This window comes from Salsipaludibacter albus, assembly GCF_019798055.1.
Taxonomy (GTDB): domain Bacteria; phylum Actinomycetota; class Nitriliruptoria; order Nitriliruptorales; family Nitriliruptoraceae; genus Salsipaludibacter; species Salsipaludibacter albus.
In genome coordinates this window covers 1-115343 of record NZ_JAHOPH010000006.1, presented here as the reverse complement: position 1 = coordinate 115343, position 115343 = coordinate 1, and the positions used below count along the sequence as shown (strand labels likewise).

Sequence of the window (115343 nt, the reverse complement as noted above, 5' to 3'; positions counted from 1 at the left end):
CAGGACGCGGCCGACGTCACGGACCAGCTGGTGTCGTGGGGCCTGGAGCTCGACCGCCTCCCCGACGGTGGCCTGCGGCGACTCCGCGCCGGCGGCATGTCGTCGGCCCGGGTGCTGACGATCGGCGACTCGGTGGGCCCGCCGCTGCTGGCGCTGCTCGGTCGTCGCCTCGACGCGGTGGACGTGCGGACGCACACCGCCGTCACCGACCTGCGCCCGGCCGGCGACCACGTCGTCGTGGTGTGTGACCCCGGGCCCGACCTCGCGGCGGAGGTGGTGGTCGTGGCGACCGGCGGTGGCTCCTGGGGGCACGCCGAGGACACCGACACCAGGACGACCAACCCACGCAACCGCAACCACGAGTTCCAGCGCGTCCTCGACCGGCTCGGCGTGGCGACGGTCGACGAGGACCGGTGGCAGTACCAGCCCTTCGGCCTGGTGGACGGTCCGCCCGGTCCACCCGGCCGCTGCGTCCCCGAGACCCTCGCGTCGTCCGGACCGCGGTTGCTCGATCGCCATGGGGACGAGCTGGTCGCGCTGCCCGCGGACCGCCTGGCGATCACCCGGGCGATGTTCGACCACGTCGACACCCGCGGGGTGGAGGGACCCCACGGGCCGGGCTTCCGCCTGACCCTGTCGGACGTGCCGGTGGCCCGGATCCGCACCGAGTACCCCCGGGCAGCCCACACGCTCGAGCTGATGGGTGCGCTGGGCGGGGACGTGCTGGTCATGCCCTTCCTGCACTACCAGCTCGGTGGCGTGGTGGTCGACGTCGACCAGCGGACGAGCGTGGATCGGGTGCTGGCGGCGGGCGAGGTCACCGGTGGCCTGCACGGTCGCAATCGCCTCATGGGTGCCGGGGTCACCGAGGCGCTCGTGTCCGGACGTCGAGCCGGTCGGACCGCCGTCGAGATCACCGGGGCCTGACGGCGGGCGGCGTCGGGCCTCTGGCGTGCGGTGCGCGATCAGCCGAGCAGCAGGCCCGGCTCGGGCTGGCGGACCAGCGACGCGCCGTCGGCGGCCCGGACCTCCAGCCGGGCGTACTGGTCGGCCGTGCGACGGTCCAGCTCGGCACGGTCCGCGGCCGTCGAGACGAACCAGCCGATCCGTCCCAGGCTGGTCGTCAGGTCGACCAGCCGGTCGCCCACGTCCACGTACCAGCCACCCTCGACGGTGCCCTCGACGAAGTCCATGGGGGCGAGGGTCGCGACGGTCCCCGGCCAGCCGAGCACGAAGGTCACGCCGGCGGACCGCAGCTCGGCGGCGGTGCGCATGTCGTGGTCCCAGGGCTCGCACGAGCCGGTGAGGGCGAGGTCGACCAGCCGGTCCTCGACACCGGATCCCGCCACCAGGGGGAACAACGACGTCTCGTGGCCGCCGCCGACCCGGGCCGCGGCCTCGACCACGACCGGACCGCGCGACGTGAGGATGAGCTGGACGTACAGCGGCCCCGTCCGCATCCCGTAGGCCGTGGCGATCCGGTCCAGCAGGTCGTCCAGGCGGGCGAACAGGTCGGGGCTGGCGTGGCGGGTCGGGTGCACGTGCCGGTGGGCGATGCCCAGGTGGGGTGATGGGTTGACGGTCACCCGGTCGTTGACGGCCAGCAGGACGATCCCGTCGTCCTCGACCCACGCGTTGGCGGTGATCTCGGGACCGTCCAGGAACCGCTCGACGACCACGGTGCCGGCACGGGAGTGGGACCGGGCATCGGCGATGGCCCCGTCGAGGTCGATCCGGTCGTCGACCCGGGTGACCCCCCGCTGGCCCTGCGAGTCGGCCGGCTTGACGACCACCGGGAGGGCCACGTGGCCGGGCTCGTCGTCCGGGCCCAGGACCTGCTGGTCGGCCATCGGGACCCCGGTGGCCGCCAGGGCCCGCTGCATCAGGGACTTCGTCGTCGCCCGGGCCGCGTGCGCCCGGTCGATCCACGCGGGGAGGCCGAGCGCCTCGGCGACGGCCGCCATGGTCACCACCGGCAGGTCGGTCCCGGTGGTGACCACGCCGTCGACGTGGTGGGCCCGCGCGGCGTCGACGACGGCATCGACGTCCAGGGTCGACAGGCGCAGGTGGGTGTCGACCAGGTCACGTGCGGGCGGGTGGTCGTAGTAGTCCACCAGCACGACGTCGATCCCCCGGGCCCGGGCACGGCGCACGAGCGACACCTGGTGGCGTCCGCCACCGAGGACCATCAGGCGTGGGCTCATCGTGGTCCGCGCGACGGGGACGTGTCGTCGCCCAGCACGTCGAGCACGGTGTCGGAGCGCAGTCCGAGCCGCAGTGTCTCGACCGCGACGGCGTCGTCGGGGCGGATGTTGGCGAGGTTGACGTCCAGCCCCACGTGTCGCAGCAGCCAGACCTGTCCGGTCTTGCCGGGGGCCTCGAACACCAGACGGTCGGTCGCAACGCCCGAGTGGACCAGGTCGTCGACCAGTCCCATCCGCAGCTCGCCGGACTGGCGGTACAGGCCCGCGGTACCCGATTCGCGGCCCTCGAGGATGACCCGGGTGGCCCCGGCCTCCAGCTCGCGGTGCACCGCCTCGACCCAGCGCGACGGCGAGACGATCGTGTCCGCGTCCTTGCTCCCGACCTCGGAGTAGACGGTGAAGTCGGTGGCGAAGTCGCGGATCATCGCCAGCTTGTCGTCCGGGGGGATGTCCAGCGACCCGTCCGACACCTCGACACACGTGATGCCGAGGTGCTCCACCCAGCGGCGGTAGGCGTCCAGCTCGCCACGCAGCCAGGCGTACTCGAGCAGTGTCCCGCCCAGGCACACCTCGATGTCGGCGTCGCGGTACTGGTGAACGCGCTCGCGGACGTCGGCGGCCACCAGGGAGGTGCCCCAGCCCAGCTTGACCAGGTCGACGACGTCGCCGGCGACCTCGACGAGGTCCTCGACCGCGCGGCGTCCGAGGCCCTTGTCCAGCAGGTGGGTCCGGCCGCTGTCCCGCGGCTTGCCGCCCCGCTGGCGCAGGGTGAACGTGTGGCCCATCAGGCGTCCTGCTCGTCGTTCGGACTGCTCCATCCGACGCCGGCCGCGTCGGCGATCGTGGCGAGGAAGCGCCCGTCGAAGGTCGCCAGCGGGTGGTCGTCCGGGACGGTGGCCCGACGCGCCGTCGTCCGCAGGTCGGCCAGCATCGTCGGGACGGTCGCCGCGCCACCCAGCTGGGTCCGCAGGGACAGGAGGTGCTCGGGGTCACCGAGGCGGTCCAGCTCGGCGGGGTCGACGTCCGGCAGGTCGGCGCCCAGCTCCTCCGCGGCGGTGTGGAGGTCGGCGGCGGCGAGCTGGTCGCGACCGTCGTCGATCGCGGCCCGGACGGCCCGGCCGACCGTGCGGTGCACGGTCCGGTTGTCGAGGTCGGTCGTCTCGACCAGCCAGTCACAGACGTCGGTGCTGGTCGCGAAGCCGGTCAGCGCCTCGGTCCGCATCCGGTCGGCGTGGAAGTCGGCACCCCGCAGCACGTCCGCGAGCAGTCGTGCCGAGCCCGCGTGCCACCGCAGGGCGGTGGGCACGCGGTCGTAGGACGCCGTGCGGTTGTCGGGCTGTCCGGACGGCGTCAGGTTGGTGGTGGCCACGGCCACGAGGTCCCCGACGACCTCGCGGGCGTGGCCGCGGATCATGGCCAGGGAGTAGGGGTTCTTCTTCTGGGGCATGATGACGCTGGTCCGGGCATGCCGGTCGGCCAGGCTGACGAAGCCGTACTCGCTGGTCGCCCACAGCTGGAGCTCCTCGACCAGCCGGTCGATCGGCGTCATCGCCGCGAGGACCGACGACATGGTGGACAGCGCCAGGTCGGGGGCCCACATCGCGTCACGGGTGTGCACGATCGGTGCGTCGAAGCCCAGCAGGTCCGCCATCCGGGCACGGTCCAGGGGGAATCGGGAGCCGTTGACCGATCCGGATCCGGCGGGGGACCGGTTCACCAGGGCGAGGCTGGCGGCGAGGCGGTCGAGGTCCCGCGCAACGGGATGGGCATGCCCGAGCAGCCAGTGCGCGAGCGAGGTCGGCTGGGCGTGCTGGAGGTAGGTGGTGTCGGGCAGGACGGTGATGCGGTGCTCGTCGGCCACGTCCAGCAGGGCGTCGAGGAGCTCGGTGGTCGCCCGGATGCTGTCCAGCAGCATCGACCGCGTGACCAGGTGCCAGGCCAGCGTGGTCGCCTCGCGGCGTGCGCGGCCGGTGTGGACGTGGCCCATGCGGTCGCCGAACCGCTCGTGGAGCATTCGGTCACGGTTGTTGTAGGTGTCCCCGACGGCCGGGTCCAGGGTCACGGCCTCGACGGGCGTGTCGTCGTGGAACGCCAGCAGGTCGGCGAGGAGCTGTCGCCCGATGGCCGGGTCCAGCACCCCGGCGGTCGTGAGCTCGTGGACGTGGGCCATGTCGGCCAGGCCGAGCGCGTCCCACAGCCATCCGGCCGCCTGCAGCTCGCGGGCGAACGTGGTGGTCGCGAGCCCGTCCGAGGGTGCCTCGGACAGCCGTGCCGCCTCGCCCAGGAAGCCGATGCGTCGGGTCATCTCGGCCCCTGCCCGTCGGTCACGAGCGCCACCAGCCGCGCGCAGGTCCGGTCGATGTCGTCGTCGGCCAGGGTGTTGAAGAAGGGCAGTCGCAGCAGCCGGGCGCTGACGTCGTCGGTCACCGGGCAGTCCTGGTGGCCGTCGCCGAACCGGTGCCCACCGTCCGAGCTGTGCAGGGGGACGTAGTGGAACGTCGCCTGGATCCCGTCGCGACGCAGGCCGTCGAGGACCACGTCGCGCGTGGCCGGGTCCGGCAGCAGGACGTGGAACAGGTGGTAGCCCGGGACGTCGCCTTCCGGGACGACCGGCAGCTGCAGGCCGAGGTCGTCGGCGACCGGGGCGAGCGTGTCGTGGTAGCGGTCGAAGACCCGGCGGCGCTGGGCGAGGACCTCGTCGCGTCGTTGCAGCTGGCCCCACAGGAACGCCGCCAGCAGGTCCGACAGCCCGAAGGACGAGCCGGTGTCCTTCCAGGTGTACTTGTCGACCTCGCCCCGGAAGAAGGCGCGGCGGTTCGTGCCCTTGTCCTTGAGGACGTGGGCCCGGGCCACGTCCGCGGGATCGTTGAGGACCAGCGCGCCGCCCTCGCCACACACGAAGTTCTTGGTCTCGTGGAACGACAGGGTCGACAGGCGGCCGAACGTGCCCAACGGGCGGCCGGCCCGCTCGCCGAACAGCCCGTGGGCGTTGTCCTCGACCAGGGTCACGTCGGGGTGGTCCGCCAGGACCGCCGCGAGCCCGTCGACGTCGGCGGCGATGCCCCCGTAGTGCACCGCGACCACGGCCCGGACACGGTCGTCCATCAGGCGCGCGACCGAGGCGGGATCGATCCCGAGGGTGTCCGGCCGGACGTCGGCGAAGCGGATGCTGGCCCCCGCACGTGCGAACGCCACGGCCGTCGACACGAATGTGAACGACGGCACGATGACGACGTCGCCCGGCTCCACCTCGAGCAGGAGTGCCGACAGTTCGAGCGCGTCGGTGCACGAGGTCGTCAGGATCACGTCGGCCGCGTCGTGCACCTCGGCCAGCAGGTCCTGGACCCGACGGCTGAACGGGCCGTCCATCGCCGAGTGGCCGGACCGGACGGCCTCCTCGACCAGCGCCAGTTCGTCGCCGACCAGGGTCGGCGAGTTGAAGGGAATGGTCGCGTTCACGGGCACCCCGGGGAAGCGATCGGCCGCGTCGGTCCGCGGCTGGACACCCTACAGCCCGCCGTCGAGGCCCACCCCGGGGCGAACGGGCCGGGGCAGGGGGTCGCGCTACCGTCGCGGGCCGGCGCGCAGCCGGTCGGGACCGCTGGCGGTACCACCGGTCGGGCCGCCGTCGTCGACCCCCACGGAGCGCGTCCATGGCCCACCTGCTCGTCACCGGTGGGGCCGGGTTCATCGGCTCGAACTTCATCCGCCGGACCCTGGCCGCCGACCCCCACGTGGTGGTCACCAACCTCGACGCCCTGACCTACGCCGGCGTGCGTGCGACCGTCGACGAGCTCGACGCCGATCCTCGGCACACCTTCGTGCACGGTGACGTGGCCGACGAGGAGGTCGTGGCGGCCGCGATGGACGGTGTCGACGCGGTGGTGCACTTCGCGGCCGAGAGCCACGTCGACCGGTCGATCAGCGGACCCGGGGTGTTCCTGCGGACCAACGTGGTGGGAACGGGCACCCTCCTGCAGGCCGCCCTCGAGGCGGGTGTCGACCGGTTCCTCCACGTGTCGACCGACGAGGTCTACGGCTCGATCGAACGCGGATCGGCGAGCGAGGTCGCGCCACTTGCCCCGTCGTCGCCCTACTCCGCCTCCAAGGCCGGGTCCGACCTGCTCGCGCTGTCCTACCACGCGACCCATGGCCTGGACGTCGTCGTGACACGCTGCAGCAACAACTTCGGTCCGTACCAGTTCCCCGAGAAGGTCATCCCGCTGTTCGTGACGAACCTGCTCGAGGGTCGCCCGGTCCCGCTGTACGGGGACGGGCACAACGAACGTGACTGGCTCCACGTGGGGGACCACTGCGCCGCCCTGGCCCTGGTCCTGGAGCGGGGGGAGGCCGGGACGGTCTACAACATCGGCGCGGACGCCCAGTTGTCCAACCTCGAGCTGACGCACCGGATCTTGGACCAGTTGGGCGCCGACGCGTCGTCGATCGACCACGTCCGGGACCGGCTCGGCCACGACTTCCGCTACGCCGTGGACTCGTCGCGGATCCGGGCGCTGGGCTGGGAGCCCAGCGCGCCGTTCGACCAGCGACTGGCCGAGACGGTCGCGTGGTACCGGTCCAACCGCGACTGGTGGGAGCCCCTGCGCCGCGATCTCGGGTGAGGCCGGACGGGGCGCGTCCGGACACGTGGGTTCCCGAGGACCGTTCGTCGACGGCTAGATCCAGGTCGACAGCCACCAGTGGGACTTGATGAACCACGAGGGAGCGCTCACGCCCGTCCACAGTGGGAGGAAGAACAGCCCGACGGCCACGACGAGGGCCACGACCGACAGCGTCGGCCAGCGTCGGCGCGGACGGTCCAGGTCCGGACCCGTGGCCACGCCGGGCAACTGCGGCGACAGCGCGCCCCCGACGAGCGCCCCGACCCCCACGGCGTACCACCGGCCCACCTCGGTGATGCCCACGTCCAGCAGTTCGAGCCCGTAGCTGCCCAGCAGCACCGCCCCGGCGGCGACGGCGCCTGCGGCCATGGCCGACAGCCAGGCGTCGCGTGAGCTGATCCGGTCGACGGCCAACGCCAGCCCCAGCACGACGAACGGCACGAGCGGGACGGTGTAGAAGTTGAAGACCGGGCGGGCCACCACCAGCCATGGCAGGAACTGGACGGCGTAGAAGACGGCCACGACCCAGGCCGCCGGGTCGCGTCGTCGCAACAGCAGGCCCAGGATCGGCAGTCCGGCCAGCAGCAGCCACCACGTCGCGACGTTTCCGAGGTCGAAGATCTCGGCGGCCTGGCCGGGCGCGACCCGGCACGGCTCGGGCACCTCGACCTCGCCGTCGTCGTTGGTCTTCTCGACCCGGTCCAGCCGGTCCTGGCTGCAGGTCTCGTAGTAGAACACCACGGGGCGACGCTGGATCGGCCAGTTCCACGCCGCGGCTCGGTAGGCGTGCTCGGCCTCCAGGTCCAGGTGGAAGCCGATCATGCGCTCGTGGTAGTCGACCAGCGCACGACCCCGCCCGACCACCCCGTCGCAGTCGAGCTCGTCACCGTTGGGTGCGCAGTGCGAGGACGCCTCGTAGGTGTCGTCGAACGCCACGAACCACGGTGTCCACGACAGGGCGTACACGACGGCGGGCACCACCGCCAGCGCGATCACGCCCAGCCCGAGCGCCCGTGGGAGGTGTCGGGTGAACCGCCCGGTCACGCGACGCCGCCGGGCCAGTTCCATGCCCAGCCAGACCAGCCCGGCCGCCAGCATCGCGAGGGCGCCGGACCACTTGACGGCGATCGCCGCACCGAACGCGGCGCCCGCGAGCAGCAGCCACCAGCGTGACACCCGGGGCAGCTGCAGCTCGCCGCGTGGCGTGGCGCTGGGCACCGGGCCCAGGTCGGTCGGCTCACCCGCCGCGACGGCTGCCGCCGCCTCCTGCTCGGCCGCCCAGCTGCCCGGCGGGGCCTGGACCCGGGTGCGGGAGCGCTCGTCCGCCGCCAGCACGGCGTCGTCGGCTCGTCGGACCCGGGTCAGGTCCATCACGAGTGCCCAGGTCCCGAGGAGCACGAAGAAGCCCAGGTGGATGTCCAGCATGGACGTGCGGGCCTGGGCGACGAAGACCCCGTCGAGCGCCAGTGCGATCCCGGCGAGTGCCGCGGCCGCCAGTCGCAGGCCCAGGCGCCGGGCGATCAGCCACACGAGCCACACCGAGGCGACACCCAGCACGGCGCCGACGACCCGCCAGCCGAACGGGTCGTCCCCGAACACGTGGATGCCACTGGCGATGAGCAGCTTGCCGAGCGGTGGGTGGACGACGAAGCCCTGCTCGACCCCGAACTCGAGGAAGTCCCGGGCGTCGTTGACGTAGTAGACCTCGTCGAAGAAGATCCGGTCCGGATGCCCCACGCCGACCAGCATGGTGCCGACGGCCAGCAGCACGATCCCCAGTGGCAGGAGGATGCGCAGGCGTCGGGGAGAGGCGGTCAACCAGTTCATGGGCGAGGAGTCTACGGTCGTTGCGACCCCGTCCCGCACCGACGGCCCCTGCCCACGGCCAGCGCGCCGTCGCCCGGCGGGGGCGACCTCCACGATCGGACGACGACCATGACCGAACCGGCCGCCACGGACCGAACCGGCAGCCCGGCCGTCGGGGAGCCCGGAGTCCTGCGGGTGGTCGCCACGCCGATCGGCAACCTCCGGGACCTCGCGCCCCGTGCCGCCGACGCGCTGCGCACCGCGGACCTGGTCTGTGCCGAGGACACCCGGCGGACCGGGCGGTTGCTCGCCCACCTCGACGCCGACACGCCGCAGTGGTCACTGCACGACCACAACGAACGCGGCCAGGTCCCGGCGGTGTTGGCGCGCCTGGCCGCCGGGGACACCGTGGCACTGGTGTCCGACGCCGGCACCCCGGGCGTCTCCGACCCCGGCCATCGGCTGATCGCGGCGACGATCGCGGCCGGTCACGTCGTCGAGCCCATCCCGGGTCCATCCGCCCCGCTGGCCGCACTGGTCGGGTCCGGGCTGCCGATGGACCGCTTCGTCATGGAGGGGTTCCTGCCGCGACGCGGGGCGGCTCGCCAGGAGCGCCTGGCCGCGCTCGCCGACGAGCCCCGCACGATGGTGGTGTTCCTGTCCCCGCACCGTGCGGCGGCCGACCTCGACGACCTCGCCACCGCCTGCGGACACGAGCGTCCTGCGAGCCTGGGCCGCGAGCTGACCAAGCTCCACGAGGAGCACCTCCGCGGGCCACTGGGCGAGCTGGTGGCGCGGGCGGGGGACCTGCGTGGCGAGCTGACCCTGGTCGTCGCCGGGCGCCCGGACCTCGACGACCCCACCGACCGGCCCGACGACGCGACGCTGCGGGCCCGGGTCGCCGCCGCCCAGGAGACCGGGCTGGCACCCCGGGCTGCGGTCAAGACGGTCGCCGCGGAGGCGGGCATGCCGACCCGCGAGCTCTACGACCTGGTGCATCGGGATGGATCGACATGACGCCCGGTGCCACCAGGGCCGTGGACGAACGGACAGGGAAGGAGCGTCGTCGGGCCTCCGGCCGACCTCGGTAACCTCGTGAACCTGCGCACAAGCATCCTGCCCGGGGGGTCGTCGCGTCGTCGGACGCGATGACGGTGGACGTCGTCCACGCCCGGCCGGGATCGTCGCCTTCCCCTTCACCCCCACGCGTGTGCGCCATGCGTCCCCGAGTCGAAAGCGACGATGACCTTCGTCGACACCCACTGTCACCTGGACCACCACGACGGTCTCTCCGCGGCCACGCAGGTGGAGCGGGCCCGGGCAGCCGACGTGACCACGATGGTCACCATCGGCACCGACATGGCCTCGTCGACCCAGGCCGTGCGCACCGCCGCCCAGTACGAGGACGTGTGGGCGGTCGTGGGGATCCACCCCAACGACGCGATGGAGGCGACGCCCGCGGTGCTCGAGGTGATCGACCGGCTGGCGTCCGAGGACGTCGTGGTCGGCATCGGCGAGACCGGCCTGGACCACTACCGCGACTACACGACCCCGGCCCAGCAGGAGGCGGCCTTCCGCCGTCACATCGACCTGGCCCGGGACCACGACAAGACGCTGGTGATCCACTGCCGGGACGCGTGGGACGACACCCTGGCGACCCTGGAGGACCACGGTGCGCCGGACCGGGTGGTCATGCACTGCTTCTCCGGCGACGCCGACGTGGTCGACCACTGCGCCGAGCGGGGCTGGTTCATGTCCTTCGCCGGCAACGTCACCTTCACCAACGCCCAGCCGTTGCGTGACGCCGCGGCCCGGGTCCCGGACGACCTCCTGCTCACCGAGACCGACTCGCCCTTCCTGACCCCGCATCCCCACCGGGGGAGTGCCAACGACCCGTCGTTCGTGCCACTCGTGTGCGAGCAGCTCGCGACGGTCAGGGACCTCCCGCTCGAGGACTGCGCGGCGACGGTCGCCGACAACGCCCGCCGGGCGTTCGCGCTGCCGTCGGCGGCCACTCGCGCCGAGGCCAGCTGATGGATGCCACCCGGACCCGGCCCCGACCGACCAGCGACTCGACGCTGGCGGTCGACCCCACCACCGTCGGCGACGAGTCGGACGTGACCGACCCCCCGGTCGGCATGGACGAGTCCCCCGACGTCGTCGGTCGCCTGCCGGTGCGCCTCCTCGGACTGGCGATGGTCGCGGTCCTGGTCGTTCCGCTGGCGTGGTCCCTGGACCGTGTGGAGGTGGCCGTCGACGGCGACGTCCAGTCCGTGCAGGTGGTCGGCGGGACCGTCGGTGCCGCCCTCGACCGGGCCGACGTGGCGCTGGGCCCGGCCGACGTGGTCACGCCCGATGTCGACGCGGCCGTCACGGACGGCCTGCAGGTGACCGTCGAGCGTGCCCAGGAGTTCACCGTCATCGTCGACGGACACCCCACGCAGGTGCTCGCGGTGGCCAGCAACCTCGACGAGGTCCTGGTCGCCGCCGGCGTGGGCGACGTGCGCCAGGCGGTCGTGTCCCGGCCCCGCTCGTCGGAGGCGTCGGACGGCATGGTCGTCACCGTCACCCACCCGCACCGGGTGACCATCGCGGTCGACGACCAGCAGATGGCCGTCGACGTGATGCCGGGCAACGTCCGGGGCGCGCTGGCCGCGGCCGGGGTCGACGTCGACGACGACGACCAGGTGCGTCCCGCGCTCGACGTCACCACCGAGGACGGGCTGGCCATCACCGTGACCCGTCGCTCGACCACGAGCGAGGTCGAGGAGGTGACCCTCGAGCACGAGACCCAGCGGGTCGAGACCGACGACCGCTTCGAGGGCGAGGAGGTCGAGGTCACCGAGGGTGTCGACGGCCTTCGTGAGGACACCTGGGAGATCCGGTTCGTCGACGGCGAGGAGGTCTCGCGCGAGGTGGTGTCGACCGAGGTCGTGCGCGAGCCGGTCGATCGGGTCGTGGAGGTCGGCACGGCCGTCCGCCCCCCGCCCGAGCCGGAGCCCGAACCGGAGCCGGCGCCCGAGCCGGAGTCGGCACCGGAGTCCGACCCCGAGCCCGACGACCAGGACGAGTCGGATCCCGCGCCCGAGCCTGAGCCTGAGCCCGAACCGGAGCCCGACCCCGAACCGGCGATCCCCAACGAATCCGTGTGGGACCGCCTCGCCGGGTGCGAGTCCAACGGGCGGTGGGACCTCAACACCGGGCTGTACGACGGCGGTCTGCAGTTCCACCCCGACACGTGGCGCTCGTGGAAGAAGTCGTCCTACCCCGAGTACGCCTGGCAGGCGTCCAAGGCCCAGCAGATCGAGGCCGCGTCCCGCCTGCAGGACGCCGCCGGCTGGTCGCCGTGGCCGCACTGCTCGTCGGTCCTCGGCCTGCGGTGACACTGACCCCGACCGACGTTCGCGGGTTGCTGGACCGCCATGGCCTGGCACCCCGCAAGTCCGACGGGCAGAACTTCCTCGTCGACCCGAACACGGTGACCCGGCTGGTCACCGCAGCCGAGCTGGAGCCCGACGACCGCGTGGTCGAGATCGGCCCCGGGCTGGGGTCGATGACGGTCGCCCTCGCCGATGCCGTGGAGCACGTGACCGCGATCGAGGTCGACGCGGGCCTGGTCGTGGCACTCGACGAGGTGCTCGACGGACGCGACGACGTCACGGTGCTGCACGCCGACGCCATGGACGTGGACGTCGACCGGCTTCCGGGCCGACCCGACCGGGTCGTCGCCAACCTCCCGTACAGCGTCGCGACGCCCCTGGTGCTGCACGTCTTCGCCGGCGAGGTCGTCCGTGACGCCTGGGTGATGGTGCAGCGCGAGGTGGGGGAGCGCTGGGTGGCGGGGGTGGGTGACTCCGCCTACGGGGCGGTCTCGGTCAAGCTTGCCCTGGTGGCCGACGTCCAGATCGGCCTGGTCGTGCCGCGGTCGGTGTTCTGGCCGGTGCCCAACGTCGACTCGGTCATGGTGCGCGCCACGCGCCGGCCCGACGCCCCCACGCCGGCCGAGCGACGTTGGCTGCGCACGGTCGTCGACGCCGCCTTCGCCCAGCGACGCAAGACGCTGCGTAACAACCTGCGTCGGGTCTTCCCCACGGCCGAGCAGGCCCTGGAGGTGGCGGCGATCGACCCGGGCCTGCGTGCCGAGGCCTTGCCACCCGCGGCCTTCGTGACCCTGGCCGAGGGCCTGCGGACCACCGGTGGAGGCCGGACGCCCTGAGGGGTGTCGTGGCCCGGGACGTCGGGTGTGGCACCCCACCGGTGGACCGGAGCCTGGTCGGGAGCTTCGAGCCTGCGGGTCTACCCTGCCCGGGGCGAAGACGAGGAGCGTCGGTGGGTCGGGACACGGTTGCCACGGTCCGCGTGCCGGCCAAGGTGAACCTGTTCCTGGCGGTCCGCGGCCTGCGCCAGGACGGCTACCACGAGCTGGTGACCATCCTGCAGACCGTGTGGCTGCGTGACCGCGTCCGGGTGTCCGCGTCCCCCGACCTGCGGCAGCGCCACCCCTCCCTGCGCGAGGTGGCGGTGACCTTCGACCACGACCAGATCGCCGGGGTGCCGATCGGCGTCGACAACCTGTGCGTCCGCGCGGCGCACCGGTTCCTCGAGCACCTCGGCCTGCAGGGCGTGTCCGCCGATCCGGATGCAACGGTGCGACTGGGACGTCCGGCGACACCCCGGTTGTCGATCCGGCTGGACAAGGACATCCCCGTGGCAGCCGGCATGGCCGGGGGATCCGCGGATGCAGCCGCGACCCTGCTGGCGATCAACGACGTGCTCGAGGCCGGCCTGGACCGTGCCGAGGTCCAGGAACTGGCCGCCGACCTGGGCGCCGACGTGCCGTTCTGCGTGTCGGGTGGGACCGCGCTGGCGACCGGGACGGGGACGGCGACCGCGCAGGTGCTGTGCCGTGGCGAGTTCCACTGGGTGATCGGGATGTCGGCCGAACCCCTGGCCACGCCCGAGGTCTACGCCCAGTGGGACGAGCTCGAGACCGCGTTCGAGATGCACCCCGACCAGGTGCTGCAGGCCGTCCGGACCGGCGATGCCGAGCTGCTGGGGGCGAGCCTGCACAACGACCTGCAGGCGGCGGCGTTCCGGCTGCGGCCCGACCTGGCCGAGGGCGTCGACCAGTTCTTGGTCGATGGCGCGCTCGGCTCGATCGTGTCCGGGTCGGGGCCGACCGTCGTCGCGCTGGCCGCCGACGCCGCCCATGCCCACGAGCTGGCCGGGATGGCCGCCGACCGCTTCGACCGTGTCGAGGTCGCGAAGTCCCCGGCCGGGGGTCCGTCGATCCACCGCGAGTGAGGCGCGCTGGCGTCCGGTCGTCGGCGTGGGTCGTCGGGGACCGACACGTCGTCGTGACCGATGCGGCGGGATGGTCGGCCGGATCCCTCGGGCGTGGCAGTATCCTGCCGCACCCCGGCGTCGCCCAGGCGACTCCCTGGGGGGTGGTGTAATCGGCAACACTCCGGCCTTTGGAGCCGGCATTCAGGGTTCGATCCCCTGCCCCCCAGCCACCCGGAATGCACTGATCGGTCGACACGGCGAGCTCCCGACCGTTGCCTGAACATTGCTGACGACCGCCGACGAGGTGTAGATGACGGCCCAGACCAACCCACATGAGCCGCCAGGGCCCACCGACTCGAGCCCATCCGAGCCGTCCTTGCTTCGCCGCTATTGGTTGCTCGCCAGCATCATCGCTGTTGCGCTGTTGGTCGGTGCTGTCGGGGCCATGGCTGGTGGCAGCGACGAGGATCCCGCCGAGGTGTCTGCGACTGCCGCGCAGCAGTCCCCGGAGCCGGTCGAGACGGTCACGGTCATCGAGACCGTGACCGCAGAGCCGGAACCTGCCGAGACCGTCACTGTCGAGGCCGAGCCTCAGCCTGCCGAGACCGTGACCATCGAGGCGGAGCCTGAGCCCGCCGAGACGGTCACCGAGACGGTCACGGAGACGGTCACCGTCGAGGCGGCTGAGGAGCCCGAGCCCGCAGCCGAGGCCCCAGCCGTCCCCGATGGGGCGACGCTCGCCCAGCAGAACGCCCTGGAGGAGGCGCAGGACTACATCGACTTCTCCGGCTTCTCGCGGCAGGGTCTGATCGACCAGTTGTCGTCCGAGTACGGCGGTCAGTACGACCTCGCCGACGCCGAGTGGGCCGTCGACCAACTCGACATCGACTGGAAGGAGCAGGCCGTGCGTGAGGCCGAGGCGTACCTCGACTTCTCCTCGTTCTCGCGACAGGGCCTGATCGACCAGCTGTCCTCGGAGTACGGGGGCCAGTTCACCGTCGACCAGGCCACCTACGCGGTCGACCAACTCGGTCTCTGAGGTTGACGGCCAGCAACCTGCCCGGGCGTGTGTCCGGGCATCCGACGCGGTGGACGCGGCGATGAGTTCGGGGTGTGGCGTTCGTCTGACCGGGTGACCGATGCTTTCCCTGGACCGGAGACGCCCGATGCCCGCACTCGACCTGCGACCCGCCACCGACCAGCTCGCCGCCGTCGTCCGCGGGGTCGACGACGACCAGCTCGACGCCCCGACGCCGTGCCCAGAGATGCCGGTCGGCGCCCTGCTCGACCACATGGGGATGCTCGCGCTGGCGTTCACCCGCGCGGCGGACAGGACGGCCGGCGACGACGGTCCGCCGCCGCCCATGGACGCCGCCAACCTGCCGGAGGACTGGCGCGAGGAGATCCCGACCCGGCTGGACGCGCTCGCCGCCGCCTGGCAGTCGCCCGAGGCGTGGACCGGGACGACGCGTGCTGGTGGCCTGGACCTGTCGGGCGAGGAGGCAGGTGTCGTCGCGCTCGACGAGGTGGTCCTCCACGGCTGGGACCTCGCGGTGGCGACGGGCCAGCCGTTCACGGTCGACCCGGACCTGCTGCCCGCCGTGCACGGCTTCGTGGAGGCCACGGCCGCACCGGAGATGGCCGACGCCCGCGAGGGGCTGTTCGGGCCGGTCGTCGAGGTGGACGACGACGCGTCCCCGCTGGAACGCGTGCTCGCCCTGGCAGGTCGTGATCCGCGCTGGTCGCCCACGGCCTGACACCGACCGCGGGGCCGAAGGACTCGGGACATCTGTACCTCCTGCACGTCGCGCGTCGTCCGTAGCGTCCGAGGAGGACGTGGTCAGGTTGGGATCGCGTGGGGGAGGGCGCAGGTGTCGGACGGGGAGTTGGGGTCGGTCGCACTTGCCCTGGTGCTGCTGTTGCTCGGGTCGATCGGGTTCGGCCACCTCTTCCGCCGCTTCCGCCAGCCCAAGGTCGTGGGCGAGATCGTGGCCGGGATCGTCCTCGGGCCCACGCTGTTCGGCCACCTCGCACCCGAGGCGGCCGAGGCGATCTTCGGGTCCGGCGGCGGGGACCCGACCAGCACCGTGCTGGCGTTCATGTACCACCTCGGCCTGCTCCTGCTGATGTTCGTGTCCGGCTTCTCGGTCCGTCACGTCCTCAGCCGCGAGAACCGCGCCCCCACCGCGTGGATCCTCGGGCTCGGGACGCCGCTGCCGTTCCTCCTCGCCCTCGGTGCCAGTCCCTGGCTGCCGATCGACGGCTTCGTCGGCGAGGCCGGAAGTCGTGGGGCCGTCGTGCTGGTGTTCGCCATCGCCACGGCGGTGACCTCGATCCCGGTGATCACCAAGATCTTCCACGACCTCGGGATCCTCCACACCCGGTTCGCGAGCCTGATCCTCGGCGCCGCCGTGTTCGAGGACATCATGCTGTGGGGCGTGCTCTCGATCGCCTCCGCACTCGCGACCGCGACGGTGGCAGCCGGGGAGGGCGCACTGGCCGGCACGATCACCACCCACGTCGGCGTGAACCTCGCCTACACGCTGGTCGGGCTGTTCGTCGCGCCCACGCTGCTGCGCCGACTGGCCCGGCTGCCGGGCAACGTGATCGCCCGCCGCTCGCCGGTGTCGTGGGTGGTCGCGGTCCTGTTCGGCTACGTCGCGGTCGCGGCCGTGCTCGACGTGACCATGGTCTTCGGCGCCTTCCTCGCCGGGTTCGGGATCGTCGGGGGCTTCGCCGGGGACGAGCGCCAGCGGTACCGAGAGGCACTGGACTCCGTCGAGCACGTCTCCACGGCCGTGTTCATCCCGATCTACTTCGCGTTGGTCGGCCTGCGGATCGACCTGCAGTCGGCCTTCGACCCGCTCGTCCTGGTGCTGTTCCTGGTCGGGACGTCGACGGTCGTGATCCTCTCGATCGGCGGCTCGGCCCGGCTGGCGGGGTTCCGTGGCCTCGACCTGGTGAACCTCGGCGTGACCTGCAACGCCCGAGGCGGACCGGGCATCGTGCTGGCCAGCGTCGCCCTCGACGCCGGCATCATCAACGCCCCGTTCTTCACGACGCTGGTGCTCACCGCCGTCCTGACCTCGCAGGCCTGTGGCTTCTGGCTCGACCACGTCCTGCGCCGGGGCTGGCCGCTGCTGTCGGGTGCGGACCTGCAGCGTCGCGGCCTGTCCGAGCCAGCGATGGACGACGCATCGGTGGCACCGCCCAGCGTGGCGGCGCGGGCCGGGACCTCGCTCGGCCCTCGGCCCGGCGCTGGCCCCGTCGGCTGACACCTGTCCTCCCGGCCGGGCCGTTCGGTCCGTCGCCTCGGGCCGGGCGGCCCTCGTCGCCGTGCTCCTGCCTCGACACGATGGAGTCATCCCCACCGGAGGAGGGACGTCATGACTGCACGCATCGTCGTCGGAGTCGACGGCTCGGACCAGTCGCGGGCCGCGCTGGCCCGGGCGCTGGAGGAGGCCCGCCTGCGCGACGCCATGGTCGAGGCGGTGCACGCCTGGTCGCCGCCCATCTACTGGGGTGGGCTCGAGTACGGCGTGAGCCAGCTCCCGACCCGCACCGAGGTGGAGGACGCTGCCGCGGCGCGGCTCGACGAGGTGCTGGCCTCGTTCCCGGAGGACGTGGTGATCGAGCCGCTGGTCGTCGAGGGCTCGCCCGCACGCGTCCTGGTCGACCTGTCGCAGGGCGCGGACCTGCTGGTGGTCGGGTCCCGCGGCCGCGGTGGCTTCGCGGGGCTGGTCCTCGGTTCCACCAGCCACGGCGTCGTGGGCCACGCCCACTGCCCGGTCCTGGTGGTCGGTGAGGAATCGGCCCGCTCCGCCGCACGGGCCGCCTGAGGGACGGGGCGCCTGCCCGGCGGGGCCCCCGGTGGCCCCGCCGGGTGGCCGTGCGCGCATGGTCGCCCGGACCGGGTCGCTGGCTACCGTCGGGCCAGACCGACCAGGAGTCCCCGATGTCTGCCGACCTGCCCCCCGACCAGCCCCCCGAGCCGACCGGCGACCCGTCTGCGGACGGCCCGCCCCGGGGCCACGTCGCCGCCATCGTCATGGCGGCCGGCAAGGGCACTCGGCTGCGGTCCGACACGGCCAAGGTCCTGCACCCCGTGGCAGGTCGCAGCCTCCTCCACCACGTGCTGGGCGTGCTGGCGCCGCTCGGGCTCGGACGGATCGTCGTGGTCGTCGGGCACCAGGCCGACGACGTCGCGGCCCACGCCCGCGACAGCGGGCTCGACAACGTGGTGACGGTCGTCCAGCAGCCCCAGCACGGCACCGGCCACGCCGTCGAGGTGGGCCTGTCGGCGATCGACGCGGCCGACAAGGTCCTGGTCGTCAACGGCGACGCGCCCCTGCTGACCGCCGCCACCCTCGCTCGCCTCGCCGACCAGCCGGTCGGGACCTCGGCGATCCTGTCGACCGAGCTCGACGACCCGACCGGCTACGGCCGGATCGTCCGAGACGCCGACGGCGCGGTGCTGGGCGTCGTCGAGGAGCGGGACTGCACCGAGGAGGAGCGTGCGATCCGGTCGGTCAACGGCGGGATGTACGTGTTCGACCACGACGGCCTGGCCGACCGGGTCGCCGCCATCGGCACCGACAACGAGCAGGGCGAGCGCTACGTCACCGACCTCGTCGGCCTGCTGGTCGCCGAGCGTCGCGAGGTCCGCGTCGTGACCGCACCCGCCGTGGAGCTGACCGGCGTGAACGACCGTGCCCAGCTGGCCCGCGCCGGCCAGGCCCTGCGTCGGCGCCACCTCGACGAGATGATGGCGTCGGGCGTGACGGTCATGGACCCCGAGGCCACCTGGATCGACGTGACAGTGGACGTCGAGCCCGACGCGACGATCCTGCCCGGGTGCCTCCTGACCGGTGCGACCCACGTCGCGGCCGGGGCGGTCGTCGGCCCGCACACCGAGCTGCACGACACCGAGGTCGCTGCGGGCGCCCGGGTGCGCCAATCGGTCTGCGACACCGTCGCGATCGGTCCGGACGCCCAGGTCGGCCCGTTCGCGCACCTGCGTCCCGGCACGGAACTGGGCCCCCACGGGAAGGTGGGTGCCTTCGCCGAGACCAAGAACGCGACCATCGGTGCACGCAGCAAGGTCCCGCACCTGTCCTACGTCGGCGACGCCACGCTGGGCGAGGACGTCAACTTCTCGTGCGGTGCGGTGACCGTCAACTACGACGGCTTCGACAAGCACCACACGACGGTCGAGGACGGGGCGTTCGTCGGCTGCGACACGATGCTGGTGGCGCCCGTCACGGTCGGCACCGGCGCGTTCGTCGCGGCGGGGTCGACCGTCACCGAGGACGTGCCACCCGGTGCACTGGCGATCGCCCGGGCCCGCCAGACCGTCAAGGAGGGCTGGGCCGACCAGCGCCGGGCCGAGCACGACGCCGACTGAAACCCGCATCGCGTGCCGCTGTCGTGCCTGTGCGCACGGCATCGGCACACCCTCCAGGAACCCGGCCGGCCACCGGTGGTGCGAGGCTCTACCCTGCGGCACCGAGCCCGCACCAGGGCCGACCCTGAAGATCGTCCCCCGCACCCAGGATCACGATGGAAGTCGTCACCAGGAAGCGGATGATGATCTTCTCCGGGTCGTCGAACCCGGAGCTGGCCCGCGAGGTCGCCGACCACCTCGGCATGCGGATCGGGAAGGTCCGGTTGGAGACCTTCGCCAACGGCGAGCTGTACGCCCGCTACGAGGAATCGGTCCGCGGCGCCGACGCCTTCGTGCTGCAGTCCCACCTGACGGTCCCGGACGGCCCGTCGATCAACGACTTCATCATGGAGCAGTTGATCATGATCGACGCCCTCAAGCGGGCGTCGGCCAAGCGGATCGTCGCGGTCATGCCGTTCTTCGGCTACTCGCGCTCGGACAAGAAGACGCTCGCCCGCGAGGCGATCGCGGCCCGGCTGATGGCCGACATGTTCCGCAGTGCCGGTGTGGACCGCCTGATGTCGGTCGACCTCCACACCGGCCAGATCCAGGGCTTCCTCGACGACCCCTTCGACCACCTCACCGCCATGCCGCTGCTGGAGGGCTGGATCGCCCGCAACACCGACCCGGTGCACCGGGTCATCGTGTCGCCGGACGCCGGTCGGGTCCGCCTGACCGAGAAGTTCGCGTCGCACCTGGGCTGCTCGATGGCGATCATGCAGAAGCACCGGGACCCGACCCAGTCCAACGTGTCGGAGACCCGCGAGGTCATCGGTGAGGTCGATGGCATGGACTGCGTCATCGTCGACGACATGATCGACACGGCGGGGACGATCTGCGGCGCCGCGACCATGCTCAAGGAGCGTGGCGCCCGCCGGGTGTTCGCCCTGGCCACCCACCCGGTCCTGTCCGGTCCGGCCAAGGAGCGCCTGGACGAGGCCGACATCGAGGCCGTGGTCGTCACCAACACGATCCCGATCCCCGAGCAGCGTCGCCCCCACCAACTGGTCGTCCTGTCGATCGCCCCGATCGTCGCGTCGGCCCTGCGGGCCGTGTTCGAGGACGCCTCCGTGTCCGAGCTCTTCGCCGGCGAGAACATGTGACCGGTCAGTTCGGCTGCTCGTCGGCCGGCTCGAAGAACTCCACGGCGTTGCCGGCGGGGTCGTCGACCACGACCTGTCGGCCGCCGGTGCCCTCGACCACGTCGGTGCGGAAGGTCACCCCGTCGGCGCGGAGCCGGGTCACGGCGGCGTCGAGGTCGGTGGTGGGCACCTGCACCCGGGTCCACCCGCCGGGGCTGGGCGCAGTCCCGTCCCGTGCCTCGGCGCCGGCACCACCGGCACCCGGCCGGTTGAGGAGGAGTCGCAGGCTGCCGCGGGACAGCATGGCGAATCCCGGCGCAGGGTGCATCTCGACCGACAGGCCGGCGTGGCGTTCCCAGAACGCGATGGCGGCGGCGACGTCGTCGACGATCATCCGGACGGACACGGTGTCCATGAGGTCTCCTCGGGTCGGTTCCTTTTCAGAACGTAACCGTTTCGTTGGAGAACGCTACCGTACGAAAGACGAGGCACGATTCGCAACCAACGAGGCTGGACCGTGGTCGACGACGAGGATCCGCGAGTGGCACGGACCCGCGAGCGCGTTCGGGCGACCGTGCTGGAACTGCTGGCCGCGGACGGCGTGGCCGGCCTGACGGTCGAGGCCGTGGCCGAACACTCCGGCGTCGCCAAGAGCACGATCTACCGGCACTGGACCGACCGACAGGACCTGGTCGCCGACACCCTGCGTCACCATCGTTCCGGTCCGGGAACGACGCGGGACGGCCGGGGTGAGCGTGCGCTGGTCGTCGACCTGGTGACGCATCTCGCCGAGGCCATGGCCGACCCGGCCCAGTCGGCGGTCGTGCCGGCCCTCGTGGAGGCGGCCGAGCGTGACGAGGCGGTCGCCGAGTCGTTCCATGCCGACAACGACGATCGACGCGAGGCGCTGGTCCAGCTGGTGGCCGCCGGGGTGGAGGCGGGCACCTTCCGGGACGTGGACCCGACCCTGGCCGCGCTCGCGCTGGCCGGCGCGGTGGTCTACCGACGGCTGATGACTGCCACGCCGCTCGCCACTGCCGACGTCGCGCGCCTGGTCGACACCGTGCTGGGTCCGGGCGACGACTGAACCCCCGCGCGAGGGCGAGCGTCCATCCCTCGGCGATCCGGACGGGCCCGGATCCCCGCCCGACGTCACTCGGCGGCGGGTGCGGCCTGGACGGCGACGACGTCCATCGGGCCCGACCCGGTCAGGGCCGAGCGCAGCTGGGTGGTGACGGCGCCGTCCGGCGCCTCGACGAACACGGTCACGGTGGTGGCGTCCCCCGTCGGGGGGAGTTCCACCGTGGCCGTCGAGCCGGCCGGGACGGTCGTCCCCGACGACACCGGCCCGTCGACGTCGGTGACCATCGTGACGTCGACCGTCGCCGCGGTGTCGTCCGGGTTCGCGACGGTGAGCAGCTGGCGACGATCCGGTCCCGCCGGACCGGACACCACCCACGACGACCCGGGCTCGGGCACACCCGCACCGGCGACGATGCCCCCGCGGTCGGCGCCGGACCGGACCTCCCCACCACTGCCGACCACGACCCCGGGGTCGGCGGTGACCCTCGCCCCGACGTCGCCGGTGATCCCGTCGACCTCGGGGCCGACGTCGACCCGGACCACCGATCCGGGGGCGACCGGCCCCACCGGCGCGGCGAGCGGGCGGAGCCCGTCCGACGTCACCAGGTCGACGTCGACCGTGGCCGCGGTGTCGCCCGGGTTGGCGATCCACAGCCAGCCTTCGACCGGCCCCGCCACTTCCTGTCCGGCGTCGGCCAGCCCGGCCGCCGGGTCGCCGGCCGTGACCACCCACGGCACCACCCACGCCGGCGACGGGCCGTCCGGCGCCGGCACCCAGGTCCGCCCCGTGACCTCGTCGCCACCGGGCCGTGCCGCCATGGCGGCCGCCGCGAAGGCGCCGTCGGCGACCCGGACGCGCACGCCCAGGTCGGCCAGGTCGGGGGCGATGTCGGTGACGAAGAACACGGTGGCCGCGCCAGGCGCGAGCGGCACCACCTGGCTGTAGCCGGGCAGTTCCGGACCGTCGGGTGTCAGCAGCTCGATCGATGCCACGATCTCCCGGTCGGAGGGGTTGGCTAGGGTGATGGTCGCCTGGGTGCCGTCCGCCGTGGTCATACCCGGGAAGACCACGTCGTCGACCAGCGTCGTCGGACAGGGCCCGGCCACCGTGCCTGCCGGGCCACGGGGGAACCTGCTGACCTGGTGGACCACGGGGTCGACGTCCGTGTCGACCGTCGCCACCTGGACGGCGGCGGTCGGTGGCGTGACCGGCAGGGTCGCGACGCCTCCGGCGGCGATCGTCGTGGTGACCGGAGGGCCCGGCTCCCGGAGGGCGTCCACCCGGACCTCGGCCGGGCCGGTCGCGCTGCCCGGGACCGCCACGACCAGGTCCGTTCGGTCGACGTTGCCGCGCGGTGGGAGGCAGTCGGCCAGCGGGAACCACGCGTCCGACGACGGTGCCGTGGGGCTGGCGGGTGTCGACGGCGTCACCACCGGCTGGTCCGCGGGTGGTCGGTCGTCGCGGCCGGCGAGGGCCGCCAGCATGACCCCGGCGGCGACGGCGGCCACCAGCACCGGGACGAGGATCCGGAGCAGGACGGAACGGCGGTCCATGCCTCCATCCCTCCTCGTCCGTGTCCGGTGGGGCAGACCTGCCGATGCTAGGCCGGGCCGCGCGGCCCGGAGACTCCGGCAGGTGTCCGGCCGGCCGGCTCGTGCCGCTGGCCGCTCCTACCGTCGACGGGCGCCCCCGCGAACCCAGGAGGACCTCGTGCCGCCTGCCCCACGGACCGCTGCCGAGCGCGGCGAGCCCGTCCGGCCGAACATGGTGCTGATGCTGGCCGACGACCACGCTGCGCACGCGATCTCGTGCTACGGCTCGGTGGTCACCACCACGCCCCGCATCGACGAGGTCGCGGCGAACGGGTGGCGCGTCGACAACTGCTTCGTGACGAACTCGCTGTGTGCACCCAGCCGCGCCAGCATCCTGACCGGGACCCACAGCCACGTGAACGGGGTCCGGACGCTGTCGACCCCGATCGACGCGACCCAGCCGATGTTCACCGACCGGCTCCGCGACGCCGGCTACCGGGTCGCGATCATCGGCAAGTGGCACCTCGGCCACGGCGGCGCGCACGATCCGCAGCACTTCGACCACTGGGAGGTCCTCGAGGACCAGGGCGAGTACGTCGACCCGACGTTCCTGTCGGCCAGCGGACGCCGGGTCGTGCCGGGCTACGCGACCGACGTCATCACCGACCTGGCGATGGAGTGGGTCGAGGGCCTGCCGGACGACCGGCCGTGGTGCGTGCTGGTGTGGCACAAGGCGCCGCACCGACCGTGGGTCCCGAAGGAGGAGGATCGCGCCCGGCGTCGAGAGCCGGTCCCCGTGCCCGCGACGTTCGACGACGACCTCGCTGGCCGCTCCGCCTCGGTGCGCCGGACCACCATGCGCATCGCCGATCACCTCACCCGCGAGGACCTCGGGGAGGATCCACCGGCGGGCCTGTCGCCGGACGCCGAGGCCGTCTGGAAGTACCAGCGCTTCATGCAGGACTACCTGGCCTGCGTCGACGCGATCGACGACAACGTCGGCCGGGTCATCGACTGGCTGCGCGAACGGGGCGAGTTCGACGACACGCTGCTGGCGTACTCGTCCGACCAGGGCTTCTTCCTCGGTGACCACGGCTGGTTCGACAAGCGGTTGATGTTCGAGGAGTCGATCCGGATGCCCCTGGTGCTGAGCTGCCCGAGCCTGCTGGACGCCGGCCGGGTCCACGACGGGCTGGTGACCAACGTCGACTGGGCCCGGACCCTGTGCGAGGCGGCGGGCGTGCCACCACACCCCCGGATGCAGGGGCGCAGCTTCTGGGGCGACCTCGTCGACGGACCCGGCGAACCTCCCGCCGGCGGCGTCTACCACCGCTACTGGGAGCACGACGACGGCCACCACCACGGACCGGCCCACTACGGCTGGCGGACCCGACGCCACAAGCTCGTGCACTACTACAACGACGGCCTCGGGCTGCCCGGCACCGGCGACGCGACCCACCCGGCGGAGTGGGAGCTCTACGACCTGCAGGACGACCCGGAAGAGCTGCACAACCTGGCCGACGACCCGGACCACGCCGACCTGCGCGCCGACCTGGAGGTCGCGCTGTGGCGGGAACAGGCGCGGCTCGGGGACCGCCCCCATCCCGACCAGCCGACCCCGGCCGGCCTTGACGAGCCGCCCCGGTCGTCGAGGCGCCGACCCGGCTGACCGCCGCCTCCGGCCCTGTCGTCGGTCGGGGACCGTCGGTAGGCTTGTTGCGAATGATTCGCAACAAGCAACTCCCATGGCCAGGCGGGGTGGAGGACCGACATGCACGCACCGGACGGGTTCCTGACGGCCGGCACGGCCGTGGCGACCGGGGTGGTGTCGGTGACCGGCATTGGCGTGGCGCTGCGGCGGACCCGGGACGCGTTGGCCGATCGCGCGATCCCGCTGGCCGGGCTGACCGGTGCCTTCGTGTTCGCCGGGCAGATGTTCAACTTCCCGATCGCGGCCGGCACCACCGGCCACCTGCTCGGTGGGGCGCTGGCCGCCGTGCTGCTCGGTCCATGGCTCGGGGCCCTGGTCGTGAGCGTGGTCGTGGTGGTCCAGGCGCTGCTGTTCGCCGACGGGGGACTGACCGCGCTGGGCTACAACGTGCTGAACATGGCGCTGGTGACCGCCTTCGGTGGGTGGGCCGTGTTCCGACTCGCCCGCAGGTTCCTGCCCGCGACCCGGGTCGGCATCTCGACCGCGGCGGGGATCGCCGGCTTCGCGTCGGTGGTGCTGTCCGCCATGGCCTTCTCGCTGGAGTGGCTGTTCGGGGCATCGGCCCCGGTGCCCTTCGACCGCGTGTTCACGGCGATGGTGGGCGTCCACGGCCTGATCGGCATCGGCGAGGGTGTCATCACCGGCCTGGTAGTGGCCGCCGTCCTGGCGTCACGTCCTGACCTGGTGACCGGTGCCGACGGCATGGAGGTGCAGGACTCCAGCCGTGCCTCGATCGGCCGGTTCGTGGTCGGCGCAGCCGTGGTCACCCTGCTGGTCGCCGGCGGGGTCAGCCAGTTCGCCGGCTCCGACCCCGACGGGTTGGAGACGGTCGCACAGGAGCAGGGGTTCGCGACCCAGGCGCAGGACCATGCGCTCGGATCGTCGCTGTTCGCCGACTACGCGACCGCGGGCGTCGCGGACGAGCGGGTCAGCCTGGCCCTCGCCGGGTTCACGGGCGTCGCCGTGACCCTGGCCGTGGCCTCGGGCGTCGCCCTGGCCGGCCGTCGCCGGTTCAGCTGACGTGGGCGTACGGCACAGCCATCCCCTCCACGTCCACGGCCACTCGGTGGTCCACCACCTCGCCCCGCACGTCAAGATCGTGGCGACGGTCGTGTTCGCCGTCGCCGTCGCGGTGGCACCGCCGACCGCGCCGTGGGCCTTCGTCGGTTTGGCGGTCCTGATGGGCGTCGCGTTGGTGGCCTCCCGCCTGCCGCCAGCGTTCGTCGCGACCCGTGTCCTGGTCGTGGTCCCGTTCGTCGTCTTCGGCCTGCTGGTGCCGTTCGTCTCCAGCGGCCACGACATGGCCTGGGGGCCGGTGACCTGGTCCAGCGTCGGCGCCCGGACCGGGCTCGCCATCGCCGTCCGCTCCGTGCTGGGGGTGACGGCGTCGATCGTGCTGGCCGGCACCACCGAGCTGCCTCGCCTCCTCGGTGGGCTGGACCGCCTGCGGGTCCCGCCGACCATCACCGCGATCGCGTCGTTCATGCTGCGCTACCTCGAGGTCGTCGCGGCCGAGTTCGGTCGGATGCGGGCGGCGATGACCGCGCGGGGCCACGATCCGCGCTGGTTGTGGCAGGTCCGGCCACTGGCGACCGCGTCGGGGGCCCTGTTCGTGCGGTCCTACGAACGCGGGGAGCGGGTCCACCTCGCCATGCAGTCGCGGGGGTTCACCGGGACGATGCCGCGGCTCCACGACGATGCGGCGACCCCCGGCATGTGGGCGCTGGCGGGCGCGTGGGCGGCCGCCGCGGTGGCCGTGGTCGTGGTGGCCCTGGTGGTGGCAGCGTGAGCGCGAGCCCGACGACTCCGGCGATCCGGATCCGGGACCTGTCGTTCGTCCACCCCGACGGCACGCCGGCCCTCGACGGTGTCGACCTCGACGTGGCGGCCGGTGAGCGGGTCGCGCTGCTCGGCCCCAACGGTGCGGGCAAGACCACGCTCGCGATGCACTGCAACGGTCTGCACCCGGTCCAGTCCGGGCGGGTCGAGATCGATGGCCTGGTCGTCGGCGATCACCTGGCCGAGGTCCGCCAGAAGGTCGGGCTGGTGTTCCAGGACCCGGACGACCAGCTGTTCCTGGGGACGGTCCGCGACGACGTCGCCTTCGGGCCGGCCAACCTCGGCCTGGCGGGCGCGGAACTGGACCACCGGGTCGCCGAGGCACTGCACGCCGTCGGGATGGACGGGGTCGCCGATCGTCCGCCCCACCACCTGTCGGGTGGGGAGCGACGCCGGGTGGCCATCGCCACGGTGCTGGCGATGCGGCCCGACGTGCTGGTGCTCGACGAGCCGACCGCCGGCCTGGACCCCGCCAGCGTCCACGAGCTGGCCGACGTCCTCGACGACCTGCCGGTGACCCAGCTGGTCGTGACCCACGACCTGCCGTTCGTGGCGCGGACCTGCGACCGCGCCGTCGTGGTCGACGACGGCCGGGTCCACGCCGACGGTCCGGTCGCGGCGGTGCTCGGCGACCTCGACCTGCTGCGCCGCCACCGCCTCGACCCGCCCTTCGGCTGGCAGGCCCCGACCACCGCCCGCCCCAGACGCTGAAGGCCAGACGGGTGGCCCTCCGGTACCCTTTCCCGGACGGCCCGCCTGTCGCGGGCTCGACGCGTGCCCGTCCGATCCCACGCGAGTCACCGGTCGAACGATCGACCGCCGCTCGCCCCCGGCACGCAACCCCGCGTGACATCTCGCCGCCGCATCCCCGCCGGTCCGTCCGGTGGCGCGTGGTGACCGACCCATGACGGGGAACTTCACCCCAGGAGCGACGCCACCATGGCTTCCAAGCAGATCGAACTGACCGCCAGCACCCGCACCAAGCACGGCAAGGGCGCCTCCGGCCGCCTGCGCAAGACCGGGCGCGTGCCCGGCATCGTCTACGGCCACGGCGTCGAGCCCACGGCCCTGGACGTCGACGCGCTGCAGCTGTACCACGCCCTCCACACCGACGCCGGGCGCAACGTCCTGATCCGCCTGGAGGTCGAGGGCGAGACCCACCTCAGCATCGTCAAGGACCTGCAGCGCCACGCCGTCCGCGGCGACGTCATGCACGTCGACTTCCAGGCGGTCAGCCGCGACCAGCAGATCACGGCCGAGATCCCCGTCCACCTCGCCAACGAGGAGGACCCGCGCCAGAACGGCGGGATCATCAACCTGGTGCTCTACACGGTGCCGCTGCGGGTCCGCCCGCTCGAGGTGCCGCAGGAGTTCGTCCTGGACCTGGCCGGCACCGAGATCGGCGACGTCCGCCGCATGTCCGACCTGGCCGACCAGCTGCCCGAGGGTGCCGAGTTCGAACTCGAGGACGACGTCACGATCGTGACGATCACCGCCCCGATGTCCGAGGAGGAGCTCGACGAGCTCGCCGAGGGCGCCGGGATCGAGGAGGACCAGGCCGAGCCCGAGCTGGTCGCCGAGGGCGACGAGCCCGCCGAGGGCGGGGACGAGGCCGAGGGTGGTGCGGACGCCGAGGGCGACGGCGACGCCGACGAGTGACCCCGGCGTCCGACCGGGACCCCACCGACGACCGGCGTGTGCTGGTCGTCGGCCTGGGCAACCCCGAGTCCGACTACGGCGGCACCCGGCACAACGTCGGGGCCGACACCGTCCGGCTGCTGGCCCGACGGCACCACCGTGACCTGGACCGCAACAAGCGGATCGGGGCGGAGACCGTCGAGGTCACGCTGTCGGCGGGACCGCGCCTGGCCCTGGTCGTGCCGTCGACCTTCATGAACGCCTCTGGTGGCCCCGTCCAGGCCGCGACCCGTTGGTACGACGTGGACCCGGCCGACGTGGTCGTGGTCCACGACGAGCTCGACCTGCCGGTCGGGCGCATGCGGGTCAAGCAGGGTGGGGGGCACGGGGGCCACAACGGGCTCAAGGACATCGATCGGGCACTGGGCACCCGCGACTACGGTCGTGTGCGGATCGGCATCGGGCGGCCGCCCGGACGACAGCCGGCCCGCGACCACGTGCTCAAGCGCTTCCCGCCCCGGGACCGCGAGGTCGTCGACGTGGTGATCGAGCATGCCGCCGACGCCGTCGAGGCGCTGGCCACCGATGGACTCGAACCGACCCAGAACCACTACAACGCACTGGACCTGGAACCGCGATGAGGGAACGACTCGAACAGATGCGCCAGGCGTGGCAGATCGCCCACGCCGCCAACCCCCGGTTGCCGTGGCTGGTGTTCGTCCCGGTCGCCGTCATCCTGGTCGCCGGGATCGTGGCCTCGGTGCTGACGGGCCTGTACTGGATCGTCGCCTCCGCGGCGCTGCTGGCCGCGCTGGTCGGCATGGTCGTCTTCGGCCGCCAGGCCCAGTCGGCCCAGTACGCCTCGATCGAGGGGCGGCCCGGTGCGGCCGCCGCCGTCCTCGACGCGGCCCGCGGCCAGTGGTTCGTGCGCCCGGCCGTCGCGTTCACCAAGAAGCAGGACTTCGTCCACCGCGTGGTCGGGCGCCCCGGCGTGATCCTGGTCGCCGAGGGCAAGTCGACCCGGTTCAAGCCCCTGCTGACCAAGGAGCGCACCCGGATGAAGCGGATCGTCGGCGACACCCCGCTGCACGTCATCACGGTCGGCAACGGTCCGAAGGACACCTCGCTGGACAAGCTCCAGGTCACCCTCAACAAGCTGCCGCGCGAGCTCGGCAAGCGGGACGTCCCCCGCCTGGCCCGCGAGCTGGAAGCCCTGGACCGGGACCTCCCGATGCCCAAGGGCTACATCCCCCAGCCCGGCAAGAAGATGCGCTGACCGTCGAGTGTGCTGTTCCCGGCCACCGGTGACCGGGATCGGCACACTCGACGTCGACCGTCCGCGACACAACCTCATCGAGATCGTGACGGCCCCACGCCCGGCGTGGTGCCGCTTCGGTCGTGACCCCTGGATGACCATCCCATGACGGATGTCCCCACCCCGTCGCCGGCTGCGGCCGCCCGTCCACGCTCCATCGAGGACGTGGACGACCCCGGGCTGGCGCACGGCCCGCTGGCGAGCCTGCTGCGGGCCGGACGTGCCTTGGCTGCCGATGCGTTCCTCGACGACGTGGTGGCGCCGGCCGAGCCCGCCCGGGGCTACTGGCTCAGCCTGCTGGCCGAGCAGGCGACGCCGCTGCTGGTCGTCACGCCGCGCACCTCCGACGCCGAGGAGCTCGTCGACGCGATGGGCGCCTACCTCGGCGAGGACGTGGTGGCCCTCTTCCCGTCGTGGGAGACCCTGCCGCACGAGCGCCTGTCCCCGCAGCCGGCCACCGTCGGGGCGAGGCTGCACGTGCTGGACCGGCTGGTGGCGGCGGCCGACGGGTCCGCCCGCCCGCTCGCCGCGGTGGTCGCCCCGATCCGGGCCGTGCTCCAGCCCATGGACCCGCGGCTCGCGAGCCGGCGGCCGCTGCACCTGTCCCGGCACTTCGCCGACGGGCTGGACGGCCTGGCCGAGCAACTCGTCCGGCTGGGCTACGCCCGCACGACCCAGGTCACCCAGCGCGGCGAGTTCGCCGTCCGCGGCGGGATCGTCGACGTGTTCCCGACCAACGACGACATGGCCATCCGGGTCGAGTTCTTCGGTGACGACATCGAGGAGTTGCGCACCTTCGGGATCAGTGACCAGCGCTCCGTCGAGGAGATCGAGGAGGTCACGGTCGATCCGGCCCGCGAACTGGTCATCGACGACGACCTGCGCGAGCGCGCCGGCCGGCTGGCGGTGACGCTGCCCTCGCTGGCCGGGTCACTGGAGCAGCTCGCCGACGGCGTCGCCTTCGAGGGCGCCGAGTCGCTGGTGACGTTGCTGCACCACGACCCGCACCTGCTGCCGGACTTCCTCCCGGACGGGGCGGGCGTGGCGATCGCCGACCCGATGCTGGTGGGCGACCGGGCCGCCAAGGTGATCGACGAGGCCGAGGTCCTGGCCGAGGTCGCGTGGGACCTGCCCGAGGGCATGACCCGGTTCGGCTCTGCCGGGTTCGCGTCCATGGAACAGATGCTGGAACGGGTGTCCGGGCGCCGTTGGGACCTGCCGGCGTTCGGGGCGACGCGCCTGCCGGGCATGGCGCTGGACTCGTTCAAGGGCGACGTCGACGCCATCGCGGCGCGCACCCGGGACTGGATGGCCCAGGGCCTGCGCGTGGCGGCCTCGACGGCCGGGCTCGGTCCGGTCCGTCGCCTGTCCGACGTGCTGGGCCAGGCGGGCGTGCCGGCCCGGCTGCACCCGGACGGCGTCCCGCCCGACGCGGTCGAGACCCGGGTCGCCCTCACCCCGTCCCCGCTGCGACGCGGGTTCAGCTCCGAGCAGCTCGGGCTGGTCGTGCTGGGGGAGTGGGACCTGTTCGGTCCCCGCCGGACCCGGCGCGCCGGCCGGCGCCTGGGTGCCCGCGGCAAGGCCCTGGACACGGTGGCGGGGCTGGAGGCCGGTGACGCCGTCGTGCACCGCACCCACGGGGTCGGGACGTTCCAGGGGCTGGTGACGCGCAGCTACAACGGGGTCGACGGACGCGAGGTCACCCGGGACTACGTGGTGGTGCAGTACGCCAAGGGCGATGCGCTGTACATCCCGTCGGACCAGGTCGACGCGATCGCCCGCTACCAGGGTGGCGACACGCCGCGCCCGATGCGACTGGGCGGGGCGCAGTGGGAGAAGGCCAAGAACCGCGTGCGCGGCGCCGTCCGCGACATCGCCGGTGAGCTGATCCGCCTCTACGCCGCCCGGATGCACGCCGCCGGGACCGCGTTCGCGCCGGACGGCGCGATGCAGCGCGAGCTCGAGGACGCGTTCGCCCACGTCGAGACCGTCGACCAGGTCACCGTCATCGACGAGATCAAGCAGGACATGGAGGCACCGCTGCCGATGGACCGGATCCTGGCTGGCGACGTCGGGTTCGGCAAGACCGAGGTGGCGGTGCGCGCTGCCGCCAAGGCGATCTTCGACGGCTCCCAGGTCGCCGTCCTCGTGCCCACCACGATCCTCGCCCAGCAGCACTTCGAGACCTTCCGCGAGCGCTTCGCCGGCTTCCCGGTCAACGTCGCGATGCTGTCGCGGTTCATCACCGACGCCGAGCGACGCGAGGTGCTCGACGGGGTCGCGGCCGGCACCGTCGACCTGGTGATCGGCACGCATGCGCTGTTGTCGAAGGAGGTGGAGTGGAAGCGCCTCGGGCTGGTCGTGGTGGACGAGGAGCAGCGCTTCGGCGTGACCCAGAAGGAGCGGCTCAAGCAGCTGCGGACCTCGGTCGACGTGCTGAGCATGTCGGCGACCCCGATCCCGCGGACGCTGGAGATGGCGGTCGCGGGCATCCGCGACCTGTCGGTGATCGAGACCCCGCCGGAGGAGCGCCAGCCGATCACGACCCTGGTGCAGCCGTGGGACGAGGGCCAGGTCACCCTGGCCGTCCGGCGCGAGCTGTTGCGCGACGGCCAGGTCTTCTACCTCCACAACCAGGTCAACACGATCCACACGGCCGCCGACCACCTCCGCGAGCTGGTGCCCGACGCCCGGGTCGCGGTCGCACACGGACAGATGGACGAGCGTGCCCTGGAGGAGGTGATGGTCAAGTTCTGGGAGCGCGAGTACGACGTGCTCGTGTGCACGACCATCATCGAGTCCGGCCTGGACATCCCCAACGCCAACACGCTGATCATCGAGCGCGCGGACATGCTGGGCCTGGGCCAGCTGCACCAGCTGCGTGGGCGGGTCGGTCGCTCGGCGACCCGTGGGTACGCCTACTTCCTGTATCCCGAGGGCACCTCCATCACCGAGCCGGCCTACGAACGACTCAAGACCATCGCCGAGCACACCCGGCTGGGGTCCGGACTGTCGATCGCCATGCGGGACCTCGAGATCCGGGGCGCCGGCAACGTCGTCGGGTCCGAGCAGTCCGGCCACGTCGCTGCCGTCGGCTTCGACATGTACACCGAGCTGCTCAAGGAGGAGGTCGCGGACCTCACGGGCGAGACGGTCGAGGAGGAGGTCGAGATCACCCTGGACCTGCCGGTCGACGCCACCCTCCCGGCGGACTACGTCCCCGACGACCACCAGCGCCTCGACCTGTACAAGCGGATCGCCGCCATCCGGGACGCGGCCGGCGTGAAGTCCCTGACCGACGAACTGCGCGACCGCTACGGGCCCCTGCCCGCCGCGGCACAGCGGGTCCTGACCCTGGCGGCGCTGCGGGCGGCGATGCGGCGCTGGGGGGTCACCGAGGTGGCGGTGGCGCGAGCCGGGGGGCGCAAGCCGCTCCTGCGGATCTCGCCCGTCACCCTGGCCGACTCCCAGCAGGTCCGGCTGCACCGACGCCATCGCCACGCCTCGGTGTCGGGGGAGCGGGTGGAGATCCCGGTGCCGTCCCCGGCGCCGGACGACCTCGTCGCGTGGGTCGCCGGAGAACTGCGGTCGTTGTTCGCCCGGTGAACACGAGGTCTGGGTCTCTGGGTCGACTACCGTCCCGGCATGAGGGGACGCCAACGACGTCGTCCCCGCCGTGTCCGCGACCTCGAGACGTGACCTGGTGACTGCCGCGCCCCATCAGCCCGACGGACCCAATCGGCGCCCGCGCGTCCTGGTGGCCGACGCCATCGCCGACAGCGGCGTCGACCGGCTGTCCGAGCACTTCGACGTCGACGTGCGCACCGACCAGTCGCCGGACGAGCTGCGCGAGACCATCGCCGACTACGAGGCGATCGTCGTGCGCAGCGCCACCAGGCTGCCGGCCGAGGTGCTCGACCGGGCGACCAACCTCGCCGTCATCGCGCGGGCCGGCGCCGGACTGGACACGATCGACGTCGAGGCCGCGCTCGCCTCGGGCATCCACGTGGTCAACAGCCCCGACGCCAACACGATCGCGGTCGCCGAGCTGACCCTGGCACTGATCCTGTCGCTGGCCCGCAACGTCCCGCGGGCGGATGCGGCCCTCAAGGAGGGGCGCTGGGAGAAGAAGGCCCTGCTGGGCACCGGGATCGCCGGCAAGACCCTCGGCATCGTGGGATTCGGCCGGATCGGCCGGGCGGTCGCGCACCGGGCGGCGGCGTTCGGCATGAAGGTCGTCGCCAACCAGCGTCGGTCCACCCCCGAGCTGGAGTTGGAGGCCGGGGTCGAGGCGCTCGACCTGGATGACGTGCTCGACCGGGCCGACTTCGTGACCCTGCACGTCCCGGCCACCGACGAGACCGTCGGCCTGGTCGACGCCGACTTCCTCGCCCGGATGAAGTCGACCGCGTGGCTGATCAACACGTCGCGCGGCTCGGTCGTCGACGAGGCCGCGCTCATGGCTGCACTGGACGACGGGTCCATCGCCGGGGCCGCCCTGGACGTGTTCGCCGAGGAGCCTGCGGTCGACTCACGCCTCGCCCGCCACGACCGGGTGGTGGCGACACCCCACCTGGGTGCGTCGACCGTCGATGCCCAGGAGGCGGCCGCCAACGACGTCGCCGACCAGGTGGTCGACCTGCTGGCCGACGCAGACCCCCGGACGGTGCTGCCCCTGCGGGTCGTGGAGGTGGAACGGCTCACGCCACACGAGGCACACGACCCGCGACGGGTCGAGGAGCTGGCGGGTCGCCTGGACGACGAGGCGATCCTGCGCAACCCGCCGATCGTGACCCGGGTCGACGACCAGTTCGTGGTGCTGGACGGCGCCACGCGGTCCGAGGCGCTGCGCCGGGCCGGGCATCCCCACATCGTCGTCCAGGTCGTCGACGTCGACGACGACCTCGCGCTGGAGACCTGGAGCCACGTCCTCACGGGCGGGGACTGGGGCGTGGTCACCGAGGCGCTGGGCACGGTCGACGGGCTGTCGCTGGTGACCTGCGACCTGGCCGTGGCCCGGGATCGACTGCTGGAGCTGGGCGGGGTCTGCGCCCTGCTGTCACCCGACGGTCGCGCGGCCGTGGTCATCGCCGAGCCCGGGCTGAACCGGTTCGCGGCGGCCGAGGCCACCATGCGTGCCTACGGGGAGGCCGCCGAGGTGACCCGCACGATGGAGCGCGACCTGGACACGGTGCGGGTGGACTATCCCGAGCTCGAGATGCTGGTCGTGTATCCCCCCTTCACGGTCGAGCAGGTGTTGCTGGCGGCCCGCTCGGGCCAGTTGCTGCCGGCCGGCGTCACCCGCTTCGTCGTGCCCGGCCGGGTGCTGCACCTCGACCTGCCGTTGTCGTGGCTCCGCAACGACCGGTCGGTCGAGGACAAGAACCGTGACCTGCACGAGCGGCTGCGACGGCGCCACCTCGCCGGCACGATCCGCTACTACCGCGAGCCGGTCTACCTCCTCGACGAGTGAGCCGGGCCGCCACCGTGCGGTCGGGGTTCCCCGTGGATGCCCGCTGGGCGGGACGCGGGGTGTCCGTGTGGTCGGTTGGCCGGTCGGGCGCTGTCGACGACCCCGTCCGGTTCCTACGGTGGAACTCCCGACCCGAAGGATCTGCCGATGCCGGCCCAGCCGACGACCGCGGTCGCCGCCGCCACCGACGTGGGCCACGTCCGCCGCCGCAACGAGGACCACGCGGTGGTGGGCACCACGCTGGTGACGGGTGACCACGACGAGGCCACCGACGAACTCGCCAGCCCCGCGATGCTGGCGGTCCTGGACGGGATGGGCGGGCACCCGGCCGGGGACGTCGCGTCGCGGCTGGTGGCCGAGGTGGTCGCCGGGGCGGACCTGCCCGTCGACCGGGACGCCGTCGCCGACCTGGTCGCCACGATGCAGCGGCGCCTGCTCGCCCACATGCGGGACCATCCGGAGACGACCGGGATGGGCACCACGCTCGCCGCCGCCTCCCTGCTCGACCCGGCGACCGCGCTGGTGATCGGCATCGGGGACTCGGCCGCCCTGTGGTGGACCGACGACCTGGTGGACGTCGTCCCTCGGGATCGCAGCGAGGGCGGCTGGATCACCCAGGTCCTCGGTGGGGCCTCCGAGGCCGATCACCTCGACGCACACGTGCTGGAACTGACCGGCCCGGGCCGACTCCTGCTGGCGTCCGACGGGCTCACCGACGTGGTGGAGCCAACGGTCGTGGCGGCCGCACTTCGTGACCACCCCGAACCCGCCAAGGCGGTCCGGGCGCTGGTCGAGGCCGCGCTGCAACGGGGCGGCCCCGACAACGTCACCGTCGTCGTCGCCGACCTGCAGGCGCCCGAGGCCCAGGTCGACGTCGGCCGGTGACGTCGGTCCGTCAGCTGCGCGTGAGTCGGAGATGGCCGAACTCCGCGACAGAGACGTCCTCGCCGTCCTCGAAGCCGCCGTACCCACCGACCTGCACGAGGTAGGTGACGCCGGCGACCGTGTCGATCGTCGTGGCGGCCTGGAGCGTGAAGCCGTCCTCGTCGCCCACGTCGTCGGCGCAGGCGAGCGGCGACAGGTCGGCGTCGTAGACCGCCAGCACCGTGTCGAAGTCGCGCCCGGCGGTGTCCAGCGTGACCGGTTGCCCGGTGCCCGTGAAGCGGTACCAGACGGTCTTCCCGAACGGCACGGACTCGAGGAACTCGCCCCCCTCGTCCTCGTACTCGATCGTGCACTCGGCCTCGGGCGCGTTCGCCGCGCCACGCGTCTGGGCGTTCACGGGACGCGAACCCACCAGGGCCGCCCCGTCCGGTGTGTCGTTGGCCGGGGCCGGTCCGCCCGGCCTCGGACCGTTGGCGTCGGTCGTGCGCTGGCGGCTGCTGGAGTCCACGGCGAAGCAGTCGACCAGCTCGAAGGTGTCGCCGTCGATCGTCACCGTGCCGTCGACGGCGAAGTTCTCGTCAACCTGCGTGGACCGTCCGGCCTGGAAGACCAGGTCGGACGTGGTGACTCCCAGTGACGTCAGCCCGGCGTCGACGGTCGCGGTCCCGGCCGGCTCGCCCGTCTCGTCGTCGAAGAGCTCGACGCTGCCCGACAGGTCCGTGTCCGTCCACGTGAGGTTGTCCGAGGACCCGTATCGCGCCGTGTCGTCACCGGCGACGAAGACGTCGAGGAACGTGCCGAAGTCCGCGTCGATGGCGAAGACGGACCCCATGCCGCCCTCGATGCCGCAGTCCACGACCCGCTCGTCGAACCGGAGCAGTTGCGTCGCCGGGTTGGTGAGGTACTGGGTCGAGGTGAACAGGTTGGCGTCGCAGTCCGCCAGGTCGATGTCGAGTTCGCCGTCCAGGACCAGCCAGCCGGCGACGGTTGCCGGCTGGAGGACGTCCTCGGTCCGGACCCAGCGGTTGCCCTCGCGGAAGCGATCGCTGAACGTCTCGGGCTGCCCATCGGGCGTGAGGGTGGCATCGACCGACGCGACGCCGACGAAGGTGAACTCGCCGTCATCGAAGGACTCGCGGAAGACGTCGACGTCGGCCGTGAGCACGGTCCCGTCGAAGGTGACGTCGTCGGTGAAGCCGGTCAGGTACCCGTCGTCGCCGAACGTCTCGGCGAACAGGTCGAGGAAGGTGGCATCGGACTCCTCGAAGGCGAAGACGGCGGTGAACCCCGTGTCGGTCTCGCACACGATGTCGGCACCCTGGCTGGTCGTGGTCGTCGGTGGGCCGGCACTCGCCACGCCGGGCAGCACGACCAGCGCCAGCAGGGCTGCCAGCGCGATGATCGAGAGGGGACGGAGGCGGGGCCGGTGGACGGCCCGTGCGCCGGTCCGGGGGGTGGCATGGCGCATGGACTGCTCCGATGAGGTGGCCCCGACGGGGCGCGCACCGCGTTGTGCGTGCGCGAACTCTACACATCGAGGGGACCGAACGGAAGCAGAATTTCGTGGCACGGCACGAGCCATCGTCCAACGCACCGAGGTTTCGCGAGGGACATCGGACGATGGCCGGACCCCATGCGGCCGACCCGGCCGCGAGGAGGCCGGCTCATCCGAGGTGGTCGTACCCACGGCGCACGGCGGTGACGAGCATCTCGGCGGGCCACGGCCAGTCCCCGTCGTGCAGGGCATCCTCGGGGTCGGCCCCCTCCCCGGCGCTCGCCCGGATGGTGTCGGCCAACCGCGTGAGGTCGTCCTGCTGGCGCCGGACGAAGGCCGGGTCGACCACGGCGCCGTGACCGGGCACCACCACGCTGTCGGGGCCGAGGTGCTGCCGGATGCGGGCCAGCGTCCCGGGCCATTCGAGCGGGAAGGAGTCGTCGCCGAACGCCGGCGGGCCGGCCTCCTCCACCAGGTCGCCCGCGAGCAGCACGTCGGCATCCGGGACCGTCACGACCAGGTCGCCGCCGGTGTGGCCGCGTCCGGGATGGTGCAGGTGGACCTGCCGGTCCCCGAGGTCGAGGGTGGCGTCGGTGCCGAAGACGCGATCGGCAGGGACGATCGAGGTGTTGAGCACCTCATCGCGGTGTGGGTCGTCGGGATCCGCGTCGTAGAAGGCCTTGACGCGGGCGCCCGCCGACACGGTGCGTGCGGCCGCGACCTCGTGGGCGTGGATCGGCACGTCGCCGAAGGCCGATCGCATCGTGGCGTTGCCGAAGGTGTGGTCGAAGTGCTCGTGGGTGTTCACGATCGCGACGACCTGGCGGCCACCCGGGACGCGTCCGAGATCGTCCACGACCTGACGGGCCGCGAGCCCGGAGGCGTGCGTGTCCACCACGACGGCACCGGCCGAGCCGACGACCAGCGTGACGTTGACGTCGAACCACGGGTAGCGGGCGACCCAGACCCGGTCCGCCACCTCGCGGAAGGTGCCCGGTGGTCCGTCACTCCCGCGAGCGAGGTCGTCGTGGTGCGCCACGCGATCACCTCCGGTCGGGATCGCCACGCTACGCCACCGGTCGTGGCGTCGGTGCTCGTCGTTCGGTCCGGGTGTCGAGGGATGCCGCGATCGGGACGCCCGAATGGCGTCCTCGCGCCGGGTGCAGGACTAGGGTTCGACGGGTCCGGGAAACCCAGGGGAGGGCACTCGTGTCTCGTCGTGTCGTGGTCATGGTCGTGTCGGTGCTGCTGGTGGTCGCCGGGGGGTTGCCCGCCGTCGCGCAGGAGCAGGTGGTCCCGGTGCCCACCGCTGCCGCCGCGCTCGGCGACTCGATCACGCGTGGCTTCCACGCCGGCTGCGGGCTGCTCGCCGACTGTCCGCAGAACTCGTGGAGCACCGGCTCGGCCATCGACAGCCACGTGACCCGACTGGAGGACCTCTCGGGCACCTCGATCCGTCGCGACAACCTCGCCGTGACGGGGGCCGACGCCGGTGACCTGGTGTCGCAGGCCCAGGGCATCGCCGCCGACGTCGGCTACGTGACGGTCCTGATGGGCGCCAACGACGCCTGCACCGACACGGTCGGTGGCATGACCTCGGTGGTCGACTTCGCCGGTGACGTCGAGGCGGGGCTGGACACCGTCCGTGCCCGGGCCCCGGACGCGGCCGTGTTCGTCGCCTCGGTCCCGGACCTGCAACGCCTGCTGGACATCGGCAAGGGGTCGAGCTGGACCCGGTTCATCTGGAGTCTCTACGGCATCTGCCAGTCGATGCTGGAGGACCCGCTGAGCACTGCCCAGTCCGACGTCGACCGCCGCGCCGCCGTGCGCCAGCGCGTCGTCGACTACAACGCCGAGCTCGCGGCCGCGTGTGCTGCCTACGAGGGGACCTGTCGGTACGACGGTGGCGCGGTGTTCGGCTACCCCTTCCAACTGTCGCAGCTGTCGACGACCGACTACTTCCACCCCAACGTCACCGGCCAGCAGGTGCTCGCGGCCGCGACCTGGGACGCCGGGTTCACGTGGGACACGGAAGAGCCGCCCACGAACCAGGCGCCGGTGGCCGACGCCGGTCCGGACCAGGCGGTGACCGCCGGCGAGTCGGGCACGGCGACCGTCACGCTGGACGGTTCGGGGTCGAGTGATCCGGACGGTGACGCGTTGACGTACGCGTGGTCGTGGTCGGGTGGCTCGGCGGCCGGCGCGTCCCCGACGATCGACCTGGCGCCGGGGACGACCGAGGTGACCTTGGCCGTGGACGACGGGCGTGGTGGGACCGGCACCGACACGGTGACCGTCGTGGTCGATCCGTACGAGCCGCCCCCCACCGAGGTGGAGGTGCACGTCGGCGACCTCGATGGCCAGGCCGCCAGCGCCCCGCGCAACCGCTGGGACGCCACGGTGACCGTCACGGTCCACGACGCCGAGGACCAGCCCGTCGCCGATGCCTCCCTCCAGGGGCGGTGGAGCGGCGGTGCGAACGGCACCGGCTCGTGCGTGACCAACGGCTCCGGCACGTGCACGGTGACCAAGACCGGGATCAAGGGCAAGGACTCGTCGGCCACCTTCACCGTCGAGGCCGTGTCGGCCACCGACGCGGTGTACGACGCCGGGGCGAACCACGATCCGGACGCGGACTCCGACGGCACGACGCTGGTCGTCGCTCGCCCCTGACCCTTCGCCGGGGGAGTCAGCGGCGCGGGCCCGGCCGTCGGCGGTCGCTCAAGGGGGATGCGCGCAGCGGACCCGGACGACCCGGGGGAGGGCATGGACGGCACGGGGCGGAGCAGTCCACGGGCGCGAGTGCGGGCGCGCCTGGACGGGATGCTGACCCGCCTCGTCGGCGGCGCGGGACACGTGCTCGTCCTGGCCGGCGAGGTCGGGAGCGGGCGGACCGAACTGGTGCGGGCCGCGGTCACGCAGTCACGCGGCATCGCCGTCGCCCGAGGGGGCGGGGCGCCGGACGGCGAGCACCTGGGAGCGTGGACGCGCGCCGCGGCGTCGCTGTCCGACGGGGGCGAGGTCCTGGCCGCCCTGCTCGAGGTCCCGGTGACCGTGACTGGATCGAGTCGCGTGTCGGACGCCCCTGGGGCCGGGACGTCGGCGCCCCGTGCCACCGTCCTGCGCTGGCGGGCGCGCCTGCTCGCCAGCCTCCGTGACCGTGCCGACCGGGAGCCCGTGCTGTGGGTGCTCGACGACATCGACCGGGCCGATCGTGCGTCGGTCGACCTGCTGGCGTGGCTCGCGCCCCAACTGTCGTCGTTGGCCGTGGGCGTGCTCGCGACCGCGGAGGCGTCCTCAACCGTCGTGGTCCACGGGGTCGACCTCGGCCGGTTCGGCGAGGTCGTGCTGCTGGGTGGCCTGACCCCCGAGGAGCTGGCCCCGGTACTCGAGGTGGCGGCCGGTCGCCCGGTCCCGGAGGCGGTGCTCGCCGTGGTCCACCGGCGGACGGGGGGCAACCCGCGCTTCGCCGCCGACCTGGTGCGCGGCCTGGCGGATCGCGACGAACTCGACCCCGAGGGCGCGGCCGGCCTGGTTCCCGACGTGGTGCGCCAGCTGGTCGACCGTCGTCTCGCGCGGTCGTCGCCCGTCGCGCGGCGCCTGGTCGAGGCAGCGGCGGTCCTCGGCACCTCCGGGGACGACTCGGCCCTGGCCGCCCTGGTCCCCGCCCCGGTCGCGTCGCTGGACGACCTGGGGCTGGTCCGGCGCTCGGGTGGGAAGTGGGCGTTCAGCCACGAGGTCGTGCGGGACGCCGTCCTCGAGGTGGTCCCCGTCGCGCAGCGGGAGCGACTCTCCGACATGGGGGCGGAGCGGCTGGCGGAGGCCGCCGAGCGCGCGACCGACGCGGGGGAGCCAGAAGGTGCCGTCGCCTTGCTCCGGCGGGCAGTCGACCTCCTGCCGGACACGTCGCCGGACACGACCCTGCAGCCCCGCGTGCTGGTCGGCCTGGGTGACGCCCTGCGGGCGACTGGCCGGTCCGGCGAGGCGCGGCAGGTGCACGCGGCGGCCGCGAAGGCCGCTCGCGGCGTCGACCCGGTGCTGCTGGCGCGCGCCGTCCTGGGCGTCGGGTCCGGTCCGTCGGGCTTCGAGGTCCCGCTGCTCGACCGGGCCCAGCTCGACCTGCTCGAGGACGCCCTGGACGCCCTGCCGGCCGGGCTGCCCGGCTGGGAGGCGCGCCTGCGGGCCCGGCTCGCCGTGGCCCTGACCCACGGCGACCAGGAGGCCCGCCGACGCGACCTCGCCGATCGCGCCGTCGAGTTGGCCCGGCAGGCAGGGGATCGCGAGGTGCTCGCGGCCTGCCTGGCCGCACGGTGCGACGTCCTGGCCGGCCCGGACCACTGCGAGGAGCGGGAGGATGCCGCCACCGAGGTCGTCGCCCTGGCCCGCGGAGGTGACCCGGTCCTCGAGTTGCTCGGCCACCGCCTCCGCCTGGTGGCCCGGCTCGAGCAGGGCGACCGGGTCGGTGCCGAGTCCGACCTCGACGCGTTCCAGCATCGCTCGACCGAGCTCGGCGACCCGATGGTCACGTGGTATCCGCCGCTGTGGCAGGCAGCCCGCCACCTGCTGTACGGGCGGGTCGACGAGGCGGCACGACGCGAGGAGGAGGCACGCCGGATCGGGGCCGAGGCCGGCAGTGACAACGCGCGGTTCCTGACCGCCACCCATCGTTGGTGGGCCCTGGTCGAGCAGGGTGACCGCGAGGCCTTCGCCGACGAGGTCGACGCGCTCGACACGCTGGACGACATGCCCCCCGCGCCCTGGGTCCGGGTCGCGCTGGCGCTCGGGTTCGCCGAGACCGGCCGCAGCAACGCGGCGATGGTCCAGCTGGACGCCGTCACGGACGCGCTCGGTGACTTGCCGGAGGACTCGGAGTGGCTGCCGATGCTCAACCAGGTTGCCCACGTCGTGGGGCTGGTGGGTCAGCACCCGATCGCCGATCCCGCCTACGACCTGCTGCAGCCCCACGGGCACCGGTACGTCGTCGAGGGCATCGGGGCCGTGTGGCTGGGGTCGGTCGAGCGGCCGCTGGGCCTGCTCGCGGCCGCCCGCGGGGACCGCGAGGCCGCCGCCGGGCACTTCGCCGCGGCCGTGGCCGCCAACCGACGACTGGGTGGGGTCGCGCTGGTGGCCAGGACCCTGCGCGACGCCGGGGTCGCGCTCGATGATCCGGCCCGACTCGCGGAGGCGGCCGTGCTCTACGACGAGGTGGGATTCGGGCGGCGGGTCGCCGAGGTCCGCGACCGCGTCCGGGCACTGGGTGGCGCTGAGGGACGCGCCGGGACCCGGGTGGTCGCGCCGCACGGCACGTTCCGCCAGGAGCCCGACGGGTGGGTCGTCGGGTGGCAGGACACCACGGTGCGCGTCCGCGACGTCAAGGGGCTGCACGACCTCGCCCGCCTGCTCGATCGTCCGGGTCGCGACGTCCCGGCGCTGGACCTGGTGGCGGCCGACGCCGGTCCGGGTGGCCAGCCACACCGAGCGGTCGGCGCCGAGGCGGCGGGCGTGGAGGGCGACCTCGGACCGGTGCTCGACGACGAGGCCCGACGGGCCTACCGGGCCCGGCTCGCCGAGTTGGAGGGCGAGGTCGAGCGGGCGCGGACCGACAACGACCCGGTGGCCGCCGAGCGGGCGGTCCGGGAGCGTGACGCGCTCGTGGAGGCCCTGACCCAGGCCTACGGGCTCGGTGGCCGGCCACGTCGGTCCGGCGACGCGGCCGAGCGGGCCCGGACCACGGTGACGTCGCGGATCCGTGACGCGATCGCCCGGGTCGGCCAGGCCGACCCGGCGCTGGGGCGTCACCTCGACAACGCCGTCCGGACCGGCCGGCTGTGCTCCTACCGACCCGAGATGCCGGTCAGGTGGGATCGCTGAGGGCGTCCCGCCACGCCGCCCCACGGCTCGTCCCACGGCTCGTCCCACGACGTGGGACGGTTTCCCACGCCGGAGGGGTACGGGCCGAACGCCGGTCCGAACCGACGCAGGAGACCACCATGACCGCCACCACCACCGACCAGACCACCGAGGAGGTCCGCCGCTTCCTCGCCGATCTCTACGACACCTTCTCCACCGGTGACGCGGCCGCCTGGACCGATCGGATCACCCGCGCCCACGAGCCGGTCGTGATCGGCACCGACCCCGAGGAGTTCTGGGACGAGCGCGAGCACCTCGTCGCCACCGTCCGCGCCCAGGCCGCGTCCATGGCGGCGTCCGGGGTGCAGGTCCGCGCAGGCACACCCCGGATCGACCACCACGGCGACGTGGCCTGGATCGCCGACGAGCCGACGATGACGCTGGCGGACGGTCGACGCATCCGCATGCGCCTGACGGCCGTGCTGGTCCGCGAGGAAGACGGTTGGCGCCACGCCCAGGTCCACCTGTCGGTGGGCCACCCCAACGAGCACATGCTGGACCTCGCACTGCCCGTCTGAGGTTCGGGACGTCGACGTCGCTCGCGGGGGTGGCAGCATGCCGGGTCGTCGGTAGCCTTTTGTGCGTCCCCCCAACCAAGGATGCAGCATGAAACGACGAAGACGACGACTGACGACGGTCATCGGGGCCGCCGCCCTGGTGGCCGCGGGCATCGGCGTGTCCACCACCGCGAGCGCCGTCCCGACCGAGTCGCACTGTGGTACGGAGGCATCGGGATCCGGCATCGCCGGGTTCCCCTCGCACGAGCAGATCACCTCGACGCTGGAGCGCATCGAGCGCACCACCGGCGGCACGGTGGACGTCGAGGTGGCCGGCTACTCCAACCAAGGTCGCGAGATCTACACCGCGCGGGTCGGCACCGGTGACACGGTCATGCTCGTGCAGTCCCAGATCCACGGCAACGAGAACCACGGCACCGAGGCGCTCCTGGACATGCTCCAGCAGCTCGGCGGCAACACTCCGTGGGCCGAAGAGATCCGCGAGAACATCACCATCGTCGCCATCCCGCGGCTCAACGTCGACGGTGCGGCCAACGACACCCGCCAGAACGACTACACGTGGGCCGAGACCGTCGAGGACTTCCCCCAGCTCGAAGGTGTCCAGCCGGCCTGGAACTACAGCAACCGCACCGGTGGCTACGACGTGAACCGGGACTTCAACCCGGACCTCGACTACGTGCCGCAGCCCGAGGACTTCCCGGGCAACAGCGCCGACACGGGTTGGTACATCACCCCCGAGGCCCAGACCGTGCGTGACGTCTACGCCGGGCTGGAGTCCGAGTTCGGGGTCGTGGACTACTTCGTGGACCTGCACAACCAGTGGTCGTGCTACGCCACCGACGACCTCGAGGAGATGTCACCGCTGTCGATCTCGGGTCGCTTCATCGCGGACCCCACCGAGTTCGGTGACTGGCCGGAGTTCGACTACGACGCGTCGCGGCAGGCCAACGTGGCCGTGTACGACGCACTGCAGGGACAGGGTGAGAGTGGCTTCGGTGCCGTGACCCTGTACCCGCAGGACATCAACCTGCCGGGCACCGCCCTGGGGTCGTTCGCCCTGCGTGGCAGTGCGACCGTCCTGTTCGAGACGTCCAGCCAGACCCAGTACGACGGGCTGAAGCGCAAGGGCATGCTGCGCAAGCAGATCGAGGTCGGCCTGACCGGGCTGATCGAGGCCATCGCCGACGGTTCGATCTCGTCGCTGGACCCCGAGGCCTACGAGGACATCCCTGACCGGGTCTTCCTCCCGCCGGACGGCGTCTGATCCACCCCGCACCATGACGGCGGCCCCTCCCTCGGGAGGGGCCGCCGTCGGTCAGGCCGGCAGCGCGTCGGGTCAGTCGCCCAGCAGCGCGACGGGCTCCGGGATCGGCGGGCCGGTCGTCTTCGGGCTGAAGTTGCCCTTCCCACGGACGCCGTTGACGATCTCGGTGCTCTGGGCCAGGGAGATCGTGGCGTGGGCCGCCGCGTCGCCCATCTGGTCCAGCGCCGTCAGGCTGAGGTTGTCCATGTCGTCGCAGGACAGGTGGTAGCACGGGTCGTACTGCTCGCCCGCCGTGCCGCCGTACAGCGCCACCTGCTCCTCGGTCTTGATCCCCTCGGCACCCGTGAACAGGCCACCGGCCGGGATCCCGACCTCGATGAACGGTCCGTAGTCCGACCGGCCACTGAACGCGGTGGGCTCGCTCGCCAGGCCTTGGCTGTCGAACCAGTCGACGAACAGGTCCTCGATCTGGGCCGAGCCGTCGGGTGCACCGCTGGGCGGTGGCTCGGAGTCCGACAGGTCGCCGTCGTAGACGAACCGGGCGAAGTTCGGCGAGCCGACCATGTCGAAGTTGAGCATGGCCGCGATCTGGTCGAGTTCGTCCGCCGACAGGCTGTCGACGTAGGCCTCGGAGCCGAGCAGCCCGGACTCCTCGGCGCTGAACCAGGCGAAGCGCACGGCGTTGCGGGGCTTGACCTTGGACATCTGCTCGGCGATCTCGAGGATCGTGGACGAGCCGGACCCGTTGTCGTTGATGCCCGGACCGACGCCGACCGAGTCGAGGTGTGCACCCACGACGACCACGTTGTCGGGGTCACCCTCGGGTGTCTGCGCGATCACGTTGCGGGTCGTGTAGGTCCCCGGGCGCCAGTCGATGAAGAACCGGGCCGTCTGGCCCGTGTCACCCTGCAGCACACCGCCGGTGAGCTCCAGGCCCGTCTCGAACGACGCGGCCATCGCCGGGAGCGTCGTGCCCGAGAAGTTGATCCAGACCGGCCCGGTGTCTCCCGCTTGGCCGGTGGGGATCACCACGATCGCCGCGGCACCGGCGCCGAAGGCGTTGAAGATGTTGGTGGGGAAGCAGCCCACGGGGTTGAGGATGAGGTCCACCTGGATGACCGCGATCGCGCCGGCCGGCATCCCGGCGAAGTCCGCGGCCTGGCAGCCGCTGGTCGTCGGCCCCCCGTCGGCCAGGTCCGCGGCCCAGACGGGTGCCGTGACGTCGACGCCGTAGGCGCCGGTGTTGTACATCGACCCGAAGTCACCCCCGAGTTGTCCGCCGGCGATCCCGCCGACGAACTCGGCGCCACCCTCCACCGCCAGGACCGGTGCCTGCCAGTCCGCGAGGAAGTCCAGCGTGTAGTCGAACTCCTGGATGGTGACGTCCAGTCCGGCTGCCTCGGCACGGGCCGCCACGTAGTCGACCGTGTCCTCGTAGCCCGGTGCGCCGGCGAGGCGGTTGTTGCCGTTGGCGTCGGCGATGTCCTGCAGTGCCTGCTCGTGTTCCAGGATGCCGTCGACGGTGACCGCCTCGGTGAGCTTGCGCGAGTTGTTGTTGTTCGGGTCGGCGGCGACCGGCAGCATGCCGGCGGCGACGACGGCGGCCGCAGCGGCGGCCACCCCGATGGTCCGTGGTGTCGTGCGCATGGTTCCCCCTGGTCTGCCCGGCCGTCCCCATGACGCCCGGGAGGTCAACCCTCGCCGTCGCCGGGTCCGGTGTCAAGGGCGTACCGCGGGGGTCGCCGGGAGGGTGCGAGACCCGTCACCCCCGCACATCTATGACTTGCACACCTATGTACCTTGTGGTTCTATGTATTGCCGACCTCCTGCTGTCGAACGAGGACCGGACCATGACCGACACGACTGCCCGTCGGGCCGCCATCGCGATCGGCCTCGGGGCGACCCTGCTGCTGGCGTGGGGCATCGGGGCGTTGGGGGTGATCGGGGCGTCCGGTGATCCGGCCGACCTGATGTACCTGCCGGTGTTCGCCGTCGCGGTGGTCGGCACCGCCGTCGCTCGCCTGCGGTCACGCGAGATGGTGACGGTGCTGCTGGCCATGGCCGCCTGGCCCGTCGCCGTCACGGTCGTGGCCCTCGCGGCCGGGCTCGCGCCCGGCAACCCGCGTCTGGAGATCATCGGGCTCAACGGGATGTTCGCCACGATGTTCGCCGCGTCCGCCTGGCTGTTCCACGTCGCCGCGGGTGGCACGTGGTCGCTCCTGCAGCACCGGGACGCCTGATGCAGATCGACAAGGACCTGGTCGCGGCCTCGGCCACCCCGCTCGTGCTGGCGATCCTCGCCGACGGCGAGAGCTACGGCTACGCGCTGCTCAAGCGGGTCCGTGACCTGTCGGGCGGTGAGTTCGAGTGGACCGACGGGATGCTGTACCCGTTGCTGCACCGCCTCCACCGACTGGGCTACGTCACGACGGAGTGGCGGGTCCCACCGGAAGGTCGGCGTCGCAAGTACTACGCCCTCACGGACGAGGGCGGGGCCGCCCTCGCGGAGCACCAGCGCCAGTGGGTCACGGTCGCCCGAACCCTCGGAGAAGCCTGGCGCGGGCACGACCCGCTGCCGCTGTTGCTGGGGAACGCCTGAGCATGGACGACGTCGAACACGAGATCGCACGCTGGCGTGCCCACGTCGGGCAGGGACCGGCCATCGACGGTCGGGACGTCGACGAGCTCGAGGACCACCTCCGCGGCCAGATGGCCGACCTCGGATCCGCCGGCCTCTCGGCCGACGAGTCCTTCCTCATCGCGGTCACCCGGCTGGGCAGCCTGGACGACCTGGCCCGGGAGTTCGCCCGCGAGCACCGCGACCGGCTGTGGAAGCAGCTCGTCCTGGCCGACACCGCCGACGACGTGTCGTCGGGCGGCCGCACCTGGCCAGAGGCGCTGGGGTTCGCGGTCCTGGCAGCCATCGCCGTCCAAGTCGCCCGGCTGCTCTCGGACTTCCCGGAGGGTGACTCCACCTGGCTGGTGCGCAACGCGAGCCTGCTCGTGCTGCCGTTCCTGGCCGGATGGTTCGTGCGTCGGCGTCGCCTGGGACTCCGTCCCGCCCTGGTCGCCGCCGTCCCGTTCGTCGTGGCCGCCTTGGTGGTCAACCTGTTTCCGTGGTCACCCGACAGCAACACCGAGCTGCTCGTGGCCGCCCACCTGCCGGTCGTCCTGTGGTTCGCGGTGGCCTGGCCCTACACGGGGGGTGACCTGCGGTCCGACGGTCGCCGCATGGACTTCGTGCGGTTCACGGGGGAGTGGGTGATCTACTACGCCCTGATCGCCCTGGGCGGCGGGGTGCTGATGGGGTTGACCGTCGGGATCCTCGAGCCGGCGGGGGTCGACGTCGAGGCCGTCATGCTGTGGGTGCTGCCGTCCGGGGCGGCCGGGGCGGTCGTGGTCGCCGGGTGGCTGGTCGAGTCCAAGCAGCAGGTCGTCGAGAACATGGCCCCCGTGCTCACGATGGTCTTCACCCCGTTGTTCGCGGTGATGCTTGCCGTCGCGGCGGTGGTGTACGCCGTGACGGGTCTCGGTGGTGCGTTCGACCGCGAGCTGCTGGGGATCTTCGACCTGCTGCTGATCGTGGTCCTCGGCCTGGTGCTCTACGGCATGTCCGCCCGGGACCCCGCGGAGTCGGCCGGCTGGGCGGACCGCATCCAGCTCGTCGCCGTCGTCAGCGCCCTGGCGCTGGACGTGATGGTGCTGGGTGCCATGGTGGCGAGGATCGGCGAGCTGGGGTTCACCCCGAACCGGACGGCGGCGCTGGGCCTCAACCTCGTGCTGCTGGTCAACCTCGCCGTGGCCGGGTGGCTGTCGACCCTGTTCCTGCGCGGACGGACCACGTTCGACCGGGTCGAGCGGTGGCAGACCACCTACCTGCCGGTGTTCGCGGGCTGGGCGGCCCTCGTCGTCGTCGCGTTGCCCCCGCTGTTCGGCTTCGCCTGACCCACTCGCCGGGACGAACCGGGTCGGCCGTCGGCCCACCGACGACGTTCAGCCGGCGTTGTCGGAGGTGACGCTGTCGCCGGTCGCGGGTTGTTCGCAGTCGTTGCCGAACGTGTGCGCGACGGACTGGCCCCAGTCGGTGGAGTCGGCCTGGACCTGGAAGTGCAGGTGGGGTCCGGACGACCGGCCGGTGTTGCCCGACCGGGCGATCACCTGGCCCTGCGCGACCCGGTCCCCGACGTTGACCAGCACACCGTTGGCCTGGACGTGGAAGTACCACGTCGTGAAGCCACCGGCGTGGCGGAGCCGCACGGCGTTGCCCCAGTTCTGCAGGCTGCCGCCGGGGAACGGGGTGTTGCCGGGGCCGTCCGGAACGTTCGGGTTGTAGGTCGCGGTGAGGTTCTCCTGGAGCCACTCGACGGTTCCGGCGCGTGCGGCGCGGATCTCGGTGCCGGAGGGCAGGCCGAAGTCGTAGGCCCAGGCCTGGCTGCCGTTGTGGGACCCGGTCGGGTTGTTGTTGCCCTGTCCGACCCGTCGCTTGTCGCCACCCTTCCACGGGTAGCGGTACAGCCCCACGGGGTCGTCGTGCAGTTCGAGACTGGAGATCCGCAGCCCGTTGGCGAAGTGGGCCTGGTCGAGCGTCGCGAAGTCGACGCCTCCACGTCGTGCGCTCCACCACTGGGTGCCCGAGCCGGGTCGCCAGACCGCGGCGTAGCGCCCGTCCTCGGCGACCAGGGCGGACAGGCGCAGCCCGCGGGCGAAGAAGGTCGAGTCCTGCGTGGAGATCTCGCTGGCGGTCATGCCCCAGCGAACCCGCTGCTCGCCACTGCCCGGCCGCCACACCGCCGCGATCCCGTTGTCGATCGCCATGGCGTGGATGCGCAGGCCGCGATCGAAGTACGCCGTGTCCTGGTCCTTGAACTGGCCCCCGGACATGCCCCAGCGGACCCGTTGCTCGCCGCTGCCCGGCTGCCACACGGCCGCGATCCTGCCGTCCTCCACCTCGAGGCATCGCAATCGCAGGCCGCGGTTGAAGTACGCCGTGTCCTGGTCCCTGAACTGGTCGCCGGCCATGCCCCAGCGGACCCGTTGCTCGCCGCTGCCCGGTCGCCAGACGGCCGCCATCCGACCGCCCCGCAGGGCGAGCGAACGCAGTCGCAGGCCGCGGTTGAAGTACGTCGTGTCCTGGTCCTTGAACTGGTCGCCGGTCATGCCCCAGCGGACCCGTTGCTCACCCGTGCCCGGCTGCCACACGGCCGCGATCGCGGTCCTGGCCATGTCGTCCCCCTCGGTCACGCGTGGGGAGTCCGGGACGGTCGTGGTGATACCGACGGTGCGTCCAGCTCCGGATGTCGCGTGTGGACGGTCGCGCCCACGTCACCACGGGCCCTGCAGGGTGCGCAGCAACTGCAGGACGACCCCGGTCGCGACGGCCACGCCCGCCGCCAGCAGGGTCAGGACGGCGAACACGAACAGCTGGGACCGCCTGGTCCGTGCCGCCTCGACGTCCTTGTCCGACCTGGGTGCGTTCGTGCCCACGGTGACCATCCCCCCGTCCGGTCGCACCGAGCATCGCGTCGTCGCGCGGTCGGGAACAGAGACGCCGGTCCTGCCCGTGCGGGTCCCCGGTCGGGTTCCGGGTTCGGTCCCGGGCCAGGTCGTCGACACACCGAGACGTCGCGCACGCTCGCGTCACGACGAGGCAGGCTCGGTCGGACGGTGCCGTCGGGGCCGCAGCACGGACGCAGCCGACAGGGTCGGGACCGCCACCAACGGCAGGAACAGGAGTGCGCCCAGCGCCCCGCGCACCAAGGGGATCTCGGCGACCAGGACCGAAACCGACACGCCCAGGGCGACGAGGATGGCCAGGCTCGCCAGGACGACCCGCGTCCGCCAGCCCGACACGAGCACCACGACCACCACCACGCCTGCGGCGAGGATGCCCACCCCCACGGCCGAGCTTCCGTCTCCGATGCCGATGGGGATGCCGAGGGCCAGGACCAGGACCGCGAGGCCCAGCCGCAGGGCCAGCCCGAACCGGTCCCGCGCCGCGGCGATGCTGCCGAACGCGATCGTCGGGATCAGGAGGGCACCGGCCCCCATGCCGAGCAGGACGTGTACCAGGACGGCCGGTACGCGCAGCAGCATGGCAGCGCGCCAGTGCCTGGCCATCGCGACGTGGGCGAGGGCGACGACGGCCCCGATCAGGGCTGGAGCGACGACGATGTAACCGGTCCCCGACCACGAGAACTCCGGGTGCTCGGAGATCAGGCGCATCCAGGCCCGAGCAACGATGCCCCATCCGGCGCCCACGACGAAACCGATGGCGACCGCCGCCACCACGCCGCGGTCCTGTGCCCACCGCTCCAACGGTGGGAGCACGGGGTGCATGCCCGAACCGGCCCCGCACCTCCGGCGGGAGCGGTACCGACCCCCGGCGTGGTCCCCGACGCCCCAGCCACCTCGGACTGCCTCGGTGGAGGGTGGCCTGTCGTGGATCGACCGTCCCCCTCGTGCGTGTCCGGCGTGGTGATCGTCATCGTCCGATCCTTCGCTCGACGTTCAGTCCTCCTGCCCTACAGACGATCGAGGAGAGGGCCAGGGTGACATGGGCCCGCTCGTACGGGCAGCCGTCCGTACCGTCGGACATGCGGCGCCGCACCGATGAGTCGGACACCTCGGCGACGTCGACCCTCGTGACCGCCGTGGACCGCCGTCCGTGGTGGACACGCACCGAGCCCAGGACGAGCCCATGACCACGCCGGCGTCGCCCGTCACCAGCCAGGACGACTTCGAGCAGCACCTGCTCGAGCTCCGCGCACGCGAGAAGGCGCACACCCGCGAGGGTGACGCGATCGCCGCCGCACGACGGCGGCTGCCGATGACCGAGGTGCCTCCCGACGCCACGGTGGTCGGGCCCGACGGTCACGTTGCCTTCGTCGAGGTGTTCGACGAGCGTGACGAGCTGGTCACCTACAGCCACATGTTCCACGACGGACGGCCATGGGAGGAACAATGTCCCGGCTGTACGCGCAACGTCTGGAACATGGGTGCCGCCGCCGACGCGGCCTACCTCAACGGCAACGGGATCACCTTCGCCGTCCTCGTCGACGGTCCGTACGACGAGATCTCCGCCTTCCGGGACTTCATGGGCTACACCGTGCCCTGGTACTCCAACGCCCACCTCGACGATCCCACGGTCGGCGTTCCCGGGCGGATCTCCTGTTACCTGCGTCGCGACGACGGGATCTTCCTGACCTACTGGACGACCGGTCGCGGTGACGAGGTGTTGAGCCCGTCGTTCGGGCTGCTCGACATGACCGCCCACGGACGTCGCGAGGTGTGGGAGGACTCGCCGGCCGGGTGGCCACAGCACCCGACCCACGCCGTGTTGCTCACGGACCGGCACGGGACTCCGGGACCCGAGGAGCACGGCCGACCGACGCCCCAGTGGACTCGGCCCGGCGTCACGCGGCTCGACGGGATCCCGGACAGCGCTCGGCCCTGAGCGCCAGGCCCGGAAACGTCACGAACGCGATTCGCCACGAGTTCCCACCCATGGAACGTCTCACCTCGACGTCGGTGCGGGGGGTCCATCGTTGGTCGGACGTCGGGGGGTGGATGGACCAGGCATCGGTAGGTTTCGACCATGACACCTCACACGAGTTCACCCGACCGCATCGACCTGCCCGGGATCGGCCTGGGCACCTACGGCCTGGACGGCAGGGATGGCGTGGCCGCCATGGTTTCCGCGTTGGAGATGGGCTATCGACTCGTCGACACCGCCGTCAACTACGGCAACGAGGAAGAGGTCGGCGAGGCCCTGCGGGAGGCCGCGGTGGATCGTGACGAGGTGGTGGTCTGCAGCAAGATCCCGGGTCGACACCACGCCCACGACGACGCCATCGCGTCGACCCGTGCATCGCTCGACCGGCTCGGACTGGACCGCCTCGACCTGCACCTCATCCACTGGCCCAACCCCTCGGTGGGGTTGTACCGCGAGGCATGGCAGGCGCTCGTCGACCTGCGCGAGCAGGGCCTGGTCCGTGACATCGGCGTGTCCAACTTCACCGCCCAGCACCTCCGGGAGATCATCGACGACACCGGCGTGGTCCCGCTGGTCAACCAGGTCGAGTTGCACCCGTACTTCCCCCAGCAGGACCTGCGCGCCGTCCACGACGAGCTCGGCATCCGGACCGAGGCGTGGTCACCGCTGGCCAAGCGGGCGGTCTTCGACGAGCCGCCGATCCGTGAGGCCGCGGATTCCCACGGCGTGACGCCGGCACAGGTCGTGCTGCGCTGGCACCTGCACCTGGGCGTCCTGCCGATCCCCAAGTCCGGGTCACCCGAGCGCCAGGCCGAGAACCTCGCCGTCGGAGACTTCTCCCTCACCGACGACGAGGTGGCGGCCATCACCGCACTGGGGCGGCAGGACGGTCGTCTGTTCGACGGCGACCCCCGCACCCACGAGGAGAGCTGAGCGATGCAGGATCCCATCGGCTCCCCGTCGGAGGCGCACGGGCCGTCCGGGGCGTCGGCGCCCCCGGGGCAGGACCGACCGACCTACACGATCGAGGCGCTCGACGAGTCGACCTGGTCCGCCTTCGCCGCCCTGGTGGAGGCCAACGGCGGCATCTTCGGTGGCTGCTGGTGTATGGGCTTCCACGCCGAAGGGAGCACCGGGGACACCACGGCACGACAGAACCGCGATCGCAAGCACGAGCGCGTGCGCACGGGTGATGCCCACGCGGCGCTGGTCTTCGATGGTGACGAGTGCGTGGGCTGGGCCCAGTTCGGGCACCCCGACGAGGTGCCACGGATCAAGAACCGCGTGGCCTGGGAGAAGAGCGTGACCACCGAGCCGGACTGGCGGATCGCTTGCTGCTACGTCGGCAAGGGCCACCGCCGTGCCGGGGTCTCGACCGCGGCCATCGCCGGGGCCGTCGACCTGATCGCCACGCTCGGCGGTGGCGTCGTCGAGGGGTACCCCGAGGCCGCCGGATCCGTGCCCGCCGGCTTCCTCTTCCATGGCGCGCTGTCCACCTACGAACAGCTCGGGTTCGTCCGCGACCGCCAGATCGGCAAGCATCGCTGGGTCGTGACCAGGGAAGTCGACGGGAGGTAGGCGCCACCCAGCCCTCTGGGCAGACCGGTGATCCCTCCGCTGACGCTTCCGACGGAAGCGCCTCCGACGTCTCATGTCCTTCGCTCTCGTCGTCCCGGGGAGGTCGTGCTTCGATGAGTTGACGACGTCGCGATCGTCTTCCCTGTGCGATCGGAGACCAAGGAGTTGCCGTGAGCTCACCGCGACTGGAAGTGAACGTCGATGCCGACTGTGGCAACGCGCCTCGGAAGGCGCAGGTTCGTGATTGGCTGATCTCGCTCGCCGAGGCGGATGTCGACACGGTGTGTTCGCAACTGGATGACGACGTCCGATGGGACGTCGCCGGCAGTCGTGTTCACTCCGGGATCGACGAGGTCCGCTGCCTGGTGGAAGGGTGGGCGGAGGATCACGTCTCCCAACTGCGCATCCGACACCTGTTGAGTCACGGAAAGCAGGTGTGCGCGGAAGGCGCGACCTCCACCCGGCGGTTCGTCCATGTGGTCACCTACACCAGCCATGGCCGAGCCGCGAAGATCGCCGAGATCGTGACCTATCACGCGGCCGCCACTGAGGACGCCTGATGCCCGACCTGCAGCGCATCGGTGCCGACCATGCTGCAGCGGTGCTGGCGTTCGAGACGACGAACCGGGGAGGGGTTCGCGACGTCGATCTCGGACCGGGGCGAGGCGTTCTCCTCGCAGTTCGACCAACGGTACGGCGAGCGCCTGGCCGCGCAGGCGGTGGGTGAGGGCGCCTTCCACGCCCTGGTGGCCGACGACGGTTCGATCCTGGGACGGTTCAACCTGGCGTTCGTGCAACCCGGCGTCGCCGAGCTGGGCTGTCGCGTCGCAGCGCACGTCGCGGGACGCGGCGTCGCCACGGCCAGCCGACCTCGGCGGCAGGCCGGGCACCTGGTAGGAACGCGACCTCGACGAGCACGCGTGACGTCGCGGGACGACCCGTCCCCGCGGGTGGTGTCAGGCTTGGGAAGGTCTCGACCCGGTGTTGCGGCCGAGGCCTATGCTGCCGGGGCCGAACCGGGTTCGGCGATCAACGAGTTCCGCAAGGCATGGAAGGTCGCCCAGTAGCCCGTCTGCCCGCACGACGGTGGCTGCCCGCGGTGGCGCTCGCCGCCACCGTGGCGCTGACGGGCTGCCGGGACGGCACGGACCCGACCGAGCCGTCGGGCGGGTCGAGCGGCACGACGACCACGGCCGACGACCCGTCGGGGACGCCAAGCACCGCCGACGGGCCGACCGTGGCTAGGGACCCCCTGCCGCGCGGGTACGTGCAGGTGACCCAGGTGTCGGGCGTCCGCGACGACAGCAGCGGCCGGGTCACCCTGAACCCCGCCAAGGTCCTGCCGGCGGCCCGGCGCCCCCCGGTCGTGCCCGGGTCGGTCACCGCCCGCCTCGTGGACGCCGACGGCATCGTGCTGGCCGAGGCCACGGGGGAGTTGTCGGGTTCAGCGACGGCGACATGTCCAACTTCACGATCTTCCTCGACACACCGGCTGTCCCGGCCGCGGCGCTCGAGGTCGACGTCGACGGTGCCCTTGCCGCGGTCGCCGAGGCGTCGGGGGCCATCCCGACGGTAACGATCACGGAGCCGGACACGGGCGGCGCCACGGCCGGCGGCCCGGTCGTGCTCACGTGGGAAGCGGCCGCGGACGAGGGGGCCGAGTTCGTGTACGCCGTGTATGCCACCGCGGACGGCCGGACCTGGCGGTCGGTGGTCGGCGAGACGACCGACACCACCGCCACCGTCCCGGCGGACTTGGTCGCCGGGGAGGATCTCGGTGCGGCACGCGTGCTGGTGACCGTGTCCGACGGCGTCAACGGGTCGGTGACCGTCCTGCGACCGTTCGGCTGAATCCCTCCGTCATCGGCTCAGCCAGTCCGGAACAGTGTCGTGTGCTCTTGTCGTGCGCCCACGCACGGGACCCGCACACGATCGCCGGCACCGGCGACCGCCAGGTGGCGACATCGGGCGGTCACCATGATTTCGATCCGCTCACCAGAGTGCCGAGAGCGGACGGATCTCCCACGGGCTCACCGGCGTCCTCGAGAGTGTCGGGAGCTGCGGGATACCGCCCCCGATCGAGTCCCTGTCCGGTGTGGGATCGGCATGGCGGGCGTGACTGCGCATGCGGCCCGGCTGTCGACCCAGCGCCACCTTGACACTCAAGTCAACCCGCGTGCGACGTCGCAACGGCGCAGGTACCCACCGGTCTGCTTGGGGATCATGCTGATCGATCCGGTCAGACGGCCGATCGCATCTTGGGGAAGGACTCGGAGCCACTCGCACTCGAGATTTCGGTGACCGCGCCCCGCTCTCGACACCCCGATGGACGAGTCGAAACCGGGTGCGCGATCCGAGTTCCGGCGTGTCCGAGGTGGCAGTCGTTCCCGGCGCAGGACCAACGAGTCTGGCCGGGTGTTGGCGCGGCTGGGTGCGGGCGGCCGTGGAGCTGGGCCGGTCCGTCTCGCGGGGCTGTACGGTGGGGAGTGACTTAGCGGGGACGCCTCGTGGACCTCGGCCCGGATCGGGCCTTCCCGAGCGCCAGTCGCCTCCTCTGAGCCCAACAGGCCCGAGGTGTGACGATGTCCCCATTCTCCGATTCTCCTGCCCGCCGTCGTTCACCCGGTGTTGGTGACCGCCCGACGGCGGTGGTCTACTGCGAGGCCAACTTCGGCTTGGTCGACGGCAAGACTGCCAACGGCCTGGTGCGCCGGAGCGAGACCTACGAGGTCCGGTCGGTCATCGACAGCCACCACGCCGGACGCGACGCCGGGATGGTGCTGGACGGCAGGCCCAACGGCATCCCCGTCGTGTCCGACCTCGACGACGCGGTCCGGGTGGGTGGGGGGCGTCCCGACGTCCTGGTGTTCGGGATCGCACCGAGCAGTGGCAGGCTGGCGTCCCACGAGCGGGTCCTGCTGCTGGACGCCATGAGCCGCGGCATGGGCCTGGTGAACGGCCTGCACGAGTTCCTCAATGACGATGCCGAGTTCGCGGCCGCCGCCGCGATCAACGACGTCACCATCATCGATGTGCGGCGTCCCAAGGCCACGCAGGACCTGAAGACCTTCACCGGCCGCATCATGGACGTGGCCTGTCCCCGCATCGCGGTCCTGGGTACGGACTGCGCCATCGGCAAGCGCACGACGGCCACGATCCTGGTCGACGCCCTCACCTCCCGTGGCGTGCGGGCCGTCCTGGTCGGTACCGGCCAGACCGGCCTCATGCAGGGAGCGCACGGGATCGCGCTGGACGCGGTGCCGGCCCAGTTCGGTGCCGGCGAGATGGAGGCCGCCGTGGTCGATGCGTGGGAGGACAGCCACCCCGACGTGATCGTCATCGAGGGACAAGGGGCCCTGAGCCACCCCGCCTACTCGAGTTCCGCCTTCATCCTGCGCGGCTCGATGCCCCATGCGGTGGTGCTCCAGCACGCGCCGGGCCGGACCGTGCGGACGGACTTCCCGGCCTTCGCGATGCCGACCCCCGCAGACGAGGTCGACCTGATCGAGACCTTTGCCGCCACCCGCGTGATCGGGCTGACGATCAACCACGAAGGCATGTCGGATGCCCAGGTGTCGGCAGCGATCGCGCTGTACGAGGCGACCTTCGACCTGCCTGCCACCGACGCACTCACACGGTCGCCGGAGCGACTCGTCGACATGGTCATCCAGGCCTTCCCCGAGGTGGCTGGCCTTGTCCCGGTCGCCGTGGGATGACCGCACCACGCATCGAGGTCGACCTCGCCAAGGTGGGTCACAACGCCACCACGCTGACCGAGCGGCTGTCACGGCGCGGCATCGCGGTGACCGGGGTCACCAAGGCATTCCTGGGCGATCCGGCGATCGCCGGCGTGCTCACGGACGCAGGTGTGGCCGGCCTGGGAGATGCCCGCATCGAATCCATCGAGGCGATGCGCCGAGCCGGTGTCCCCGGGCCGATGACCCTGCTGCGCTCGCCGATGGCGAGCCAGGTGGATCGGGTCGTGCATCACGCCGACACCAGCCTGGCGACCGAGCCGGCGACGCTCGCGCTGCTCTCGGCTGCCGCCCAGGCCCAGGGACGCGTTCACGGGGTCGTGCTGATGGTCGAACTCGGGGACCTGCGCGAGGGCGTCATGCCGGGTGACCTGCCCGGACTCGTGGACGTGGCCGAGCGCCTGCCCAACATCGTCCTGCGTGGCATCGGGACGAACCTCGCCTGCCGCAGCGGGGTCGTCCCGGATGACGTGAACATGGGGCAACTGTCACAGCTGGCCGCAGCCGTGGAGAAGGACATCGGGCGACCGCTCGACCTCGTGTCGGGAGGCAACTCGGCCGCGCTCGAGTGGGCGCTGGGAGGCACCGATGTCGGCCGTGTCACCAACCTGCGCCTGGGGGAGGCCATCCTCCTGGGACGCGAGACGCTGCACCGCCGGCCGATCCCGGGGCTTCACACGGACGCCTTCACCATCGTCGCCGAGGTCATCGAGTCGCGGACCAAGCCGAGCCTGCCATGGGGCCGGATCGCCCAGGCTGCCTTCGGTCAGCCCTCCTCGGTCGCTGGCGCGAACGGACACACCACCACGGTCGTCCAGTCGATCCTGGCAATCGGTCGCCAGGACGTCGATGCCGACGGACTGGTCCCACCGCCGGGAGTGGAGCTCCTTGCATGCAGCAGCGACCACCTCGTGGCGTCCACCGACCACGTCCTGCCGGTCGGAACCGAGGTGGCCTTCCAGCCTGACTACAGCGCCCTGCTGCGGGCCATGACGTCACCGTTCGTGGCGACCCGAATCATCGCCCCACCGGCAGTACGCCCCCTCGTGCCAACACCAGCCCCGTGACACCTCCGCGGGCCCAGACGCGGACGTGAGACCCGTCCACCCGGTCAGCACCACAGGAACGCCGATCGAGACGGGCGGAGATTCACCGATGACCCGAACCCCGGCGGCACCAGGGCAGCCGATCCGGCATCCACCCCAATCGCCCACAGGTGCCACGTGCCCACCAGTCCGACACCCGTGCTTGTCATCGCAGCGGATCGGTAGGTCTGAGGACGGCCACGAGACCGGCCATGCTTCCCGCTGTCAGGAGTCCGGGCGTGCATTCTCGGAGTCTCCTTGGCAGGCGAGCGGTTGTTCGGAGTGCACGAGTCTGGAAAGATCGAGTGACGGGTTCGTGCGTCGTGTGCGAACCGGACAACGGGAGCTCGAGATGGAACAGTTGCTCAGGGTGCAGAACTTCAGCGTCTCGGCGGACGGCGTGGCGGCGGGCCACGACCAGAGCCTGGAGCGTCCGTTCGGGGAGGACGTGGACCCCTCCCAGTTGTTCTCGTGGGCCGGCGCGACCGCGAGCTGGCCCAACCGCACCGACCCGGGCGGCACCCGGGGGCTCGACGACTACTTCACCCGGGACTTCACCCACGGCATCGGCGCGGAGATCATGGGGCGCAACAAGTTCGGACCCCAGCGCGGCCCGTGGGAGGACCACGACTGGCAGGGGTGGTGGGGCGACGACCCGCCGTTCCGGACTCCCGTGTTCGTCCTGACCCACCACGAGCGCCCGACGTTCACGCTCGGCGACACCACCTTCCACTTCCTCGACACCTCACCAGCCGAGGCACTGCGCCGGGCACGTGAGGCGGCGGACGGCCTCGACGTCCGCCTCGGTGGCGGGGTCACCACGATCCGGGCGTTCCTCGAGGCGGACCTCGTCGACACGCTCCACGTCGCACAGGTGCCGATCACGATCGGGACGGGCAAGACGCTGTGGGAACGGCCAGACGACCTGCTCGACCGGTTCCACCTCGACCGCGTGCCGAGTCCCAGCGGCGTCACCCACCTGCTGTTCTGGCGCGGGGACCTCAGCGGAGGAAGCGACCGACCAGGTTGACCACGATGGTGAGGACCACCGAGGCGATGACCATCGAGGTGATCGGGATGAACACGCGGGTGGAGTCGCCCTCGATCCGGATGTCGCCGGGGAGGCGCCCGAACCAGGACAGGGCCCCGGACCAGATCACCAGGCCCAACAGGACCACCCCAGCCCCGATCGCGGCGACCACCACGCCGACCTCGCGGTCCACCTCGGCCTCCCTCAGTTCGACAGGGTCGCGACGAGGTCGCTGACGAACCGTCGCCCGGCGGCCAGCTGGGACACCTCGACGGACTCGTTGGGCCGGTGCGCGATCGCGATGTCGCCCGGCCCACACACGACCGAGGAGATCCCGACGGCCTGGAACCGCGCCGCGTCCGTCCCGAACGGTGCGGTCTCGGCTGGCGAGCCCGTGCCGAGGACGTTGCGCACCAGCCGTTCGGCATCGCCGTCCCGTTCGGCGTGCAACGCCGGCAGCACGCCGGGCGACACCACGTCCAGACGCGCTTCCGGATGGGTCCGGCGAAGGTCGGCCAGCAGTTCGTCGCGGGCGTACGCCTCGATCCGGTCGGCCAGGTCGGGACCGTCGACCTCCGGCAGGGCGCGGTACTCGAAGGTCAGCTCGGCCCGGTCGGGGATGATGTTGATCGCCGTCCCGGCGGACGCCATCGCGAGGTTGAACGTCGTGAACGGCGGCTCGAACCGGTCGTCGGTCACCGCTCGCTGCTCGGCGGCGACGTCGTCGACGTAGGCCCCAAGCCGCACCAGTGCCCGCAGCGCGTTGGCGCCACCGTCGGGCTGGGAGGAGTGCCCACCCAGTCCGTGGAAGGTGTAGGTGTAGGCCCGCACCGACTTGTGGGCGTTGACGATCCCCATGCTGGTGGGCTCGCCGATGACGGCACGGCTGGGCGGTCGGTCGAGGCCGGCGAGGTGCTCGGCCAGTGGCTCCGCGCCCAGCGCACCGAGCTCTTCGTCCCACGACAGGGCGACGAACACCGGCACGGCCAGGTCGGCCGTTGCCAGCTCGTCCGCGGCGTCCAGCACGCAGGCGATGAAGCCCTTCATGTCGGTGGTCCCCCGACCGACGACCCGGTCGCCGACCGTGACCAGTTCGAACGGGTCGCTGTCCCAGTCCTGCCCCGTGACCGGCACGCAGTCGGTGTGGGCCGACAACATCACGCCGTCCGGTGCGTCCGGACCGAAGCGGACCAGGAGGTTGGCGCGGTCGCCGTCCGGGTGGGCCTGCACGTGGACGTCGGTCGCGCCGGGCTCCAGGACGTCGCGCGCATGGTCGACGACCGCCATGTTCGAGCCCCCGGACGTGCTGTCGCTGCCGACCAGCGTCGCGAGGTGGTCGAGCACGCCGCTCACGTCGTCGTTGTCGCCGATCGGGACGGGGTCGAACATGCAGGGCCTCGGCTCGTGGACGATCGACGGGGTCTGACGGGGAGTGCACGTGCTCGGGATGGGCCGCGGTGGGGTCGAGCACGTCGCCCGACCGGCGGCGCCGACCGGTGGCGACGGTAGCGTCGGGTCCGCGTGCCGGACCGGCCGGCCGGACCTGTGCGCACGCCCCACGCCCGCCCTGCCTGCGAGTCGCCATGCGTGTCGTCACGTGGAACGTCAACTCCCTCCGTGCCCGCATGCCCCGCGTCGACGAACTGCTGGCCGAACACGCGCCCGACGTCGTCCTCCTGCAGGAGACCAAGGCCGCGCCCGAGCAGTTCCCCCACCTCGAGCTGGCCGCCGCCGGCTACACCGCGGTCGACCACTCCGGTGGGCGCTGGGCCGGGGTCGCCGTCCTGGCGCGCTCGGATGCGCCGGTCGAGGCGGCCGACGCGGTCGTCGGCCTGGCCGGCTCGCCGGTGCAGGACCAGGCCCGGTGGGTCGAGGTGGTGCTCGACGGCATCCGGTTCATCAGCGTGTACGTCGTCAACGGGCGCCACCCCGATGACCCGGCCTTCGCCCACAAGCTCGACTTCCTCGACGCCATGGCCGCCCGACTGGCCGAGGTCCGGCAACTCGGGCCGGTCGTCCTGGGGGGCGACGTCAACATCGCCCCGGCCGACGTTGACGTGTGGGACCCCGCCGCGTTCGCGGGCGGAACCCACGTGAGCCCGCAGGAGCGGTCCCGCCTGGCGGCCATGCTCGACCTCGGCTACGTCGACGCGGTCCGGCACCTCCAGCCCGAGGGCCAGGCGTTCACCTGGTGGGACTACCGGGCCGGTGCGTTCCACCGGGGCCGTGGCCTGCGCATCGACCTGTTCCTGGTGTCGGACGACCTCGTCGGCCGGATCGCCTCGGCCGGCATCGACCGCGACTTCCGCAAGGGTGCGAAGCCCTCCGACCACGCGCCCCTCCTGCTGGAGCTGGCCGAGGCGGACGGCCGGGACGACTCGACCGATCCCTAGACTGGCGCACCGGACGCGACCCCACGCGTGATCCACGACCTGACCCTCGGGAGGGTGGCCATGGCCGACTGCCTGTTCTGCTCGATCATCGCCGGTGACCTGCCGTCGGACCGGGTCGGCGAGAACGAGGTCGCGGTGGCCTTCCGCGACATCAACCCGCGTGCCCCCGTCCACGTCCTGGTCGTGCCCCGTCGCCACCTCACGTCGGCCCACGAACTGTCCGACGACGACGGGGACGAGTTGGCCGCCGTGTTCTCGCTCGCCCGGCAGGTCGCCGAGGCCGAGGGGACGGCCGACGGCTACCGGGTGACCACCAACATCGGTCGCGGCGGTGGCCAGATGGTCGACCACCTGCACCTCCACGTCCTGGGCGGTCGCCAGCTGGGCCACATCGACAGCCTCACCGGCGACGACGGCTGACCTCGAGTCGTCGTCCCGGCACCACCGTCGGTGGCGCCGAGCGGCCCCGGCTGGCCGGCCGACGTCACCCGTCATCGACCGTCCACGACCGTCGATACCATCGTTGGTCGCTCCCATCGCCCCCCGAACCGTGGTGGGAGACGAATCGTCCACGGCCCGCCACCCATTCGAGGACTTGGTTGGGCCCCTGAGGAGTTCCGTCGTGCACCGCCGCATCCACTCTGCCCTGGCGAGCCTCGCCATCCTTGCGCTGGCCGCCAGTGCCTGTTCCTCGTCGTCGACCGGTGACACCGTCGAGTCCGACGCCGCCGCCACCGTGAACGGCGAGAAGATCTCCAACGAGCTCTTCCTGGAGGTGTCCGATGGCGCCATCGCGGCCCAGGCCGGCCCCAGCGCCGCCCCCTCGGCCGCCCCGTCCGCCAGCACCGACCCTGAACAGGACATCGAGGCTCGGCGCCAGACGCTGACCCAACTGATCCAGGGCGAGATCATCACCCAGTTCGCCGCCGAGCGCGACGTCGAGCTGGACGACGAGGCGATCGACGAGATCATCGCCGAGGGCGGCGAGGAGCTCGAGACCCAGGCCGACGCCGCTGGCCTCGACCCCGAGACCTACGCCGAGGTCTACGTCGGTCCCCAGTACCTCCTCGACGAGATCGCCCGCGGTGTCGCCGACGAGGTCGACGTCACCGACGAGCAGGTCCAGGAGCGCATCGACCAGATGGGCCAGACCGGCGAGGGTGTCACCGCCACGGTGTCGCACATCCTGGTGGAGACCGAGGAAGAGGCCATCGCCGCCAAGGAGCGGATCGACGGGGGCGAGTCCTTCGCCGACGTGGCCGCCGAGGTCAGCACCGACGCCTCTGGCGCGGAGGGTGGTTCGCTGGGCGAGGACGTGCCGCTGTCCAACTTCGTCCCGGAGTTCGCCAGCGCCGCCGCGACCGCCGAGATCGGCGTGCCCACCGAGCCGGTCCAGTCGCAGTTCGGCTGGCACGTGATCCTGGTCGAGGACCGGACCGAGCCCGACATGGAGGGCATCGAGGAGGACCTGCGCGCCCAGATCGCGCTGGACTCCGAGGAGGGCCAGGCGGCCCTGCAGCCCATCATCGAGGAGTACAACACGGCCTTCACCGATGCCGAGGTCGACGTGGCCCCGCGCTACGGCGCCTGGGACCCGGAGGCTCGTGCCGTCGTGGCCGAGGACGCCGTGGGTGACTCGTCCGCACCGCCGGCCCCGGCCGGCTCCGAGGCTCCCGCCGGGACCGAGGTCCCCGCGACCGAGGCGCCCGCGACCGAGGCCCCCGCGGCCACGCCGGTCCCGACCCCGACGTCGTGACCGACGAGGGCGCGGGTCGTGGGGAGTCGATGACGGCTCCTCGTCCCCACCTGGCCCTCGTCGAGACCGCCGCGTCCCTGCCGGGCCTGTTCCCGGCGGCGGCGTGGGAGGTGTTGCAGGCCGCCGAGCGCGTGGTGGCCCGTGACCCGGACACCAATCCGGCCGTTCCCGCACTGCGGGCGGCCGGATTCGTCGTCGAGGCCTTCGAGCCCCAGGCCGCGAAACCAGCGCTGACCGGTCGCGACCTGCTGGCCGCACCGCCCACGCCCGACGCGGCGCTGGCACGGGGGCTGCTGGAGCTGGCCAGGGACCGTGGCGACGTGGCCTGCCTGCTGGACCCGGACGACCCGAAGTTCGGCCGGGAGGTCGGGCTCGCGGCCGCACGCGAGGCCGACGTCGAGGTGGAGTACGTCTTCCTGGTCGGAGCCCCACGTGGGCTCGCCCTGCTGGACCTCGTGGCGGTGATGGACCGTCTCCTGGACCCGGACGACGGATGTCCCTGGGACCTGGAGCAGGACCACCAGTCGCTCGCCACGCACCTGGTCGAGGAGACGTGGGAGCTGCTGGACGCGATCGCCCGTGAGGACGACGACGACCTCGCCGAGGAACTCGGCGACGTCCTCATGCAGGTCGTGTTCCACGCCCGGCTGGGCCAGGACCGCAATGCCTTCGACGTCGACGACGTCGCGACCGGCATCGCCGAGAAGCTCCGGCGACGACACCCCCACGTGTTCGGCGACGCCGAGGTGGTCGACGCCGACGAGGTCCGGGCGAACTGGGACGCGATCAAGGCCGAGGAGAAGCCCGAGCGCGAGGGGCCGTTCGACGGGGTGGTCCGTGCCATGCCGGCACTGGCCCTGGCGGCCAAGGTCACCGGACGGCTGGGCCGGCTGGGGTGGCGCCCCGATGTCGCACAGGCGCAGGCACTGCTGCATGCCGCCACCGAACGGCTGTCGAACGACGTGGACGATTCGGACGCCGACGTGGACGATTCGCAGGCAGACGAGACCGTCGAGGAACTCGTCGGCGAGGCGGGGCTGGCCCTGGTCGTGGCAGCGGCGGCCCACGGTGTGGACGTCGATGCCGCCCTGCGCGCCCACGTCGACGTGCTGGTCGGACGTGTCGAGGCCGCGCAGCGTCGGGCGGCCGCGGCAGATCGGCCGCTGGTGACCACCGCCGACTGGCAGCAGGCGCTGGACGAGGCGGCCGCGGCCGGGTGGTGAACGACGCTCGACGGGGCAGGATCGGCCCGGACGAGCAGTCGCCCGACCGACCCCCACCCGAGGTCCGTTCGACGCCGACATCGACCAGCCCGACTCGTACGCTCGCCTCCGCCGAGCGAGGAGCACGCCGTGTCCACGCGCACCTGTCCCGACTGCCAGGCCGAGGTCGACGACCGCGAGCCGCCCCTGACCTTCTGCCCGCAGTGCGGCGCAGCGCTGGACACCTCGGTCCGCCCGCCGGACCTGGGCGACGACGACCTCCCTGCCGGGACCGACCCGTTGGCCGGGTGGGACCGCGACGTGGCGGACGTCGCGCCGATGCCGGTGTCCGACGGCGTGGTCGTGGGTGCGGGAGCGTTGCTGGGTGCCCTCGTCGGGGGTGCACTGGCACCGCCTCGGCGCCGCGCACGCGGCGGCCTGGTCGGGGCCGTGCTGGGTGTCGCGACGACCGCGGTGGCTCGCCGGGTCTGGGAGTTGGATCCGCCCGACGAGCGTTGGGCCCGCGAACTCCAAGGCTGAAGTTCCACTCAAGAGATTTACCGGGTGCGTCGCAGCGTGCGGGATCTCCTGTACATTCTTGTTGCCATTGTTGTTCTTGATCGCTGTCAGGAGCGACGGCGGCGGGTTGTGTCGGCGGAACTCATGGCCTAGAGTTCACCTTGAGCCACCTCCCCGCGGGCCACCGAGGATCCGACATGCCCTTCACCCCACGCATCCTGTCCATCCACGGACGCGAGATCCTCGATTCCCGGGGAAACCCTACGGTTGAAGTCGAGGTCGAGGTGGACGACGGGGCCTTCGGTCGCGCTGCGGTGCCGTCCGGGGCGTCCACGGGCGACTTCGAGGCGATGGAACTGCGCGATGGTGGTGACCGCTACGGCGGCAAGGGCGTGTCCAGGGCGGTCGACAACGTCAACGAGACCCTGGCCGAGGCGCTGATCGGCCACGACGTCACCGACCAGCAGGGCGTCGACGCCGCCATGCTCGAACTCGACGGCACCGACGACAAGTCCAACCTCGGCGCCAACGCGCTGCTGGGCGTGTCGCTGGCCGTGGCCCGTGCGGCGGCCGACTCCTCCGGCCTGGCCCTGTACGAGTACCTCGGAGGTCCGTCCGCCCACCTGCTGCCGGTCCCGTGCATGAACATCCTCAACGGCGGCTCGCACGCCGAGTCCAACGTCGACCTGCAGGAGTTCATGATCGCCCCGATCGGGGCCCCGACGTTCCGCGAAGCCCTCCGGATGGGCGCCGAGGTCTACCACCGCCTCAAGGGGGTCCTGTCGGACCGCGGCCTGTCCACCGGACTGGGCGACGAGGGTGGGTTCGCCCCGGACCTCGAGACCAATCGTGCGGCCCTGGACCTGATCATCGAGGCCATCGAGGGTGCCGGCTACACGCCCGGTGACGACATCGCGCTGGCCCTGGACCCGGCCGCCAGTGAGTACTACGAGGACGGCAGCTACGAGCTCACCGGCGAGGGACGATCCCTCACCTCCGAGGAGAACGCCGAGTTCTGGGCCGACCTGGTCGCGTCGTATCCGATCGTGTCGATCGAGGACGGGATGGACGAGGAGGACTGGGACGGCTGGAAGGCCCACACCGACCGCTCCGGCGACGCGATCCAGATCGTCGGCGACGACCTGTTCGTCACCAACGTCGAGCGACTGTCCCGTGGGATCGACCTGGGCGTGGCCAACTCCGTGCTGGTCAAGGTCAACCAGATCGGCACCCTCACCGAGACCTTCCGGACCATGGAGATGGCCCACCGTGCGGGTTACACCTGCATGGTGTCGCACCGGTCGGGCGAGACCGAGGACTCCACCATCGCCCATCTCGTCGTTGCGACCAACGCCGGCCAGATCAAGTCCGGCGCCCCGGCACGCTCCGACCGGGTCGCGAAGTACAACCAGTTGCTGCGCATCGAGGAACGCCTGGGCGACAACGCCCGCTACGCCGGCCGGGACGCCTTCCCGCGCTTCGCTGGGAGTTCGTGATGTCGGTTGCCCCCGCTCCGCCCTCGACCCGGCCCAGCGGCCGGCTCGAGAAGTTGCGCTACATCCGCTCCGCCTCCAAGCGCCGGGTGCGCGGACGCGAGGACGTCGCACCCCTGGCGGTCCAGCACGTGGCCCGTCGTGTCGACGACGCGGCCCACGTCGGCGCGGACCGAGCCCGGCGTGCACTGGCCGGCGACCGTCCGTTCGTGATCGGCCTGGGCGTGATCGTGCTCCTGGCGATCGTCGTCGTGTCGGGACCGCTGCAGGCCTTCCTCGCCGGCCACGACCGGCTCGAGACCGCCACCGAGCAACTCGCCGCGCTGGACCGGGTGACCTCGGACCTGGACCGACGCGCCAACGACCTCAGTGACCCCGAGCACATCGAGGTGCTCGCACGCTCGCAGCTGGGCTACGCCATGCCGGGCCAGGTCGCCTACTCGCTGGTCCCACCCGAACCCGCCGACGGCGACGAGGCCGACGCCCTGGAGGCGCCCACCGGGGACCAGCCGTGGTGGCGCCGACTGGTCGACGCCATCCGGCGCTAGCGGGAACGGGTCCCGGCGGTGGCCGGCCACGACCACCGTGCACGATCCGGGGCAGGTGTGCCGGCCTGTGGGGCGTGTTGCCGATCGGGGGGCCAGCGCATACCGTTGTCGATGGATGTGCGCATCCGTGTCGCGCCCGGCGGACCGGGTTCGTCACCGACCTGCCGTCGACACGGCGCTCGGTCGCGAGCCAGCACGACCGCCACCTCCACCATCCACACCAAGCATGTCGTGGTGGCCCACGTGCCCCCGACGGACTGCACCGAGTCGCCCGCGCGGCGGCGGCCCCCGGTGCCGAAGGAGTTGATCCCACTGCAGGGAAACATCATCAAGGGCAAGGTCGTCCGCCTCGAGGAGTACGGGGCGTTCGTCGAGATCGACACCGAGAACGGCCCGGTCACCGGACTGGTCCACGTCTCGGAGGTCGACACCGACTTCGTCGAGAACATCTACGCCTACCTGGCCGAGGGTGACGAGGTCGACGTCCGCGTCCTGGACGTCAAGGAGGACGGCAAGGTCGACCTGTCGATCAAGCGTGCCGACCCGGACTGGCAGGAAGAGGAGTCCGTCAACCTCCGCTCCAAGCTGGACAAGGACTTCAACAAGCGTCTGCGTCGCTTCATGCACAAGTCGCAGATGATCCAGGGTGAGGCGCGCCGCCAGCGCCGCGGTCGCTGACCTCCCCGACCGACGACCCCGGGCCTGCCGACGGCGGGCCCCCGTTCGTGTCTGATGGACCACGGCGTGATGCCGACCACGCCCTGGGCGAGTTGGGTCGCGACGACGGGCTCATCGCCCCGGGCGCCTCCCCGGACGACCCCGTCGTCCCCGATCCTGCGGCCTCCTACGACCGCGCCGCCTCCCGGCCGTTCGCCGATGCCGACGAGCGCGCGGTCGTGTCGGTCCAGATCGGTCGCCCCGCGCGCGGCCGCTCTGCGGTCGTCCACCGTTGTGCCTGGGGCCTGCCGACGGTCGTCCGCGTCGACCCGCGCCTGCCCGACGGCACCCCCTTCCCGACCGTCTTCTGGCAGACCTGTCCCGCCCTGCGGTCGCGGATCGGTCAGCTCGAGGCCGATCGCTCCATGGTCGGGATCAACGAGCGACTCGACGGTGACCGACCCGACGACGTCGACTTCGCCACCGAGCACGCCGCCGCGCAGGAGCGCTACCGCGACTTCCGCGACGAGCTCGGTGGTGAACTGCCCGGCGACCCGTACGCGGGTGGGTCCCCGAAGTACGTCAAGTGCCTGCACGTCCACGCCGGCCACGAGCTGGCGACCAACGACTCGCCGGTCGGGTGCTGGACGGTCGAGGCAGCCCGGCCCGTGCCGTGCCAGGGACCGTGCGTGACCCCCGAGGACCTCGACGACCATCCGGTGGTGGCCCAGCTCCGCCGGGCCGAGGCAGCGGAGCCCGACCCAGTGGCGGACCGACGATGACGCCTGACCTTCCCCGGCACCCCGCCGTCGTCGACTGCGGGTCGAACTCGACCAGGCTGTGGCTGTCGCCCGACGGTCGTGACGTCCACCGCGACGCCGAGATCACCCGGCTGGGACGTGGCGTCGACGCGACCGGACACCTGGACGACGACCGCCTGGCCCACTGCCTGGAGGTCGTGGCGCGCTACGCCGACCGGTGGCGCGAGGCGGGCGTGCCCGACGACCGCGTCGTCGTCATCGCCACCTCCGCGGTGCGTGACGCCGACGACCGCGAGCGGTTCTTCGACGGGATCCGCGAGGTCGCCGGGGTCGATGCGCGGGTGCTCGCGGGCGAACAGGAGGCCACGGCCTCCTTCGTCGGCGCCACCAGCGCGCTCGACCTCGCCCGCCCCACGCTGATGGTCGACATCGGTGGCGGCTCGACCGAGCTGGTCGTCGACGGACCACCACCCCGACCGGTGTCGTGCCAACTGGGGTCGGTCCGCCTCACCGAACGCCACCTGCACGCCGATCCGCCGACGGCTGCCCAGGTCGCCGCCGCGCGACGTGATGCGGGCGAGACGCTGGCCTCGGGCCTGGCCGCCATCGACGTGCCGCTGGCGACCGCGAGCTCCGCGGTCGCCGACCTGGTGGCCGTGGCCGGGACCGCCACGACGCTGGCTGCGCTCGACCGCGGCACCGACGACCTCGACGAACTGCACGGACACGTCCTGCCGGCCGAGCGGGTGACCGAGCTGGCCCTCGAGCTGCTCGGTCGATCCAGCCAGGCCCGCCTGGAGCTCGGACCGCTCGCACCGGGTCGCGCCGACGTGATCGCCGCCGGCGCCCTGGTCCTCGCGACCCTCGTGGACCTGCTGGGCGTCGAGCGCGTCACCGTGTCGATCGCCGACGTCCTCGACGGCGTCGCCGCCGGCGCCGTGGACTGACCCACCCGCCCCGCTCCGCAGCGCCCGGTCCCGCTCCGCGGCCCTGCGTGGCGTTCGGTCCGCGTGCTGTCGGGGTGGAACGCCATCGGGGCTCGCTGGCTCCCGCTGGTAGGCGTTCGGTCCGCGCGCCGTCGGGGTCGAACGCCATGGGGAGGTCGAGCGAGGTCGACCGGTCGGGGCAGTAGCGTGGCGCGGGGTCGAGCCAGCACGGGAGGAACCATGCGACGTCGCTGCGGCGGGTCGGCATGACCAGCGACGCCGGCAAGGTCGGGTCGTCCACGGAGCCGGCCCACGTGACCGCGGCGCTGGCCGACCCGGAGCGGTTCTGGGACCGGGCGGCCGCTGCCCTGGCCTCGATCCCGGCCGACGACGTCACCGTGCCGCCGTCGGCGAAGGTCGGGGCCGTGCTGGTCCTCGTGGCCGACACCGACAACGGACCAGAGCTCGTCCTGACCCGTCGCCGCGCCGACATGCGCTCGCACCCCGGGCAGGTGTCGTTCCCGGGCGGACGGGTCGACGACGGCGAGACGATCGTCGAGGCCGCCCTGCGCGAGGCGAACGAGGAGGTCGACCTCGACCCCGCGACCGCCCAGGTGGTCGGTCCCGGGCCGGTCTTCTACATCCCGCCGTCGCGCTTCTGGGTCGCGCCGGTGCTGGCGCGATGGACCTCCCCGCATCCCCTGGACCGCAATCCGTGGGAGGTCGACAAGATCCTGCGGGTGCCGTTGCGCCACCTGGTCGACGACGCCTCGTGGCGCGCCGTGCCCCTGTCGGCCGGCGGCGCCACCTGGGCCTGGGAGCTGCCCAGCGGAGACCTCCTGTGGGGTGCGACGGCCATCACCGTGGCCCAACTGCTCGAGGTGGTCGTGCCGGGCTGGCGTCGTGGGGTCGACCCTGCGGACCTGGACGAGGACCACCACGAGCGGCCGTGGGAGTCCATCCCGCGCACCGCGCCACGGCGGATGCTCGACGGGGACCTGCCCAGCCGCGCCATGTCCACCGTCCCCACGGTCGACGTCGCGACCGTGCGGGCATTGGACGCTGCGGCGCAGGCTGCCGGTTGGCCGCTGGAGGCGATGTCGGAGCAGGCCGGCCGGGGCGTCGCGCACGCGGTGCGGCGCCTGCTCGCCCCCGCCAGCCTGGGCGGGGCCGACGTGGTGGTGCTGGCGGGGTCGGGTGGCAACGGTGCCGCCGGACTGGTCGCGGCCCGGCTGCTGGTCGCGGCCGGCTGTGACGTGCGGGTCGTCGTGGTGGGCCGGGAGGCGCGGGTCGCCGTCCCGGGACAGGTCAGCCTCCTCGACCGCCTCGACGTCCCCGTGCTCGAGGTCGCCGACGTCGACCCCGCCGCGCTGGACCCGGGGGACGTGGTGGTGGACGCCATGGTCGGCATCGGGGCCAGTCCGCCCCTGCGCGACGGGCCCGAGGTCCTGGGGGAGTGGCTGCGGCGCCACGACCGCCCCGTGGTGGCGGTCGACCTGCCGTCCGGACTGGGTGGCGACGTCGGGCTGCGCGGGCCGGGGGTCACCGCGGACGTGACCGTCACGATCGGCCTCCCCAAGACCGGGCTGCTGCCTCGGATCGTCCAGCCCTACGTCGGCGACCTCTACCTGGCCGACCTCGGCATCCCGCCCCAGCTGTGGGCCGAGGTCGGCGTCGAGGTCCCGGCCGACCTGTTCGTCGACGGTCCGCTCGTGCGACTGGTCCCCGACGACGGGGTGGCCTCGGACGCCGGGACTCCCGACCAGGGCGCCACGACCCGGACCAGCCCGACCGTGACGCCGCCCGGCCCCGATGCCGCCCCGGAGGCCCCGTGAACCGCATGCGTCTCGTGCTCGGTGTCCTGCTGGTCCTGGTCGGGCTGGTCTGGACCGGCCAGGGGATCGGGTGGATCGGTGGCAGCTCCATGACCGGCGAGCCGCTGTGGGCCCTGCTGGGTCCACTCGTCGCCGTGGCGGGCGTGCTGGTGGTCCTGCGCAGCCGCCGCTGATCCGACTGCGGTGGAGCGAACTGCTCGTGCGGGTGGTGGGATTCGAACCCACACGGGCGCGAGGCCCGAGGGCTTTTAAGGCCCCTCTGTCTGCCAGTTCCAGCACACCCGCGACGCCGGCGACCGTAGCCGTCGCCCGGACGCCGTCCGGGGGTGCCGGGAACGGGCAGCGGGCGATAGCGTCCGGGGCCCCGCAGGGAGTCCGAGATGGCCGAACCGCACCCACCCCGCGTCACCGCGTTCGCGCGTGGGCTGCGGGGGCACTGTCCCCGGTGCGGTGGTGGTGGCCTGTTCCGCAACGTCACCGACATCGTGGAGACGTGCCCGACCTGTGGCCTGCAGTTCGAGCGCGAGGACGGGTACTGGCTGGGCTCGATGATCGTGATCATGGCGCTGGTGCTGGTCGTGTTCTTCGTCGTCACCGTGGGCGGCATCCTCGTGACCTGGCCCGACGTGCCGTGGACCGTCCTGCTGATCGTGGGCATCGTCGCCAACCTGTTCGTGCCGATCGTCGGCTACGGCTGGGCCAAGACCACCTGGATGGGCCTGGAGCGCGGCTTCACGCCGACGACCCCGTCCGAGGAGGCCGACGCCGCCGCCCGGCTCGCCGCCCGCGATCGTCCCGTCGACGGCTGATCGCGCCGGCCGGGCGACCCGGTGAGGACCGCCACGGCCGGCGCACGGGGCGCGGCGCAGGCCCTAGGCTCGACCGGCGAGCAGCCGTCGACCAAGGACCACCTGCACCGTGTCCACGCCCGCGCGGATCGCCGTGCTCGTGTCCGGGTCCGGGACCAACCTCCAGGCCCTGCTCGACGCCGTCGCCGCCCAGGACGACTTCGGTGGCGAGGTGGTGCTGGTCGCCTCGGACCGACCCGGCGCGACCGGGCTGGACCGGGCCCGTGCCGCCGGGATCGCCACCGAGTCCCGGGCACTGGACGACCACCCCGACCGCCAGTCGTGGGAGACCGCGCTGGCCGACGCGGTCGCCGCCCATCGACCCGACGTCGTCGTGCTGGCCGGGTTCATGCGGCTGCTGACCACGACGTTCCTGTCCCGCTGGCCCGACCGGGTCGTCAACGTCCACCCGTCCCTGCTGCCCGCCTTCCGCGGTGCCCACGCGGTCGATGACGCGCTGGCCTACGGCGTCACCGTCACCGGGTGCACGGTCCACCTCGTCGACGAGCTGGTCGACCACGGCCCGATCATCGCCCAGGAGGCTGTCCGGGTCGCGCCGGACGACGACGTCGACAGCCTCCATGCCCGCATCCAGGCCGTCGAGCACCGCCTCCTGCCCGCGTGCGTGGGCGCGCTGTGTCGCGACGAGTTGGTCGTCGACGGGCGCCACGTCCGTACCCCGTCGGCCCGTCCGGGCTGACCGGCGCCCGCGCCAGCCCCGCGATCCCCGCCCCGATCGGAGTCGCCATGCCTGCCACCGACGTCACCGCCGTCCGCCGCGCCCTCGTCAGCGTCTACGACAAGACCGGGCTCGTCGAGCTCGCCCGCGGACTGCACCGCCACGGCGTGGAGATCGTGTCCACCGGCTCGACCGCCGGGGTCATCCGGGACGCCGACGTGCCCGTCACCGAGGTCGCCGACGTCACCGGCTTCCCCGAGTGCCTCGACGGGCGGGTCAAGACGCTGCACCCGAAGATCCACGCCGGGCTGCTGGCCGACCGGTCCAGGCCCGCCCACCTCGACGAGCTCGACGAGCTGGGCGTCGCACCCATCGACCTGGTGGTGTCCAACCTCTACCCGTTCGACGACGCGGTCGCGTCCGGCGCTCCCGACGACGACATCATCGAGATGATCGACATCGGCGGGCCCACGATGCTGCGCGCCGCCGCGAAGAACTTCGCCGGGGTCGGGATCGTCGTCGACCCCGACGACTACGCGCCGCTGGTCGAGCTGCTCGATCGCCACGACGGGCTGCCCGCCGCGGCCCGCCGGGTCCTGGCCACCAAGGCGTTCGGGCACGTCGCCACCTACGACGCGGCGATCAGCAACTGGTTCCGGCGTGACGAGGACCACCCCGAGCAGCTCCACGTGGCCCTCGAGCGGCTCGGGCCGCCGCTGCGCTACGGGGAGAACCCGCACCAGGGGGCCGCGTTCTACGTCGACGCGCAGACCGAGCCCGTCGGGCTGGGCGCGGCGCGACAGCTGCACGGCAAGGAGCTGTCGTACAACAACTACGTTGACACGGACGCGGCGTGGGCCATGGCGTGTGACTTCGACGAGCCCTGTGTCGCGATCATCAAGCACACCAACCCCGCCGGACTCGCGGTCGCCGACGACCTCCCGACCGCGCACGAGCGCGCGCTGGCCGGGGACCCGGTGTCGGCCTTCGGGGGGATCGTCGCCGCGAACCGGCCGATCGATGCCACCACCGCCGCCCAGGTCGCCGAGGTGTTCACCGAGGTCGTCATCGCCCCCGGGTACGCCGACGGTGCGCTGGAGGTCCTCACGGCCAAGAAGAACCTGCGGATCCTCGAGGCGCCGGTCAGCCCGCCCATCGCGACCCGGACCCTGCGGGCGATCGACGGTGGCCTGCTGGTCCAGGACGGTGACGTCGGCGCGGAGCCGTTCGCCGACTGGGAGGTGGCGAGCGCGGCGCGACCCGACGACGTGATGCTCGCCGACCTGCGGTTCGCCTGGACCGTAGCCAAGCACGTCAAGTCCAACGCGATCGTGCTGGTGAAGGACCGCGCGGTTGTCGGCGTGGGCGCCGGCCAGATGAGTCGGGTCGACGCCGTCCGCCTGGCCGTCGAGAAGTCCGGCGATCGCCACGTCGGGGCCGTGCTGGCCTCTGACGCGTTCTTCCCCTTCCGCGACAACATCGACGTCGCCGCCGCGGCAGGGATCGCCGGCATCGTCCAGCCCGGCGGCTCGGTCCGCGACGACGAGGTGGTGGGTGCGGCCGACGAGCACGACCTCGTCATGGTCCTGACCGGTCGCCGCCACTTCCGCCACTGACGGCTCCGGGCGGGCGACTGACCCGGTGCGGGGGAGGTCCTAGGATCCGGTGGTGCCCCGGGACCCGACCAGGAGCAACGGCGTGGCGGCACGGATCATCGATGGCAAGGCGCTCGCGGCACGGGTGCGGGAGCGCATCGCCGAGGAGGTCACCGCACTGGCCGATGAGGGGGTGACGCCCGGGCTGGCCGCCGTGATCGTCGGCGACGACCCGGCGTCGACGGTGTACGTCGGGATGAAGCACCGTGCGTCCGAGCAGCTGGGGATGCTCTCGCGGCAGGTCGAGCTGCCGGCCGACACGAGCCAGGACGAGCTCGAGTCGGTCGTCGCCGAGCTCAACGCCGACGAGGCCATCGACGGGATCCTGGTCCAGCTGCCGTTGCCCGACCACCTCGACCCGGGTCGTGTCCAGGAGCTGATCGACCCGGCCAAGGACGTCGACGCCCTCAACCCCTACACGGCCGGTCGACTGGCCGTCGGCGACCCCACCTTCTTCTCCTGCACGCCCTACGGCGTGCTGCTGCTGCTCGAGGAGGCAGGGGTCGAAACCGCCGGTGCGCGGATCACGATCGTCGGGCGCTCCAACCTCGTTGGACGCCCGCTGGCCAACATGCTCACCCTCAAGGGCCACGACGCCACGGTGACGATCGCCCACTCGCGGACGCGGGACCTCGGCGAGGTCTGTCGCGAGGCCGACGTGGTGGTCGCCGCCGCCGGTCGCACGGGGCTCATCACCGCCGACATGGTGGCGCCCGGCGCGGTCGTCATCGACGTCGGCACCAACCGCGACGACGACGGCTCGCTGGTCGGCGACGTCGACTTCGACGGTGTGTCGGAGGTCGCCTCGGCGATCACGCCCGTGCCCGGTGGCGTCGGTCCGATGACCGTGACGATGCTGATGCAGAACACCCTCGAGGCTGCCCGCGCCCGTCGCGGTGGCCGTGCCTGAGCCGGACGGTCGACCCCCCCGACCGGCCGCGCAACCGTCGCGGTCGCCCAGGCGTCCCACGACCGACGACCCGGGTCGACCGGGCACATGACCGAGGAGTCCCCGCATGACCGTCCGTCGCCTCGTCCTCCTGCTGGCCCTGCCCGTGCTGGCCCTGGCCGGCTGCGCGACCGAGCAGGCCGCCGACGATCCCGCGGCCGCGCCGAGCCCCGTGCCGACCGTCCAGAGTGCGCCACCGGAGGTCGCGGGGATGTGCGCCGAGGGCGAGCCCGACTGCGAGGACATGGTCACGGTGCCACCGAGCGCGCTGCCCGACGGTGGCGGGTTCGCCGACACCTGCCTGGAAGGTGCGACCGAGTGTGCCGACATCCCGTCGGCCGACCCGGCCGCGCCGCCGGCCGACGTCGAGCCGCAGGTCGTCGAGCCCCGCGAGGGCCTGGTCGACGTCACGGGCGTGCCATGGGTCGAGGTCCAGCCCAACGACGACCAGACCGCCTTGACCGTCACGTGGTGGGGCGGCAACCAGGACTGCTACGGCCTGGACCACGTCGAGGTGGACGAGACCGACGAGGCGGTCACGCTGACCGTCCTCACCGGGCGCGAGCCCGACGTCGACATCTGCACCGAGGAGGCGGTCTACCTCGCCACCACCGTCGAGTTGTCCGGCGAGCTCGGCCCACGCTCGATCCTCGACGGCACCGTCGCCGACTCCTGACCCGGGACGGGCGTGGCCGTTCGGGGGACGACGGCGGGGGGCCGAGGCGCGGCCGGCACCTAGGCTGGAGGCAACGTCTTCGTTGAGCCAAGGAGCTCCCATGTCCGCCCCCGTCCGTGTCGCCGTGACCGGTGCCGCCGGCCAGATCGGGTACGCCCTGCTGTTCCGGATCGCCTCGGGGCAGATGTTCGGCCCCGACCAGCCCGTCGCCCTCAACCTGATCGAGATCGAGCCCGCGCTGGGCGCCCTGGAGGGTGTGGCGATGGAACTCGACGACTGTGCCTTCCCCCTGTTGACCGACATGGTGCGCACGGCGGACGCCGACGAGGGCTTCACCGACGTCAACATGGCGTGCCTGGTGGGCGCGAAGCCCCGCGGACCGGGCATGGAGCGCGCCGACCTGCTGGCCGACAACGGCAGGATCTTCACGGGACAGGGCGCCGCGATCGCCGCCAACGCGGCCGACGACGTCAAGGTCGCCGTGGTGGGCAACCCGGCCAACACCAACGCGCTGATCGCCTCGGCCAACGCCGAGGGCGTGCCCTTGGAGCGCTTCACGGCGATGGTGCGACTTGACCAGAACCGCGCCGCGACCCAGCTCGCCCAGAAGGCCGGCGTCCCGGTCCAGGAGGTCACCAACCTCGCGATCTGGGGCAACCACTCGCCCACGATGGTCCCCGACTACGAGAACGCCCTGATCGGCGGCACGCCGGCGCCCGAGGTCATCGGCGACGACGCGTGGTTCACCGACGAGTTCATCCCGACCGTGCAGCAGCGCGGCAAGGCGATCATCGACGCCCGCGGTGCCTCCTCGGCCGCGTCGGCCGCCAACGCCCTGGTCGACCACGTCGCCAACTGGGCCGGTGGCGAGGCGACCGCCGACGGCGACTGGGTGTCGATGGCGGTGCCGTCCGACGGCTCGTACGGCGTGCCGGAGGGGATCATCTCGGGCTTCCCGGTCCGGACCGACGGCGCCGGGACCTACGAGATCGTCCAGGGCATCGAGTTGAGCGACGCCGCCCAGCAGCGCCTGGACGCCACGGTCGCCGAACTGCAGGAGGAGCGCGAGGCCGTCGCCGACATGCTCTGACCGGCTGCTCGACGGCCCCGATCACCCCGATTCGACCGAGGATCCTCGATGCCCCGCTCCGTCGCCACCACCGACCGGCCGAGTCACGACGAACTGCTGGAGTTCCTCGCCGATCGTCACCACGCGATCGTGATCACGGCCCGCCAGTCCGACGGTCGGCCGCAGGCGTCCCCGGTCACGGCCGGGGTCGACACCGACGGCCGGATCGTCGTCGCGACCTATCCACAGCGGGCGAAGACCGCCAACGCCCGTGCGAACCCCGAGGTCTCGGTCGTGTTCCTGTCCGACGACTTCGGCGACGCCTGGGTGCAGGTGGACGGCACGGCGGAGGTCCTGGACACGCCCGATGAGGACGCGGTCGAGGGACTGGTGGAGTACTTCCGGTGCATCGCCGGCGAGCACGACGACTGGGACGAGTACCGCGAGGCGATGGTCCGGCAGGGCAAGTCCCTGCTGCGGATCATGCCTGATCGCTGGGGCCCGATCGCGACCGGCGGCTTCCCCCCGGAGGTCGCCGAGCGACTGGACGCCCAGGAGTGACCTCGCACCACCGGCGGTGCGGCGACCGTTCGCCCGCCCCGCCACGGGCACGGTCCCACGGCTGGTCGGTGTAAGGGTTGTGATCGACTGAGTCCATACGTATCCTTGCGGCGACGCAAGGGCTGACATGGACTTCGATCGTTACGCGAACGCGGCGGGCGAGCAGGCGGCCGACCTGGTCAACCTGCTCGTCACGGACGCGGATGCCGGCGCGGCCGACGAGTCCGACGTGCAGCGACTCCTGGCCGAGCACGACCTCGCCCTGGAGGTCCCGGACGGCTCGGTCGACGAGTTCCGCGCCCTGGCCACCGACCTCCACCCGGTGTTCGGCACCCCGGACCTCGACACGGCGATCGCGCTCCTCAACGACCTGCTGGCCGGCACGCCCATGGCACCCCGGATCTCCACCCACGGCGACCGTGGACCGCACCTGCACGTGGAACCCGATCGTGCCTCGACGGTGGTGCGCCTGCGGGCGAACTGCCTGATGGGGCTGGCGGCAGTGCTGTGCGACGGGGGCCGGCTGCGGCTGGGGACCTGCGACGCCCACGACTGTGACCGCGTGTTCGTGGACACGTCGCGCAACGCACGTCGACGCTTCTGCACCACCACCTGCTCGACCCGCCACCACGTGGCCGCCCACCGGGCCCGGCAGGATGCCTGAGCACCCCGACCCGGGGACATCGGAGCGTCCCGCCGCGGACGGGCCCCCGACCGCGCTGCCCACGACCTCGCGGCAACGTCGTCGACGCCTGCTGCAGCTGGCGATCCCGGCCACGCTGACCCTGCTGGCCGAGCCGATCCTGGGCGTGGTCGACACCGCCATCGCCGGGCGGATCGGCACGGTCGAGCTGGGCGCGCTGGGACTGGCCACCTCGCTGCTGGCCGCGGTCACGTGGGTGTTCAACTTCCTGGTGTTCGGGACCACCTCCACCGTCGCCCGGGCACTCGGACGGGGCGACCGCGAGGCCGCCGGGCGTCGCGTGGCCCACGCCGCCGTGGTGGCCCTGGCCCTGGGCCTGCTCGCGGGGGTGGTCGCGTTCGTGTTCGCCACGCCCCTGGTGCGGTTCGCCGGGGCCGTCGAGGAGCTGGTCGAGCCGACGGCGGCCTACCTGCGGGTCCGTGCGATCGGCATCCCGTTCATGCTGCTGGGATTCGTCGGCCACGGCGCGTTCCGCGGGGCCGGTGACACGCGCCGTCCACTGCTGGTGGTGCTGGTCGCCAACCTCGTCAACCTCGCCCTGAACGTCGTCCTGGTGTTCGGGCTGGGGTGGGACCTGGTCGGGATCGCCAGTGCGACCGTCGTGGCCGAGGTCATCACCGCGGCCTGGCTGGCCGTGATGGCGACGCGACGGCTGGGGCTGGACCTGCTGGGCCACGGGCTGCCCGACCGGGCCCAGGTGGCGGCCCTCGCGGTGGTGTCCCGTGACCTGTTCCTGCGCACCGCCGGACTGGTCGGCGGCATCGCGGTGATCACCGCCGCGGCAGCCCGGGCCGGTGCGGACGTCGCCGCCGCCCACCAGGTGATCTGGCAGGTCTACCTCCTCCTGTCCTTCCTGCTCGACGGACTCGCGGTCGCGTCCCAGACCATGCTGTCGACCGCGCTGGGCGCCCGGGAGCCCCGGTTGGTCCGGGCGACCGTGACCGATGCCCTGCGCTGGGCCGTGGGCGTCGGGGTCGTGCTGGGGGTCGTCCTCCTGGTCGGGCAGCCCTGGTTCGTCGCGGTGTTCACCGGCGACCAGGCGGTCGTGGCGCTGGTCGCCACGGCGTGGTGGTTGCCGGCCGTCGCGATGCCGTTGCACAGCCTGGTGTTCGTCCTGGACGGCCTGTTGATGGGCGCCGAGGACTATCGATTCATCCGTTCGTGGACCGTCGCCGGTGCCGTCCTGGGGGCGATCATGGCACAGGTCGGGGTCAGCCTGGGTGCCGGACTGCTGTGGCTGTGGATCTCCTACGAGGTCGTGATGCTGCTGCGGGGCCTGCCCCTGTTGGTCCGGGCCCGCTCCGACGCCTGGCTTCCGAGCGATCTGCGGATCGCCCCGGCCGGGACCGGACTGCCCGAGCCCGGCTGACCCCGGCTGGGTCACCCCGGCCAGTGGCCGCGCTCGGCCAGGACGTCCCGGAGCACGTCGGCCCGGTCCGACACGATCCCGTCGACGCCCCAGTCGAGCAGCCGTTCCATGTCCGCGCGGTCGTTGACGGTCCACACGTGCACGGCCACGCCGGCGTCGTGGGCGGCCTCGACCGTGGCGGGGGTGACGACGCGCACGCGGCCGGCCCGTTCCGGCACCTGGAGCAGGTCGACGTCGGTGAGTGCGCGACGCACCAGCCGCGATCCCGGCAGGAGGTGGCCGAGCAGGAACGCCCGGACCGTGGCGGTGCCCGCGGAGGAGGCCACGCGCGCCGAGAGGCCGTCCAGCACCGCCCGACGCCGCCGATCGTCGAACGAGGCGATGCACACGCGGTCGTGCACCCCGAGCCGGTCGATCACCTCGACCGTCGGGCCCACGGCGTGGTCGGCCTTCACGTCGATGTTGAGGTGGAGGTCGGGCCAGGTGTGCAGCACCTCCTCGAGCGTCGGGATCGGCTCGCGACCACCGATCCGGGCCGCGGCCACGTCGGCGTGGGGCAGGTCGGCGATCCGGCCCTCCCGGTCGGTGACCCGGTCCAGGGTGTCGTCGTGGAAGGCCATCAGCACGCCGTCGGCGGTCGCATGGACGTCGGTCTCGACGTGTGTGAAGCCCAGCTCGACCGCCGCGGCGAAGGCCGCCATCGAGTTCTCGAGGCCCTCGGTGGTGAAGCCCCGGTGGGCCAGCCCGATCGCGCGGCCGGTCGGTGCCCAGCCGGGCGCCGTCACGAGGCGGTCCGCGGCAGGCGTCGCCCCGGGTGACGGTCGAGTGCCGGTCGGTCGGCCACGATCCTCCTCTTCGGGTCCTCCACCGAGTGTGGCCGAAGCCGGGGCCCTGCGTCGTCGTCCCCAGCCACGTCGATCGGTGGGTCGGTGCCCGCGGGGTGGGGATAGCGTGAACGCTCCCCTCGCCGGAAGGTGACCGTGGCCACCTCGCTGATCGACGACCGACGCCTGCGACGGCTCAACGACCACGAGCCGCGCGACGGCGACCACGTGCTGTACTGGATGCAGGCCGCCGCCCGGACCCGGTCCAACCACGCCCTGGAGTACGCGGTCCAGCGGGCCAACGACCTCGACCTCCCGCTGCTCGTGGTGTTCGGGCTGTGGGACGACTATCCCTCGGCCACCGCCCGGTCGTTCACCTTCCTGGCCGAGGGCCTGGCCGACGTGGCCACCAACCTCGCCCGTCGCGATATCGGCTTCGCGGTGCGCCACGGCGAGCCGCTGGAGGTCGCCCTGGACGCCGCGTCGGCGGCCGCCAGCGTGGTCGTGGACCGGGGCTACCTGGTCGAGGCGCGTCGGTGGCGCACCCGCCTGGGCCGGCACCTCGACGTCGAGGCCGTCGAGGTCGACACGAACCTGGTCGTCCCGGTCGACGTCGTGACCGACAAGCGCCAGTACGCGGCCCGCACCATCCGACCCCGGATCCACGAGCACCTCGACGACTTCACCGTCGAGCTGCTCACCACGTCGGTCGACCACGCCTGGGAGGGCAGCACCGACACGATCGACGTCGGTGATCCGGCCCGCGTCGTCGCGGACCTGGACTGTGACACCGACGTCGGACCGGTCGACCGGCTCCACGGCGGCGAGGAGCAGGCGGCGGCCGTGCTGCGCCGGTTCGTGGAGGAGCGGCTCGACGGGTACTCCGACGGGCGCAACCAGCCGGCCGACATGCAGGTGTCGTACCTCTCGCCCTACCTGCACTTCGGGCACCTGTCGCCGCTGGATGCCGTCCTGGCCGCCCGCGGGGCCGACGCCCCGACCGCCGACGTCGACGACTTCGTCGAGGAGCTGGTGGTCCGCCGCGAGCTGTCGCACAACTACTGCTGGTTCACCGACGACCACGACTCGTTCTCGGCCCTGCCGGACTGGGCGCGCACCACCCTGGCCGAGCACCGGGACGACGACCGCGAGGTGACCTACACGCGGGGCGAGCTGGTCGACGCCGCGACCCACGACCGGGCCTGGAACGCCGCGCAGGTCGAGTTGCGCGAGACGGGCTACATGCACAACTACATGCGGATGTACTGGGGCAAGCAGATCCTGCGGTGGACCAACACGCCGGAGTACGGCTTCCGGGTGACGCGCGAGATCAACGACCGCTTCCTGCTGGACGGGCGCGACCCCAACTCCGCGGTCGGGGTGGCATGGTGCTACGGGCTGCACGACCGCGCCTGGCAGGAACGCCCGGTCTTCGGCAAGGTCCGCACGATGACCCGGTCGGGCCTGGAGCGCAAGTTCGACGTCGACGCCTACGTCGCCCTGGTTGAGGAGCTGTCCGGCGTGGAGATCGCCGGCGAGTAGGGACTGCGGACGGCCGATCAACTCTCAGGGAGTCCTCAGGCCGTTCACAGGGACGCGGGCCACCGTCACGTGCACCGACCCACCGAGCAGGAGACCGCTGACGTGAGACACCCCCGGACCACCGTCGCCCTCGCGACCGCCGGCGCCCTGGGCCTGGCCGTCGTGCCCGTCATCGCCCAGGAGATCGCCGACCCGCCAGCCGCCGCGACGGCCACCGAGTCCGAGCAGGCCGAACCCGGTGTGGCGCCGTCGGCCGAGCCGTCGGACCGGGACGCCTCCGAGGAGTCGGTCGCACCGGGTCGGCACCGCGGACCCGGTCACTTCGGCCCGATGGTCGACCAGTTGTCGGACGACTTCGCCGAGGAGCTGGCCGACGAGCTCGGGCTCGAGGCCGACGAGGTGGCCGATGCCATCGACCGCATCCGTGAGCGCTGGACCGAGGACTTCGCCGCCACGCTCGAGGAGCACAAGGCCGAGATCGCCGAGCGAATGGGCGACCGGCTCGACCAGGCGGTCGAGGAGGAGGCGCTCACCCAGGAGCAGGCCGACGCCCTGGCCGACCTCTTCGCCGGTGGGCAACGGCCCGGGCCGGGCATGCTCGACGAGTTGACCGACGAGCAGCGCGAGGCGCTCGACGCCCTGCGCGAGTGGGCCGGCGAGGCGCTCGGCGAGCGTGGCTGGGGCCTCGGCCCCGGCGGCCACGGCCCGGGCGATCACGCCCCCGGTGACTGGCGCGGTGGGTCCGACGACGGCGACGCCCCCCGGGACGACTCCTCCGACCAGGACACGCCCAGCGACGTGCCGACGGTCGAGGAATCGATGCTGCAGACCACCTGACCCACAGGTTCGGGAGTCACCGGGGGGCGACTCCCGTCACCGGTGGTCGGCCGAGCCGTCCCGACGGGTCCGACCCGTCGACGACGTGCCGCCGGCCACCGAGACACCCACGGTGCCCGACCCTCGGGGGGTCGGGCACCGTCGGGTGCTCAGGCCGGGTCGACGTCCGGCTCGCGCTCGTCCTCGTCGAAGTAGTCCAGCCGGTCGACCGGCATCAGCACGGCCGAGAGCAGGTTCGTGCTGTGGGCCACCACCCGCTTGAGATAGCGGTGCAGCAGCGCCCGGGGCACCTCGACGTGGCCGGGGCGGTCCGACGCCGCCGCAGCCTCGACGGCGCGGTTGCACACCGCCAGCAACTCCTCACACCGGGCCAGGACGGTCCGGGCCCCCGCGGCGTCGCGCGCGGCGAAGGCCTCGGCGGCGTCGGGTACCACGGCCGCCGCGGCGTCGTAGACCCCGAGCAGGTCGGCGCGGTCCTCCACCCGGGAGAAGTCCACCCCCATGCGGGCCAGGTCCATGAGGTTCTTGGCGTAGTCACCGATCCGCTCGACGTCCTTCACGATGCTCATGTAGGTCAGCAGTGCAGGCGAGTCCGCGGCCCCGGCGACGGCGATGTGGACGACCAGCGCCCGTCGCACCTCCTGCTCGCCGGCGTTGACCCGCTGGTCGGTCTCCTTGAGGCGGGGACGGACCTCGCCGACCGAGGCGCCCTCGAACAGGGCAGCCCGCGCCAGCCCCAGCGAGGTGGCGTCGTCGGCCAGCATCGCCGACAGCTGGGCTTCCACCGTGTCGAGGCCGTCGGCATCGCCTCGCGATCCGAAGAGGTGCATGGGAGTGCCTTTCTCGCTCAGCGTCGGCCGGGCCGGTCGGGGGTCACAGCAGCACCAGCCCGAGGGTCGGAAGCACGACGAACAGTCCGATGATGTAGGCCACGATCATGCTGCGGTGGTCCACGGCTTCCTTCGCCAACCACTCGGCCGTGCCCAGTGGCAGCCGGCGAACGCGCTCGACGGGATAGATCAGCAGGATGCCCGCGATGTTGAACAGGGTGTGGACCAGGGCGATCACGAGCCCGGCCTCCTGGTCGACCGCCAACGAGGCCAGCAGGGCGGTCACGGTGGTGCCGACGTTGGCCCCGAGCGTGATCGGGAAGGCGTTGGCCAGGGTCAGGACCCCGGCGCCCAGCAGCGGGACCAGGATCGAGGTGGTGATCGAGCTGGACTGCACCAGCACCGTCACGACGAGGCCGACCACGATGCCCATGATCCCGCCGCCCCGGCCGATCAACCGGTTCATCGCCGACTCGACCCGGGCCGCGACCAGTTGGCGCATGTTGCGGGTGATGAACGTCAGGCAGACGAACACGATCGACAGCGCGAGCACCACCAGCACGATCGCGAGCGGGATGCCGGACAGCACCCGGGACAGCAGGTCGGTCAGCGCGTCGGCCGGTGCGCCGACGGCCTGCTTGACGGGGCTGGACGTGCTCCCGCCCTGCACGCCCATCCCGACCAGGACGTCGGCCAGCGAGGTCGCCGCGCGGGACAGGATCCCGGTGGCGAGCTCGAGTGGCAGCAGCAGTGCCACGGCCATCACGTTGAAGACGTCGTGCACGGTCGCGCCGGCGAACGCACGGCGGAACTCGTCGACCCGCCGGACGTGGCCGAGCGACGCCAGGGTGTTGGTGACCGTGGTGCCGATGTTGGCCCCCATGACCATGGGGACGGCGGCCTCGACCGACAGCGTCCCGGACCCGACCAGCCCGACGATCGTGGCCGTGGACACCGAGGAGGACTGCACCAGCACGGTGGTCAGGATCCCGGCGCACAGTCCGGCGATCGGGTTGCTGACCGACTCGATCAGGCCGTCCTGGAAGCCGGACCCGAACGTCTCGATGCCCGACTCCAGCAGGGACACCCCCACCAGGAAGCCGTACAGGAGGAACCCGACCAGGACACCGCGCAGCCACGTCGGCAGTCCGGGATCGGCCGATCGCATGGCGGGCGGGACGCTGGTCCTGTCGTGCACGTTCACCCGTCGTCAACCGGCCGGCAATGTGCCGGCAACGCTACCGCGACCCGATTCGCCACAGGCGCCGGAACCTCAGACCCTTCGTCCCGAGGACCGCCGTGGTGGGCCCGCGTTGCACCGACGTGCGTCTCAGGAGCCCTGCTCGACCACCGGACTGCCCGCCAGGCCCGACGCGGTCGCCCGGTGGCCGGTTGGTCGCGATGCTGCGCGCGTGGTTGAATGCCAGCCCACCCCCGAGCAAGGTCGTCGTCCATGACTCGTGTCTTCTCCGGTATGCAGCCGACCGGCGGTCTGCACCTCGGCAACCACCTCGGGGCACTGGTGAACTGGGTCCGGATGCAGGACACCGCCGACGTCACGTACTGCGTCGTCGACCTGCACGCGATCACGATGGGCCACGACCCGGCCATCCTCGCCGACCGGACCCTGGGGCTCGCCATGGAGTTCGTGGCCGCCGGGGTGGACCCGGACCGGTCCACGCTGTTCGTCCAGTCGCACCTCGGTGACGTCCATGCCGAGATGACCTGGCTGTTCTCGTCCGTGACCGGGGTCGGCGAGCTCCAGAAGATGCCCCAGTACCGGGAGAAGTCGGAGCGGGTCACCGGCAAGCACGCGCAGGTCACCGCGGGGCTGCTGACCTATCCCGTGCTCCAGACGTCCGACATCCTGCTCTACGACGCCGACGAGGTCCCGGTCGGCGAGGACCAGCGTCACCACATCGAGATCGCCCGCGACATCGGGGGGCGGTTCAACCATCGCTACGGCGACGTGTTCGTGCTGCCCCGAGCGATCTTCCCCGAAGCCGCGGCGCGGGTGATGGACCTGCAGGACCCGACCGCGAAGATGTCGGCCTCGGCCGACTCCGACAAGGGCCGGATCAACCTCCAGGACGACCCGGACCGGATCCTGAAGAAGGTCCGGTCCGCACAGACGGACTCGGGCCGCGACGTCGCCTACGACCGCGCCGACAAGGCCGGCATCTCCAACCTGCTCGAGGTCATGTCGGCCGCGACCGGTCGGTCGATCGACGACCTCGTCGAGGAGTACGCCGACGCCGGCTACGGCACCTTCAAGGGCGCGGTCGCCGAGGCCGTCGTCGAACTGCTGCGTCCGATGCAGGAGCGCCACGCCGAGCTGGCCGCGGACCCGGGCGAGATGCAGCGCATCCTGGCCGACGGGGCCGCCAAGGCCCGCGAGGTCAGTGCGCCACGCCTGGCGGCCGCCAAGGACGCGATGGGCTTCCTCCCCGCCTGAGCTCCCTCCCCCTTGGGCCGGCCGCACGCTCGGCCGTGCCCGAGCAGGTCGATTGTCGGATGCTGCACTCCTGGCGGGGCGGAACTCCCCAACCGACGTCCAGACGACGGACGTGCCCAGGTCGGTTGTCGGATTCTGCACTGCTGGCGGGGCGCAACTCCCCAACCGACGCTTGACACGGTGGGGTGTGGCCGTAGAATTCAACCACGGATGAATTCAACGCCGGGTGAAATGAGGACCCGGGAGTGGGGTGCGCATGTGGGCGATGGTCCTCAAGGAGATGCGACAGGTTCGTCGGGACCGGCGCACGCTGGCGATGATGGTCGTGCTCCCCGTCCTGCTGCTGGTGGTGTTCGGCTACGCGGCCCGGTTCGACGTGGCCGAGATCCGGGTGGTCCCGGTCGGCGACCAGGTGGCGAGTGCCGCCCAGCAGCTGCCCGAGCCGTTCACCGTGCTGGCAGCGACCGACGACGACCCGGTCGACGTCCTGCGACGTGGGGACGCCGACGTGGCGATCGCGCTCGAGGGCGGCACGCCCACCGCCCACGTGGACGGCTCCGAGCTGTTCACGGCCCAGGCCTCCCAGCAGGCGTTCGCGGGCATCGCCGCCGCCGGCGGTCCGTCGATCGACGTGGTCGTGGAGTTCAACCCGGACCTGGAGACCTCGGCCGTGCTGGTGCCGGGGTTGGGCGGGCTGATCCTGGTCTTCGTCGGGTCGCTCATCACCTCCCTGGGCGTCGTGCGCGAGCGCCAGGCCGGCACGCTCGAGCAGCTCGCGGTGATGCCGCTTCGCGCCTCCGACGTGTTCGTCGGCAAGGTCGCGCCCTACTTCGTGGTGGCGAGCGTCGACCTGGTGGTCGTGCTGGGGGTGGGCAGCTGGCTGTTCGGCGTGCCGTTCAACGGCAACCCGGCGTGGCTGGCGATCGGGTCGCTGCTGTTCCTGTTCACGGCGCTGGGGATCGGCGTGCTCATCTCCACGGTGTCGGACAACCAGGGCCAGGCCATCCAGCTGGCCTTGATGACCGTGCTGCCGCAGGTGTTGCTGTCGGGGCTGATCTTCCCGCTGAGCTCGATGGCGGCCGGGGTGCGATGGATCGGCTACCTCCTGCCCCTGACCTGGTTCAACGTCCTCGCACGTGGCGTCATGCTCAAGGACGCCCCGCTGTCCGCGCTGGCGTTGCCGCTGGGCGTGCTGGCCCTGATGGCCGTGGTCGTGTCGACGCTGGCCGTGTGGCGCTTCAACACCGAGCTGCGACCTGCCGGGCCGGGGGACACCGACCTCGACCCTGCCCGCCGACAGGACGTGCCGGCGGAGGTGACGTCGTGAGCTGGGGCCTGGACGGCGTCCAGGTCCGCTTCGGGGACACGATCGCCCTCGACGGGGTCGACTGCACGGTCGCTCCCGGACGCGTCGAGGCGGTGATCGGTCCCGACGGTGCCGGCAAGTCCACGCTGGCCCGGGTCCTCGTGGGCCTGGTCCCGGTCGACGGCGGCAGGGTGCGGCGGCCCGGCCGCGCCCGACTGGGCTACCAGCCCGAGTCCGCCGGGACGTGGCGTGACCTGACCGTGGCCGAGAACCTGGCCTTCGTCGCGGCCAGCCGTGGGCGTGGCGCCGACCTCGACGGTCGCACGCGAGAGCTGGTGGCCGTCACGGACCTCGCCGAGGTCACGGACCGCCTGGCCGGCGACCTGTCGGGTGGGATGCGCCAGAAGCTCGCCGTGGCGATGGCGATGCTGCCGCGCCCGGACCTGCTCGTGCTGGACGAGCCGACCACCGGGCTCGACCCGATCAGCCGTGCCGACGTGTGGCGCCTGCTGGCCCGTGCCGCCGGGGAGGGCGCGGCCATCGTGGTCACGACCGCCTACCTCGACGAGGCCCAGCGCGCGGACCACGTGGTGGTGCTGGACCACGGCCGGGTGCTGGTCACCGGCACGGCCCGCGAGATCACCTCGTCGTTCCCGGGCCGCCTGGTGTCCACCGACCGGCGCGACCCACGCCGGCCGTCGTGGCGTCGTGGGCGGGGCTGGCGTACCTGGGACCGGGACACCTCGACCGGGGCGCGACCCGAGCACGAACTGGAGCCGGACCTGGACGACGTGGTGATGGCGGCGGCGATCGCCCGCCGGGAGGCAGGATCGTGACGGCGCTGGCGCGAGTGGTGGGCCTGCGACGGGACTTCGGGGACACCCGGGCCGTCGACGGTGTGGACCTGGACGTGGCGTCCGGCGAGGTGGTCGGGCTGCTCGGGGCCAACGGGGCCGGCAAGACCACCCTGATCCGGATGCTGCTCGGCCTGCTCCCGCCGACCGCGGGACACGTCGAGCTGCTCGGGGGCCCGCCGTCACCCGCCGCGCGCCGCCACCTGGGCTACGTGCCCCAGGGGCTCGGGCTGTACGCGGACCTGACGGTCCAGGAGAACCTCGCGTTCCAGGCGGCCGCCTTCGGGGTCGCGCCGGCGCGGCTGGACGACGACCTGTGCGCCGCGGTCGACACCGTGGTGGGGGACCTGTCGCTCGGCGTGCGCCGCCGGGTCGCGTTCGCGGCCGCACTGGGCCACGCGCCACGCCTGCTCGTGCTGGACGAGCCGACCTCCGGGGTGGGACCGCTCGGACGGTCCGAGTTGTGGGACACCATCCACGACACGGTCGACGACGGTGCGGGCGTGCTGGTCACCACCCACTACATGGACGAGGCGGAGCAGTGCGATCGCCTGGTGGTGCTGTCGCGTGGTCGCGTGGTGGCCGCCGGCACCGTCGCGGAGGTGGTCGGGGACGACATGGTGGTCGAGGTCGTGGCCGACGACGTCGCGGCGGCACTGGCCCGACTGGAGGGGGCCGGGCTGGTGGCGCTGCCCGCCGGTCGTCGCGTGCGCGTGATCGCGACGTCGCCGACGTCGGTGCGTGCGGTGCTGGGGCCCGACGCCACCCTCGAGGAGGTCCCGGCCACCCTCGAGGAGGCGTTCATCGCCGCCGTGGGCCACGACCGGGCGGCAGCCTGATGGCGCGGGCCGGTCGCCGACCCGGGGACAACGACACGCGGGGAGAGGTGCTCGCGGCGGCCCGGGCCACGTTCGCCGAGCGTGGCTACCACGGGGCGACGATCCGGGCGATCGCGGCCACGGCCGACGTGGACCCGGCACTGGTGCACCACTACTTCGGGACCAAGGAGGACCTGTTCGCGGCCGCGGTCCGGTTGCCGATGCCCCCGGCCGCGTTCGCCGAGCGGATCATCGGGCCCGGTGTCGACGGCGCGGGCGAGCGCCTGGCCGCCGCGTTCTTCGAGGTCTGGGAGGACCCGACGACCCGCGACGGCTTGCTGACCATGCTCCGGGGCGCCTTCGCCACCGACCGGGGGGCTGCCGTGCTGCGCGACTTCTTCGGCACGGTCATGGTCCGGCGGCTGGCCGGCGAACTCGACGGTGAGGGCGCGGAGCTGCGGATGACGTTGGCCGCGTCGCACCTGATCGGCATCGCCGTCCTGCGCTACGTCGTCCGCTTCCCCGACCTCGAGGCCGCCTCGGTCGACGACCTCGTGGCGCTGGTCGGGCCCCGCCTGCAGGCATACCTCGGGTGAGGCCCGGGTGGCCAGGCAACGGCGGTCGGGACACGTCGCTCCCAGCGACGCGACGCGGGGAATGAACGGCCGGCCCCCAGCGGTTGTGACGAGGGAGCCGCGCCGACCGCACAGGAGCCGTCCATGCCGCCTGCCGACGCCACGCCCGATCCCACGACCCGTTCGACGGACGAGTCGCCGGTCACCGTCTTCTGGCGTCCCGCATGCGGATTCAGTTCCGGGCTGCTGCGCGCGCTCGACCGGGCCGGGCTCGACCACCGTCGCCGCAACATCTGGGAGGACCCCGACGCCGCCGCGACCGTGCGATCGGTGGCCGACGGGACCGAGACCGTGCCGACCGTGCTGGTCGGCGACCGGGCGCTGGTCAACCCCAGCAGCGAGGACGTGCTCGCCGCCGTCGCCGAGGTGGCCCCGGAGCACCTGCCCGAGGGATGGGAGCCACGCCAGCCCAGCGCCGTGGGCCGTGCCGTCCACCGGATGTTCGGCGGCTGAACCCACGGCACCGGCGGGAACCGGACCGACGGCACGGACGTCAGCCCGGTCCGGGGACCTCGCCGGCCCCGGAGGAGCCGTCGTCTGCCGGTGTGCCCCGGCCCGTCCGTCGCAGGTAGGCGATCGCGGTGGCCTCGTCCACGACCTCGGCGTACTTGGCCGCGAGGTCCGACAGGTTCGCCTCGTGGATGCCCGCGGTTCGGTCACCACAGGCGTCGGAGACCACCAGCGGGACGAAGCCGTGGGACATCGCGTCGACGACCGAGGCGCGCACGCACCCGGACGTCGACACCCCGCCCACGACCACCGTGTCGACCCCCAGGGCGGTGAGCGTGCCCGCCAGCGACGTCCCGAAGAATGCGCTGGGCATCTGCTTGACGACCGTGACCTCCTCGGGGCGCGGCCTGACCTCGGGACACCATGCCGCGGGGTCCTCGGGCCCGGGCTCGCCGTCACCGGCGAAATGGACCAGCCCGCCCACCTTGCGGAAGAACACGCCCCCGTCCGACCCGTCGGGCCGGAAGCGCACGCCGGTGTGGACGACGGGTGTGCCCACTTCCCGTGCCACGGCCAGCAGGCTGGCCGACGACGAAAGGGCGTCGCGCGACGGCAGTTCGAACACGCCTCCGTCGTCGAAGTAGGCACGGACGAGGTCGACGAGCAGCAGCGCGGGCCGCCGACCCGGGGTCAGCGTGGTGTCCCATCCCGACCGGTCGTGGCCGGCACCGTGGTCCGACCGACGGTCGGACCACGGGCCTTCGGCTGGCTCGTCGCTCACGGGGCCGCGACGGGTGGCCGCGGGGCGGGCAGGCCCGTCTCCTCCTGGGCGTTGGCCAGGATCTCCTCCATGGGCGGGCCCATGTCGAACACCGGCAGGTCGTCGTCGCGGTCCGCGCGCAGTTCGTCGCGCAACGCCGCCGTGGCGTCGGCGTCGACCTCACCCTCGTCGTCGCACACGACGCCGTAGCGCCGGGCACCGTCCACGGTCACGAGCCCTCGCAGCACCTCCAGGCCGACCAGGTCCGGGTCCCGCTCCAGCGGGTCGCCCCAGCCACCGCCGCCCCAGGTCACGAAGTGCAGGAGGTCGCCCGTGCGCACCGGCACTCCGTGGCACTTGCTGGGCAGCACCTCCGTCGTGCCGTCGGCACGCTCCAGCCACTTGGTGCCTCGTGCACCGGGTTCACCTCCCAGGACCCCCCACGGGTAGGTCAGCCAGCGGTCGTCGTGGATCGCGATCTCGCCGTCCTCCAGGAACCGGTACGCCACGTCCACGCCGTTGCCTCCCCGGTGCAGCCCGGCGCCGCCGGAGTCCGGGACGGTCTCCCACACCTCGATGCGCAGCGGGTAGTAGGACTCGAGGTACTCGCTGGGGATGTTCTTGAACGACGGCCACAGCGAGTGCCCGTCGGGCCCGTCGCCCATCGGCCGGCCCGGGATGCCGCCGAACCCGATCGAGTACAGCTGGAAGGTCTCGCCGGCCTCCTCGCCGGAGGTGTAGGTCCCGTCGAACATGAAGTGCGGCGACGAGGAGAACCCGGCCGCGTTCAGCAGGTCGGGGTTGGTCTGTCCCAGCAGGCCCCCGAGCAGGTCGAACACCCGGCCGATGCCGTGGTTGCGACCCGACAGCGCGGCCGGGAACTTCGGCTTCCAGAAGGAGTCCTCCGGGATGACGACGTCGATCAGCGGGTAGAAGCCGTCGTTCCACAGGATCTGTGGGTCCGCGACGGTGATCATGTAGATGCCGAAGAACATCTTCATGAGGTTGGCGTTGATGTAGTAGTTGATCGGCCCACGCGCCTGGGGCGACGATCCGGTGAAGTCCAGCGTGACCTTCTCGCCCTCGCGCGTCAGCGACAGCTTCAGTTCGTACGGGCCGTAGCCCACCCCGTCGTCACAGATGTAGTCCGTGAACGAGATGGTCTTGCCCTCCTCGAAGACCAGTTCCAGCAGTGCCTTCATCGCGTCGTGGTTGCGCTGCAGCAGGTCGTCCAGCGCCGACAGGTAGGTCTCGACCCCGAAGCGGTCGCACAGTTCGGTGATGCGGCGCCCGGCCGTGCGACAGGCCGCGACGATGCCGTTGAGGTCGGCGCGGTTCCAGTCCGGCTTGCGGACCTGGCGCAGGATGAGCTCGAGCGACTCCTCGGCGAGCTCGCCCTCGCGATACAGCTTGAAGGGCGGGATGATCACGCCTTCTTCGTAGATCGTGCGGGCGTCGGTGGGCATCGACGCCGGCACCTTGCCCCCCACGTCGGACATGTGCCCGAACATCGACGCCCACCCCACGACCCGGCCGCCGTGGTAGATCGGCATGACGACCAGCCAGTCGTTGGCGTGGCTGATCGCCGCGCCGCAGGCGTAGGGGTCGGACGTCAGCAGGACGTCGCCCTCGCGGATCTCGCCGTCGTAGTTGTCCAGGAAGTCGGGGATCGACAGCCCGAACTGGCCCACGACCATCTTGCCCTCGGGGTCGCCGATCAGGGGGAACTCGTCGTGCTGCTCGCGGATGCCGGGGGACAGCGCGGTGCGGAACAGGACCTCGTCCATCTCGTAACGCGCGTTGCGCAGGGCGTTCTCGACCAGGTCCAGGGTGACGACGTCGACGTCGACGGACTCGACCGGGTCGGTGGTGGTCTCGATGATGGTTGCCATGATCAGGCCTCCTGGTCGGTCGTGGGTGCGGCGGTGTCGGCCTCGCCCGGGTCGTGGTCCACCGGCGTGATCAGCAGGGAGCCGGAGGCGTGGACCTCGGCGACGTGGTCGGGCAGGACGAGCGTGGTGGAGTCCATCTCGGTGATGATGGCCGGGCCCTCGATCCGCATGCCGGCGGCCAGCCCCTGGCGTTCGTAGACGGCCGCCGTGGTCTCGGCGCCCTCGACCCGGATCGTCGTGTCGGCCCGCTTGGCCACGACCGGGTCGTCGCCGTCGGCCAGCCGCTCGGCGGCCACGTCCGGACGTGGCCCGCGGGCCGTGACCCGGACCGTCACCAGTTCGTGGTCGTTGCCGTCGAGCAGGAACCCGAAGAGCCGTTCGTGCTCCGTGTCGAAGCGGGTCGCGATCGCGTCCAGGCCGCCGTCGCGGTCGTCCACGGTCACGGGGATCTCGAACCCCTGGCCGTGGTAGCGCACGTCGGCGCTGTGGACGAGTTCGACGTCCTCGGCTGCCACCCCCTCCTCGAGCAGGGTCCCGCGTGCCTGGTCGGCGAGTCGGTCGAACACCTCGGCGAGTTCGTCGTCGGAGGTCTGGTGGAACTGGCGGACCAGGGTCTGAGCGGCCTCGTCGCGCAGTCCCGTTGTGGCGTCCCCGTAGGCGCACAACACGCCCGGGCTCGGGGGGATGATCACCGGCCACGAACCCATCAGCCTGCCGAGTGCGTTGGCGTGGAGGGGACCGGCGCCGCCGAACGCGACCAGGGCGTAGTCCCGCGGGTCGATGCCCTGCTGCACCGAGACCTTCCGGAGGGCCCCGAACATGTTCTCGTTGACGATGTCGACGATGCCCTCGGCCGCCGCCTCGACGCTGCCGAGGTCGGTCGCGTCCGCGATGGTCTGGACGGCCCGGCGGGCGGCCTCCACGTCCAGGGCGATCTCGCCGCCGGCGAGTTCCGTCGGCAGGTAGCCCAGGACGACGTTGGCGTCGGTGACCGTCGGGTGTTCACCCCCCGTCCCGTAGGCGGCCGGTCCCGGGTCCGCACCCGCCGACTGCGGTCCGACCCGCAGGGCCCGGGTCAGCTCGGGCACGTGGGCGATCGATCCCCCACCGGCCCCGACCGTCTGCACGTCGACGGAGGCCGATCGCACCTCCATGTCGCCGACCCGCGTCTGGCGACCGATCCGTGGCTCGCCCGACTGGACCAGTGCCACGTCGGTGCTGGTGCCGCCCATGTCGAAGGTCAGGAAGTCGTCGTGGCCGGCCCCGGCGGCGGCCCATGCCGCGCCGGTGACTCCGCCGGCCGGTCCCGACAGCAGCAGGCTCACCGGGTGGTCGGTGGCCGCGTCGGCCGATGCGAGCCCGCCGTCAGACCGCAGGATGTACAGCGGGCCGTCGAGGCCGCCGTCGGCCAGGCTGGCGGCGAGGTTGGCGACGTAGCGGCTGACCTGTGGTTGCACGTAGCCGTTGGCGACCGTGGTGACGGTCCGCTCGTACTCGCGCAGTTCGGGCAGGACCCGCGACGACAACGAGATCGACACGTCGGGCCCGAACACGTCGGCGGCGAGTTCGCCGATGCGTTCCTCGTGGTCGCCGTTGGCGAAACTGTTGATGAGCGACACGCACAGCGCGTCGACCCCACGGTCGCGCAGCCGTTCGAGTCGCGGCCGGAGGTCGTCCAGGTCCAGCTCGGTGACGATCGTGCCGTCGGTGGCCACCCGCTCGGTCGCCTCGACGGTGTGTTCCAGGGCGGCCAGGGGTTCCGGCTTGGGCCAGATGATCCAGCCGGCCAGTCCGCCCGGCACGAACGACCGAGCGATCTGCAGGACCTGTCGGAACCCCTTGGTGGTCACCAGGCCGACCGTGGCGCCCTTCTGCTCGAGGATCGCGTTGGTCGCGACGGTGGTGCCGTGGAGGACCTCGTCGAGGTCACCGAGTCCCACGCCGGCGTCGGTACAGACCGCCGTCATGCCACGCAGCACCCCCTCCGACTGGTCCGCTGGCGTGGAGGCGGTCTTGTGCCGCCACGTCTGCCCACTGTCGGTGTCGATGAGGAGGACGTCGGTGAACGTGCCACCGACGTCGACGCCGAGCCGGTATGCCATCGTGGTGCCTTTTCGTTGGTGGGTCAGGTGGTGGTCGTGGGGGACCGGGGGACGGGCTCAGACCACGCCCGCCTCGTGGAGCGCCCGGACCTGGTCGCGCGACATGCCCAGCAGGTCGGTCAGGACCTCGTCGGTGTGCTCGCCCAGGTCGGGGCCCACCCCACGGACACGGCCGGGGGTGGCCGACAGCCGCGGGACGACGTTCTGCATGGGAAGCTGGTCGAACTCGGGATGGGCGACGTTCACGATCGCCTCGCGGGCCGCGAAGTGCGGGTCCGACAGCATGTCCTTGGCGCGGAAGATCCGGCCGGCCGGGACGCCGCCGTCGTGGAGCCGCTCGAGCAGGTCGTCGGCGTCCAGCGTCGAGGTCCAGGAGGCCACCAGGTCGTCGAGCTCGGCCATGTTCGCGCCCCGGGCACCGTGGGTGGCGTAGCGCTCGTCGGCCGCCAGTCCGGGCTGGCCCATGACCTCGGCGAGACGGGTGAACACCGAGTCCTGGTTGGCGGCGACCAGGACCATCTCGCCGTCGCGAGTGGGGTAGGCGTTCGACGGGGCGACGTTGGGGAGCACGGACCCGGTCCGTTGACGCTCGTAGCCCGCGACGGACCACTCGGGGACCAGGGACTCCATCATGGCGAGCACGGCCTCGTAGATCGCCGAGTCGACGACCTGGCCCCGGCCGGAGCGTTCCCGGTGGTGCAGGGCGACCAGCGTGCCCAGCGCCGCGAAGGTCGCGGCCAGGGAGTCCCCCAGCGAGATCCCGGCCCGCGCCGGTGGGCGGTCGGGCTCGCCGATCACGTGGCGGATGCCACCCATCGCCTCGCCGATGGACCCGAAGCCCGCCCGGGGTGCGTACGGACCCGTCTGGCCGAACCCGGTGACGCGGGTCACGACCAGGCGTGGGTTGACCTCCCACAGGTCCTCGGGGGACAGGCCCCACCGCTCGAGGGTCCCGGGGCGGAAGTTCTCCAGCAGGACGTCGGACTCGGCGGCGAGTCGCCGGACCAGGTCCTGGCCCTGCTCGGTGCGCAGGTCGATGGTCACGGAGCGCTTGTTGCGGGCGACGACCGGCCACCACAGTGAGTGGCCGTGGGGCTTCTCGCGCCCCCACTGGCGCATGGGGTCCCCACGACCCGGGTCCTCCAGCTTGATGACGTCGGCGCCGAAGTCGCCGAGCAACTGCCCGCAGAACGGTCCGGCCAGGAGTTGGCCGAGTTCGAGGACACGCAGGTCCGACAGCGGCAGGGTCTCGGCGTCCGGTGCGGCAGGTTCGGTGATGGTCACGATGGGGGCCTCGTCGGGGCGGGGTCGTCGGCGCCGTCGTCGCGTGGGGCGTCGACGGTGTCGTGGGAGTGAGCGACCGGTCGGGGTCCCAACAGGGCGGCACGGGCGTTGGCGAGATGGCTGTGCATCGTGCTGCGAGCCCATTCACCGTCCCGTGCCCGCAGTGCGGCCACGATCTCCCGATGGTGGGCCACGCTGCGTCGCACCGATGCCTCGTCGAACCCCTGGTAGGTGCGCACGGTCGCGGCGGTGTGGAACAACTGGCGGACGCTGGCGGCGATCACGCTGGAGCGGCTGGACTCGGCCAGCAGGAGGTGGAAGTCGGCGTTGCACCCGTAGACCCGGTCGAGGGCCTGGTCCGGTCCGGGGAGGCCATGCCGGGCGATCTCCTCGGCGAGCTCGTCGAGGCGGTCCAGCTCGGCCCCGGTGGCACCGACTGCTGCCGCGCTGGCCGCCGTCCCCTCGACGCGTGCACGCAGTTCGAAGACGTGCTCGAGCTCGGCGGGGGACAGGGCCACGACCCGGGCGCCCTTGTTCGGGACGTGCTCGACCATGCCGTCGGCGGCGAGCTGCCGGAGGGCCTCGCGGACCGGGGTGCGGCTGACGTCCAGCCGCGCGGCGAGGTCCGCCTCGGCCAACCGGTCGCCCGGCTGGAACTCGCGGGTCACGACCAGGGCGCGGATCGCGTCGGCCACCGATCCACGCTCGGTCGACGTCGTGGTCACCCGACTGCCTCCTCGGCCAACGTGCATGCAATCCTCGTGGTGAGGTCGACATTAGCACCGTGAATCGACCTGTCAGCAGTTCGCGAACAGTAAAGTGCATGCAATAGTCAGGAGGTCGGCATGGACACCATCGAGATCGTCGAGGTGGGGCCACGCGACGGGTTGCAGAACGAGGACGTCGTCCTGGACCCGCCGACGAGGGTCGACTTCGTCGGGCGACTCGTGGCCGCCGGGATCAGGCGACTGGAGACCGTGAGCTTCGTCCACCCCGGCCGGGTGCCACAGATGGCCGGGGCCGAGGAGGTGATGGCGGGCGTCGTCCGCCGGGCAGACGACGGTTCGCCGGTGTCGCACATCGGCCTGGTCCTCAACGAACGGGGCCTCGAGCGGGCGATCGCGGCGGAGGTGGACGAGGTCAACCTCGTCGTCATCACGACCGAGGAGTTCTCGCGACGCAACCAGGGCGCCGGGGTGGCCGACGTCGTCGCCGCGACCCGCCGGATGATGGCGCGGGCGCACGACGTGGGACTGCGCACCACGGTGACCGTGTCGGCTGCCTTCGGGTGCCCGTTCGCCGGCGAGGTGTCCACCGACGACGTCCTGGCCGTCGTCGACCCGGTCCTGGAGGGCGACCCGGACGAGTTGGCCCTGGCCGACACGATCGGCGTCGGGGTCCCGGCCGACGTCCGCCGCCTCGTCGACGCCGTCCGCTCGCGTACCGACATCGCCCTGCGCGCCCATTTCCACAACACCCGGAACACGGGCTACGCCAACGCGATCGCGGCCGCCGAGTCGGGAGTGGCGGCCCTGGACGCGTCCAGCGGGGGGTTCGGTGGCTGCCCGTTCGCCCCGGCCGCCACCGGCAACATCGCGACCGAGGACCTCGTGTACGGCTTGGCCCGGTCGGGCTTCGACACCGGCCTCGACGTCGATGCGCTGACCGTGCCGGCCGCCTGGATCACCGCGCGGCTGGGGGAGGAGCAGCCACCCGCCCTGCTGGGTCGTGCCGGCACCTTCCCGGGCTGAGCACCGCACAGGACCGCGGAGGAGGACGCGCCGACGGTCCTACAGGTAGCCACGCAGGCTGGCCGCCTCGACGACCCGGTTGACCGCCAGGGCGAACGCCGCCTCGCGCATCGACGCCGCCTCGCCCGTCTCGGTGTAGAACTTCCAGGTGTCGTCGAAGGCCTTCTCGAGCTTGCGCTCGAGCCGGCCGTTCACCTCGGTCTCGTCCCAGTACAGCTCCTGGTTGTTCTGGACCCATTCGTAGTACGACACCGTGACCCCGCCTGCGTTGGCCAGGATGTCGGGCACGATCAGCACGTCGCGCTCGGTCAGGGCGGCGTCGGCCACCGGCGTGACCGGGTTGTTCGCGGCCTCGACGATGATCGAGGCGCGGACGTCGTCGGCGTTGTGGTGGGTGATCACCTCCCCGACGGCGGCCGGGACGAGCACGTCGACGTCGGCGGTCAGCAGGGCAGCGGGGTCCATGGGCTCGCTGCCGGCGAAGTCCGTCACGGACCCGGACTCGTTGACGTGGGCGACCAGGGCCGGCACGTCGAGGCCGTCCGGGTGGTGCACGGCGCCGTACATGTCCGACACCGCCACGATCCGGTAGCCCTTCTCGTCGGCGAGCCGGGCTGCCCACGATCCCACGTTGCCGAAGCCCTGGATCGCGAGGGTCAAGTCACGCGGGACGCCCAGCTCCCGCACCTCGACCGCCCTGTCCATCACCTGCACCACGCCACGGCCGGTCGCGGCCTCGCGGCCCTCCGAGCCGCCGAGCGCCAGCGGCTTGCCGGTCACGATCTGGGTCGTGTGTCCCCGGCGGCGGCCGTACTCGTCCATGAACCAGCTCATCACCTGGGCGTTGGTGTTCATGTCCGGTGCCGGGATGTCGCGGTTGGGACCGATGATGTGGGCGATCTGGCCGAAGTAGCGACGGGAGAGACGTTCGAGCTCGGTCTGGGAGAACCCGGTGGGGTCCACCTGCACCCCGCCCTTGGCGCCGCCGAACGGGACGCCGACCAGGGCGGTCTTCCACGTCATCAGCGAGGCCAGCGCCCGCACCTCCTCGAGGTCCGCGCTTGGGTGGAAGCGCACCCCACCCTTGTACGGGCCCCGCGCGCCGTTGTGCTGGACCCGGTAGCCGATGTGCACCGACAGGCTCCCGTCGTCGCGCCGGACCGGCACCTGCACCCGCAGCTCGCGGTAGGTCCCCGTCAGGACGGCGATCGCCGCGTCCGACAACTTGTCGATGTCGGCGGCCTTGTGGAAGAAGTAGTTGACGGCCTCGAACGGGGTCAGGTCATCGCGCAGGTCCATGGATGGTGTTTTCGGTCGATGTGGTCCCAGTCAACCAACCGGGCGGGCGCGGCGCGGCCCGTCGGGCGACCGGTCGCACCCCCGCCACGGGGTCGGCCGGGGGCTCGTCCGGGAACTCGGTCGCGAGCCTGTCGGGCAGGGGTGGTGGCCCGCCCGGTCCGGGATGGGGCCACGGGGCCGCTGGTATCGTCGTCGCGCAGCACCGACGAGCGCCCAGCCCGGCCACGACCCACGCGTCGGGCCCCTCCCGGGCGCACGACCGCAGGAGGATCGTGATGGCCACGGCCGCGCCGACGACGTCGACCCCGACCGGCCAGTCCGGTCGCAACCGGCCCTGGATCGTCCAGCTCTACGGCACCGCGCTGGGCAAGAAGTACGCGATGGCGATCTCGGGGATCGTGGGACTGGGCTACATCTTCGCCCACATGGTCGGCAACCTGAAGATGTACTTCGGCGCCGAGTCGTTCGACACCTACTCGGAATGGCTGCGCGAGGGCCTGCTGTACCCGATCCTGCCCCACACGGTGATGCTGTGGATCCTGCGGCTGTCGCTGATCGCCGCACTGGTCGTCCACGTCCACGCCGCGTACGCCCTGACCGTGATGAACCGTCGGGCGCGCGGCACGAACTACCAGTCGCGGCGTGACTACGTCGCCGCCGACTTCGCGGCCCGCACCATGCGCTGGACCGGCGTGATCGTGCTGCTGTTCATCGGCTACCACCTGGCCGACCTGACCTGGGGCGTCGAGGCCGTCAACCCGGCCTGGGAGCGGGGCGACGCCTACGCCAACCTGGTCGCGTCGCTGTCACGACCGGCCGTCGCGGCCTTCTACCTCGTCGCGAACCTGGCCCTGGGAGTCCACATCTACCACGGCATCTGGAGCATGTTCCAGACGATGGGGTGGAACAACCGCACGTTCAACTCCTACCGGCGTGCCCTGGCCGTCGGCTTCACGGTCGTCGTCATCGGCGGCAACCTCAGCTTCCCGATCGCGGTCCAGCTGGGCATCGTCGGCTGACCGGACCCCTCTCGCCCCCGGCTCCCAGCGGGCCACCAGACGGCAAGGACGCAAGGCATGAGCGTGCTCGACTCCAAGGTCCCCGACGCCCCCATCGAGACGATGTGGGAGGACCACAAGTTCGACATGAGCCTGGTCAACCCCAACAACAAGCGGAAGTTCCGGGTGATCGTGGTCGGCACCGGCCTGGCCGGTGCGTCCGCGGCCGCCACCATGGGGGAGCTGGGCTACAACGTCGAGGCGTTCACCTTCCACGACAGCCCACGGCGGGCCCACTCCATCGCCGCCCAGGGCGGCATCAACGCCGCCAAGAACTACCGCGGCGACGGTGACTCGATCTTCCGGCTGTTCTACGACACGGTCAAGGGCGGCGACTACCGCTCGCGCGAGGCCAACGTCTACCGGCTCGCCCAGGTGTCCAACGACATCATCGACCAGGCCGCGGCCCAGGGCGTGCCGTTCGCCCGCGAGTACGGCGGCATGCTGGCCAACCGCTCCTTCGGCGGAGCGCAGGTCTCGCGGACCTTCTACGCCCGCGGCCAGACCGGCCAGCAGTTGCTGCTGGGTGCCTACCAGGCGCTGGAACGCCAGGTCGCCGCCGGCACGGTGCGGACCCACACGCGCAAGGAGATGCTGGACGTCGTGGTCGTCGACGGTCGGGCGCGCGGCATCATCTGCCGTGACCTGGTCACCGGCGAGATCACCCGTCACGAGGCCAACGCGGTCGTCCTCGCGACCGGGGGCTACTCCAACGCCTTCTACCTGTCGACCAACGCGATGGCCTGCAACGTCACGGCCGCATGGCGTGCCCACCGCAAGGGCGCGTTCTTCGCCAATGCCTGCTTCACCCAGATCCACCCGACGGCGATCCCGGCCAGCGACGAGTTCCAGTCCAAGCTGACCCTGATGAGCGAGTCGCTGCGCAACGACGGCCGCATCTGGGTGCCACGGGAGGTCGGCGACGACCGTCGCGCCCGCGACATCCCCGAGGACGAGCGCGACTACTACCTCGAGCGCAAGTACCCGTCCTTCGGCAACCTGGTGCCGCGTGACGTCGCGTCGCGCAACGCCAAGATCGTCATCGACGAGGGCCGCGGCGTGGGTCCGCTCAAGAACGGGGTGTACCTCGACTTCGCCGACGCGATCGACCGGCTCGGCCGGGACACGATCGCCGACCGCTACGGCAACCTGTTCGAGATGTACGAGCGGATCACTGGCGAGGACCCCTACGAGGTCCCGATGCGGATCTTCCCCGCCCCCCACTACACCATGGGCGGGCTGTGGGTCGACTACCACCTGATGACCACGGTCGACGGTCTCTACGCCATCGGCGAGTGCAACTTCTCCGACCACGGTGCGAACCGGCTCGGCGCCTCTGCACTGATGCAGGGACTCGCCGACGGCTACTTCGTCCTGCCCTACACCATCGGTGACTTCCTGGCCGACAAGCTCAACGAGCCGGAGGTCGGCCTGGACCACGACGCGTTCGCCGCAGCCGAGTCCGTCGTCGCCAACCAGACCACGCAGTTGCTGGCGATCGACGGCAGCCGCACGGTCGACCACTTCCACCGCGAGCTCGGCAAGATCCTGTGGGAGTACTGCGGGATGGCACGCAACGAGGACGGGCTGACCAAGGCGCTGGGCGAGATCCCGGCGCTGCGCGAGGAGTTCTGGGCCGACGTCCGCGTGCCCGGATCGGGCGACACCCTCAACTCGTCGCTGGAGAAGGCCGGTCGGGTCGCCGACTTCCTCGAGCTGGGTGAGCTGATGGTCCGTGACGCCCTGGACCGGCGCGAGTCGGCCGGAGGCCACTTCCGCGAGGAGTCCCAGACCAACGAGGGCGAGGCCCTGCGCAACGACGACGACTACGCCTACGTGTCGGCCTGGGAGTGGCAGGGGCTCGACACGCCCCAGCACAAGCACGTCGAGCCACTCGAGTTCGACTACGTCAAGCTGACCCAGAGGAGCTACAAGTGAACCTCACGCTGCAGGTGTGGCGACAGGCCGGGCCGGACGCGCCGGGCAAGTTCGTCACCTACGAGGCCACCGACATCTCCGAGGACGCGTCCTTCCTGGAGATGCTCGACATCGTCAACGAGCGCCTGACCGACGACGGCGACGAGCCGATCGAGTTCTCCCACGACTGCCGTGAGGGCATCTGTGGCACGTGCGGCGTGATGATCAACGGGATCCCGCACGGACCGCAGCGTGGCACGGCCACCTGCCAGCTCCACATGCGCACCTTCTCGGACGGCGACGAGATCGTCATCGAGCCCTGGCGGGCCAGTGGGTTCCCGATCATCCGCGACCTGGTCGTGGACCGCTCGCCCTTCGACGAGATCATCCAGTCCGGCGGCTACGTCACGGTCGACACCGGCCAGGCCCAGGACGCCAACCTCACCCCGATCCCCAAGGAGACGGCCGACCTGGCGATGGACGCCGCGGCCTGCATCGGGTGTGGTGCCTGCGTGGCGGCGTGCCCCAACGGTGCCGCCCAGTTGTTCACCTCCGCCAAGCTGGCCCACCTGAACCTGCTCCCCCAGGGACAGGCCGAGCGGGACGAGCGCACCGAGTCGATGGTCGAGGTCATGGAGTCGTACTTCGGTTCCTGCACCAACATGGGCGAGTGCGAGACGGCGTGCCCGAAGGAGATCTCGATCGACTTCATCGCGATGATGAACGCCGACTACGCCAAGGCGAAGTTCCGCAACCGCCGCAGCGCCTGATCGCGACACGCGCACCGTCGCTGTCGAACCCGCCGCACGACCGGAGGGTGGGGGTCGGCCGGTCGGGCACGCCAGTACCCTGACCGACGTCGCCGAACGTGCACCCGAGGGCCTTCCATGGACATCGCCAAGATGATCGCGGCTGCGCCGCTGGTCCGCCGCGTGTGGCGCTACACGCCTGCGCCGCTGCGGATCCCGCTGGCCGTGGTCGGACTGGGAATCGTCGCGTGGCAGTACCTCCGCAAGGACCAGGAGCACCCGAGCGTCGCCGAGCACGAGGCCGACGTCGCGGCTGACCGCACGGCCTGATCGATGGCGCGAAGTCGGCGCTCCGGTCCGGGAGCGCGAGAAGTCCTCGTGCTGCTCGCTGCCGTCCTGGTGGCGGGGGCACTGGTGTGGGGCGCGACGAACCTCGACCAGGACGGCCCCTCCGAGCTGCTGGGGGCCGACCAGTCCTCCGATGAGGGCGCCGACCCGGCCGAGGCCGACGCGTCGGAGCCCACTGCATCCGGGTGGGCGCCGCCGGCCCTCGCCGAACTCGAGCCCGGCGTGGTGGCGCTCTCCGCCACCGACGTGGCGAGCCTGGGCACGTCGGCCGCGGCCACGTTGGTCGCCACCGCCCCGGTGGTGGTGACGTCGTCGAGTTCGACCGGCCCGGAGGCAGACGAGGCCGTCGAGCTGGCCGAGTCGCTGCACGCCCCCCTGCTGTTCCTCGACGCGTCGACGGCCGACGGCGCCAGTGGATCCGACGAGACCAGCACCGCCAGCCCGTCGGCGGGTCCTTCCGGGGGGTCGGCCGCTCCGTCGAGCGAGCCGACCGCCGACGCGGCGGCCAGCCCGACCGAGCTGCTGGCCGGCTGGTCGACGGCCCACGTCGTGGCCGTCGGCACGCCGCCCGAGACGTCCGCGACCGTCCACGCCGTCACCGTCGAGGACTCCGGGGACGGGGCGACCTCGGCACCAGCGAACGTCACCCTCCCCGAGGCCATCGAGGCGATGGTGGCCGACGCCGAGGCTGCTCCGTCGCCGGAGCCCGCCCCGGGCCTGGTCGTCGTCGTGCGCACCGCGCCGGACGACGAGGGTGCCGACGACGAGGGTGCCGAGGCCGAGGACGAGCCCAGCGCCGACCCGAGCGAGGACGCGGCGACCGAGGCCGCATCCTCCGCCCCAGACGACGACACCGACGACGACACGGACGACGAACTGGTTGACGTGCCGGCCGACCTGCGCACCACCCTGGCGGTCCTCGGGATCGAGGCGGTCGGCTGGGGCTCCGCCGACCCGCGCACCGACGACCGTGTGCGCGACGTCACGGCCCAGGCCGAGACCACCCTGCTGGCCGTGGCCGACGACCAGTGGCCGGACGGCATCCCGATGTCCACGGTCGAGCCGGACTGGCCGGCCCTGTTCACCATCGCGGCCGACGCGCCCGAGCTCAACGGGGGCGGGCTGGTCCTGTTCCCCGACCGCACGTTCATCGCGACGTACGGCAACCCCTCGGGGCCGGCGCTGGGCGTGCTGGGGGAGCGCGACGTCGAGGGCTCGATCGCGTTCGTCGAGGAGTTGGCGGCCGAGTACGAGGGCCTGTTCGGTGACAGCCAGGTGCAGCCCGCCTTCGAGCTGATCACGACCATCGCCGCCGCGGACGCCGGCGACGACGGTGACTACTCGCGCCCCGAGGACCTCGACCTGGTCACCGAGTGGGTCGACGCGGCCACCGAGGCCGGGCTGTACGTCGTGCTCGACCTCCAGCCGGGGCGCACCGACTTCCTCACCCAGGCCCAGACCCTCGAGGACCTGTTGCGTCGTCCCAACGTGGGGCTCGCGCTGGACCCCGAGTGGCGCCTGGAGCCCGACGAGGTCCACCTCCAGCAGATCGGCACCGTCGAGACGGCCGAGGTCAACGAGGTCGCCGACTGGCTGGCCGAACTGGTGCGCGACGAGGTCCTTCCCCAGAAGCTGCTGATCGTCCACAACTTCCGGCTGTCGATGCTGTCGGACCGCGAGGACCTGCGGTTCCACCCGGAGGTGGCCACGATGGTGCACGTCGACGGGCAGGGTGCCCAGGACGACAAGGACGCGACCTACGCATCCATCACCGGTGCGGGGCCCGACGAGCTGTGGTGGGGCTGGAAGAACTTCTACGACGAGGACGTGCCCGAGATCCGCTCGCCCGAGGACACCGCCGAGGTCGAGCCGACCCCGCACTTCATCTCCTACCAATAGGTGGGCGGCACCGAGGGGTTCGTGAACCTGGCGGACGGGCGGGGGCGGGGGCTGGATCGTCCGCTGCGGGTCGTCGTGGTGGGGGCCGGGGCGCGCGGAGCTGCCTACGCCGACTTGGTCGGCACGGTCGGGGTCCCTGCCGAGGTGGTCGCGATCGCGGAGCCGCGAGCGCAGGTGCGTGACGACGTCGGTGATCGGCTCCACCTCCCCGCCGACGCCCGGCTGGCGTCCTGGCAGGACCTGGTCGACCGGCCGCGACTCGCCGACCTCGCGATCGTGGCGACCCAGGACCGCGACCACGTCGACCCGGTGGTCGCCCTGGCCGACCTCGGCTACGACCTGCTGGTCGAGAAGCCGCTGGCCCCGACTGCCGAGGGGATCGCCGCCATCGTGGCCGCCGCCGACCGCACCGGGGTCACCGTGGCCGTGTGCCACGTCATGCGCTTCACGGCCTACACCCACACGCTGCTCGACCTGTTGGCGACGGGTGACCTCGGCGAGGTCATGGCCGTCCAGCACCTCGAGCCGATCGGCTGGGAGCACTTCGCCCACTCGTTCGTGCGTGGCAACTGGCGCCGACGGGACACGTCGTCGTTCCTGCTCCTCGCGAAGTCCTGCCACGACCTGGACTGGCTCCACGCCGTGGTGGGCGACGAGCCCGTCCGCGTGTCGTCGTTCGGCAGCCGCGGCCACTTCCGGGCCGAGCACCGTCCCGACGGGGCCGCCGACCGGTGCGTGGACTGCGAGGTGGAGCCGGACTGCCCGTACTCGGCGGCCCGGCTGTACCGGCGCGGCCTGGACCCGGCCGACGCCAGCGCCCACTACTTCGCCCGGATCGCGGTCGGCGGCATCGACCCGACGCCCGAGCGGGTCGAGTCGGCGCTGCGGGACGGGCCCTGGGGACGCTGTGTCTACGACCTCGACAACGACGTCGTGGACCACCAGGTCGTCACGATCGAGTTCGCACGCGGCGCCACGGTCGCGTTCACGCTGACCGCCTTCACGCCGTCCGAGGGGCGCCGCACCCGGGTCTTCGCCACCCACGGCCAGGTCGTGGGCGACGGACGTCACCTCGAGGTCACCGACTTCCGCTCGGGACGGATGCGCACGATCGACACGCACACGCACGGCGACGAGACGGCCGCCGGTGGCCACGGTGGCGGCGACGCCGGGATGGTGCGCGCCGTCCTGACCGCGCTGCACGACGGCCGCGGCGAGATCCCGTCGGGCCTGGCCGAGAGCCTGGTGTCCCACCGGCTGGCCTTCGCCGGGGACCTCGCGCGTCGCGAGTCACGGGTCGTCGACCTCGCCGAGTTCGCCTGGTGACCGACCGGACGCACGAACGGGCGGGGGTCGGTGATCGGGCGGGACCTACGCTCGAGGACAGACCTTGACCACGTCCCCCCCGCACCCGACCGTCCACGCAACGAGCCCCAGGAGGGCCCCATGGCCGACAATCCCCACCAGAACGTGACCTTCCCCAGCAACGGCGGGAGCGCCCACGGCTACCTGGCCACGCCCGAGTCCGGCGCCGGCCCCGGCTTGGTCGTGATCCAGGAGTGGTGGGGACTGACCGACCATGTCAAGGACGTCTGTGACCGGTTCGCCGAGGAGGGCTTCGTCGCGCTGGCCCCGGACCTGTACGGCGGTGCCACGACCCACGACGCCGACGAGGCCGGCCAGATGATGCAGGACCTGCCCGTGGACGAGGCCGCCACGGACCTGGCCGGGGCGGTGGACTTCCTCGAGGGCCACGGCGCGGTCACCAGTGACACCGTCGGCGCGGTCGGCTTCTGCATGGGCGGGGGGTTCGTGCTGGTGCTGGCGGCGCAGCAGGGCGACCGGATCGGGGCCGCCGTGCCCTACTACGGCGTCGGTGGCTACGACCAGGTCGACCTGGGCGACGTGACGGCACCGATCCTGGGCCACTTCGGCAGCGAGGACGACTTCGCACCGCCGGAGCAGGTCCGTGACCTCGAGGCCAAGCTGCAGGACTCCGCCAGCCCGAGCGTGGACATCCGCATCCACGAGGGCGCGGGCCACGCCTTCTTCAACGACGGCGACGCGTTCGGCACCTACGACGCCGACCTCGCCGAGCAGACGTGGGGCGACACCGTCGCCTTCCTCCACGAGCACCTCGGCTGACACACGGGCCCGCGGCCCGCAGGACAGGTGCCTAGGCGGGGGGGCCGGCGGGATCCTCGCTCGCGCCGCCCTCGTCGACGTCGTCGGCCTCGTCGGCGGGCGGGTCGTCGTGGAGCACCTCCGCCTCGGACGGCTCGCGCTCGTCGTGGTCGGAGGTGTCGGGGTCGTCGACGGGTGGGTCGTGCTCGCCATCCTCGTCGGATGACTCGTCGGGGGCTTGCTCCAGCGGGACCTGGTTCTCCAGGCCCTCGCCGAAGCCGGGGACGTCGGGGGTCGACATGGTGGCTCCTGTCTGTCCGGTCACACGCGACGATAGGCCTCATGGCCACGCGGACCAGTGGCCGTGGGGCCCACCCGGCACCGCCGCCAGGCGACGGGTCCGGGGTCCGGGCAGGACCTAGGCTGGCCCCATCCCGACGATGACGGAGTGCGTGCCGATGAGCAGCCAGGACGAGGCCAGGACCGTCAGCGGCTTCCCGATCGAGACGGTCTACGGGCCCGAGGACCTCGACGGGTTCGACCCGGTGACGGACCTGGGCGCGCCGGGCGAGTTTCCCTACACCCGCGGGCCGTACCCGACGATGTACCGGGGCCGTCACTGGACGATGCGCCAGTACGCCGGGTTCTCCACCGCCGCGGAGTCCAACGCGCGCTACAAGTACCTGCTCGCCCAGGGCACCACGGGCCTGTCGGTGGCCTTCGACCTGCCGACCCAGATGGGCTACGACTCGTCGGCCGAGATCGCCGAGGGCGAGGTCGGCAAGGTCGGCGTGGCGATCGACACCGTCGAGGACATGAAGACGCTGTTCGACGACATCCCGCTGGACGAGGTCTCGACCTCGATGACGATCAACGCACCTGCGGCCCTGCTGCTGCTGATGTACGAGATCGCCGGGGAGGAGCAGGGCGTCGACGCGTCGGCGCTGCGCGGCACCATCCAGAACGACGTCCTCAAGGAGTACATCGCCCGCGGGACCTACATCTACCCGCCCAAGCCCTCGCTGCGACTGGTCGCCGACACCTTCGGCTACTGCGCCGAGCGCCTCCCGCGGTTCAACACGATCTCGATCTCGGGCTACCACATCGGCGAGGCCGGGGCGACGCCGGTCCAGGAGCTGGCGTTCACGATCGCCGACGGCATCGCCTACGTCGAGGCGGCGCTGGCCGCCGGCCTGGACGTCGACGCCTTCGCGCCCCGGCTGAGCTTCTTCTTCGTGTCACGCACGACGCTGCTCGAGGAGGTCGCCAAGTTCCGGGCCGCACGCCGGATCTGGGCACGGCTGATGCGCGACCGGTTCGGTGCGACCGACGACAAGTCGATGATGCTGCGGTTCCACACCCAGACCGCCGGTGTCCAGCTGACCGCCCAGCAGCCCGAGGTCAACCTCGTCCGGGTCGCGATCCAGGCACTGGCGGCCACGCTGGGCGGGACCCAGTCGCTGCACACCAACAGCTACGACGAGGCGCTGGCCCTGCCGACCGAGGAGTCGGCCCGGCTCGCGCTGCGCACGCAGCAGGTGATCGCCCACGAGACCGACGTCGCCAGCAGCGTCGACCCGCTGGCGGGCAGCTACCTCGTCGAGGCGATGACCGACCGGATCGAGGCCGAGGTGGACGACTACCTCGAGCGGATCGATCGCTACGGGGGAGCGGTCGCGGCCATCGAGGAGGGCTTCCAGAAGGGCGAGATCGAGCGCTCCGCCTACGCGATCGCGAAGGCCATCGAGGACGGGGAACAGGTGGTCGTCGGGGTCAACCGGTTCACCTCCGACGAGGACCCCCAGCCCGACCTGCAGCGGGTCGACGAGGCCATCCGTGACGAGCAGGTCGCACGCATCGACCAGGTCAAGTCCGACCGCGACGCCGACCGGGTCGCCGACGCGCTCGACGCGGTCCGCGACGCCGCCCGTGGTGACGACAACCTGCTGCCGCCGATGCGTGACGCCCTGCAGTACCGCGCGACCCTGCAGGAGGTCTGCGACGTGCTGCGGGGCGAGTGGGGTGACTACGTCCCCCGGGACACGATGTGAGCGAGCAGGACCCGGAGGTGGGGCACCTGTTCGGCTCGACGGCGGCGTGGGCGCTGGACGACGACGTCGTGCACACCAACCACGGGTCGTTCGGCGGGATCACGACGGCGACCCTGGAGGCGGTGGAGGCCGCCCGACGAGACGTGGCCGCCAACCCGATGCGCGGCTACGACCGCGAGTGGTTCGACCACCACGCGCGGGCCGTGGCGGCGGTCGCCGGGCTGGTCGGGGCCCGACCCGAGGACACCACGCTGGTGCCCAACGCGACCGTCGGGATGGACGTCGCGCTGCGGGTGCTGCCATGGGACCCGGACACCACGATCGTGTGCACCGACGTCGCCTACCCCTCGGTCGCGGCCAACCTCGTCCGACGAGCAGCCGCCACCGGGGCGACGATCGAGGTGCTGGCGACCGACCCGGCGATCCCCGAGGCCCTTCCCACGATGGTCGCGGCAGCGCTCGACCGGGTCGGCCAGGACGGTCCCACCGGCGTGGTGGTCGACCAGTTCGTGTCCGCGACCGCCACGCCACTGCCCGTGCACGACGTGGTCGCCGCTGCCCACGCCCGTGGCGCGGTGGTCGTGGTGGACGGCGCCCACGTGCCCGGGCAGGTCGCGCCGGACCGTGCCGACGTCGGTGCCGACGCCTGGACCGGCAACCTCCACAAGTGGGCCTGTGCCCCACCCGCCCTCGCGGCCCTGGTCGTCGCCGAACGACACCACGACCGGCTGGGCTCGGTGGTGTCGTCGTGGTTCGACGACGAGCCGTTCCCGGGCAACTCCCGGTGGCAGGGGACCGTCGATCCGGGGCCGGTCCTGGTGGCCGAGCAGGTGGTCGCGCAGGCCGTCGCGATCCTGGCCCGGGCCGACGAGCTCGAGGCCCGGGCGCGCGCCGGTGCGGAGGCGGTGGCCGAGGCGGTCGGTGGCGAGGTGCTGCCCGGGGCCGGCTGGATGCGTGCGGTGGTGCTGCCGGACTCGGCGGGGCCCGCCGACGACGCGGGGCGTCGCGCGATCGAGCGGGGCCTGTGGACCAGGGGGATCGAGGCCAAGGTGACTCCCGACCACGGTCGGCTGGTGCTGCGCATCTCGACCCACGCCTACACGTCGGACCGCGACCACGACCGACTGGCCGACGTGCTGGGTCGCCAGCTCGGCGACGCCTGACGGGCCACCCTCCCCGCGCTCCCCCGGGTCGGGGGCCGATCGGACGAGTGCGGGGGAAGGAAGGGGCGGCCACCCCCGTTGCATGAAGCGACAACCATTCTCGACCCAGGATCCCCCGTGGCCACCCCCGGCACCACCCGCACCCCCGACGACACGGACACCGCGCGCCACGTCGAGTTCTTCTTCGACCCGGTGTGCCCGTTCTGCTGGCAGACGTCCAAGTGGTTCCGCCAGGTCCTGCGCCAGACCGACGTGACCGCCCACTGGCGCTTCATCTCGCTGGCGATCCTCAACGAGGACGAGGACGGCGCCGTGCACGACAGCCACGTGGTGGGCACCAAGCTCCTGCGTGTCGCCGCGGCGGCACGCGACACCCACGGCGAGGAGGTCGTCGGACCGCTCTACGAGGCGATGGGCACCCGCCTGTGGGAGTCGGCACCCGACGTCGACGGACCGGTCGAGGGCGACGCCTTCTGGGACACGGTCAGCGACCACCAGCAGGCGGTCGTCGACCAGCTTCCGGAGATCCTCGAGGAGGTCGGACTGCCGACCAGCCTCGCCGATGCCAGCGAGGAGCAGCGCTTCGACAAGGAGCTGCGAGCGTCCACCGACGAGGCCATGGAGCGCACCGGGGGCGACGTCGGGACGCCGATCCTGTCCTTCGATCCGCCGGACGGCCCGGCCTTCTTCGGCCCGGTCATCTCGACCACGCCCAGCGACGAGCAGGCCGTCGAACTGTGGGACGCCGTGACCACCCTGGCCCAGTGGCCGTCGTTCGCCGAGATCAAGCGCTCGCTGCGCGAACCGATCGACAACGAGCTGTTCCGTCGGCTCGGGGCGGCCTGAGCCCCCGCCGCGACGACGAACCACCCACGCCTGCCCCCGCGCCCTCGCGATGCGGCGTCCGGGGGGTGGTGGTGGGTCCCCCGGACCGTTCCCGTGGACTCCTAGGCTGGGCGCATGTCCGATCCCACCCCCGGCTCCTCCCCGGAGCACGTCCCCGCGCCCGCGACGCCCGATCCTGCCGCCCCCGACGGTCTCGTCGGGGCGGCCACCACGCTGGCCGGGACCGTCGCGGAGGTCCGCCTCCCGCTGCCCCTGCCGTCCGCCGAGACCGGACGGGAGGTCCAGCGCCAGCTCGCTGACCAGTTCCGCGACCACCTGCTGCCCCGCCTGCTCGACCGCGGGGCACCCCTGCTGGCCGTCGTGGGTGGCTCGACCGGGGCCGGCAAGTCCACGCTGGTGAACAGCCTGGTCGGGGACGCCGTCAGCCGCACCGGTGTGCTGCGACCGACGACCCGTGCGCCGGTGCTGGTGCACCACCCGGCCGACCTCGCGGCCTTCCGTGGCGACCGGATCCTGCCGGGCCTGCGTCGGGCGGTGCTGCCGTCCGGATCCGTCGTCGGCTCGTCGGATCCTCCGGCGCCGGACGTGCTGTCGCTGGTCCCCAGCCAGGCCCTGTCGTCGGGACTGGCGCTGCTGGACGCGCCCGACATCGACTCGGTCGACACCGCGAACCGACTGCTCGCCCGCCAACTGCTGGGTGCCGCAGACCTGTGGCTGTTCGTCACCACCCCCGCCCGCTACGCCGACGCGGTGCCGTGGGAACTGCTGCGCACCGCTGCCCGACGTGGCACCTCGGTCGCGGTGGTGCTGGACCGGGTGGAAGCGCCCGAGCGGCGCGAGGTCGTGGACCACCTCCGACGACTGCTGGACGAGGCTGGCCTGGACCGGGCCGCCCTCCTCGTGGTCCCGGCGGTGGCCCCGACCGCCGACGGGCTGCTCCCCGCGAGTGCGGTGGAGGCCGTGGTCGAGCACCTCGAGGCGGTGGCAGGCGACGAGCGCGCTCGTCGCGAGGTCGCCGACGCCACCTTGCGTGGGGCGCTGGCCAGCGTCGCCGACCGGGTCGGGATCGTCGAGGACGCGGTCGAGGACCAGGTGGGCGCCGCCCAGGAGCTCGCGCGACGCTGCGACGTCGCCCACGACCATGCCGTCGCCACGATCCTCGACGCCATCGACGACGGTCGGGTCCTGCGGGGCGAGGTGCTGGCCCGGTGGCACGACTTCGTCGGTGCCGGCGACCTCCTGCGGTGGCTCGAGAGCGGGGTCGGTCGGCTCCGCGACCGCGTGCAGGCGATGTTCCGTCGTGGCCGCCGCCCCGAGGAGCAGCTGACCGAGGCGGTCGAGGACGGCCTGGCCGCCGTGGTCGTGGACGCCCTCCAGCGCGCCCGCCGCGACACGGTCCGCGCCTGGCGTGCCGGCGCCGGTGCGGACCTGGTCGACCCGGGGTTGGCGACCCCGTCGGGCCTGTCGACGGCCGCGCGCGAACTGGTGCGGGACTGGCAGGACGAGGTCGTCGACCTGGTCCGTGACCAGGCCGGCGACAAGCGCAACTCGGCGCGCATGGTGGCGCTCGGCCTCAATGGCGCCGCCGCCGCCCTGATGGTGGCCGTGTTCGCCTCGACCGGCGGGCTGACCGGGGCCGAGGTGGGCGTCGCGGGTGGGACGTCGGTGGTCGCCCAACGACTGCTCGAGGCGATCCTCGGTGACCAGGCGGTCCGGTCCATGACGGCCCAGGCGCGTGACGCGCTGGTCCGCCGGGTCCGTGCCCTCACGACGGCCGAGGCGGCAGGCTTCCGCACGGCCCTGGACGACCTCGCGCTGGACCCGACGTGGCCCGCGCGCCTGGGGGCCGAGCAGGTGGAACTGGACGTGGCCCGGCGGGAGGCCGGCCTGTGACCGAGACGGCACGCCTCAGTGACCAGACCGACCCGACCGGCGGCGACCTGCGACGGCGCCTGATCGCCGCGCGCTCGCTGGCGGAGGTGGCAGGTGAACGCCTCCCACCGGCGCGACGCGGGGCCCTGGCCGAGGTGCTCGGGCGGGCGCGGGGGCGGTTGACGGTGTCCGGCCGGCACACCGTGGTCGCGCTGGCCGGACCGACCGGGGTCGGCAAGTCCTCGTTGTTCAACGCCCTGCTCGAGGTCGACCTGGCCACGGTCGGCGTGACCCGTCCGACGACGGGCGTGCCGCTGGCCGCCGTGGTCAGCGCGGACCCGGTCAGCGAGCTCATGGTCCACCTCGGGCTCGACAGCTGGCAGCACGTCGCCGTGTCGGCGCATCCCGAGCTCGACTCGCTCGTCCTGCTCGACCTGCCCGACCACGACTCGGTCCGGACCGCCCATCGCGAGCGAGCGGCGGCCATGGTCGCCGTCGCCGATCGCCTGGTCTGGGTCGTCGATCCGGAGAAGTACGCCGACGCATCGGTGCACCAGGACCTGCTGGTGCCGCTCCGCGCCCACGGCGGGGTGCTGACCGTGGTCGTGAACCGGGTCGACCGACTGGACGCGTCCGGTCGGGACCGGGTGGTCGGTGACCTCCGCCGGCTGCTCGCGGATGCCGGCCTGGAGGGGGCGGAGGTCATCGCGACGTCCGTGCACGACCCCGCCAGCATCGACGTCCTGCGCGAGCAGTTGGCGGCGTCGGTCGGTGACCACCGGGCCGCCGGTGACCGGATCGTCGCCGACCTGCGCCAGCTCGGCCGGCAGCTGGCCGACGAGGTGCCCCCGGACGGTGGCTCTGCCCAGACCCGGCGGCGGCACCAGGACGTCGTGGACGCCGCCATGGTGGCGGCGGGCGCCCCGTCGATCCTCGACGCGGTCGCCGCCAACCACCGTCACCGGGCGCGTCGCGCCACGGGGTGGCCGGTGTCCCGCCGCTGGCAGGCGCGCGGCCGGGCACCACTGGCC

Annotated in this window: 107 protein-coding genes and 2 tRNA genes (1 of these 109 running past the window's edge); 83 read left to right on the top strand and 26 right to left on the bottom strand. The window is 72.3% G+C overall.

Going from position 1 to position 115343, the window contains the following annotated elements; genetic code table 11:
* Positions 1–927, top strand: partial view of an FAD-dependent oxidoreductase gene (locus tag KR546_RS05610; RefSeq protein ID WP_238443720.1) — the 3' portion only. The gene continues 297 nt to the left of window position 1, outside the view; only the last 927 of its 1224 coding nucleotides appear in the window; the start codon falls outside the window, past its left edge; its stop codon occupies positions 925–927.
* Positions 928–965: 38 nt separating this feature from the next.
* Here KR546_RS05610 and KR546_RS05605 read toward each other — a convergent pair whose 3' ends face one another.
* The 4 genes from KR546_RS05605 to rffA are packed head-to-tail and all read right to left on the bottom strand — an operon-like array spanning position 966 to position 5663.
* Positions 966–2204: an ATP-grasp domain-containing protein gene (locus KR546_RS05605; RefSeq protein WP_274387641.1), complete on the bottom strand. Its 1239-nt coding sequence runs from the start codon at positions 2202–2204 to the stop codon at positions 966–968.
* Complete coding sequence (locus KR546_RS05595) at positions 2201–2989, bottom strand: phosphosulfolactate synthase (RefSeq protein WP_238443719.1); 789 nt, start codon at positions 2987–2989, stop codon at positions 2201–2203. The genes KR546_RS05605 and KR546_RS05595 overlap by 4 nt, the downstream gene beginning before the upstream one ends.
* Entirely contained in the window at positions 2989–4509 is a 1521-nt protein-coding gene (locus KR546_RS05590) for an argininosuccinate lyase (protein ID WP_238443718.1), read from the bottom strand. Before KR546_RS05590 ends, KR546_RS05595 begins: the two co-directional genes overlap by 1 nt.
* Positions 4506–5663 carry a dTDP-4-amino-4,6-dideoxygalactose transaminase gene (gene rffA, locus KR546_RS05585; RefSeq protein WP_238443717.1) on the bottom strand — a complete coding sequence of 386 codons (1158 nt, stop codon included), beginning with the start codon at positions 5661–5663 and terminating at the stop codon, positions 4506–4508. Before rffA ends, KR546_RS05590 begins: the two co-directional genes overlap by 4 nt.
* A 194-nt stretch (positions 5664–5857) precedes the next feature.
* Here rffA and rfbB point away from each other — a divergent pair, with 194 nt between their 5' ends.
* Complete coding sequence (gene rfbB / locus KR546_RS05580; RefSeq protein ID WP_238443716.1) at positions 5858–6826, top strand: dTDP-glucose 4,6-dehydratase; 969 nt, start codon at positions 5858–5860, stop codon at positions 6824–6826.
* A gap of 54 nt (positions 6827–6880) precedes the next feature.
* Here rfbB and KR546_RS05575 read toward each other — a convergent pair whose 3' ends face one another.
* On the bottom strand, positions 6881–8653 hold the full coding sequence (locus KR546_RS05575) for a phospholipid carrier-dependent glycosyltransferase (RefSeq protein WP_238443715.1): 1773 nt from the start codon (positions 8651–8653) through the stop codon (positions 6881–6883).
* Between the two features lie 108 nt (positions 8654–8761).
* Here KR546_RS05575 and rsmI point away from each other — a divergent pair, with 108 nt between their 5' ends.
* The 12 genes from rsmI (at position 8762) to KR546_RS05515 (ending at position 20464) form a co-directional block, all read left to right on the top strand.
* On the top strand, positions 8762–9649 hold the full coding sequence (rsmI, locus tag KR546_RS05570) for a 16S rRNA (cytidine(1402)-2'-O)-methyltransferase (RefSeq protein ID WP_238443714.1): 888 nt from the start codon (positions 8762–8764) through the stop codon (positions 9647–9649).
* 225 nt (positions 9650–9874) lie between these two features.
* Complete coding sequence (locus KR546_RS05565) at positions 9875–10666, top strand: TatD family hydrolase (protein WP_238443713.1); 792 nt, start codon at positions 9875–9877, stop codon at positions 10664–10666.
* Positions 10666–12015, top strand: a complete 1350-nt coding sequence (locus KR546_RS05560; RefSeq protein ID WP_238443712.1) for a transglycosylase family protein — start codon at positions 10666–10668, stop codon at positions 12013–12015. Before KR546_RS05565 ends, KR546_RS05560 begins: the two co-directional genes overlap by 1 nt.
* The gene (gene rsmA / locus KR546_RS05555) at positions 12012–12848 is read left to right on the top strand and encodes a 16S rRNA (adenine(1518)-N(6)/adenine(1519)-N(6))-dimethyltransferase RsmA (RefSeq protein WP_238443711.1); all 837 of its coding nucleotides are present in this window, start codon (positions 12012–12014) and stop codon (positions 12846–12848) included. The genes KR546_RS05560 and rsmA overlap by 4 nt, the downstream gene beginning before the upstream one ends.
* Positions 12849–12961: 113 nt before the next feature.
* On the top strand, positions 12962–13936 hold the full coding sequence (locus tag KR546_RS05550; RefSeq protein WP_238443710.1) for a 4-(cytidine 5'-diphospho)-2-C-methyl-D-erythritol kinase: 975 nt from the start codon (positions 12962–12964) through the stop codon (positions 13934–13936).
* Between the two features lie 137 nt (positions 13937–14073).
* Positions 14074–14148: transfer RNA gene (locus KR546_RS05545), tRNA-Gln, on the top strand.
* Between the two features lie 248 nt (positions 14149–14396).
* A complete protein-coding gene (locus KR546_RS05540) occupies positions 14397–14957 on the top strand; it encodes an Ltp family lipoprotein (RefSeq protein ID WP_238443709.1) in 561 nt (186 codons plus the stop codon).
* Positions 14958–15084: 127 nt separating this feature from the next.
* The gene (locus KR546_RS05535; protein WP_238443708.1) at positions 15085–15675 is read left to right on the top strand and encodes a TIGR03086 family metal-binding protein; all 591 of its coding nucleotides are present in this window, start codon (positions 15085–15087) and stop codon (positions 15673–15675) included.
* Between the two features lie 114 nt (positions 15676–15789).
* Positions 15790–17193 carry a cation:proton antiporter gene (locus KR546_RS05530; RefSeq protein ID WP_238443707.1) on the top strand — a complete coding sequence of 468 codons (1404 nt, stop codon included), beginning with the start codon at positions 15790–15792 and terminating at the stop codon, positions 17191–17193.
* A 111-nt stretch (positions 17194–17304) separates the two neighbouring features.
* Positions 17305–17757, top strand: a complete 453-nt coding sequence (locus tag KR546_RS05525; RefSeq protein WP_238443706.1) for a universal stress protein — start codon at positions 17305–17307, stop codon at positions 17755–17757.
* Between the two features lie 116 nt (positions 17758–17873).
* Positions 17874–19322 carry a bifunctional UDP-N-acetylglucosamine diphosphorylase/glucosamine-1-phosphate N-acetyltransferase GlmU gene (gene glmU / locus KR546_RS05520; RefSeq protein WP_238443705.1) on the top strand — a complete coding sequence of 483 codons (1449 nt, stop codon included), beginning with the start codon at positions 17874–17876 and terminating at the stop codon, positions 19320–19322.
* Between the two features lie 155 nt (positions 19323–19477).
* Complete coding sequence (locus KR546_RS05515) at positions 19478–20464, top strand: ribose-phosphate diphosphokinase (RefSeq protein ID WP_238443704.1); 987 nt, start codon at positions 19478–19480, stop codon at positions 20462–20464.
* A 4-nt stretch (positions 20465–20468) separates the two neighbouring features.
* Here the strand turns inward: KR546_RS05515 and KR546_RS05510 are convergent, their stop codons facing one another.
* Positions 20469–20858: a VOC family protein gene (locus KR546_RS05510; protein ID WP_238443703.1), complete on the bottom strand. Its 390-nt coding sequence runs from the start codon at positions 20856–20858 to the stop codon at positions 20469–20471.
* 126 nt (positions 20859–20984) lie between these two features.
* Here KR546_RS05510 and KR546_RS19575 point away from each other — a divergent pair, with 126 nt between their 5' ends.
* Positions 20985–21530, top strand: a complete 546-nt coding sequence (locus tag KR546_RS19575) for a TetR/AcrR family transcriptional regulator (RefSeq protein ID WP_238443702.1) — start codon at positions 20985–20987, stop codon at positions 21528–21530.
* A 65-nt stretch (positions 21531–21595) separates the two neighbouring features.
* Here KR546_RS19575 and KR546_RS05500 read toward each other — a convergent pair whose 3' ends face one another.
* The gene (locus KR546_RS05500; protein ID WP_238443701.1) at positions 21596–23080 is read right to left on the bottom strand and encodes a DUF5719 family protein; all 1485 of its coding nucleotides are present in this window, start codon (positions 23078–23080) and stop codon (positions 21596–21598) included.
* 157 nt (positions 23081–23237) lie between these two features.
* Between KR546_RS05500 and KR546_RS05495 the strand changes: the two genes are divergently transcribed.
* The 10 genes from KR546_RS05495 to KR546_RS05450 all read left to right on the top strand — a co-directional run bounded on the left by KR546_RS05495 (position 23238) and on the right by KR546_RS05450 (position 35920).
* A complete protein-coding gene (locus tag KR546_RS05495) occupies positions 23238–24728 on the top strand; it encodes a sulfatase family protein (RefSeq protein WP_338019098.1) in 1491 nt (496 codons plus the stop codon).
* Between the two features lie 102 nt (positions 24729–24830).
* Entirely contained in the window at positions 24831–25790 is a 960-nt protein-coding gene (locus KR546_RS05490; RefSeq protein ID WP_238443700.1) for an energy-coupling factor ABC transporter permease, read from the top strand.
* Between the two features lies 1 nt (position 25791).
* Positions 25792–26559, top strand: coding sequence for a cobalt ECF transporter T component CbiQ (gene cbiQ / locus KR546_RS05485; RefSeq protein WP_238443699.1), 768 nt, complete (start codon positions 25792–25794; stop codon positions 26557–26559).
* Positions 26556–27320, top strand: coding sequence for an energy-coupling factor ABC transporter ATP-binding protein (locus tag KR546_RS05480; RefSeq protein WP_238443698.1), 765 nt, complete (start codon positions 26556–26558; stop codon positions 27318–27320). The genes cbiQ and KR546_RS05480 overlap by 4 nt, the downstream gene beginning before the upstream one ends.
* Before the next feature lie 228 nt (positions 27321–27548).
* Complete coding sequence (locus KR546_RS05475; protein WP_238443697.1) at positions 27549–28268, top strand: 50S ribosomal protein L25; 720 nt, start codon at positions 27549–27551, stop codon at positions 28266–28268.
* Positions 28265–28888 (top strand): aminoacyl-tRNA hydrolase, encoded by a 624-nt coding sequence (gene pth, locus KR546_RS05470; protein WP_238443696.1) that lies wholly within the window; start codon positions 28265–28267, stop codon positions 28886–28888. The genes KR546_RS05475 and pth overlap by 4 nt, the downstream gene beginning before the upstream one ends.
* Positions 28885–29523 carry a DUF4191 domain-containing protein gene (locus tag KR546_RS05465; protein ID WP_238443695.1) on the top strand — a complete coding sequence of 213 codons (639 nt, stop codon included), beginning with the start codon at positions 28885–28887 and terminating at the stop codon, positions 29521–29523. Before pth ends, KR546_RS05465 begins: the two co-directional genes overlap by 4 nt.
* 144 nt (positions 29524–29667) lie before the next feature.
* The gene (mfd, locus tag KR546_RS05460) at positions 29668–33168 is read left to right on the top strand and encodes a transcription-repair coupling factor (protein WP_238443694.1); all 3501 of its coding nucleotides are present in this window, start codon (positions 29668–29670) and stop codon (positions 33166–33168) included.
* A gap of 151 nt (positions 33169–33319) precedes the next feature.
* Positions 33320–35035: an NAD(P)-dependent oxidoreductase gene (locus KR546_RS05455; RefSeq protein WP_238443693.1), complete on the top strand. Its 1716-nt coding sequence runs from the start codon at positions 33320–33322 to the stop codon at positions 35033–35035.
* 147 nt (positions 35036–35182) lie between these two features.
* Positions 35183–35920: a PP2C family protein-serine/threonine phosphatase gene (locus KR546_RS05450; protein ID WP_238443692.1), complete on the top strand. Its 738-nt coding sequence runs from the start codon at positions 35183–35185 to the stop codon at positions 35918–35920.
* 10 nt (positions 35921–35930) lie between these two features.
* Here the strand turns inward: KR546_RS05450 and KR546_RS05445 are convergent, their stop codons facing one another.
* Positions 35931–37388, bottom strand: a complete 1458-nt coding sequence (locus KR546_RS05445; protein ID WP_238443691.1) for a hypothetical protein — start codon at positions 37386–37388, stop codon at positions 35931–35933.
* 196 nt (positions 37389–37584) lie between these two features.
* Positions 37585–38454: an MBL fold metallo-hydrolase gene (locus KR546_RS05440; RefSeq protein WP_238443690.1), complete on the bottom strand. Its 870-nt coding sequence runs from the start codon at positions 38452–38454 to the stop codon at positions 37585–37587.
* A 170-nt stretch (positions 38455–38624) separates the two neighbouring features.
* Here KR546_RS05440 and KR546_RS05435 point away from each other — a divergent pair, with 170 nt between their 5' ends.
* From KR546_RS05435 to KR546_RS05420, 4 genes are all read left to right on the top strand, one after another.
* Positions 38625–40088: an SGNH/GDSL hydrolase family protein gene (locus KR546_RS05435; RefSeq protein ID WP_238443689.1), complete on the top strand. Its 1464-nt coding sequence runs from the start codon at positions 38625–38627 to the stop codon at positions 40086–40088.
* A 57-nt stretch (positions 40089–40145) separates the two neighbouring features.
* Positions 40146–43286, top strand: coding sequence for an AAA family ATPase (locus KR546_RS05430; RefSeq protein ID WP_338019097.1), 3141 nt, complete (start codon positions 40146–40148; stop codon positions 43284–43286).
* A gap of 119 nt (positions 43287–43405) precedes the next feature.
* Complete coding sequence (locus KR546_RS05425) at positions 43406–43843, top strand: nuclear transport factor 2 family protein (RefSeq protein ID WP_238443687.1); 438 nt, start codon at positions 43406–43408, stop codon at positions 43841–43843.
* Between the two features lie 88 nt (positions 43844–43931).
* Positions 43932–45107, top strand: a complete 1176-nt coding sequence (locus tag KR546_RS05420) for a M14 family zinc carboxypeptidase (protein WP_238443686.1) — start codon at positions 43932–43934, stop codon at positions 45105–45107.
* A gap of 72 nt (positions 45108–45179) precedes the next feature.
* Here the strand turns inward: KR546_RS05420 and KR546_RS05415 are convergent, their stop codons facing one another.
* On the bottom strand, positions 45180–46754 hold the full coding sequence (locus KR546_RS05415; protein WP_238443685.1) for a M28 family metallopeptidase: 1575 nt from the start codon (positions 46752–46754) through the stop codon (positions 45180–45182).
* A 203-nt stretch (positions 46755–46957) separates the two neighbouring features.
* On the opposite strand from KR546_RS05415, the gene KR546_RS05410 reads away from it, so the two are divergent.
* Genes KR546_RS05410 through KR546_RS05400 form a run of 3 tightly spaced genes read left to right on the top strand, consistent with a single transcriptional unit; the run spans position 46958 to position 49052 of the window.
* Positions 46958–47347 (top strand): hypothetical protein, encoded by a 390-nt coding sequence (locus KR546_RS05410; RefSeq protein WP_238443684.1) that lies wholly within the window; start codon positions 46958–46960, stop codon positions 47345–47347.
* Complete coding sequence (locus KR546_RS05405) at positions 47347–47706, top strand: PadR family transcriptional regulator (protein ID WP_238443683.1); 360 nt, start codon at positions 47347–47349, stop codon at positions 47704–47706. Before KR546_RS05410 ends, KR546_RS05405 begins: the two co-directional genes overlap by 1 nt.
* Before the next feature lie 2 nt (positions 47707–47708).
* Positions 47709–49052, top strand: a complete 1344-nt coding sequence (locus tag KR546_RS05400; RefSeq protein WP_238443682.1) for a permease prefix domain 1-containing protein — start codon at positions 47709–47711, stop codon at positions 49050–49052.
* Positions 49053–49100: 48 nt separating this feature from the next.
* Here the strand turns inward: KR546_RS05400 and KR546_RS19010 are convergent, their stop codons facing one another.
* From KR546_RS19010 to KR546_RS05385, 3 genes are all read right to left on the bottom strand, one after another.
* On the bottom strand, positions 49101–50330 hold the full coding sequence (locus KR546_RS19010) for a M23 family metallopeptidase (RefSeq protein ID WP_274387639.1): 1230 nt from the start codon (positions 50328–50330) through the stop codon (positions 49101–49103).
* A gap of 99 nt (positions 50331–50429) precedes the next feature.
* Positions 50430–50591, bottom strand: coding sequence for a hypothetical protein (locus tag KR546_RS05390; protein ID WP_238443681.1), 162 nt, complete (start codon positions 50589–50591; stop codon positions 50430–50432).
* Positions 50592–50744: 153 nt separating this feature from the next.
* Positions 50745–51443 carry a hypothetical protein gene (locus tag KR546_RS05385; protein WP_238443680.1) on the bottom strand — a complete coding sequence of 233 codons (699 nt, stop codon included), beginning with the start codon at positions 51441–51443 and terminating at the stop codon, positions 50745–50747.
* A 361-nt stretch (positions 51444–51804) separates the two neighbouring features.
* On the opposite strand from KR546_RS05385, the gene KR546_RS05380 reads away from it, so the two are divergent.
* The 9 genes from KR546_RS05380 (at position 51805) to KR546_RS05340 (ending at position 60047) form a co-directional block, all read left to right on the top strand.
* The gene (locus tag KR546_RS05380; RefSeq protein WP_238443679.1) at positions 51805–52560 is read left to right on the top strand and encodes a DUF899 family protein; all 756 of its coding nucleotides are present in this window, start codon (positions 51805–51807) and stop codon (positions 52558–52560) included.
* 141 nt (positions 52561–52701) lie between these two features.
* Complete coding sequence (locus KR546_RS05375; protein WP_238443678.1) at positions 52702–53532, top strand: aldo/keto reductase; 831 nt, start codon at positions 52702–52704, stop codon at positions 53530–53532.
* A 3-nt stretch (positions 53533–53535) separates the two neighbouring features.
* The gene (locus KR546_RS05370; protein WP_238443677.1) at positions 53536–54177 is read left to right on the top strand and encodes a GNAT family N-acetyltransferase; all 642 of its coding nucleotides are present in this window, start codon (positions 53536–53538) and stop codon (positions 54175–54177) included.
* 170 nt (positions 54178–54347) lie between these two features.
* Entirely contained in the window at positions 54348–54737 is a 390-nt protein-coding gene (locus tag KR546_RS05365) for a nuclear transport factor 2 family protein (RefSeq protein ID WP_238443676.1), read from the top strand.
* A gap of 30 nt (positions 54738–54767) precedes the next feature.
* Entirely contained in the window at positions 54768–55244 is a 477-nt protein-coding gene (locus KR546_RS05360; RefSeq protein ID WP_238443675.1) for a GNAT family N-acetyltransferase, read from the top strand.
* A 391-nt stretch (positions 55245–55635) separates the two neighbouring features.
* Complete coding sequence (locus tag KR546_RS05355; RefSeq protein ID WP_238443674.1) at positions 55636–56028, top strand: hypothetical protein; 393 nt, start codon at positions 55636–55638, stop codon at positions 56026–56028.
* 731 nt (positions 56029–56759) lie between these two features.
* Complete coding sequence (locus KR546_RS05350; RefSeq protein ID WP_238443673.1) at positions 56760–57893, top strand: N-acetyltransferase DgcN family protein; 1134 nt, start codon at positions 56760–56762, stop codon at positions 57891–57893.
* Positions 57890–58999: an alanine/ornithine racemase family PLP-dependent enzyme gene (locus KR546_RS05345; RefSeq protein ID WP_238443672.1), complete on the top strand. Its 1110-nt coding sequence runs from the start codon at positions 57890–57892 to the stop codon at positions 58997–58999. Before KR546_RS05350 ends, KR546_RS05345 begins: the two co-directional genes overlap by 4 nt.
* 370 nt (positions 59000–59369) lie before the next feature.
* Entirely contained in the window at positions 59370–60047 is a 678-nt protein-coding gene (locus tag KR546_RS05340) for a dihydrofolate reductase family protein (protein ID WP_238443671.1), read from the top strand.
* Here the strand turns inward: KR546_RS05340 and KR546_RS05335 are convergent.
* Together KR546_RS05335 and argE are read right to left on the bottom strand one after the other, a co-directional pair.
* A complete protein-coding gene (locus KR546_RS05335; RefSeq protein ID WP_238443670.1) occupies positions 60019–60240 on the bottom strand; it encodes a DUF2905 domain-containing protein in 222 nt (73 codons plus the stop codon). The genes KR546_RS05340 and KR546_RS05335 overlap by 29 nt on opposite strands.
* An 11-nt stretch (positions 60241–60251) precedes the next feature.
* Positions 60252–61436: an acetylornithine deacetylase gene (gene argE / locus KR546_RS05330; protein WP_238443669.1), complete on the bottom strand. Its 1185-nt coding sequence runs from the start codon at positions 61434–61436 to the stop codon at positions 60252–60254.
* Between the two features lie 194 nt (positions 61437–61630).
* Between argE and KR546_RS05325 the strand changes: the two genes are divergently transcribed.
* The 12 genes from KR546_RS05325 to KR546_RS05270 all read left to right on the top strand — a co-directional run bounded on the left by KR546_RS05325 (position 61631) and on the right by KR546_RS05270 (position 72310).
* Positions 61631–62440 carry an exodeoxyribonuclease III gene (locus KR546_RS05325; protein WP_238443668.1) on the top strand — a complete coding sequence of 270 codons (810 nt, stop codon included), beginning with the start codon at positions 61631–61633 and terminating at the stop codon, positions 62438–62440.
* 60 nt (positions 62441–62500) lie between these two features.
* Positions 62501–62860, top strand: coding sequence for a histidine triad nucleotide-binding protein (locus tag KR546_RS05320; RefSeq protein WP_238443667.1), 360 nt, complete (start codon positions 62501–62503; stop codon positions 62858–62860).
* Between the two features lie 202 nt (positions 62861–63062).
* Entirely contained in the window at positions 63063–64196 is a 1134-nt protein-coding gene (locus tag KR546_RS05315) for a peptidylprolyl isomerase (protein ID WP_238443666.1), read from the top strand.
* Between the two features lie 29 nt (positions 64197–64225).
* On the top strand, positions 64226–65419 hold the full coding sequence (locus KR546_RS05310; RefSeq protein ID WP_238443665.1) for a MazG family protein: 1194 nt from the start codon (positions 64226–64228) through the stop codon (positions 65417–65419).
* A 129-nt stretch (positions 65420–65548) separates the two neighbouring features.
* Positions 65549–65938: a TFIIB-type zinc ribbon-containing protein gene (locus KR546_RS05305; RefSeq protein WP_238443664.1), complete on the top strand. Its 390-nt coding sequence runs from the start codon at positions 65549–65551 to the stop codon at positions 65936–65938.
* Between the two features lie 176 nt (positions 65939–66114).
* Positions 66115–67413, top strand: coding sequence for a phosphopyruvate hydratase (gene eno / locus KR546_RS05300; RefSeq protein WP_238443663.1), 1299 nt, complete (start codon positions 66115–66117; stop codon positions 67411–67413).
* On the top strand, positions 67413–67958 hold the full coding sequence (locus tag KR546_RS05295) for an FtsB family cell division protein (RefSeq protein ID WP_238443662.1): 546 nt from the start codon (positions 67413–67415) through the stop codon (positions 67956–67958). The genes eno and KR546_RS05295 overlap by 1 nt, the downstream gene beginning before the upstream one ends.
* A gap of 291 nt (positions 67959–68249) precedes the next feature.
* The gene (locus KR546_RS05290; protein WP_238443661.1) at positions 68250–68636 is read left to right on the top strand and encodes a S1 RNA-binding domain-containing protein; all 387 of its coding nucleotides are present in this window, start codon (positions 68250–68252) and stop codon (positions 68634–68636) included.
* A gap of 47 nt (positions 68637–68683) precedes the next feature.
* A complete protein-coding gene (locus KR546_RS05285; RefSeq protein ID WP_238443660.1) occupies positions 68684–69397 on the top strand; it encodes a DUF501 domain-containing protein in 714 nt (237 codons plus the stop codon).
* Positions 69394–70323, top strand: a complete 930-nt coding sequence (locus KR546_RS05280) for a Ppx/GppA phosphatase family protein (protein WP_238443659.1) — start codon at positions 69394–69396, stop codon at positions 70321–70323. Before KR546_RS05285 ends, KR546_RS05280 begins: the two co-directional genes overlap by 4 nt.
* Before the next feature lie 245 nt (positions 70324–70568).
* Positions 70569–72137, top strand: a complete 1569-nt coding sequence (locus KR546_RS05275) for an NAD(P)H-hydrate epimerase (RefSeq protein ID WP_238443658.1) — start codon at positions 70569–70571, stop codon at positions 72135–72137.
* Positions 72134–72310 (top strand): hypothetical protein, encoded by a 177-nt coding sequence (locus KR546_RS05270; RefSeq protein ID WP_238443785.1) that lies wholly within the window; start codon positions 72134–72136, stop codon positions 72308–72310. The genes KR546_RS05275 and KR546_RS05270 overlap by 4 nt, the downstream gene beginning before the upstream one ends.
* A gap of 27 nt (positions 72311–72337) precedes the next feature.
* On the opposite strand, the gene KR546_RS05265 is transcribed toward KR546_RS05270, so the two are convergent.
* Positions 72338–72422: transfer RNA gene (locus KR546_RS05265), tRNA-Leu, on the bottom strand.
* Between the two features lie 95 nt (positions 72423–72517).
* Between KR546_RS05265 and KR546_RS05260 the strand changes: the two genes are divergently transcribed.
* From KR546_RS05260 to KR546_RS05220, 9 genes are all read left to right on the top strand, one after another.
* On the top strand, positions 72518–72946 hold the full coding sequence (locus KR546_RS05260; protein WP_238443657.1) for a DUF983 domain-containing protein: 429 nt from the start codon (positions 72518–72520) through the stop codon (positions 72944–72946).
* A gap of 109 nt (positions 72947–73055) precedes the next feature.
* Positions 73056–73685: a phosphoribosylglycinamide formyltransferase gene (purN, locus tag KR546_RS05255; protein ID WP_238443656.1), complete on the top strand. Its 630-nt coding sequence runs from the start codon at positions 73056–73058 to the stop codon at positions 73683–73685.
* A gap of 47 nt (positions 73686–73732) precedes the next feature.
* Positions 73733–75280 carry a bifunctional phosphoribosylaminoimidazolecarboxamide formyltransferase/IMP cyclohydrolase gene (gene purH / locus KR546_RS05250; protein ID WP_238443655.1) on the top strand — a complete coding sequence of 516 codons (1548 nt, stop codon included), beginning with the start codon at positions 73733–73735 and terminating at the stop codon, positions 75278–75280.
* A gap of 82 nt (positions 75281–75362) precedes the next feature.
* Complete coding sequence (folD, locus tag KR546_RS05245; RefSeq protein ID WP_238443654.1) at positions 75363–76229, top strand: bifunctional methylenetetrahydrofolate dehydrogenase/methenyltetrahydrofolate cyclohydrolase FolD; 867 nt, start codon at positions 75363–75365, stop codon at positions 76227–76229.
* A 106-nt stretch (positions 76230–76335) separates the two neighbouring features.
* On the top strand, positions 76336–76944 hold the full coding sequence (locus KR546_RS05240) for a hypothetical protein (RefSeq protein ID WP_238443653.1): 609 nt from the start codon (positions 76336–76338) through the stop codon (positions 76942–76944).
* 100 nt (positions 76945–77044) lie between these two features.
* Positions 77045–78034: a malate dehydrogenase gene (locus tag KR546_RS05235; RefSeq protein ID WP_238443652.1), complete on the top strand. Its 990-nt coding sequence runs from the start codon at positions 77045–77047 to the stop codon at positions 78032–78034.
* Between the two features lie 48 nt (positions 78035–78082).
* On the top strand, positions 78083–78574 hold the full coding sequence (locus KR546_RS05230) for a PPOX class F420-dependent oxidoreductase (protein WP_238443651.1): 492 nt from the start codon (positions 78083–78085) through the stop codon (positions 78572–78574).
* Positions 78575–78701: 127 nt separating this feature from the next.
* Positions 78702–79238 (top strand): CGNR zinc finger domain-containing protein, encoded by a 537-nt coding sequence (locus KR546_RS05225; RefSeq protein ID WP_238443650.1) that lies wholly within the window; start codon positions 78702–78704, stop codon positions 79236–79238.
* Positions 79231–80646, top strand: a complete 1416-nt coding sequence (locus tag KR546_RS05220) for an MATE family efflux transporter (RefSeq protein WP_238443649.1) — start codon at positions 79231–79233, stop codon at positions 80644–80646. The genes KR546_RS05225 and KR546_RS05220 overlap by 8 nt, the downstream gene beginning before the upstream one ends.
* A gap of 11 nt (positions 80647–80657) precedes the next feature.
* On the opposite strand, the gene KR546_RS05215 is transcribed toward KR546_RS05220, so the two are convergent.
* On the bottom strand, positions 80658–81431 hold the full coding sequence (locus tag KR546_RS05215) for a glycerophosphodiester phosphodiesterase family protein (RefSeq protein WP_238443648.1): 774 nt from the start codon (positions 81429–81431) through the stop codon (positions 80658–80660).
* Positions 81432–81626: 195 nt separating this feature from the next.
* Here KR546_RS05215 and KR546_RS05210 point away from each other — a divergent pair, with 195 nt between their 5' ends.
* Together KR546_RS05210 and KR546_RS05205 are read left to right on the top strand one after the other, a co-directional pair.
* Positions 81627–83012 carry a deoxyribodipyrimidine photo-lyase gene (locus KR546_RS05210; RefSeq protein ID WP_238443647.1) on the top strand — a complete coding sequence of 462 codons (1386 nt, stop codon included), beginning with the start codon at positions 81627–81629 and terminating at the stop codon, positions 83010–83012.
* Between the two features lie 102 nt (positions 83013–83114).
* Positions 83115–83849, top strand: a complete 735-nt coding sequence (locus tag KR546_RS05205) for a hypothetical protein (protein WP_238443646.1) — start codon at positions 83115–83117, stop codon at positions 83847–83849.
* A 149-nt stretch (positions 83850–83998) separates the two neighbouring features.
* Here the strand turns inward: KR546_RS05205 and KR546_RS05200 are convergent, their stop codons facing one another.
* Positions 83999–84679, bottom strand: coding sequence for a PhoU domain-containing protein (locus KR546_RS05200; RefSeq protein WP_238443645.1), 681 nt, complete (start codon positions 84677–84679; stop codon positions 83999–84001).
* Positions 84680–84722: 43 nt separating this feature from the next.
* Positions 84723–85877: a Na/Pi symporter gene (locus tag KR546_RS05195; RefSeq protein WP_238443644.1), complete on the bottom strand. Its 1155-nt coding sequence runs from the start codon at positions 85875–85877 to the stop codon at positions 84723–84725.
* 255 nt (positions 85878–86132) lie between these two features.
* Between KR546_RS05195 and trpS the strand changes: the two genes are divergently transcribed.
* The 6 genes from trpS (at position 86133) to KR546_RS05165 (ending at position 91200) form a co-directional block, all read left to right on the top strand.
* A complete protein-coding gene (gene trpS, locus KR546_RS05190) occupies positions 86133–87134 on the top strand; it encodes a tryptophan--tRNA ligase (RefSeq protein ID WP_238443643.1) in 1002 nt (333 codons plus the stop codon).
* A 256-nt stretch (positions 87135–87390) separates the two neighbouring features.
* Positions 87391–88461, top strand: a complete 1071-nt coding sequence (locus tag KR546_RS05185) for an ABC transporter permease (RefSeq protein ID WP_238443642.1) — start codon at positions 87391–87393, stop codon at positions 88459–88461.
* Positions 88458–89276, top strand: coding sequence for an ABC transporter ATP-binding protein (locus KR546_RS05180; RefSeq protein ID WP_238443641.1), 819 nt, complete (start codon positions 88458–88460; stop codon positions 89274–89276). Before KR546_RS05185 ends, KR546_RS05180 begins: the two co-directional genes overlap by 4 nt.
* On the top strand, positions 89273–90133 hold the full coding sequence (locus KR546_RS05175; RefSeq protein WP_238443640.1) for an ABC transporter ATP-binding protein: 861 nt from the start codon (positions 89273–89275) through the stop codon (positions 90131–90133). The genes KR546_RS05180 and KR546_RS05175 overlap by 4 nt, the downstream gene beginning before the upstream one ends.
* Positions 90133–90708, top strand: coding sequence for a TetR/AcrR family transcriptional regulator (locus KR546_RS05170; protein WP_238443639.1), 576 nt, complete (start codon positions 90133–90135; stop codon positions 90706–90708). The genes KR546_RS05175 and KR546_RS05170 overlap by 1 nt, the downstream gene beginning before the upstream one ends.
* A 123-nt stretch (positions 90709–90831) precedes the next feature.
* Positions 90832–91200 (top strand): glutaredoxin family protein, encoded by a 369-nt coding sequence (locus KR546_RS05165; RefSeq protein WP_238443638.1) that lies wholly within the window; start codon positions 90832–90834, stop codon positions 91198–91200.
* Between the two features lie 40 nt (positions 91201–91240).
* On the opposite strand, the gene KR546_RS05160 is transcribed toward KR546_RS05165, so the two are convergent.
* Genes KR546_RS05160 through KR546_RS05140 form a run of 5 tightly spaced genes read right to left on the bottom strand, consistent with a single transcriptional unit; the run spans position 91241 to position 97960 of the window.
* Positions 91241–91978 (bottom strand): isochorismatase family protein, encoded by a 738-nt coding sequence (locus tag KR546_RS05160; protein ID WP_238443637.1) that lies wholly within the window; start codon positions 91976–91978, stop codon positions 91241–91243.
* Entirely contained in the window at positions 91975–93849 is a 1875-nt protein-coding gene (locus tag KR546_RS05155) for a hydantoinase B/oxoprolinase family protein (RefSeq protein WP_238443636.1), read from the bottom strand. Before KR546_RS05155 ends, KR546_RS05160 begins: the two co-directional genes overlap by 4 nt.
* A 2-nt stretch (positions 93850–93851) precedes the next feature.
* Complete coding sequence (locus tag KR546_RS05150) at positions 93852–95951, bottom strand: hydantoinase/oxoprolinase family protein (protein WP_238443635.1); 2100 nt, start codon at positions 95949–95951, stop codon at positions 93852–93854.
* Between the two features lie 57 nt (positions 95952–96008).
* Positions 96009–97235, bottom strand: a complete 1227-nt coding sequence (locus tag KR546_RS05145) for a CaiB/BaiF CoA transferase family protein (protein ID WP_238443634.1) — start codon at positions 97233–97235, stop codon at positions 96009–96011.
* Positions 97232–97960 carry a GntR family transcriptional regulator gene (locus KR546_RS05140; protein ID WP_238443633.1) on the bottom strand — a complete coding sequence of 243 codons (729 nt, stop codon included), beginning with the start codon at positions 97958–97960 and terminating at the stop codon, positions 97232–97234. The genes KR546_RS05145 and KR546_RS05140 overlap by 4 nt, the downstream gene beginning before the upstream one ends.
* Before the next feature lie 120 nt (positions 97961–98080).
* Here KR546_RS05140 and KR546_RS05135 point away from each other — a divergent pair, with 120 nt between their 5' ends.
* Positions 98081–98986, top strand: coding sequence for a hydroxymethylglutaryl-CoA lyase (locus tag KR546_RS05135; protein ID WP_238443632.1), 906 nt, complete (start codon positions 98081–98083; stop codon positions 98984–98986).
* Between the two features lie 39 nt (positions 98987–99025).
* Here the strand turns inward: KR546_RS05135 and KR546_RS05130 are convergent, their stop codons facing one another.
* Positions 99026–100285, bottom strand: a complete 1260-nt coding sequence (locus tag KR546_RS05130; protein WP_238443631.1) for a Glu/Leu/Phe/Val family dehydrogenase — start codon at positions 100283–100285, stop codon at positions 99026–99028.
* Between the two features lie 275 nt (positions 100286–100560).
* Here KR546_RS05130 and KR546_RS05125 point away from each other — a divergent pair, with 275 nt between their 5' ends.
* From KR546_RS05125 to KR546_RS05095, 7 genes are all read left to right on the top strand, one after another.
* The gene (locus KR546_RS05125) at positions 100561–101304 is read left to right on the top strand and encodes a succinate dehydrogenase cytochrome b subunit (protein WP_238443630.1); all 744 of its coding nucleotides are present in this window, start codon (positions 100561–100563) and stop codon (positions 101302–101304) included.
* 57 nt (positions 101305–101361) lie between these two features.
* Positions 101362–103281 (top strand): fumarate reductase/succinate dehydrogenase flavoprotein subunit, encoded by a 1920-nt coding sequence (locus KR546_RS05120; RefSeq protein ID WP_238443629.1) that lies wholly within the window; start codon positions 101362–101364, stop codon positions 103279–103281.
* Positions 103278–104030, top strand: a complete 753-nt coding sequence (locus KR546_RS05115) for a succinate dehydrogenase/fumarate reductase iron-sulfur subunit (RefSeq protein ID WP_238443628.1) — start codon at positions 103278–103280, stop codon at positions 104028–104030. The genes KR546_RS05120 and KR546_RS05115 overlap by 4 nt, the downstream gene beginning before the upstream one ends.
* Before the next feature lie 117 nt (positions 104031–104147).
* Complete coding sequence (locus KR546_RS05110) at positions 104148–104339, top strand: hypothetical protein (RefSeq protein WP_238443627.1); 192 nt, start codon at positions 104148–104150, stop codon at positions 104337–104339.
* Between the two features lie 48 nt (positions 104340–104387).
* The gene (locus KR546_RS05105) at positions 104388–106256 is read left to right on the top strand and encodes a hypothetical protein (RefSeq protein WP_238443626.1); all 1869 of its coding nucleotides are present in this window, start codon (positions 104388–104390) and stop codon (positions 106254–106256) included.
* 21 nt (positions 106257–106277) lie between these two features.
* A complete protein-coding gene (locus tag KR546_RS05100; protein ID WP_238443625.1) occupies positions 106278–107582 on the top strand; it encodes a Gfo/Idh/MocA family protein in 1305 nt (434 codons plus the stop codon).
* Between the two features lie 120 nt (positions 107583–107702).
* Positions 107703–108401, top strand: coding sequence for a dienelactone hydrolase family protein (locus KR546_RS05095; protein WP_238443624.1), 699 nt, complete (start codon positions 107703–107705; stop codon positions 108399–108401).
* A gap of 31 nt (positions 108402–108432) precedes the next feature.
* Here KR546_RS05095 and KR546_RS05090 read toward each other — a convergent pair whose 3' ends face one another.
* Positions 108433–108681: a hypothetical protein gene (locus KR546_RS05090; RefSeq protein WP_238443623.1), complete on the bottom strand. Its 249-nt coding sequence runs from the start codon at positions 108679–108681 to the stop codon at positions 108433–108435.
* A gap of 157 nt (positions 108682–108838) precedes the next feature.
* Here KR546_RS05090 and KR546_RS05085 point away from each other — a divergent pair, with 157 nt between their 5' ends.
* The 5 genes from KR546_RS05085 to KR546_RS05065 all read left to right on the top strand — a co-directional run.
* Entirely contained in the window at positions 108839–110431 is a 1593-nt protein-coding gene (locus KR546_RS05085; protein WP_238443622.1) for an acyl-CoA mutase large subunit family protein, read from the top strand.
* On the top strand, positions 110428–111594 hold the full coding sequence (locus KR546_RS05080) for an aminotransferase class V-fold PLP-dependent enzyme (RefSeq protein WP_238443621.1): 1167 nt from the start codon (positions 110428–110430) through the stop codon (positions 111592–111594). Before KR546_RS05085 ends, KR546_RS05080 begins: the two co-directional genes overlap by 4 nt.
* A 117-nt stretch (positions 111595–111711) precedes the next feature.
* A complete protein-coding gene (locus tag KR546_RS05075) occupies positions 111712–112440 on the top strand; it encodes a mycothiol-dependent nitroreductase Rv2466c family protein (protein WP_238443620.1) in 729 nt (242 codons plus the stop codon).
* Between the two features lie 114 nt (positions 112441–112554).
* Positions 112555–114333 (top strand): dynamin family protein, encoded by a 1779-nt coding sequence (locus tag KR546_RS05070; protein WP_238443619.1) that lies wholly within the window; start codon positions 112555–112557, stop codon positions 114331–114333.
* On the top strand, positions 114330–115343 hold a 1014-nt coding region (locus KR546_RS05065; protein ID WP_238443618.1), incomplete at its 3' end, for a GTPase. The genes KR546_RS05070 and KR546_RS05065, both read left to right, overlap by 4 nt.

Bases quoted from the DNA above. Each gene is read 5' to 3' on its own strand.
- KR546_RS05095 (WP_238443624.1), top strand. From the start codon at position 107,703: ATGGCCGACAATCCCCACCAGAACGTGACCTTCCCCAGCAACGGCGGG.
- KR546_RS05240 (WP_238443653.1), top strand. From the start codon at position 76,336: ATGACCGTCCGTCGCCTCGTCCTCCTGCTGGCCCTGCCCGTGCTGGCC.
- KR546_RS05425 (WP_238443687.1), top strand. From the start codon at position 43,406: ATGACCGCCACCACCACCGACCAGACCACCGAGGAGGTCCGCCGCTTC.
- KR546_RS05420 (WP_238443686.1), top strand. From the start codon at position 43,932: ATGAAACGACGAAGACGACGACTGACGACGGTCATCGGGGCCGCCGCC.
- KR546_RS05595 (WP_238443719.1), bottom strand. From the start codon at position 2,989: ATGGGCCACACGTTCACCCTGCGCCAGCGGGGCGGCAAGCCGCGGGAC.
- KR546_RS05275 (WP_238443658.1), top strand. From the start codon at position 70,569: ATGACCAGCGACGCCGGCAAGGTCGGGTCGTCCACGGAGCCGGCCCAC.
- rsmI (WP_238443714.1), top strand. From the start codon at position 8,762: ATGACCGAACCGGCCGCCACGGACCGAACCGGCAGCCCGGCCGTCGGG.
- glmU (WP_238443705.1), top strand. From the start codon at position 17,874: ATGTCTGCCGACCTGCCCCCCGACCAGCCCCCCGAGCCGACCGGCGAC.
- rfbB (WP_238443716.1), top strand. From the start codon at position 5,858: ATGGCCCACCTGCTCGTCACCGGTGGGGCCGGGTTCATCGGCTCGAAC.
- KR546_RS05375 (WP_238443678.1), top strand. From the start codon at position 52,702: ATGACACCTCACACGAGTTCACCCGACCGCATCGACCTGCCCGGGATC.
- mfd (WP_238443694.1), top strand. From the start codon at position 29,668: ATGACGGATGTCCCCACCCCGTCGCCGGCTGCGGCCGCCCGTCCACGC.
- KR546_RS05310 (WP_238443665.1), top strand. From the start codon at position 64,226: ATGACGGCTCCTCGTCCCCACCTGGCCCTCGTCGAGACCGCCGCGTCC.
- KR546_RS05225 (WP_238443650.1), top strand. From the start codon at position 78,702: ATGGACTTCGATCGTTACGCGAACGCGGCGGGCGAGCAGGCGGCCGAC.
- KR546_RS05125 (WP_238443630.1), top strand. From the start codon at position 100,561: ATGGCCACGGCCGCGCCGACGACGTCGACCCCGACCGGCCAGTCCGGT.
- KR546_RS05340 (WP_238443671.1), top strand. From the start codon at position 59,370: ATGGAACAGTTGCTCAGGGTGCAGAACTTCAGCGTCTCGGCGGACGGC.
- purH (WP_238443655.1), top strand. From the start codon at position 73,733: ATGCCTGCCACCGACGTCACCGCCGTCCGCCGCGCCCTCGTCAGCGTC.
- KR546_RS19010 (WP_274387639.1), bottom strand. From the start codon at position 50,330: ATGGCCAGGACCGCGATCGCGGCCGTGTGGCAGCCGGGCACGGGTGAG.
- KR546_RS05510 (WP_238443703.1), bottom strand. From the start codon at position 20,858: ATGGACACCGTGTCCGTCCGGATGATCGTCGACGACGTCGCCGCCGCC.
- KR546_RS05525 (WP_238443706.1), top strand. From the start codon at position 17,305: ATGACTGCACGCATCGTCGTCGGAGTCGACGGCTCGGACCAGTCGCGG.
- KR546_RS05110 (WP_238443627.1), top strand. From the start codon at position 104,148: ATGGACATCGCCAAGATGATCGCGGCTGCGCCGCTGGTCCGCCGCGTG.
- KR546_RS05185 (WP_238443642.1), top strand. From the start codon at position 87,391: ATGTGGGCGATGGTCCTCAAGGAGATGCGACAGGTTCGTCGGGACCGG.
- KR546_RS05350 (WP_238443673.1), top strand. From the start codon at position 56,760: ATGTCCCCATTCTCCGATTCTCCTGCCCGCCGTCGTTCACCCGGTGTT.
- KR546_RS05320 (WP_238443667.1), top strand. From the start codon at position 62,501: ATGGCCGACTGCCTGTTCTGCTCGATCATCGCCGGTGACCTGCCGTCG.
- KR546_RS05500 (WP_238443701.1), bottom strand. From the start codon at position 23,080: ATGGACCGCCGTTCCGTCCTGCTCCGGATCCTCGTCCCGGTGCTGGTG.
- KR546_RS05165 (WP_238443638.1), top strand. From the start codon at position 90,832: ATGCCGCCTGCCGACGCCACGCCCGATCCCACGACCCGTTCGACGGAC.
- KR546_RS05475 (WP_238443697.1), top strand. From the start codon at position 27,549: ATGGCTTCCAAGCAGATCGAACTGACCGCCAGCACCCGCACCAAGCAC.
- argE (WP_238443669.1), bottom strand. From the start codon at position 61,436: ATGTTCGACCCCGTCCCGATCGGCGACAACGACGACGTGAGCGGCGTG.
- KR546_RS05575 (WP_238443715.1), bottom strand. From the start codon at position 8,653: ATGAACTGGTTGACCGCCTCTCCCCGACGCCTGCGCATCCTCCTGCCA.
- KR546_RS05280 (WP_238443659.1), top strand. From the start codon at position 69,394: ATGACGCCTGACCTTCCCCGGCACCCCGCCGTCGTCGACTGCGGGTCG.
- KR546_RS05130 (WP_238443631.1), bottom strand. From the start codon at position 100,285: ATGGACCTGCGCGATGACCTGACCCCGTTCGAGGCCGTCAACTACTTC.
- KR546_RS05170 (WP_238443639.1), top strand. From the start codon at position 90,133: ATGGCGCGGGCCGGTCGCCGACCCGGGGACAACGACACGCGGGGAGAG.
- KR546_RS05155 (WP_238443636.1), bottom strand. From the start codon at position 93,849: ATGGCAACCATCATCGAGACCACCACCGACCCGGTCGAGTCCGTCGAC.
- KR546_RS05490 (WP_238443700.1), top strand. From the start codon at position 24,831: ATGCACGCACCGGACGGGTTCCTGACGGCCGGCACGGCCGTGGCGACC.
- KR546_RS05385 (WP_238443680.1), bottom strand. From the start codon at position 51,443: ATGCACCCCGTGCTCCCACCGTTGGAGCGGTGGGCACAGGACCGCGGC.
- trpS (WP_238443643.1), top strand. From the start codon at position 86,133: ATGACTCGTGTCTTCTCCGGTATGCAGCCGACCGGCGGTCTGCACCTC.
- KR546_RS05410 (WP_238443684.1), top strand. From the start codon at position 46,958: ATGACCGACACGACTGCCCGTCGGGCCGCCATCGCGATCGGCCTCGGG.
- KR546_RS05400 (WP_238443682.1), top strand. From the start codon at position 47,709: ATGGACGACGTCGAACACGAGATCGCACGCTGGCGTGCCCACGTCGGG.
- KR546_RS05605 (WP_274387641.1), bottom strand. From the start codon at position 2,204: ATGAGCCCACGCCTGATGGTCCTCGGTGGCGGACGCCACCAGGTGTCG.
- KR546_RS05355 (WP_238443674.1), top strand. From the start codon at position 55,636: ATGTCCAACTTCACGATCTTCCTCGACACACCGGCTGTCCCGGCCGCG.
- KR546_RS05380 (WP_238443679.1), top strand. From the start codon at position 51,805: ATGACCACGCCGGCGTCGCCCGTCACCAGCCAGGACGACTTCGAGCAG.
- KR546_RS05360 (WP_238443675.1), top strand. From the start codon at position 54,768: ATGCTGCAGCGGTGCTGGCGTTCGAGACGACGAACCGGGGAGGGGTTC.
- KR546_RS05565 (WP_238443713.1), top strand. From the start codon at position 9,875: ATGACCTTCGTCGACACCCACTGTCACCTGGACCACCACGACGGTCTC.
- KR546_RS05200 (WP_238443645.1), bottom strand. From the start codon at position 84,679: ATGCACCTCTTCGGATCGCGAGGCGATGCCGACGGCCTCGACACGGTG.
- KR546_RS05445 (WP_238443691.1), bottom strand. From the start codon at position 37,388: ATGCGCCATGCCACCCCCCGGACCGGCGCACGGGCCGTCCACCGGCCC.
- KR546_RS05325 (WP_238443668.1), top strand. From the start codon at position 61,631: ATGCGTGTCGTCACGTGGAACGTCAACTCCCTCCGTGCCCGCATGCCC.
- KR546_RS05370 (WP_238443677.1), top strand. From the start codon at position 53,536: ATGCAGGATCCCATCGGCTCCCCGTCGGAGGCGCACGGGCCGTCCGGG.
- KR546_RS05235 (WP_238443652.1), top strand. From the start codon at position 77,045: ATGTCCGCCCCCGTCCGTGTCGCCGTGACCGGTGCCGCCGGCCAGATC.
- KR546_RS05150 (WP_238443635.1), bottom strand. From the start codon at position 95,951: ATGGCATACCGGCTCGGCGTCGACGTCGGTGGCACGTTCACCGACGTC.
- KR546_RS05345 (WP_238443672.1), top strand. From the start codon at position 57,890: ATGACCGCACCACGCATCGAGGTCGACCTCGCCAAGGTGGGTCACAAC.
- KR546_RS05450 (WP_238443692.1), top strand. From the start codon at position 35,183: ATGCCGGCCCAGCCGACGACCGCGGTCGCCGCCGCCACCGACGTGGGC.
- KR546_RS05535 (WP_238443708.1), top strand. From the start codon at position 15,085: ATGCCCGCACTCGACCTGCGACCCGCCACCGACCAGCTCGCCGCCGTC.
- KR546_RS05090 (WP_238443623.1), bottom strand. From the start codon at position 108,681: ATGTCGACCCCCGACGTCCCCGGCTTCGGCGAGGGCCTGGAGAACCAG.
- KR546_RS05120 (WP_238443629.1), top strand. From the start codon at position 101,362: ATGAGCGTGCTCGACTCCAAGGTCCCCGACGCCCCCATCGAGACGATG.
- eno (WP_238443663.1), top strand. From the start codon at position 66,115: ATGCCCTTCACCCCACGCATCCTGTCCATCCACGGACGCGAGATCCTC.
- KR546_RS05135 (WP_238443632.1), top strand. From the start codon at position 98,081: ATGGACACCATCGAGATCGTCGAGGTGGGGCCACGCGACGGGTTGCAG.
- KR546_RS05260 (WP_238443657.1), top strand. From the start codon at position 72,518: ATGGCCGAACCGCACCCACCCCGCGTCACCGCGTTCGCGCGTGGGCTG.
- KR546_RS05590 (WP_238443718.1), bottom strand. From the start codon at position 4,509: ATGACCCGACGCATCGGCTTCCTGGGCGAGGCGGCACGGCTGTCCGAG.
- KR546_RS05515 (WP_238443704.1), top strand. From the start codon at position 19,478: ATGGAAGTCGTCACCAGGAAGCGGATGATGATCTTCTCCGGGTCGTCG.
- KR546_RS05415 (WP_238443685.1), bottom strand. From the start codon at position 46,754: ATGCGCACGACACCACGGACCATCGGGGTGGCCGCCGCTGCGGCCGCC.
- KR546_RS05465 (WP_238443695.1), top strand. From the start codon at position 28,885: ATGAGGGAACGACTCGAACAGATGCGCCAGGCGTGGCAGATCGCCCAC.
- KR546_RS05085 (WP_238443622.1), top strand. From the start codon at position 108,839: ATGAGCAGCCAGGACGAGGCCAGGACCGTCAGCGGCTTCCCGATCGAG.
- KR546_RS05430 (WP_338019097.1), top strand. From the start codon at position 40,146: ATGCGCGCAGCGGACCCGGACGACCCGGGGGAGGGCATGGACGGCACG.
- KR546_RS05070 (WP_238443619.1), top strand. From the start codon at position 112,555: ATGTCCGATCCCACCCCCGGCTCCTCCCCGGAGCACGTCCCCGCGCCC.
- KR546_RS05405 (WP_238443683.1), top strand. From the start codon at position 47,347: ATGCAGATCGACAAGGACCTGGTCGCGGCCTCGGCCACCCCGCTCGTG.
- KR546_RS05230 (WP_238443651.1), top strand. From the start codon at position 78,083: ATGCCCCGCTCCGTCGCCACCACCGACCGGCCGAGTCACGACGAACTG.
- KR546_RS05295 (WP_238443662.1), top strand. From the start codon at position 67,413: ATGTCGGTTGCCCCCGCTCCGCCCTCGACCCGGCCCAGCGGCCGGCTC.
- KR546_RS05220 (WP_238443649.1), top strand. From the start codon at position 79,231: ATGCCTGAGCACCCCGACCCGGGGACATCGGAGCGTCCCGCCGCGGAC.
- KR546_RS05560 (WP_238443712.1), top strand. From the start codon at position 10,666: ATGGATGCCACCCGGACCCGGCCCCGACCGACCAGCGACTCGACGCTG.